We start from the raw sequence: 109623 nt of genomic DNA on the forward strand, positions 1-109623 counted from the left end.
ATGCCAAGCGCTTGATCGCAGAAGCCAAGGCCCTCGAAACGGCAGGCGCCTTTGCAATCCTGATGGAGATGATACCGGAGGAAGTAGGCCGGCTCATTACCGAATCGGTCAAGGTTCCAACTGTCGGAATTGGTGCTGGTCGCCACTGCGATGCGCAAGTCTTGGTTTGGCAGGACATGGCGGGACTACGCTCAGGCCAGTTGCCTCGATTTGCCAAACAATATTGCGATATACGCTCGATGCTTCTTCAGGCTGCCCAGGCTTTCGCACAGGAGGTTGATAACCACGACTTTCCCACCATGGGGCATTCTTTTTAGAGCCTGGTACCGTGGCATGCCTGGCTACACTCGCCAGGCAAGATCCTCTTCAGCGTTCAATGGACTCACTCTTAAAATCACGGGCAGCAACCAAGGCTTGTAAGGTCAACCGCGTCTGCTCGAGCAACACCTCTCGAACAGCCTGCATGCGCGGCTTATCGATATGCTCCCAACCGAGTGCACTCATGACCTGTTGCCGCAATACCCTGAAAACCAATCCTTGGCTATTGAGCGCAAAAGTACGTATCTGCGTGCGTTCGTCATCAGCAGGTAAGCCAGTCAGGCGTCCCATGATGCATGCAGTGACACTGCGAATGGGCGCATGTAAACGCTGATTCATGATTTCACGAGTGTCGGGTGTTCCCAATTCAGATTGCTCCCGCCCCATGAACTGACGCCAAGCCGTTGCCTCGGAGCTGTCATGAATCAACGTGATGAACCCGCTCAATAAACCGAGATACGCCTCGATCAATGCTTCGTCCGAACTGTGCGAATCCGCCAGAACACGCTCCGCGATCAGGAGCTGATCATCGAGCTGCTCCCGTACCCGGTCGACGATGTGCTCGACACAGGCGCGGTATACCCCTTCCTTGTTGCCGAAGTAGTACTGCAATGCTGGTGCATTAGCCCCCGCCTCCAGGGCGATGTCACGGGTTGAAGCACCGCTGTAGCCTTTGTCTGCAAAAAGTTTCATCGCACTGTTGATCAACCGCGCGCGTGTTTCCTCACCGCGCTGGTAGCCACCCTCTGCTGTTGGTTTATGTCGAGCCATGCGCATGTCCTAACTGCCTTAATGGCGAATTTATATCAGTTGACATATTTTGTCACACGACTCATTTTATTCCGACTGGAATAAATCCGAGCAGACCCATGACCGCCGTACAACCCCCTCAAACTGACCTATCGCAGATGAACCAACGAAGAGCCCCTATCCGCGCGCTGATAGGCGTTGGAGCTGCCGGACTTGCCGCATGCCTTGTTTGGGGAGCCTATTGGTACTTGCACGGTCGCTACATCGAAAGTACCGACGATGCCTACCTGCAGGCCGATAGCGTCACCGTGGCCCCCAAGGTTGCCGGGTATGTGGCGGAGGTATTGGTCCGCGACAATCAGCATGTACAAGCAGGCCAGCCGCTGGCCCGCCTGGTGACGGACAACTATCGTGCGGCCCGCGACAAGTCCTCCGCCATTGTCGCGGCACGCGAAGCCGATGAAGCTCGCGCCCAAGCTGAACTGGAACAACAGAAAGCCACCATCGCCCAGAACCGCGCAGAGCTGGCGGGCGCCGAAAACGACCTGAAACATGCCCGCCTGCAAGTGGAGCGTTACACACCATTGGCTCGTTCTGGCGCTGAGACTGAGGAGCGCCTGGCAGACCTCGTGAATGAGCGGGCCCGCGCTATTTCAACCTTGGCTGCCAAGCAGGCGGCACTGAACTCGAGTGAAGCGCGTACCGCGACACTCAAGGCACAAGCACAGCAAGCACACGCACAAACTGCCGAAGCCAAGGCAGACGCCAGACAATCCGAAATCGATCTGCAAGACACGGTACTGCGCAGTCCTGTCACAGGGAACGTGGCGGACCGCAGTGTGCGTGTTGGGCAGTACACGCAGCCAGGTACACGGCTGATGACGATCGTGCCTCTGCAATCCATCTACCTAGAGGCTAATTTCAAGGAGACACAGATCGGTGCCATGCAGCCTGGCCAGCAGGTCACGGTACGCATCGATGCACTCTCCGGGAGCAAGTTCACCGGCCACATCGACAGCTTTTCACCCGGCACCGGCGCGCAGTTCGCCCTGCTCCCGCCGTCCAATGCCACAGGTAACTTCACCAAGATCGTTCAACGCGTGCCAGTACGAATCACACTGAATGTGCCTGATGCTATGCGCCAAACCCTACGCCCCGGGCTGTCGGCGGTAGTCGACGTCGATACTCGCTCCTCTGCCAAGGGCTACCATGACTGAGTCGGCATATGTTCGGCCTGAAGCATCTCGACCACGCGATGCCTCACTCAGTGACTGGATCGCCGTCATCGGCGGCGCACTGGGAGCACTGCTGGCCACTTTGGATATCTCCATCACCAACTCCGCTCTCCCTCAGATACAGGGGCAGATAGGTGCAACCGGCACCGAAGGCACGTGGATCAGTACGGGCTACTTAATGGCCGAAATCGTCATGATCCCGCTAGCGGCTTGGCTTACCCGGGTGATGGGGCTGCGTCGGTTCCTCATCGTCATGGCTGCGCTGTTTACCCTCTTCTCGATCTACTGCGGGCTTTCCAGCAGCTTGCAAGAGATGATTATTGGTCGCATCGGTCAAGGTTTCGCTGGCGGAGCAATGATCCCTACGGCACAGACAATTGTGCGCAGCCGCTTGCCAAACCATCAACTGGCCATCGGCATGAGCCTGTTCGGGTTGACTATTCTGCTGGGACCATTGTTGGGGCCGGTGCTGGGTGGGTGGCTCACGGAAAATTCCAGTTGGCGCTGGTGTTTCTTCCTGAACATTCCGATCAGCGCAGTGCTTGTAACGTTGCTCTGGTCTGGCCTTAAACCTGAAAAGGCCAACCTTCAGGCGCTGTTCAAAGCCGACTGGGCAGGAATCGCTGGCCTGACATTGGGTCTCAGTTCGTTGACCGTGCTCCTGGAAGAAGGTCAGAGAGAGCATTGGTTCGAATCGTCAATGATCCAATGGCTGGCGATCGGGATTCTGGTGGGCTTTGCACTGATCGCTATTGGTCAATGCAAGGCGCGACAGCCAGTGATCCGCCTGCGCTTGCTAGCCAATCCCCGCTATGCCAGCGTGATCTTGATCGTTGCTGTCATAGGCGCTGGCTTGTATGGCGTTTCATATCTGCTCCCACAATTTCTCGGCAACGTATCAGGTTACAACGCCCAGCAAGCCGGATCCATCATGCTGCTTTCTGGCATCCCCGCGTTTCTCCTCATGCCGGTGCTGCCAAGGCTACTGGGGCGCTTTCCAACTGCCTTGCTGGTCAGCCTAGGTTTGCTGCTTTTTTCCGTCAGCTGTCTGCTCGATATTTACCTCACGGCAGACAGCGTCGGCCACGACTTTTATGCCTCACAGATCCTTCGTGGCTTCGCCCAAGTACTGGCAATGATGCCACTTAACCAAGCTTCCATGTCGGCCGTGCCACCGGAGGAAGCAGGCGATGCCGCAGGGCTGTACAACATGGCAAGAAACCTTGGCGGTTCGGTCGGTCTTGCTCTGCTCGGTGTATTGGTGGATCGCCGTGAACACGCTCACGACGCAGTGTTGCGTGAGTCGATCAGCGCTAACAGCACGCTCGGCCAGGAACACATGGCCCAGAGCACTTCGATGTTCCTATCCCAGGGCGGTGACTTTGCCCTCGCGCAGTTGCAAGCCATGCAGCAGCTTGCCGATACCATCGCTCGCGAGGCTTTGGTGATGACCTATGCCGATTGCTTCTTCGTTCTGGCATTCGCTTTGGCTGCCACGATTCCACTGGCGCTTTTACTCAAGGCGCAGCCCCAAGGTAAGAGATCCTGATAATGCGATACCCGGTTATTACTACACTGGCGCTTGCTATCCTTTCCGGCTGCACGGTCGGTCCTGATTATTCCGGGCCACCTCAATCGCTGACGACTGCGAATGCAAATGCTCGCCTGCCTCATGATCAAAACCCTGCCAGTCATCAACCCGCCGTGGCGCAGTGGTGGCTGGACTTGCACGATGCAGAGTTAAACTGGTTGGTGACAACGGCACTCGCAAACAGCCCCGATATCGCTCAGGCACAAGCAAAGCTCAAGCAGTCACGAGCGGGACTACGCGAACAACAAGCCTCGGCTTATCCGAGCGCGTCCACCAATGCAACGATGATACGCATGCGCTCCCCGGATCTGTCCCAGTTTACGGGTGGAGATACCGGGGGTGGCAGAGCCCCCCTGAGCCTGTACCTGGTGAACTTCGATGCCAGCTGGGAAGCAGACCTGTTCGGTGGAACGCGTCGTGCCATCGAAGCCGCCCATGCCACTGCTCAAGCCACCGCAGCTGAGCTCGCTGATACCCAGGTACAACTGGTTGCGGAGGTCGTGCAGAATTATGTCGACTTGCGTGACCGCCAAGCACGACTGGCGTTGGTAGAGGAGACGGTTACTGCCGATCAGCAGATCGTAGATCTTACCTTTGAACGCCGTAATCAGGGCGTGACCAGTGAACTACAAGTGGAGCAAGTGTTAACTCAAGCCGATAGTACACGTGCTAAACGCTTGCCGCTGCAGGCCCAGATCATCGAATCCCTTGACCAACTTGCACTGCTATGCGGCCTTGAGCCTGGTACCCTAGATGACCAATTGACATCCCGAGCTTCAATGCCACTGATGCCCGAGCACGTGCCAATCACCAACCCCACTCAACTGCTCATGTCCAGGCCGGACATCCGCATCGCCGAGCGCGAACTTGCCTCAGCAACCGCGCAAATCGGTGAGAAGAAGGCCGATTGGTTCCCCAAACTAAGCTTGTTGGGTGACTTAGGGTTCAGCGCCGGTGATCCCGGGCATCTTGCGCGTAAGAGTAATGGCACCTGGTTGTTGATACCGCGATTGACCTGGAACGCACTGGACTTTGGGCGTACCAAAGCAGCAATTGAGCAAGCCGAAAGTGGACGTGATCTGGCACAGGCGAAATACCGAAAAACGGTGTTGAATGCCCTGCGAGATGCAGACTCGTCCCTGGCGCGTTACGGCTACCAACGCCAGCATGTTGCGATGTTGATCGATATCCAGCGCTCCGCCGAGCGCGCAGCTGAGCTGACCCAGCAGCGCTACAGGTCTGGCACTGCCAATACCCTGGATTGGCTCGATGCCGAACGTACGAGGTTCAATGCCCAGCAGGAGCGGATATCAGGTGAAGGGCAGTTGCTCAAGGACTTTGCTGCGCTGCACAAAGCTTTGGGGCTGGGTTGGCAACAGTGAACCACATGACCCCATCTAAGTAATGCGAGCAGACAATTGGCGGCCAACGTAATTCCCAAGGCCTCCACATTGAGAATGCCGCTGCAAACAGTCTGTCCAATATGGCAGTGTCTGCTGTAACGTCAGAATCTGTCGCATCTAGCGTGTATGCGTCGAACGAATCGGTTTTGACACTGTCCCCTTCATTGGATCCAAAGCGATCCTATTGATATCAGGCTCGCTAGACAGAGGCACAGATCACGCAGCCCCCGCCAGCGATTCCAGGACGAACGCAGCAGGAGGCTGTGTGCCATGATTTCGATCAGAAGCTCTTACCATCCTATCGACGCCGCGATTCTGTGGTGTGACCTTGCCGACCACGAGGACGAGATTCTCCGGGTCGACCTCTCCTACCCCGGCAGTCTGCTCAAGCATTTTCCGCAGTGGCCGATCCTGCACCTGTATGCTGAATGCATCTACGACGCGATTGCCAGCGGTGAGCTACCCGCGACCTGCCTGGGCCGACCGATCAATGCTGACAACCGGGTAAGCCGAGAGTACTGGTCCATTCAACGGGCTGATCTACTGGTCTGGTTCGCACGTAACTACCCCAACGAGAAGCCTGCTTTCTTGTTCTCGCAGAGTCTCGAGCATTTGAGCTGCGTCAGTCTCAATGCTCATTTGGTGCAGGAAGCAGAGCTCGCTGCGGCTCAGCGCACCATCGACAAGCTGCGCAACGAGCTTGCAGCACGGGTTGAAGAGGTGACAACGCTCACCGCGTGTAACAACGAGCTGATGGCGCGACTTGAGGCCCTGGGCATTCCCACCGAAGCCTCCGAAAGCACGCACAACATGCTCGTGGGCACCATGCTGGAAGTGACCTTGGGTAAATCCAAAGACGGCCGTGTGCAATCGGCCTACAAGTCCCAGAGCGCTTTGGTCGACGAGATTCTCCGCCGTTTTCCTGGTCTGCCTGGCCTGAGCAAAAGTACCCTTGATCGGCGATTTGCCGACGCTCGCCGTCATCTAGCCCAGGTAAAACGGGGCTGACACCGCATTGTCAGGCGATGCTTGGCATCGCCTGACAATGTTTTTCCTCCCGCATCGACCTTCACTGACTGTCACATCCCACTGCGCACCACATGGTGCTACGGAGTGACATCATGCAACCGATCAGCCCTGCCCCGCTGCCTGCCGACCGCCACATCATGCGCCGCGATGAGGTGGAACAGAAAACCGGATTCAAACGTTCGCACATCTACAACCTGATGAAAGCCGGGCTGTTCCCACAATGCCGGCGCATTGGTACCCGCGCCGTCGGTTGGGACTCGCTGGAAATCGAGCAGTGGGTCCAAGATCGACTCTCGGTCAGGGAGTAGCGTCATGGACGTCCTCTCGCTGATCTCGACCAAGGGCGGCGCAGGCAAAACCACCGTGGCCGCGAACCTAGGCGGTGTGCTCGCCGATGCGGGCCTTCGCGTCCTGCTGCTGGATCTGGACAGCCAACCGACGCTGTCCAGCTACTACGCCTTGCGCGAGTCCCGTGAGGCCGGCAGCTACGAACTTATCGCGCAACGACTCACGGCACCTGAACAGATGATTTCCGCCACCGTCATCCCGCACCTGGATCTTATCGTGTCCAACGACCGCGCCGGGCACATCAGCACCCTGCTGCTGCACGCGGCCGACGGCCGCCTGCGCCTGCGCAACCTGCTGTCGGCTTTCGAGGATCACTACGATGTGCTGATCATCGACACCCAAGGCGCACGTAGCGTCGTCGTGGAGATGGTTATCCTCGCGTCCGATTGCGCCCTGTGCCCGGTCCCGCCAGAAATGCTCGCCGCACGTGAGCTGCGGCGGGGCACGCTGGGACTTTTTGAAGAGCTGGAACCCTACCGCTACTTGGGTGTTGCCTTGCCGTCGGTGAAGCTGCTACTCAACCAGGTCAACGCCAATCGCCGTGACACCCGCCTGATCATGCAGAGCCTACAGGCGTCTTTCTACGCCGATTCCCATGTCAGCGTCTGTAGCACGGTGATTCCCGACCGTGTGGCCTACACCAATGCCGCCTCGCTGGGACTGCCCGTGCATCGCGTAGAGCCTGTCCCACCCTCTGGCAGCCGCGGTCCTTGCGGTGCGGCGGTGATGCGCGCGCTCGCCATCGAGTTGTTCCCACAGTGGGCGGAGCGACTTGTCGATTCGTGCTCCCATGCGCCCGGCCAACCCTTAGTGGCCGACCGTCCAGTCAGTCGTCGCGGCTGATGGGAGGGTCTGTGATGAAGCCGCCGTCTTCCGAAGACATCACGCGTCAATTGCAGCAGGCGCATTTTCCGCAGAAACAGGGCCGCAACATCGTGCCCGTGCCAGTCGAGGACACACCGTTGGTGGTCAATCTCGAGCAATTGCGCCCGTACGAACTCAACCCACGGGTAGTCCGCAACCCGCTGTATGACGAGATCAAAGCCTCAATCCGCGAACGCGGCCTGGACCAGCCTCCCGCGATTACACGCCGCCCGGGTGAGCCGTACTTCATCATCCGCAACGGCGGCAATACGCGCTTGAGCATCCTCGGCGAACTCTGGCAGGAAACCCGCGAGGAGCGATTCTTTCACATCCACTGCCTGTTCCGCCCTTGGCAGTCCGAGTCGCATACCTTGATCGGCCACTTGGCCGAAAGTGATCTGCATGGCCAGCTCACCTTCATCGAGCGAGCGCTCGCGGTGGCGAAACTCAAGGACATGTTGCAGGAGCCAGATGTCCTGCTCAGTCAACGTGAGCTATCCACACGCTTGAGCAAAGGCGGCTATCCGATTTCACAATCGCACATCAGCCGCATGTTCGACACACTCGAGCACCTGCTTCCGGTGATCCCGCAGGTGTTGTATGCCGGCCTTGGCAAACCCACCATCGTCCGGATCATCAACCTGCGGCGCCGAGCGGAGTCGATCTGGAACCAGTATTTTGGGGACGTCCAACACTTCGCGCTGCTGTGGTTCGAAGTGCTGTCGGCGTTCGACAGTGATAAGCCCGAGCTGAACTGGGGTGAACTGCAGGACGAGCTGATTGCCCGGATGGCGGTGCCGTTGAAGCAGACACCCCGCCTGCTCGCGCTGGAAATGCATCAGGAACCGCGTCGCTCAACGCCGACCTCGGATACGACTCAGCCTCTCCCGCAAGGCTCACAGGGCGAGGCCGCCTCCCCGCCACCTGCCATCGAAGAGGAAGCAGAAACGGCTCATCAATTGCCCACGCCTGAGCCGATGACTAATGCAAGCAACATCTCGGCAGCCGAGGCACCACGCCTCCCCAACATCCGCGAGGCGCTGAGTGAAGACGAACCGCTTGCTGCGAGGCTGCCAAACGCCCTTGAGGTCCATGAGCGCTCCCTGGGTTCCGCTTCACCTCGCGCATCGCTACAGGATGACATCAATGCCTTGCGTGAGCGTTGTGCCGCCCTAGCGACGGACCTAGCGGCATATGCCGATGCCAGTGCCATGGTCAAACCGCACGCAGAGGGCTTGGGTTTCACTTTGGCTATTGAGCATGACCAGCAGCTGAGTCCGCGACACACCGGCATTCAGCTGTTGCTTTCGGCCCTGCTGCGCTTGCAGGACGACGTGACCTGGCAACAACGTCAGCAGCTGCCGGCAGCGCTATTTGGCCAACTACTGATTGGCGCCTACGACCTGCCCTTCCCCGAGCGCCCTGCCCTGACCGTAGGCCTCGAGCGACTACCCGATGCCCAGCTGGAGCAGCTGTACACCCTGATCCGCCACGCCCGGCAGTTGATCGAATTGACACTGTCGTCCACGCGATAAGTGAGGAGCCGCCTCATGAGTACGACCTTCAATCTGTTGAATCATGCGATGTTGAATCAGGTGCTGCATGAGCTGCGCCATGGCCGCCTGCAGCGCTGCAAAACGCTGGGCCTGGCCGACGAAGACATCGAGGTGCTGCAATCGCTGCCTCCAACCACCCTGTCCCACCTGGCGCACTCATCGATCGCCTGGGTTGAGGTCAAGGTTGATATCACCGTGCTGCGCCGCCTGATCGTCCAGGCCGAGCGCGACGAGCAGAATGAACGCCTGATCAACCGAGCGCTCAAGCTCGGCGCGAGTTCGACCATCATGTACCGCTGTTTCGGCCTGGACCATTCGGAAACGGCGTTGCGCCGCCGGGTGCTGAAGATCGAAACCCACCGCGGCCGGCCAATCCAGCTCAGTGAAGCCCAGGAGCATGCGGTGTGGAACCGCTGGAGCCAACTGCGGGCGGAAGATCCGCATAACGATCCGCTGGACACCATGATGATGCTGGCCGAGGAACAACACATCAGCCTGACCCTGGTCTGGCAACAGGTCGAACTGTACGGAGGCGCACCATGCTGAGCTTCTACGAAGTCGACTGGCAGGATGTGGTGCGCCAGTGCTACGACGCCCTTCGACGCCGTAATGAGTGCCAAGCATCCCAGGCCCAACAAGCGGTCGCTGCTGCGGAGCCCGCGCTGCGCACGATCTACTACGGCGACAACAATCCCTTGCCGCAAGCACTGCTCCTCGATCGTCGGCTGACCCCGCTGGAGCGCAACACCTGGCAGGTTCTACGCTGGCTGATCACCGAGCGTCAGGTCAAAACACCGCGCTACCAGGACCTGCAGCCCTACCTGGCGACCAGCCCCTGTGGTGCCCAAGCGTCGCGCGAAACCATCGCCCGCGCATTGAACGTCCTGCGTACGACTCGCTGGCTCAGCCTAGTCGACCGTTCACGCGATGCCCAAGGCTGCCTACGCGGTTGCGTCTACGTGCTGCACGGCGCCCCGTTGACGGCAGCCGAGCAGCTTGAGCTGGACAGCGGCTACGCGGATCTGCTGCAACAGAACCTCAGCCATGCCACCAAGGGGGTGCGTGATGTGACGCAACATGTGCTTACCGAAATTCAAGCCGATCCGCAGGTCGCCCAGCGCGACAAGGACCGGCTGCGCTCACTGCCCCCGACACAGCAACACACGCTGCCGCTGATGGCCGAAGACACGCAGGCGGAACATTCCGAACCTGGCCTGCGCCACCCCGTTCGGAATCCTCAGGTCCCGACCACCGATTCCGAACCCTGCGGCAATGCACCGGTTTCGGCTGTGGTTCGGAATGCCGACGCCGGTCGTACAGTACAGAAAGACCAAATCAAAAAATGTACAGTACTGGCGCAGGTGGAATTCGGACGAGCACGGTGGCCTGCGGATTTACCGCTGAACCCGACCGAGCGTCGCATGGCCTCGCAGGCAATGCGCCAACTCGAGCCGGAACAGCAACAAGCGGTGATCAATGAAGCGGCGGTGCGGTGCGCCCGTGGTGAGATCCGAAAACCCGTCGCCTACCTGATGGGCTTGATCAAACGCGCCTGCCAGGGCGAGTTTACGCTGTGGGCGGCCCGCGCCGATGAAGCGACAGGCACAAGCGCACCGTCGCGCACACCGAAAGCCACGCCAGCGGAGATCTCTGGTGAACGACCCAAGCGAGGTGGTCAGCGCACCGCCTCGCCACTCGCGCTCTCTTGCCTGGAGGAGCTGAAGCAACGCTGCCGCGGTTCGCTTGCCCCAACCTAGTATTGGATCTCAATGGATTTGATGCCCATGCCATTGAATCCAAGGAGGTCCACCGCCTGAAATTACGAGCAGACCACCTTCACGTTGATCCGCGCCGGACAGCCCGGATCGGCCCATCGTCGGCGTCATTCCGACGGCGAGGTACTGGCGATGACCGATCACTACCAGCTCAACCTGGGCTCCCTGCGCAGCAGCATCACCCTCACCCTGCACACCCACCATGCGGCACGGCTGTGGCAAGGCCGCATGGGCAGCGAAGGGGTACACTCGATCATGGGCATGCCTGGTTACATCGGCGTCACCAATCTGCTCAAGCACGCCAGCAGCCAGGATGACCCCTTCGCCGACTGGTTCATGCTGCAACTGGAGGACAAGCTGCTGCAGGCCAAGGCCGAACTCCGCGCGCTGACCAAGCAGGTCAGTCGAGTGGAGCGCGCCCTGCCGACCCAAGTCGATATCGGCGATAACCTCAATATCCATCCCGTCACCCTCCCCCTGTTCATCGGCAGCCAGCTTGGCTTTCTCGCGGTCTACCTGCTGACCGACTACGACGCCCTGGTGCGCCGCGTTCTGCTCGCTCACCACACAGCCTTAATCGGCCGCCCCGACATGGAAAACTGGATCGATCGCGGCGCCCACGAGTTGCGCAGCCTGTTCGGTCTGGCCCAGCGCTATCGCCTGGCGGGGGTCAGTCGGGATGACATGGCCGCCAACAACGCCCGGGCCCGTGAAGCGATCGACAAGTTCGGCGAACCTCCACGCAAGATCCTCGAAGGCAGCCACCGCTCTCAATTCGCCCCACCCATCACGCGGAGTCAGACCACCTCGAATCCCGATGAGCCGGATCAACCTGCCCTGCCTGAGGCAGAGGCACAACCTACTCCGGAAGTCCTGGGCGAAGGGGGTGAGGAATGACCCTGGCCGAAGCAATTGCCCGGCGGTTGTCAGCAGATGCCTATCGCGCGTTCGCACAAGGTGACTCCCTAAAAGGCCTTTTAAAGCCTTTTAAGGGTAAGGGGGAGCTGCAGCAGTTCGCCGAGACGATCCTGCGTCTGCGCACCCAGGTCGCCGAATTGATGGCGGTGATGCTGGCGATCATGGCGCAGCCCCCCTTCTCGCTGCTGGAGCTGCGATTGGTCGTCCAGCACAGCGCGACGGGCACCGACTTCCTGCGCTGGCGCAGTCCGGACTTTCAGCGCATGGGCGTGCAGGTGTGGCAGGAGGCGGTGGTTCATCCGCATCTGCACCCTGAGCTGCGGCAGGCGTTGTATCAGCTGGAGACCAACCGCGTGGTGCTGAACCTGCAGATGAGCAGCCTGCAGTCGTTGTATCGCCAGGCCGTCTCCGGTGCCAGCAAGCTCGCGGCCGCCGAGCTCGTCCTGACCCGTTTCCCCACCGAGGAGTGACCCGCATGAGTACGTTATTTGTAGGTGAAGGCAACATCGGCAGCGTTCCGGAATTCCAGGAGTTCAACTCCAACCCGGATGAACCGCGGCGCCTGCTGCGGCTGAACGTCTATTTCAACAATCCGGTACCGCGTGAAGGCGGTTACGAAGATCGCGGCGGCTACTGGGCGCCCGTCGAGCTCTGGCACCGCGATGCCGAGCACTGGAGCACGCTGTACCAGAAAGGCATGCGGATCCTGGTCGAGGGTCGCACGGTCAAGGATGAGTGGGAGGACAGCGAGGACAACGCGCGGGTGACCTTCAAGGTCGAAGCCCGGCGCATCGGTATCCTGCCGCATCGCCTGGCCTCGGTCACTATGCGTGAGAAAGCGCAGGACAGTCCCAGCGCCACGCGCAAAGGCGGTGGCAAGAAAGCCCCGCGCAAGGCCGGGTGAGCGTGGAACTCACTGGAATCACCGCGCCCTGCGCGATACAGCAGGGGTTGCGCACCTTAGCCGGCGGGCAGTATTGCCATTCGGCACGCTAACCATCTCGCCGGGCGTTCCCGCGCTGTCCGCTTTCTAGCAACTGCTTCACCTCCGTCAGGCACTGATCCAGGGCAAGGAATGCCCGCCAGTGCGCCGGACTCTCCTGAACCCAGGCAATCAACTGAGCACGTGCCTCCGTATTGTCCGGTTCCAGATGGGTAGCCATGAACAGCTCGTAGGCCTTGATCGCTAACTTGTCTGCCTCACTCTGGTGGGATCCGTGCAAGTTCAATCCTCCGTGTGAGCGGGCGGGTCATGCAGTTATTTTTCGTGATACGCCTCATAGGGTTGTCAGTCAACCCTTTGAGACGTTCATATCCTTGGGTGGGTAGTCAACCATATGGGTCGAATTGGAGAGCGCCCCGTTGCCCGTCAAAGAGCCTAGCCCACATCACATTGGCCGCCAGTTGGCGAAGTACCGTCGCGACCGCGGCTTGACCCAGGATCAGGTCGGCGAGCACCTGCGCATTTCCGGCGAAGCCGTCTCGCGCCTGGAGCGTGGACTGGTAGAGCTGTCCGTGACGAAGCTGCTCCAGTTGGCAGACCTGTATGGCTGCCCCGTCGATGAGCTGCTGCTGGCCATCAGTCCTCGCCCCCAGGACCAGGGTCAGCAGATTACCGCGATCATCAAGGAGCTGGGCGACGCCGATAAACAGTTCGCCCTCGAGTTTCTGCAAACGCTGGCCACTCATCTGGCGCAACGCAAGTAAGTTTTTTCGCCCTGCTCTGACACGTCGAACCGATACCGCCGGTTTCGGCTTTACCCTGGCGCTTCACAACCACACCCCCACCCTGTCGGTAACCACCGAGAGGGCCCGCATATGCGCCTGTTCATCTGTGAAAAACCATCCCAAGCCCGCGACATCGCCCGGGTGCTGCAGGCCAGCCGGCGCGGCGATGGTTGCTTGCAGGGCCAGAACGTCACCGTCACCTGGTGCGTCGGCCATCTGCTGGAAACCGCGCCCCCTGAAGCCTATGGCGATTACAAACGCTGGTCGCTGGACGACTTGCCAATCATCCCCGCTCACTGGCAGTTGGTGGTCAAGCCCAAGGTCGCCAGCCAGCTGAAGGTGATCGACCAACTGCTGCATAAGTGCGCCGAGGTGGTCATCGCCACCGACGCTGACCGTGAGGGTGAGATGATCGCCCGCGAGATCCTCGAGCGCTGTCAGTACCAGGGGCCGGTTCTGCGCCTGTGGCTATCCGCTCTGGATGAGGCTTCGATCCGCCGCGCCTTGGCGGCCTTGCGCCCGGGCGAACAGACCCTCCCGCTATACCACTGTGCGCTGGCCCGCTCCCGCGCCGACTGGCTGGTGGGCATCAACCTGAGCCGGCTGTTCACCCTGTTGGGCCGCCGCGCCGGCTTTGATGGTGTGCTGCCGGTAGGTCGCGTCCAGACGCCAACCCTGCGCCTGGTGGTCGAACGCGACCGGGCCATCGCGAGCTTCGTGCCGCAACCCTTCTGGAACGTCGACGCCCAGTTGGTGGCAGAAGGCATGAGTTTCAAGGCCCGTTGGCAACCTCCGACTACGGTCTGCGACGATGAGGGCCGCTGCATCGATGAAGCGGCCGCCAGGCAAGTCGCACTGCGCCTGAGCCAACACGGAACGGCCCGCATTGACACCGTTGAGGTGGAGCAGGTCCGTGAAGGCCCGCCACTGCCATTTGACCTCGGCACGCTCCAGGAAGTCTGCTCGGCCAAACTCGGGCTCGGTGCCCAGGAAACGCTGGGAATCGCACAGGCCCTGTACGAAACCCACAAGGCGACGACCTACCCGCGGACCGATTGTGGCTACCTGCCCGAGAGCATGCTCGATGAGGTGCCCCGCATACTCCATGCCTTGGTGGCCGCCACCCCTGCTCTCGGTCAGGTCATCAGAGAGCTGGACCCGTGTCGCCGCTCGCGTGCCTGGAACAGCAGCAAGATCACCGCGCACCACGGCATCATTCCGACCGCCATCACGCTCGACCTCAATCAGCTTTCCGAGCGCGAGCAGGCGGTTTACGCGCTGATCCGCGCCCGCTACCTCGCGCAGTTCCTTCCTGAGCATGAGTACCTGAAAACCCAGGTGCTGCTGCACAGTCAGGCCGACCAGCTACTGGCCCGCGGCAAGCAGATCCTGGTGCGTGGTTGGAAAGCTGTGATCAACGAGCCCCATGGCAATAAGCCTGGCGAGCAAACTCAACGCCTGCCCACACTGCGCGAATCCGCCTTGGTGGCACTGACTGACGCGGCCGCCATTGCCCAGCGCACGCAGCCCCCAAAAGCCTACACCGAGGGCACGCTGGTCAAGGCGATGAAAGCCATCGCCAACCAGGTGGCCGATCAGCGGCTCAAGCAGACGCTCAAGGACAGCTGCGGCCTCGGCACCGAAGCCACCCGCGCGGCCATCATCCAGGGGCTGATCGACCACGGTTATCTGACCAAGAAGAAACGCAGCCTGGCCGCCTCGGCTGCGGCGCACACCTTGATTGAAGCGGTGCCACCGGAAGTAGCCGACCCGGTACTGACGGCGCTATGGGAGCAGGCGCTGGAGCGCATCGAGTCGGGCCAGTTGAGCGTCGAGACCTTTCTTACCAAGCAGGCGCAGTGGCTGACCCGTTTGGTGCGCAGCAACGTCTCGCTCACCCTGCAGCCGCCACCCTCCAAAGGGCCGTTCTGCCCGGTGTGCCGCAGCACCATGCGCCAGCGCAAAGGCCGCACCGGCAGCTTCTGGTCCTGCATCCGCTACCCAGAATGCAGGGGCACCAAGCCGGTAGCCAAAGCCAGGCGCCCAAAGAAGACATGACTTGACGACGCACCGCCGCGCTGGTGTAGTGAATTTGCCCCACGCCACTTGGCGACCCCAGACCGATTCGCTCCGGGCAGCTCGGTCAGACTCGTAGAGTTCGGAGCCACCCTTCACCGCCTCTGCGGATAACTTCTCAGTGTTCCAAGTCACCCAGGTGGATGACCCATGCGGCTTGTGCCAGGCCTCAGGGGTCATCCGCTTCGGCGACGATGCTCAGCTCCGGTGCCCGCCGGCGAAACACTGGGCACCTTTTGTGCGCGGATGCGTGCCAGTTGATTCCGACCCAGGCCACGACAAGGGTCGGTTGATTCAGGTGGATCGACAGCGGAGAGTTTGCGACGAACTCCGGTGTCATTTCGCCGGATCAAAGGTGGTCCACCTCTTCCTAGCCTGATGACCGTCGGGCTATTTTTTCGCCGCTGAGAATCCACCGAAAGCCACCGAATTCCGCCCGCCCAGACCGTCCCAAATCCCTGGTTGACGGAGGGTTGGCTGCGTTTTATAGATGGGCTGCACACCGCTGTCGTTGACAGCACCCAGGCAGCCAGAACCTTCAAGGCTGCGCCCGTTTCGGGTGGTTCTCCCCAAGTGCGACTCGCGCTCGGCAGCTCGCACGGTCACCGACCTGTCGGTGATGAGCGCCCTCTCTACCGATCATGTGTTTGCACCCTCACCCTTGCGGAACTCACCAGCCGCCAGGGTCGGTGGATGTCCGCGTTTCTGCTGAACAGGAGTTCCACCATGACCACTGCAAGCAATAACGCCCCCACTACCTACTTCAACCTGCACACCCAAGGCATCGGTTACCTGAACCGGGTCCGCGAAGTCCCGGTTCGCCGAGGCCAAGCGTTCATGGCCTGTGACATCGCCGCCTTGCACGGTGCCTCGGACGACGTCGAATACACCCGCTTCGACTGCAAGGTCGCCAGCGGGGAAGCCGACCGGCTGATCCGTGAACACCTCGAAGACGTCCGCGCTGAACGCAAGGTCCTCATCGCGTTTCGCATCGGCGACCTCTGGGTGGATCCCTTCCTGTACGAGAAAGGCGAACGCAAGGGGCAACCCGGCGCCAGCCTCAAAGGCCGCCTGATCTTCATCGAGTGGATCAAGGTCGATGGCCAGTTCAGCTACCGTGCGCCCGCCCGCACCGACGCTGCCTCTGACGCGATGGAGCAAGCGGAGGCGGAAGGAGATAAGGCAGACATTGACGGTGACTCCGATCAGCGCCTGCCAACCCCGACCGCCGCCCGTAACTCCACCGCAGCAACTCAATCAGCCTGAGGCAGTTTGACCGCCAACAACAGGCGCTCTTGGGAGCGCCTGTTGTTCATTCACGTCGGAGGTTGCCATGGAAAGCTTCTGGCTCTGCGAAGACTGCCTGCAGGCGGTTGCTTACGACGACTTCAGCGCCTTGTCGCTGTACTACAGCGAGGCCGAAGTCGACCAGCGAATCACGCATATACGTGAGGCAGTGCAAGCGTTACTGCCGCTCAGCGCCGATTTCGATCCGGACACCGGCGTCGGCATCGACCCGTTCTCCACTCACCCCTGCGAAGCCTGCCATTCGCCGTTGCACGGCGCCCGCCATCGCTTCACCCGCCTGTAACCAACTGATCCCACCCACCGGGGCCTTTCCCCGGAGCGCTCCTGCACACGAGGTTTCCCCATGAATACGCCATTGACCCTGGTCGAGCCTCTCGACCCGACCCTGACCCAACGCGCCCACGAAGATGCATTGATCAACGAAGCCCTGCAGCTGCTGGACCAACGCTACTTCCACCGCGGCGAAGTACTGATCACACCTGCCGACGCCGCGTCTTACCTGAAGCTACGGCTAGCGCCCTACCACCACGAGGTGTTTGCCCTGCTGTACCTCGACTCTCGGCACCGTGTGCTGGATTTCGAGGTGTTGTTTTTCGGCAGCATCGACGGTGCCACGGTGTACCCCCGTGAAGTGGTGGTCAAGGCTCTGGCGCACAACGCCGCTGCGGTAATCCTCAGCCACAACCATCCCTCCGGCTGCCCTGAGCCCAGTGGCGCCGACCGCGTGCTGACAACCCAACTGATCGAAGTGTTAGCGCTGGTCGAAGTCCGCGTTCTGGACCACATCATCGTTGGCGAAGGCCAGCCCCTGTCCCTGGCCGAATATGGCTGGATCTAACCCTCTCTCACTCGCCACCGCCTGCATTGGGGTGGCGTTCTCTTTTAATTGGAGCGCCACCATGCTCACCTCAACCCCCAACCCCTTTGCCCGGGGCTTCCATGCGTTCTCCTGCGAGCGCGTGGTCCAGATCCACTACGACGACCAGTGCCCGCCCTGCTACCGCCCCCTGCACACCGCCCAATTGGACTTGGACGACGATCACATCAACTGCCAGGCATGCGTGTTCGATGACGACTGCGCCGTCATCACGGAAGGCCAGGATGTCTCTGGCTTTCTTCGCATGCAGTTGCCCTCAGACGGCGTGGTCACCACCGTGCTGTACCAGGTCACGGCCGAGCGGCCGAGCGGCACGGCACACCTCGGCGACCTTCCCAGCCTGGAAGCGGCGGAGCACCTGATGCAGCAGCTGTCCTTCGCCACCGGCCACTACAGCCGCAGCTGGGAGATCAGCTCATCCCACCTACCGGCCAGCGAGTATGCCTACCTTGAGCAGCTTGCCCGCTGCGAACGACCGGCCGGCTACTTTGAGTGCTTCCAGTTGGTCAGCAACCGCTCCGTCGGCTGCAAGCTGTACTCGACCCCCTGGCAACGCAGCGGCCAAGTGGAGGACCTTGGTTGCGCAGCGGCGGACGTCTGCACTCGCCTGTTGGACGAACAGGTACCGCCGGTGTTGATGACCCTGTTGCTGCTGGCCGGCCAAGCCGACACGCGCTTCCTAGTATTTGATCCAGATGCAGCTCTGCTGGCAGGACTCCCGGTGTTTACCGACGATTGATCCAAGGCGCCCTACAGGGCGCCTTTTTATCCATTGCACGCAATAACCCGGTCGGGCAATTTCGGTTTTTCAATGGGTGCAGCTCACGCGCGTTGCCAAGGTGTCGGCAACTTCTGTCGAGACTTGCTCATGCACACGCCCGCACTTCCTTACCTTGTCCTGATGCTCGCGCTGGCGGGCTGCAACACGTCGCCTGCCATCACCCCACTGACGGCGCCAGCCAAAGCCGTCCCGGCTCCGGCCACCCCGTCCAAGCCGTTGTCAGAGTCACCAGCGTGGGTCCGCCAGGACCGCTACACCCTGGTCAGCACGCGACCGACGCGGGAGCAACGCCAGCCATTGTTTCAACTCATCAACGTGCAGATATCACCGGCACTGCACGCAACGGTCGGTGATGCCCTGCGCCATGTGCTGCAGCGTTCTGGCTATTCACTCTGCGCCAACCGCGCCGAGGTCACGACCTTGTTCAGTCGCCCCCTGCCAGCCGTGCAACACCAACTTGGGCCGATGGCGCTGTTGGACGCCTTGACCATTTTGGGTGGCCCCGCCTGGCGGCTCGTGATCGATCCGGTCGAACGCAGCGTGTGCTACGCGCTTCGCGTCCCGGTGCCCGCTCCACCTCACCCGCCTCTGGAGATCGCGCCATGAAGGTCCATCACTTTCAGGCCCTAGTGCTCGGGGCCCTGTGCCTCGGCGCCGCCGTACTGGCCGCCGTGACCTACAACCACCAGCAACAACTGACCGGACTCCTGACCGCCGCCAACAATGCTCCAGCTGATCCAGTACCGGGGCTGCGTAGAGATCTCGATGCATTCGGCGCCACCCTCGCGGCACTCCCTTCGCAAGTGAAAGTACTGGGTGAGCACCAGCGCCAGCAGGACGCGACCTCCGCGACGCTGAGCAAAAAAGTGGATGAGGTGAGCGCTTCGCTCAAGGCCAATGGAGCGGTACCGCCGGGTCCGACCAAGGCGGAGCTGGACGAGTTGGAGCAGCGATTGGGCAACGCCGAAACTACTATCCACACCCTCGAGGCTCGACCGGCTGCGCCATCCGCACAGACCCAGCCTGCCGTCCCCGCCAAACAGACCGCCAAAGCAGAACCCCCGACGCCGCCATTCACCTTGTTGGGTGTCGAGACCCGGGGCGACGTCCGGTTTGTCTCGGCCCTACCGGCCGGCGCGCATGCCCTGTCGACCGTCCACCTGCTGCAGCCCGGTGACAGCCTGAACGACTGGCAGCTCAAGGCCATTCGCGGAAACCAGGCCGTGTTCCAGGTGCCTGGCCTCGGCGAACGCTCGCTGTCCCTACCATAACGAGGTGAGTATGGTCCGGTTCACCACCCTCTCGCTGCTCCTGCTCACCATCTGCCTGGTGACAGGCCCGGGATGGAGCGCACCCACCACGGTCGAAACTCAGCAGCAGTCCAGCGAGCAGGCCCAGTTGCAGCAAGCTCGATCTGCTGCACAGGCCAAGGCCTGGGGGCTGACCGATGACGAATGGGCCAAGTTCGAGCACCTGCAGAGTGGTCCACGCCAGTACTGGTCGCCGCAACTCGACCCGCTGACCACCCTCGGCGTGGAAGCCGACTCTGACCAGGAGCGTCAGCGCTACGCCGAGCTGCAGGTTCGACTCGAAGCCAAGCGTGCCGAACGCGAACTGGCCTATGAAAAAGCCTACACCGCCGCCTGGGCGCGGCTGTTCCCGGGACTGCTGCCGCTGCAGGGGATGGGCGATGCAGTCTCCTCGTCGAGCAGCCCGCGCTATGCCGTGTTTGTGGAGGCCCCGTGCTCGACCTGTGAGGCCAGCCTCCGCCGATGGTTGAGCACGGGCGCACATCTGGACGTCTACCTGGTGGGCAGCCAGGGCGACGATGCGCGCATTCGGCAATGGGCGCTCACGGTGGGGATTACACCCGCCCAGGTAAGCAACGGCCAGGTCACCCTCAATCACGACCGCGGCCGATGGTTCGCCCTCGGCGCCAGCCGCCCCCTGCCCGCACGCTTTCAACAGGTGGAAGGGAAATGGCAGCGCGTCGACTGAGCCTCGCCTTAGCCCTGATGGGGATGACTGCCGCCCAAGCCGGCGGCCTACCCCCGCCTGCGTATCAGTTGGCTGCCTCCGAGGCCGGCATACCGGCCTCGGTGCTGTTCGCCATTGCCCAGCAGGAGAGCGGCACTCCGCTGCGTGGGCAGCTTGTTCCCTGGCCGTGGACCTTGAATGTGGCCGGCACGCCGCAGCGTTTCGCCACCCGTGACCAGGCCTGTACTGCACTCACCGTGGCGCTCACCCAGCATGATCCCAAGCGCATCGATGTCGGCCTGGGGCAAACCAACCTGGGTTATCACCCGGAGCGCTACCCCAGCGCCTGCGATGCCCTCGACCCGCGTAGCAACCTCGCCGTCACCGCCGACCTGTTACGCGAGCACTACGCCGACGTCGGTGACTGGGTCGTCGCCGCCGGTCGCTACCACCGGCCTGCAGGTGGAGCCCCGGCGGAGCGCTACCGCATGCAATTCAGCCAGCGCTGGCAGCATCTTGAAGCCGCCACGTCCAGCCGTAGAGGACCACGCTCATGATTGACGTACGCCGGGGCGCACCGATCTGCGGGCTGCTGTGTTCGTTGGTTGCCGGGGCATGGCTTGTGCCAACGACCCCTGCCATGGCCGCTGAATCGGCCGCGCCGGTCGAACGACCCGACCCACGCACACTGAGCTGGGTGCTGCCGGTGCACAGCAAGCGTCTCACGCCAGGTGAGGTGCGGCGCAGAGCGCTGGAACTGCCTGGCATGGTCCCGCTGTTCCTGGTTGGGGCGGACGCCACCTCATTGACGTGGCTGGCGCAGCACGCGCCAGCGCTGAAGCGCTTGGGCGCCAACGGCCTGGCCGTTGAGGTCGCCGATGCCGCGGCGCTACAGCGCATCCAGGCGGTAGCGACTGATTTGGTCATCTGGCCGGTGAGTGGCGACGACATCGCCGAGCGGCTGGAGCTGGAGCATTACCCGGTACTGATCACACCAACCGGCCTGGAGCAGTGAGGAACCGTCATGGGTGATCATGCGATGGAGTCCTTGCTGCGCCCGGCGGTGGAGTTGTACACCGTGGGCATCTGTGCCGGTGCCGGCGCGCTGTGCCTGCATTCGCCCTGGGCGGTCGCCTTGTCGCCAGAGATCGGCGCCGGCATGGCCTTGGCCTACACCGCCTTCGGCCTGAAGCGCCTCAACGAGGCTCGCATTGTCCTGCGCTATCGGCGCAACATCCGCCGCCTGCCCCGCTATTCGCTGACCAGCCGACAGATCCCGGTCAGCAGCAAGCGCCTGTTTATGGGCCGTGGCTTTCGCTGGAGCCGCCTGCACACCCAACGCTTGCTGGAGGCGCAGGACCCGGCGCTCGCCCGCTACGTCAACCAGTCAACGACCTACCAGTGGGCCCGTCGCCTAGAGCACCTCCTGGAAAAAGCCCCGCCAGGGCTCTCTCTCCTGCCCCGAGTGACCGCCTGGGACAGCCCGCTCAACCCGGTACGACCGCTGCCGCCCGTGGGCGGCTCACCGCTGCTGCATGGCGTCGAGCCCAACGAGCAGGAAGCCTCCTTGCCACTGGGCGAACGCGTGGGCCACACCCTGGTGCTGGGCACCACGCGGGTCGGCAAGACGCGCCTGGCCGAGGTCTACATCACCCAGGATATTCACCGACCAAGCCAAGAAGTGGTGATTGTCTTTGACCCCAAAGGCGATGCCGACCTGCTCAAGCGCATGTACGTGGAAGCGCGACGGGCCGGCCGTGAACATGAATTCTACGTCTTCCACTTGGGCTGGCCGGAGATTTCCGCGCGCTACAACGCCATCGGGCGTTTCGGTCGCATCTCGGAAGTGGCCACCCGTATCGCTGGGCAGCTGAGCGGCGAAGGCAACTCGGCGGCGTTTCGCGAGTTCGCCTGGCGCTTCGTCAACATCATCGCCCGGGCCTTGATCGAGCTCGGCCGGCGCCCCGACTACCTGCAGATCCAGCGCCATGTAGTGAACATCGACGCGCTGTTCATCGAGTACGCCCAGCACTTCTTCGTCCGTCATGATCCGCAGGCATGGGAAACCATTGTTGGTCTCGAAGCTCGCCTCAACGAGAAGAACGTGCCACGGCACATGATCGGCCGCGAGAAACGTGTCGTGGCCATCGAGCAGTACCTGACCGCCAAGCGCCTCTTCGACCCGGTAATGGATGGCCTGCGCTCGGCGGTACGCTACGACCGTACCTACTTCGACAAGATCGTCGCCTCGCTGCTGCCGCTGCTGGAAAAACTCACCAGTGGCAAGACGGCCCAGTTGCTGGCTCCCAATTACGCCGACCTGGACGATCCAAGACCAATCTTCGACTGGCTGCAGGTCATCCGTAAGCGCGGCATCGTTTACGTCGGCCTGGATGCCTTGTCCGATGCCGAGGTCGCGGCCGCGGTCGGCAACTCGATGTTTGCCGACCTGGTCTCCGTCGCTGGGCACATCTACAAACATGGCATCGACCACGGCCTGCCGGCTTCCTCCAGCACGGCCGACAAGGTGCCCATCAACCTGCACGCCGACGAGTTCAACGAGCTGATGGGCGATGAGTTCATCCCGCTGATTAACAAGGGTGGCGGAGCCGGTATCCAGGTCACCGCCTACACCCAGACCTTGAGTGACATCGAGGCACGGATCGGCAGCCGGGCCAAAGCCGGACAAGTCATCGGCAACTTCAACACCTTGCAGATGCTGCGCGTACGGGAAACCGCGACCGCCGAACTGCTGACCAATCAACTGCCCAAGGTCAACGTGCAGACCCGCACCCTGGTCTCCGGCGCAACGGACACCGCTGATCCTGACGCTAGAACCGACTTCACATCATCCTCACAGGACCGCGTTACCACCACTGCCGTGCCGCTGATCGAACCCGCGCACATCATCGCCCTGCCGAAGGGGCAGATGTTCTCGTTCCAGGAAGGCGGTCAGTTGTGGAAAGTACGAATGCCGCTACCCAAACCGGCCAGCGACGATGCAATGCCAGCGGATCTGCAGGCGCTGGCTGCGCGCATGCGCGAGTCCTACAACGCCAATGCGGGAAGTTGGTGGAGCAGTGTCAGCGGTGCGCCGACCGCTGACTTCGATCCCGAGATGCCACCACCGGGGCGTAAAACAGCCTCGTGAGTATCTGGCAGCCAGCAAACACTAGGGTACATTTATGCCTACGGCCCCAACCAACCCGCCTTCAACGCAACGGCGACCAGGCCTGATCTCCGGCACGCTTGAGCTGTGCCTTCGATTGCTCGGCCTGCTGTTTGCTTCCCTACTGTTCTCCATCCTGCTGGAGTTCGTGGGCATGCTGTGGTTCTGGCCAGAACAGGGCTGGCACAACAGCCATACCATGTGGCTGAGTGAACTCGGCTGGCTCAGCAACCACTTCAGGAGCTCACTGCTGGTGCAGGAGCCGGCGCAAGCAACCGCGAAAATCCTTGAACGCCTTAACGATTGGGTTGTGGTGCGCTCCGGCTGGGAGCAATCCGATAATCATCTGAAGCTGCTCAGTCGCGAGGCGTCCCTGCAAGGACAGCTCGCTCAAGCTTACGTCGCAGGGCAGGATTACCTGCTGGCAACCGTGTTCACGGTCTTCACGTTCGTAGTGCGCTTGACTGTCCTCGCTCTCGCAACGCCCCTCTTCTTGCTCGCGGTAGTCACCGGACTGGTTGACGGGTTAATGCGCCGCGACCTGCGCAAGTTCGGGGCTGATAGGGAAAGCAGCTTTGTCTATCACCGAGCCAAGCGCACGTTATTGCCGCTAATGGTCAGCCCTTGGGTAATCTATCTGTCGCTCCCTTGGTCGCTGAATCCAAACTGGATATTGCTGCCGTGCGCTGCGCTGCTTGGTTTCATGGTGGAAATAACAGCTGCAACATTCAAAAAATACCTTTGATAGTAACCAGTGCCCGTGGAACATGATACCTAGGAAAACCAGGCGAAACACCGACGAAGAAATCTCTGGTTCGCAAACTCTTGACTGCGCAGCACAACTTTCCAAATTCCGAATGTGCCACTAGCATTCACCCTACCCTGTAGACTCAAGATCTTCGGACTCCTGTCCCTTCACTGACGGCGATAGATGCCTATACTGAAAAAATTCAGCTGACCACTTCGAATTTAGCAGCCAATAATGACGCTCACAACAAACTCCGGGGCGGCCCCTTTGATGGTTTGGTTTGAGCCGAGCGGGCATCGAAACGATAGGACCATTTACAAAAAGCAAGCCACTCCTCATAATGGAGGCCTTTAGCCATCTATAGACATAATGGAATATGAAAAAAGTTCTTCATTTATCTGATATACATGCTAGCTGCACCCCTCTAAAAGGACAGTCTCGCCATGATCTAGAACGCTTACGAAATGCTTTTCTGGCTGACCCTTCAATTGAGAAGTCAGATGCTATAATAATCTCCGGCGACATCACGTACTCCGGCACACCACAGGAATATTCGCTGTGCCAAACCGAACTTATAAATCCAATAAGAGACGCATTAAATCTAAAAAATTCTGATATATTTATTGCCCCCGGAAATCATGACACCGACAGATCTGGATTCGGATTTTCAAGTACAAAAGCTATCAAAGGCCTACGTAAAGAATACGAGTCTTCCGAAGTAGCAGAGCTTCAAGATGAGCTACTAAGCAGGGAAGTTCACCCACTAAAAAACTGGCTGGACTTTCTTGAAAGTTTTCACAAAGACTCATCCAACGTTATTGAATTGAATGATTTATATCAGTGCTACAGCCATGGAAACGTTGGAATTGCATGTCTCAACACTGGGTGGTCAGCTATAGGCGAAGGTGACCGCGAGAAGCTTTTCGTTGGTGAACGCCCCGTAGAAGAAGCATTGAAAAAAATCAAGAATTTCAAAGAGAAAATCTTGATCATCCACCATCCATTTGACTGGCTTCACCCAGAAGAACGAAAACTACTTTCGGCCAAAATTTCAAGACACCAAGTATCAACCGTTTTTTATGGGCACATGCATGAATTCAACATTCTTCGAGAGGCTTCATTCTCTGAAGATTTTGTCATGAAAATGCAAGCAGGACGTTTTGATCTTTCAGGAAGAGAGAAAAGCGGCTACTCCATAATTAACACAACCCACACAGACAACTTGAAATCTGGAAGGATAATTTTCAGGAAATACGACGAGAGCGAAAAAGCCTTCACTCCATGGATTGATAGATGCGCTAACGGCAAGATGGATTACGAGGCTGCTCCGACGAGCGGTTTTGACCGAGAGGCTTTTGCAGAAGATTGCGAAATTGCTCTCGACGTATTCGATTATGATTTGATGTGCAATGTCGGCGTCAGTCACGCAGAACGAAAACGCTTATCAGAAATATTTGTTTGCCCAGCAATAAAGATCGAACGAAGGGATCTCCAAGATGAAGGGCAAGAAAAATACATTGAGTTCCAAGATCTAAAAAATTCACGTGATAACTACATCTTGGTTGGCGGCGAAAATTCCGGCAAAAGTACAATTCTGAAAAGCTTGCTCCTAGACAGACTTAAAAGCCAGGCTCGTACTCAACTTGACGAAATCGCGTACTACTTCGACTGCAAAGGAAAACACCTGCCGTCGAAGCATCGTATCAAAACTACTCTTACCGAAATCTACGAGTCATTCCCGAACTCCTCACTATATATAGATGCCTTAGGAAGCAAAGTCATAACCGAAAATGCCCTGCTTATCTTCGATGGCGTCGACGGACTTACACAAAACTGCATTGATGAACTAGTCTCTTTTCTAAAAGACTTTAAAGCTCCTCGCTTCATCATATCTTGTAAGCATGCGACAGCTCATGAACTAACTACAAAACTAAGAGGGCAGGCCAATCGAAATTTCGTTGAAGTTAACATCGGTGGAATGAAGAGAAGCCACCTGAAAGGATTAATTGGCAAATGGCTGACCAACTCACCCAAGCAAAGTTCAGTAGCCAGGGAGATTTTAAAAGCTGTAGACAATGCAGGAATGCCAAACAACCTCTTTGTTTATTCCATGCTACTTTCCATCTACGAAAGGAAACAAGGCCACTTCTCAACATATTTACACGAAGCAGATCTAGTAGAAAACTTCATCGAAGTTATTATGCACAAGCATTGCATAACTCGTGAGCGAGCCCCGCAATATAAAGACCTACTTAGATTGCTGGGTGTAATCGCGGACGAAATGGTAAAGCTAAACAACTTTTCGCTGCGAACATGCGACGTCGACAACATCGTCGTCAAATTCAATCAAGATATCGCTCAGGATTTCCAGGCAACCTCTTACCTTAACCCTTTGTTAGCTAGCGGCGTACTAGAATATCTGGCGACCGACAACAAGTATCGGTTTAGCCAAGCATGTTTTTTTGACTACGCATACGCCAGATACTTGAGTAACAAAACAAACATTTACTCCGAACTTCACACCAGATTCAACTTCCTCCGATTCAATAAAGTCATTGAATATATTTCAGCAATTTCCAAAGAAGATACGCACCTTCTCGATTTCTGCAGGGGGCTGACTGAAATCGCCTGGGAGAACTGCATCGATTCCGAACGGATCACTGACCTCAGAGCTGCTGCAGAAGAACTACGAGAAGCCGCTCAGTCAGATATGCTAGATCATTTCAAGGAGGATGCGCTTCAACGAACACTAGAGCATGAACCTCCGAAAGAACATGAAATCGATGAGCGATTAGATTCCACCAAACCGCTTTCAGAGCGGGCTAATAATGGCGAAAGCCGTGGCAATTGGGGTGATCTTAACGAAGCCACTCTTTTTCAATCATCTCTTTCTCTATATGCCCGAGTATTTAGAGCTGCGGAGCATGTCACGGACCGGACTATTGCAGACGAACACTTCGCTAAAGTTCTCGATTTCTATCAAAAAACAATTGCCCTTAATACTCGAAAATTCCACGACACCTTGCGTCCAATCTTGATAGATCGTCTGCTTCACCACTCGAAACTCAAAGAGTTACCACAAGAGCAAAAGCAAAGGGCGACCGAGCAAATAAATGCCTTCTTAAACTTTGTAATAGCAGCATTCCCTAACTTCACAGTGTCAATGATGACTGCTGACCTCATTAACTCAAGACAAATAAATCGCCTTAAGAGCAAACGCAAATCTACAACTGAAAATCTAGAGAGAATTATAATTACTTACTCTCTGTGCGAGCTCGATGAAACTGACACACTTGAAGAAATCAGATCGATTACTCCAACTCAAAGCTATGAATACTCCTCAGTTATCATGAAAATAATTGAACTATCACACATGGACTTCACATTAAGCGAAAGCACCAGAAATGAACTTCTTAAACACGCAAGATCTCTACTGAAGAATAAAAATGCACGTAAAATGGTGAATGATCTCTCCGAAATCTCCACCAAAATAACGAGTGAACTGCTAGAGCCAACAAAGTGATAAATCTAGATTGGAATGTCATAGCCACTGGCCTAATTGCCCCTAGCGCAGTACTAGCAGTGAAAACCCTGCTTGACTTCAGCCTGTCCCATTACATTGTGAAATATCTTCACTGGCTACCCGTAAGAGGACTATTCAGAGCCAACCCACCCAAACTATCTGGGAATTGGGTGCAAAGTTGGGACGCACCAGGCAGCCCAAATTTCCCGAACCCTGACGACAGGAGTAGCCGCACTAAAATCAAGCAGTTCGGCCACTACTTGTACGCAGAATTCAAGAGCAAGGAGAGAACATACTGCATATTTGGCACAATCAAAAACTCATATATCACTGGCGAGTGGTACGATCGAGACGATCGACACGCCTACTTTGGAACCTTACAACTTAAAATAACGGATACTAGTCAGCTTCACGGACTGTATATTGGACATTCTCATCGTACCAGCTTGGTTGCTAGCGGTGAATGGCGCTGGAACAAAACCACCTAGAGCAGTAATTATCGGCTTTGCGGGCACGAGCCCGCAGGCCGACTTAGAAACGTCTTAAACCCCATACTACTTGATACTATCCCAGCAACTCAAAAAGCACTTAATCATGCAAGTGAATAACAACACTTGCCCCATCCAAAGAATAGCCCGCAACCGCCGCACAAAGCATGATAGCAACGAATAAGAGCTTAATCGTCCGAAAGCCCGTCACGTAAGCATTCAAAGCAAACCACCACTCCACACATCAAAACCCACTTCGCAGCAGACATCATCAAACTTAGCGCACTACTGCACTTACGAGACCGCACAACTTACGCCGCACATCGCTTGAGTGCACTTTCTTTCTAAAGCGATAACACATAAATCCCTTTAGCCCATACCAAAGCCAAGTCAATGCTTCAAGCTAGATCCCATATACCTGCCTGGACCTCTCCATGAAGCATATACTCTACAGCCTGCTTGCTGCTTTCATGATTACGCTAGGTGCTGCGGCTCAAGTCCGTTCGGAGCGCTCAGATCTGGCACTTGTACAACGCCAAATCGCAGTCATTGAGCAACTGGTTGAACGTGCGCGTGGAAGCCATATCGATACAGAAGGCTCCTACTATCACTTCGACTACCCGCGATTCGCGACGGACCTCGCGCGAGTGCGTCAAGGCATCAACAATTACCTGTCACCCTCCCGAGCGCAACCAGCTGATCTGGTCGACCTGACCGATGACTACCGCGCCGAGGCGCCTCTCGCGAGTTCACCTAATGAACATGACTGATACCCAACTGAGCGCGTTCTCGGCTGTTGCCGGGTTTACCCCGCAGCTCAGCTCTGTGTTGTGGCGCTCCTCGGTGCTGGTGCTCGCGTTGCTCTGGTGCACCTGGGCTCTGTGGACCGGCTACCGCGGCTGGGCAGCCGGCAACCTCAATTTCGGCGCATTGGGCGGCAGCACGCTGCGCCTGGCACTCGCCTTGATCGTACTTATGTTTTTCATGCTGTCGTAACCAGGAGACCTCGCCATGAACCTCTCCCGTCGTGTTCACTGCCCGCTCATCCTGTTGCGGAATATTGGCTCGAAAGCCCTAATCAGCGGCTCGGTGCTATTGAGCTCGACGCTGGCTTGGGCTGACCTGCCGACCATGGAAGCGCCGTCCCGCGGCGAAGGTTCTGGGCTGATCGACACCATCAAGAACTACGCCTACGACGGCGGCATCCTCCTCGGCCTGCTGATCGCTACCCTCGCCTTCCTCGGCGTGGCTTGGCATTCGCTCACCGTCTATGCCGACGTGCAAAACCAGCGCAAGACCTGGAAGGACCTCGGCGCCGTGGTCGGCGTCGGCGCGCTATTGGTGGTGGTAATCCTGTGGTTCCTGACCAAAGCCGCCACGATCCTGTGAGGTTGCCATGTCCGACGTCCCTGCCACTCTATCCGACGGCACGCTGACCTTCCTGCCGGAACGCCTGAACCGCGATCCAGCCGTCCTTCGCGGCCTCACCAATGACGAGATGTGGGTCGCGCTGATTGTCGGCGCAGTACTGGGCGTTGTCCTCGGCGCGCCGCTGGCGTTGGCCACCGCCTCTATCGCTACCCTCCCCACCTGCATGTTCTTGAGCATGGCACTGGTATTGCTCGGCGGTGGCAAGCTGCTGCGCCGGGCCAAACGCGCCCGCCCCGAGACCTGGTTGTATCGACGCCTGCAGTGGCAGCTGGCGGTGCACTGGGGCATCGGCACTCAGTACCTGATCCTGCATTCTGGCCCGTGGACGGTTCGGCGCACGCGCCGGACTGCGAGGACCACTCCATGAGCCGCTTCCGCAACAAGGTGGATGCGCAGCAGGCGCACATTTTCAGCCTGCGCTTGGCCGTGGCCGTGATGGCGCTGCTGTGCACCGGACTCTGGTACGGCTGGCAATCCGCCCCCGCCGACCTGACCATTCACGTGCCGCCGGATCTGCGCTCCGGCAGTACACGCAAATGGTGGGAGGTACCGCCCGAGAACGTCTATGCCTTCGCCCTGTACATCTTCGGCCAGCTCAACCGTTGGCCTACCGACGGGGAGGTCGACTACCACCGCGCCATCTTCGCTTTGCAGCCCTACCTGACACCGGCGTGCAAGACCTTCTTCGACGGCGACTTCGAGTACCGCAAGGTCGCTGGCGAACTACGCGGCCGCGTGCGCGGCGTTTACGAAGTGCTGGGCCGGGGCTACAGCGATGATCCCGACCTACGGGTAAAGCAGTTGGATAAGCACAGCTGGCTGGTCAAGCTCGACCTCAATGCCGACGAGTACTACGCCGCCGAGCCGGTGAAGCGCGTGGTCGTACGCTACCCCCTGCGCGTGGTGCGCTTCGACGTCGATCCCGAGCAAAACAAATGGGGCCTGGCCCTGGACTGCTACGAAGGCACACCGCAGAAGCTGACGCTGCCTGGAGGTGCGTGATGATGCGTGTCTTTTTCCTGATTCTGGTGTCGGTGGCCGGATGGTGTTCAACCGTAAGTGCAGTCGAGGTCAAGTCCTGGGACCGCCTACCACTGGCCGTGCCGCTGACGGTGGGCCAGGAACGTATCCTGATGCTGGATGAGGATGTCCGCGTCGGGCTGCCCAGTGCAGTCAGCAGCAAGCTGCGCGTGCAGTCGGTGAGTGGGACGGTGTACCTGCGCGCGTCGGAAACCATCCCCCCTACTCGACTGCAACTGCAGTCGGTGAAGTCGGGGGACATCATCCTGGTCGACATCGAAGCGCTTGAGGGCAGCGAAGCGCTGGAGCCGGTCAAGATCGTTGCCCAGACGCAGGTACCGGACATGGACATCGCGAAGGACGCAGCTCCTGCAGCGACACCGGTACCGGTTGTGCTGACTCGCTATGCGGCGCAAAACCTCTATGCGCCTCTGCGCACCGTGGCGCCCTTGCCCGGGGTGCGTCGGGTCCCGCTGGGCGACTCCTCTGGTTTCAGCACACTGCTTCCGACCGAGCACGTGGCCATCAAGGGACTGGCAGCCTGGCGGCTGGGTGATTGTTGGGTAACGGCGGTGAAGATCGTCAACCGTGGGCCGGGCAAGGTCACCCTGGACCCGCGTCACTTGCAGGCCACACTGTACGCCGCCACCTTCCAGCACGAGTACCTGGGGCACGCCGGCACGCCTGAAGACACCACCGTGGCATACCTCGTCACTCGGGGCGGCGACCTGAAGCATGCGCTGCTGTCGCCACCGCCCGCACCGGAGGCTGCCGATCATGAAAGCTAACGGTTTGCTGAGATGGCTGGTACCGGCGGTCCTGCTGGGGATCGTGCTGATCATCGGCAAATCCTGGGTGGCGGCGCCGGATGCTCAACCTACCCATGATCCTGAAAACACTGCCCTCAGTCCGGAACAGGCCAAGGCCCTCGGCATTGCCGGCGACACCCCGCGCGACACCGTGGCGACGCTGATTGGCCAGGTCAAGGCGATGCGCAGCGAGATGCTGTCGCTGAAGAAAGGCAACGAGACCCTGCAGACCGAGAACAACCGCCTGCGCACGCGCGAAGGCAACGTCGACAGCCGTATCCAAAGCACGCTGAGCAGTGTTACCCAGCAGGTCGCCGAGCAGCGCCAGCAGGCCAACGATGCCCGGCAGAAGGCCGAGCAGCAGCATCGCGAGACCCAAGGCTTGCTGTCCCGACTCAAAGACCAGCTCTCCAGCAAGCCGGCCGCGAAGTCCGACGTCCCCGTGGGCTTCGGTCTCGAGCCGGGGGACGAGCAACAATTCTCTGGAGCACAACCCCCGGCGGATGCGCTGCATTGGATCGAGCCATCCAATGCACGAGCTGGTCAGGAGGGGGCCAGCAAAACCGAGGAGCCGTTGTCGTCGCTGACGTCGAAATTCAAGGATCTGCATGGCCTGGACAACAACGCGATTGACCGGGGCCAGGACCAACTGCGCGCCGTCGCCAAGGGCGAGCGCGATCTGGAAAACAGTCAGGATCGCGCCGAGGGGGCCAAGCCCGTCTACACCCTCCCGGAAAACTCAACCCTGATGGGCTCGATCGCCATGACCGCCCTGATTGGCCGGGTGCCGGTGGACGGCACAGTGAATGATCCCTACCCGTTCAAGGTGCTGGTAGGGCCGGACAACCTCACCGCCAACGGCATCGACCTACCGGACGTAGTCGGCGCGGTCATGAGCGGTACCGCCGCCGGCGATTGGACCTTGTCCTGCGTGCGCGGCCAGGTCGAGTCGATCACCTTTGTCTTCAGCGACGGCACAGTCCGCACGGTGCCACAGCCACAGAAGGTGGTCAGTCGCAACCGCAGCAGCGCCCAGACCTCGGACACCGAGAAGATCCGCGGCGGCCTGGGCTACATCTCCGACCCTTACGGCATTCCCTGCATCGCCGGTGAGCGTCGCTCCAACGCCCAGCAGTACCTCGGCAGCCAGAGCCTGATCACCGCAGCCGGTGCCGGCTTCGCGGCCGCGCTGGGTAACGAGCAGACCAACACCTCGTTCATCAACTCGGCCAGCGGCAGCCTGGGGGTGTCGCAGAACAGCGGCAACAGCGCGCTGAACTCGGTCATCAGCGGTGGCATCGGCGACATCCGCGATTGGATCAACAAGCTCTACGGCGAAGCCTTTGCCGCCATCTACGTCCCGCCAGGGGCCAAGGTGGCCTTGCACCTGGATCACGAAATCAGCATCGACTACGAACCCAAAGGCCGGAGAGTGAACCATGAACGCCCATCCGTTTCGGTACTGGACCTGGATTAGCCTGCTGCTTTGCCTGCACCTGGCAGGTTGCACCACCAGCAAGGACGAGATGCTGCCCCACGGCGATCACACCATGCTGGACATCTGGAACAGTGGCGGCACAGTCGGCACGCAGCAGCAGTTGCAGGAGGCCCGCAGCGAGCTGCGCCGGCCTGTGCTCGATCCCGAGCGTCTGATCAAGGACCAAAGCGCCTACACTCGCACGGCCGCCAACGAGATCCGCACCCAGTTCCCACGCCTGCCTAATCCCGACCTGGTGATGTACGTCTATCCGCACCTGGCCGGCACCCAGCAGGCGCCGGTGCCTGGCTACTCGACCGTGTTCCCGCTGTACGAGAAGGTCCAGTACGCGCTCCCCGGCGAACGCCTGGACGATCTGTGATGGACGATGATGACGATCGCGCCCCGCCACGCTGGCAGCCCTGGCGCGCGGCACAGCGTCGGCGTGCAACGCGTGCGGACGAAGCTGCGCAGTATGCGCACAACCCCAGCTTCACTGACCACTTACCTTGGGTAGAATACCTCGAGGAGGAGCAGTGTTTTCTGCTCGACGACAACCGCTCGGTGGGTGCCGTGTTCGAGCTGCAGCCGATCGGCACCGAGGGCCGTGAGCCCGAATGGCTGATGGTGGCGCGTGATGCGTTGGAAGATGCGCTGCAGGACAGTTTCGACGAGCTTGATCAGGCACCTTGGGTAGTGCAGTTCTTCTGCCAGGACGACAGTGATTTTTCGCCGTATCTGGAACGCCTGGCACAGTACGTCGAACCACGGGCGACAGGCACACCGTTCACCGCTGCTTTCCTCAACTCGATGCAGCGCCACCTCGACGCCATTGCCAAACCGGGTGGGCTGTTTGACGACCATGTCGTGTCGCACCTGCCCTGGCGCGGCAGCAATCGGCGGATTCGACTGGTGGTCTATCGCTGGCTCGGTGACCAGGCCGACGACGACGGGCAAAAACCCACTCAGCTGTTGGAAAGAACCTGTAACCGCCTGATAGCCTCGTTGCAGGCCTGCGGCGTCAATCCTCGCCGGCTGACGGGGCGGGATTTCTATGCGTGGTTGCTGCCCTGGTTTAACCCGGCACCGACCCTCACTGGCGATTCACCGGCGGCGTTCTATCGACGTGTGCCGTACCCGGAGGCCGATGACGGCGATGGTCTGTCACTGCCGTTCGACCATGACTTTGCCGAACGGCTGTTCTTCCAGGAGCCGCGCTCGGACAGCGAGCAAGGACTGTGGTATTTCGATCAGCAGCCGCACACGGTGATGGTGGTCGACAAACTGCGCAGGCCACCCCATATCGGCCAGCTGACCGGCGAGACCCGCAAGGGCGAGGCGCTCAACGCCCTGTTTGACCAGTTGCCCGAGCAGGCCGTCATGAGCCTGACCTTGGTCATCACACCCCAGGATGTGCTCGAGGAGCAACTCAACCGCTTGGCGCGCAAAGCCATCGGCGAAAACCTCGCCTCGACCCAGACCCGCCAGGACGTGGAGGAGGCCCGCGCGCTAATCGGCCGCCAGCACAAGCTGTACCGCGGTACCTTGGTCTTGTACCTGCGCGGAGCCGATGAACAACAATTGCGCCAGCGCTCGATCCAGGCGGCCAATGTACTGCTCGGTGCCGGCCTACAGCCGGTGCGCGAAGGCGATGAAGTGGCCGCCTGTAACAGCTACCTGCGCTGGCTGCCGATGGTCTACAACCCCGCACGGGATAAACGCAATTGGTACACCCGGCTGTTGTTTGCCCAGCATGTGGCCAACCTGCTGCCGCTCTGGGGGCGTAGTATCGGTACCGGCAACCCAGGCATCACCTTTTTCAACCGAGGCGGCGCGCCGCTGTCGTTCGATCCCCTGTCACGCTTCGACCGTTCCATGAATGGCCACCTGCTGTTGTTCGGCCCGACCGGCGCCGGCAAGTCGGCCACCCTGGTGTCGATCCTGATGCAGGTCATGGCGGTGTACCGGCCGCGGCTGTTCATCGTTGAAGCCGGCAACTCTTTCGGCCTGCAGGGCGACTACTTCGCCACCCTCGGGCTGACCGTCAACAAGGTCCAGCTCAAACCCGGCAGCGGCCTGAGCCTGGCTCCCTTTGCCGATGCCCGCCGACTGATCGAACGCCCGGACCAGGTTGCCAGCCTGTCCACCGAGGACCTGGATGAAGACGCTTCGGGCAGTGACGAGCAACGCGATGTGCTGGGCGAGTTGGAGATCACCGCCCGCCTGATGATCACCGGCGGCGAAGCCAAGGAAGAGGCGCGCCTCACCCGGGCAGACCGCAGCCTGATCCGCGAATGCATCCTCGACGCCGCCAGGCACTGTGCGGCCAATGACCAGCAGGTGATGACACGCCACGTTCGTGATGCCCTTCGCACGGTGGCCTGCGACGCCCACCTGCCCGACAAGCGTCGCGAGCGGGCCCAGGAAATGGCCGAGTCCATCGACCTGTTCTGCCAGGGCTTCGAGGGTGCGCTATTCGACCGACCGGGAACGCCCTGGCCGGAAAGCGATGTCACGATCGTCGACCTTGCCACCTATGCCCGCGAGGGCTATGAAGCGCAAATGTCGATCAGCTACATCAGCCTGATGAACACGGTGAACAACCTGGCCGAACGCGACCAGTACCTCGGTCGGCCTATCATCATGATCACCGACGAAGGTCACATCATCACCAAAAACCCGCTGCTGGCGCCCTTCGTGGTCAAGGGCACCAAGATGTGGCGTAAGCTCGGTGCCTGGTTCTGGTTGGCGACGCAGAACCTGGCCGACTTCCCCGACGCGGCGCAGACCATGCTCAACATGATCGAGTGGTGGATCTGCCTGAACATGCCGCCGGCGGAGATCGAAGAGATCGCGCGCTTCAAGAAGCTCACGCCAGCACAGAAGGCTCTGCTGCTGTCAGCGAGCAAGGCCTCGGCCAAATACACCGAGGGCGTGGTCTTGTCGAAGCAGCTGGAGACGCTGTTTCGCGCAGTACCACCAAGCCTGTACCTCGCCCTGGCCATGACCGAGCCCGAGGAAAAGGCTCAACGCTGGCGGTTGATGGAAGCCCATCAGCTGTCCGAGCTGGAGGCTGCGCTTCGGATTGCGGCGGATATCGATCGCCTGCGCGGCATGTCCTGAACCTCGGAACACACGATGTTCTGGGCCTGCTGATCAATAAAAATCGACAGGAGTACATTTGTACTCCTTCGGTGATTTTGGACAAACCTCATCTTCACCTTGGCGACTGAAGAAACCGAACGCCCGAGTCTCGGTTTGTCCGTCCCTCTCCTCTGCCTGATCCGCGATGCTGCAACTCGGCGCATGGATGCACACCGTTGCCCTTTGCCGAGCGCTGCCGATGAACCTGAATGTCCCATGCCGAACGCCACAGCCGAGCAAACATGGCCGAGGTCACGCCTTCCTCGCGATCGCGTTGCTCATGGCTGCCGAGCAGTGCCTGGCGCTGACCACCCCCGCCATCATTGCCTCTGTCGCGTCGCTGCAGTGTCTGGAGTACCGAATCGTCGGGATCTGCTATTGGCTACTGTGTACGCCCTTCGGCTGCACGGTGCGAACCTCACCCAAGGTCCGTCACTTCATTCCCGAGCTGGTGGTGTCGAGCTATTCCGACACCGGCAGTAACCCGTGGGGCGAGATGTCTGCTTTGTCGGCGCCGACCACCCTGTCGCAAGGCGGCGGCAACCTAATCACGCCCTCGCCGCAGCGCAACAACCTGCCGCGCTTCAAGAATGTCGACGGCATCGGGCACCCCGGCGGCGCGGCCCTGACGGCGCTGGCGCACAGCTTCGGCTATGCGTGTCCGAGTGGTGCGGTGCCGCTTGCACCCTACTACCTCAGCACGCTCGATCCACTGGCCTGGCGCCACGCCATCCCCGAGTCCGTATACCCGCAAGCGCTCATTCCGGGCATACGTGAGATCGGTAGCCAGGCCCTCGGCAACATGTGGGGCAACGTCTACCCGCGTCAGGGTTTCTTGGTACAACCCGACGACTTCAAGGCCGCCGCGGTGATGGCGCAGCGCGCCAGCGATTTCATCACCCGTGTCGGCCAGCCGCACGTCTATTTGCCGCTGCAGCCGATGCCCTCTCCCGGCTATTGGCCGCCACAGCCGGTGATGGAGAACTACGTCAACAACCACCGCTGGCAGTTGCTCACTCCGATGATGCAGAGCACCTGCGCCATCTTCCCGAGCGCCACCGTCCAGAGTGCCGAGGGCGCCTACGCCTGGTCACTGTGGCGCCCGTACAGGTGCTGCCAACGCATGGGGCAGACCTTCCTGTTCAGCATCGACTTTGATGGAGGCCAGTGATGAACACCCTCTCGTTCGGGTTGGTATGTCTCTTCGTATGCGCCGCCGGCCACGCCGCCGAGAATGGCTACCACCTGGGCGACCAAGCCCAAGTGTTGGACGACCGGGTGATGTACACCATCGGTGGCGGATCGGCAGCGGGCGCGCCCTCCTCGCTCTACCGCCCCAGCGGACTCGGCGTCGGCCTGTCCTGGCGCGCGAACATGATGTGCGGAAACATGAACCTCTCCAACACCCTGCAGAACCAGCTCAACGGGGCCACCCAGGGTTTCCAACAAATCATGGGCAACGTCATCCAGAACGCCACCCAGGCGGTGATGTCGCTGCCAGCGATGATCATCCAGCGTGCCAACCCCGGGCTGTATGAGCTGCTGAGCAACGGCGTGCTACAGGGGCGCATAGACTTCGACCGCTCCAAACTCACCTGCCAGGCGATGGCGGCGAAGATGGCTGACAAGGTGGATCAGGCCGGCTGGGGAGCATTGGCGCAGAACCAAGAAATGCAGCACAACCTGGAGCAGTCCGACGGTGATGCCGTTACCGCGGTAAAAGACACCGAATCCAACAACGGCAACAACGGTGTCAGCTGGGTCGGCGGGCAAAAGGCCGGCGGCCACGGCCAGGCGCCGATCCGGGTGACCTCGGACGTGGTCAAGGCGGGTTACAACCTGCTGCACAACCGCTCGGTCGAAGACACCTCGGCCGTCGGCTCAAGTTGTCAGAATGGCGCGATCTGCCAGGCCTGGGCGAGCCCCGATGAGGCGGCTGAATGGGCCACCCGAGTGCTCGGCGAAACCGAGGTGGAGACTTGCGACGATTGCGAGGCGCTACGCGTGAGCGCAGGTGCAGGGCTCACGCCACTGATCCAGAAAACTTACACGCAGCATCTCGAAGGCCTCCAGCGCATGCTGTCGAGCGCTGAGGAGCCCACGCCAGAGAACCTCGGCAAAGTCTCCAGCCCGTTGCTGCAGGTTTCGCGCGGCGTCATTGAAGGCCTGCGCGATGATCCCGATCAGAACCTGCTGGCCCGACGCCTGGCTAGCGAGACCGCGCTGTCGAGCGTGATCTATAAAGCGATGCTGCTGCAACGCACGTTGCTCGCCGGTAGCCGTGAGCCCAATGTAGCGTCGGCGCAGCCCGCCACCACCGCCCTAAACAGCAACGTCGAAACGCTGGAGCGCGAGATCCGTCTGCTGCAAACGGAGTTGCAAGTGCGCCAAGCACTGGCCACCAACACCGCCAGTCTGGTCCTCGATCGCCACGCCGGTGGCGCCGATGCCTCACGCAGTATCGACCAACGCGATCCACGCCCAGACCGCTTACAGCGAGCGGATCAGGGAAGGAGCACGCCATGATGCCGTTTTCGGTGAGGAGCTCGGTCGTTCGGGGCCTGCTGATTCTCGGCGTCATAATGGTCATGTTGCTGATTGCCTCGATGGCGCTGCAATTGAGCGGCCCCCAGTTGGAATGGATCAAGGAGGCACGGAAGAGCACGCCCTATATCGCCTACTGGCGCGCCCTACTATACACCCTGATTTTCTCCGGCTGGATCGCAGCACTCCGCTTGCGGCCGCACCCGAAAGACCAGCAACGGTTATTACGCCTGAGCCTGATCGGTTTCGGCGCGATCGTCCTGGTCGAACTGTCGCGCGTGTGAGGTGCAGCCATGAACATGAGCACCAACAGCTACCTCGAATACTACCTGTCGCTGCTGGCGTGGATCATCAACAACGGCATCTGGAACACGCTGGCAGACACCGGGCTGTTCGCTGCGCCGTTTGGGGCGATCATCCTGCAGGAGTGGTTATCCGCCCGCCAACAGGGGGCCGACGAGGGCAACAAAGGCTTGCTGTCGATCCCCCGCGTCGAGAACCGACTGTGGATGAGCTACGTCGTCATCCTGTTTGGCTGCATGCCGTTTTTCCCGCTCAACCTGTCCTCCGTAACCTTCGACGATGCGGCGAGCCAGCGCTGTGGTGTTTCCATGGCCAAGCCCGCCGACACGGCCTGGGGAATAACCTTCAACACCATCGGCGAGAAATCGGCGAATGTGCCGGTGTGGTGGTACCTGGTGCATGCCATGAGCAAGGGCATTACCGCCGCCGCCACAGCGTCGATTCCCTGCGCACCCGACATCCGCGCGATGCGCATGGAGATCGACAGCTCGCGGATCGATGACCAGGTGCTGCTGCAGGAGGTCGCCGACTTCACCCGCGACTGCTACGGCTTCTCGCGCTCGAGACTGTTTACCAACCGCCCTGAGCTAGACGAATCGCAGAGCTACGATGCGTCCTGGATTGGATCTTCTTACTTGCTTGATACACGGGGTTACTACGACACGGATCGCTCGCGCACGCCCCGGGTTGATTGGCCGTATGACGAGACGCGGGACACCTCCCTGCCCCGGTTGGACAACGGCGCGGGCTACCCAACCTGTAAGCAATGGTGGAGCGATACCACAGTCGGTTTGCGCGATCGGTTGGTCGCCGAGGTGGACCCCAATCTACTCACGCAGTTGCGCGGCTGGCTGACCGGGCGCAGCTCGACCGAAATCGAAGATGCCACCCTCCGTGAACTGGTGAGCCCGCGCCAGCAGTCATTGAGCATGGCGCCTGGTCAGGTGTTCCAGGACTACGGCAGCAGTGCCAGAGGCGGCTCATTGACGCAGGGGCTTAACAATCTCGCCACCAACACCGGCCTGGCCCTGGGCTCGTTCAGCAACTTCCCGGCGATGAATGCGCTGCGCGCTGCACTACCAATGGTGCAGGTCTTCCTGATCATGGGCACGATCATCAGCTTGCCGCTCGTGCTGCTGATCAGTACCTATCAGCTCAAAGCACTCATGACGATCACCTTCGCGCTGTTCACGCTGCACATGCTGACGTTCTGGTGGGAGCTGGCCCGCTGGATCGACTCGAGCATGCTCGACACTCTGTACCACCAGGTCTCTGCCACGGATCAGGCGCTTTTAACATTGCCAACGGCAGGATTCATGGATGGGACGGTCACCGCGCAGGTGATCGAGTACGTGATGGGGGCGATGTTTTTGGTGCTCCCGATGTTTTTTCTGGGAACCATGAGTTGGGCGGGGTACAACGTTGGCAGCAACGTTCAGAGCCTTCTTACTCAAGGTGCAGAGAGCGCCAAACTCCAAGCTGGGAAGGGAACATCACAAGTTGTTGGAGGCGTACAAAAGCTCAAGTGATCAGTTAACGAAGTGATCCGTGTTCGTCGTACATTTCTGGATACTTGAAGCGATGCTGAGGATGGCTAACCTCGAATACATCGGGCTCATCATTATTCGCTTCAATAGGGAGCGCGGCAAAAGCCCATAGGGCAACCATTCCAATTGCCAGGAAGACTGCGACAGATGCGACACCAAGCAAGAGAACCAACTTAACGGTCTGCATACCGAGCCGGCGATACCCAAACGGCACGCTCGCCAAAATCGATGAGTGCAAAACGCTGCTTTCCAGGTTATTCACCAATCGTCCTGCACGACCTGCGGCACGAATCAAGTACTTGCCGAGAGGCGTACGGCTGGTGCTTGAAGAAGCTGGGGCCGTCATTTTCGTACCTCCGTTTACTTCACCGCACTTGCGGCCAAACCGCTACAGACAATTTGGATCCAAGCTTTAGCTTACTCCTCTCCCGCAGTTTTCCATGACCGTTGATCACTTGGTTTACGCTGCTGATCGCCAGTGGCACCGCATGGATTGACTCATTGCTCCCTTCTGAAAATCCCCATTGACGCAATGCCGGCCCGCTTGATAAACCGAACTTGCAAGCGCTGGAAACCAAGCACCCCAGGTGGCCACAACCTTCAAGGCTACGTCACTCTCCGTGATGGTTGTCCCAAGGGCGATTAGCGTTCGGTGGCTCGCCCGGTTACCGCTCCCGCGGTGATGAGCGCTCTTTCACATCGGCCTCACTGAGCCCTGCTCCGTTGAAGCCCCTTTTCCATTTCCGTGCTGGGAATTCTTCCCGCATGGGTGGCATTCCTCCGCACTGCCTGGAGGAACTCACCATGTTGCGCTTCACAGGAACTGAACTTCATGCTGTCTTGACTGAAGCGGCCGTCATCGGCTGCAGAGTCGTCTTGGTCAAAGACCACGGTGTCTACCTCATGTCCGAGTTCGGTGAAAGCAAACCCGACGGAGGTAGCCGCAAACACATTGCCTACGCCATGGGCTGCAACCCTGACGTCGACGAATTCAACACCTGGTGGAATCGCGCACGCAGTGAATTCGGCGGCGACGATTTTGCTGAGTACTTCGACCTTGATGATCCCGTCCTGGAAAGCCTACGCGGCTCCAGCGGGTCGCTGGTAGTTGAGGCCACATCCACCCACTTGTACATCGCTGCCGAGATTGCCCTCTCCGGGAAATCCTGAATGCTCTCGCAACACCCGCGATGTCCCAGGAAAGCACGAGCTAGTGCCTCTCTGGGATATCGCTCATTTCAATCTCTACGCCAACAGCAGCGAGCCTTTCATCTGGAAGTTTGGGATGAAAAGCCTTCGCTGGAATCGGCTGGAAACTCGAGCTGCTCGGTGCCCTAGCTTGGGCATTGACCCCACAGGCAAGGGCGTTTTAATACCTAGACACGCCCAGTTCACAGTGTGAGTTGTGGCGATGGGACTTCCCCCAAGTTGTTCGTGAAGCCATCGCCGGATCAGCTCCCAGGAGGCACCAGTGTCCAGGAAGCACCGCTCCTTACCCGCCATTGTCCTGAGCCCAGGCGTATGGCAATTCATAGCTGAGGTTGGTACTGCTACTGACGCAGTCGAGCAATCAGGGCAGCGCTTGCAAGCCGTCTTGGGAATCGCCTTGGCTTCAGTAAGTCGTCGCCACTTGCGCCAATCGCTCGATTTGCTGCTCGGTCAGCCTTCCCAGCGCGAATCGCACTCATCGCCGGCAGCTATTCAGCTACAGGTAAATCAAATCACACCAGCGACCGGCCCTGTTTTTCTTCATATCAGGTTGCCACGTGAGATCGGTGTGGACATCTCATCGGCCTGAACGCCCGCACTACCACTGTCCACTTACCCCACCGGGAACCCTTCCCGGCCGGGCAGCGTTCCCTTCTTTGACTGGAGAACGTCATGTCCGATATCTACCTGGACGTCACCAACAAGATTGCCAGCGCCCTGAGCCAAGGGGTCATCCCCTGGATCAAACCCTGGACCACTTCAGGCTCAAGTGTTGACGCACCTTTCCCCATTAACGCGATTACCCGGCGCCCCTATGCCGGTATCAACATTCCACTGCTATGGGCCGAAGCGCGTCTGCGCGGGTACCGCCAGGATCGCTGGCTCACCTACAACCAGGCACGGAAAGCCGGTGGGCATGTGCGCAAGGGCGAACAATCGACCCTCGCGGTGCTGTACAAACCCATGAGCAAGGAGGCATACGACGAAGACGGTCAGGTCGTCCGTGATGAGCAAGGTAACGTCAAGATGGTGCAGTTCGCACTGCTACGGACGCATTGCCTGTTCAACATCGAGCAGACCGAGGGACTACCCAACGAGGAACAGCAGCACGACGACGGTGAAGATCCGGTGACGTTCATCGATCATGCACCTGCCGAGCGACTGTTGGCCGGCAGCGGCGCACACATCGAGCATCGGTACGGTGATTCCGCTTTTTATCTACCGATCCGGGATCTCATTCAATTGCCCACCAAGGCCCAGTTCGTGGACGTCGGCAGCTACTACGCGACCGCGCTGCATGAGTTGACGCACTGGTCGGGTCACCACACCCGCCTGAATCGGGAAGGCATCACGGGCTGTCACGCGTTTGGCTCTGCAGCCTACGCCTTCGAGGAATTGGTCGCGGAGATGGGTGCAGCATTTCTCTGCGCTCTCACCGGCACCCAGGGCGAGTTGCGCCACGAGGAATACCTGGCGTCCTGGTTGAAAATCCTCAAGGAAGACAAGCGGGCCATCTTCCGCGCCAGCGGTCAGGCCCGTGAGGCGTCGGAGTACCTAGTGGCGCTGCAGTCGGATCACGCCAGAGAGATCACCGAACGGCTCTCGGCGTGACTTTTCACCTTCAACAGAAAGGCCCCAACCGGGGCCTTTGCTTTGCCTGCAACGCCGAGCATCGTCCGCGGCATTTGAGCAAGCGATTACTGCAGCCAGCTCTCGACGGTATCCGAGCCGTGCTCCTGCTTCCACTGCTTAAGGATCTTGTGATTACCGCCCTTGGTTTCGACGATCTCGCCGCTGTGCGGGTGCTTGTAGCGCTTGACCTCACGCGGCTTGCGCTGAGCGCCGGTGGAGGCGCTGGAAGTACTCACGCTTACGCCCTTGGACGGGTCGAGAATGGTGATGACCTGGCGCAGGTTCATGCCGTACTGATCCAGCAGGGCCTTGAGCTTTTGTTCAAACTCGATTTCCTGCTTCAGGCCGGAATCGTTTTTCATCGCGTCCAGTTGTTGAAGTTGAGCAGCCAGTTGAGCTTCCAGTGCTTTGAATTCGGCAAGTTTGGACATGTGAAATCTTTCCCAGGGTTGGGGCATGTGTGGCGATATTACCTGAGGCACAAGTACTAGCCGAGCGTTAATTTGCTCTTCAGCTAACTTTTCATCCCTCAAAATGTGCACCTATCTATGTGACTAATCAGTCCTGCAAGAACTGGCAAAGGTGACTTACTAGTTCCCGAGGCGCGGGACTATTTCCGATCTTGAACAGCGTATCGCGCTGACTGCGTGGAAGCTTTTTCGCGCAACGCGTGGCGGCCGATCGAATGGCAGCATCCGTCCCATGAATCCGGTCGGCCAACAGCACGATCAAAATGGCATCGCTCAACGTCATCAGGCTTCCCCCAAATAATGCCGGACAGTCTACCTCCCGAGAAAAGGACAGGCCATTCCGGTCCCAGAGGTAAGCCGATGCGCCAGGCTTCGAATTTTCGCGTTCGCAAAAAGGCTCAAGGCGTTAAACGGTAATGGCGGCAATGGTAAGGGGGCACAAGGGTAAGAGGCCTATCCGAAACGGCAAAAGGACCTTCTGAATGCAAAGCAGGTACCGCGATGAAGCGCTGGTGGTTCAAACATCAAAAAGGCAATGCCCCGCAGCCCACGCTCGCTGCAGCGCCCGAGGGGTTTCTCCTCCCGCTCCCCGCTGAATCCCTGCTCTGTGCCGACCACCGGAAAAAGCTGCTGGAGCGCATCTGGCAATACACGGCGCTCTCCGAGCCTCAGTTTGAACAGCTCTACCTTGATCCGATCCGCCGTTATGCCGCCTTTGTACAGCAACTCCCCGCCAGCGAAAGCCACCACCATGCCTACCTGGGCGGCATGCTGGACCATGGACTGGAACTGATCGGCTGCAGCCTGAAGCTACGCCAGTCGTACCTACTACCCAGCGGCGCGGCGCCGGAAGACCAGGCCGCGCAGGCCGACGCCTGGAGCGCGGCGATTGCATACGGTGCCCTGCTCCACGACATTGGCAAAATTGCCGTTGACCTGCAGGTAGAGTATCTGAATGGTGAGGTGTGGCACCCCTGGCACGGTCCTTTGAACCGGCCCTACCGCTTTCGCTACGTGGCCGGTCGTGACTACAAGCTACATGGCGCCGCCACCGGGCTGCTTTACACACAAGTTTTGACATCCCGTCAGCTCGACTGGCTCAGCAGCTATCCAATCCTGTGGGGCCATCTACTGTTTCTGCTGGCCAACCACTACGAGCATGCCGGAACCCTCGGGGAACTGGTGCGGCAAGCGGACCGGGTCTCCACCGCGCAGAACATCGGCGCCAACCCCACCAAAGCCCTGCTGGCGCCTAAACACTCGCTGCAGCACCATCTGCTTATGGGCCTGCGCCATCTGATCAAAAACGAATTCAAGCTCAACCAGCCCGGCGCGGCCGGCTGGCTCACCGAGGAGCACCTGTGGTTGGTCAGCAAAACTGTGACAGACAAACTGCGTGCCTACCTGCTGGCTCAATCCGTGGATGGTGTCCCCTCCTCCAATATCACCTTATTCGATGAGCTGCAATCACATGGATTGGTGGATGCGACAGGTGAAGGGAAAGCAGTGTGGAGCGCCGCCGTCACAGACGGGGACTGGCAGCATCGTTTTACCTTTCTTCGACTGCGGCCGAGCCTGATTTGGCGCGAAGACAGCCGGCCTCAATGTTTCACAGGTACCGTCAAACCTGTGATAGCGCCTGCAGAGCCAGCCACTACTGACGAATTAGCCCCTGATCAAGCGCGGATTTCACTGGAGGTGAAGCACCCTCACGACGCCATGCCTTCTGCGCAGGACTTCGACTACGTTAATCACTTCATGAACCTGTTTAGCGACGAAGCCGACAACACAGTGGAGCGCCTCGCCGGTGGTACTGACGCATCAAAGCCGAACTCGCATGATGCCCCTGGGCAGGAATTTCTCGACTGGCTGCGCTCGGGTATCGGCAGCCACAAGCTGCTTGTTAATGACCGCAAGGCCAAGATCCATTCAGTTGCAGGTACGTTTTTCCTAGTATCACCCGGCATTTTTCGACTTTATATTGCTCAACACCCACGTCTTGCAGGTACGACGGGAGCTAACGATGCCTGGCGACGGCTTCAGCGCGATTTCGAACGGCTGGAGATCCATCAGAAGCTACCCAACGGCCAGAACATCTGGACTTGCAAGGTTCAAGGGCCCCGTAGAAGCACATCGTTAAACGGTTATTTGCTATGCGATGCCGTAGCAGCGTGTGGTAAGCCTCCGGCTGACAACCCCTTTCTGAAGATCGACTCCTAGAACTCACAGCTGAGGCTGCACAACAAAATGTTTAGCGATCGTCAGCAGCACGCTTGCAGAGGAGGCCGCCCACAGGTCATAGAAATTTCTGATGCTTCCAAGTGAGCCAAAAAGTTGCCATAGTGCCATCACTGCTTTGACTTTTGGCACTGACGGCGCACCAGGGGGATGCGATGAAGGTCAAAATTATTCCGGCGGTTTTCCTTTTTCTCGGCTCGTACTTCCCGCTGAGTGTAATTTTGCTTCTGCAAGATTTCACTGACGCCAGTTGGTCGCAGTCTGTTTGTTGGTCGCTGCAAAACTGCACCCTGCCAACCTTGATGAACGGGGAGCGTTCGCTCGGGTTGTTCATCATATGCTTGCTAAGCTTGGCACTTTTTTCCTACGTGCTCAAAAGCATGCCTGCTGACCATCAGCTCACAGTCAGAGAATCGAAGACAGTTCCAAACGACCTCATCAACTATGTATTTCCGTACGTTGTCTCGTTCATGGGGCTGGATCTGGCCAGCAACGGCAAATTTTACGGCTTTCTTGTCTTCTTGGCGTGGATGTTCCTGATCACCTATCGATCTGGGCAGATCCTCATGAATCCATTGCTGCTTGCGATCGGCTGGCAGCTTCATGAACTGAGTGTGACGACGTCTGGGAACACTCGCAGTGTCGTTGCACTCGCCAAAACAAAGGTTAACCCTGGCGACACACTAAAATTCTGTGTGATCCAAGGAATTTACGTGCTTGCAAAAAAGGAGTGAGTGATGACCGCAGAGCAGGCTTTGGTGAAACTTAGGGCATTTGATTTAGAGAACGCAGAGTTGAGCGTGTGGACCTTCAAGAAAAGTAATAGCAGGAATTCACGTTTCCGCGCTTATTCCGTAATAACAACGCCTGATCTGGCAAATGAGCTGAGGAATTTGGCGGGTAACTGCATACGTAGATGTACCGAGGTCGAGGACTATGGACTGCTCGCGTCGACTAATGAAAACTCATGCCTGCACCTGGAAAGTGATGAAACGGTTTTTTCTGCGTTGGAAGACCTTGTGCGCCAACCACCTGAAGAGCACCTAATCGAGGACATGGCAGAACTGGAGGGCAGCGACGGATACCTTGTTCGTATGACACAAGGCGACGATACTCTCCACTGCGTCTGCCGCCTGGCATCCGACTGGAAAGTGAAGAAGCGTTCACGCATGCTGAATCTGGTGCTGAATCGAAATGAGCTAGACCTTGCAGGTGAGCAAGCCTTCAGTATTCCGAAACGGTTTGATTTCTTCGCGATCAATGAAGACATGCTGGTCATTTCCAAACCAGCCTTCGAGTCTTTGCTTGAACACAAGCAGACCTACGTAACGTCGTTTACGGAGCTACAGGCAGACCTCGGATTCCAAGGAGTCTTCGCGGACCTGGCCGTGTTGGTCGAATACGTCGGCACCAACACCACCCACTTGCGTCGTATGGCTGTAGTGCAAGAGCGTGCTCACTACCTGGACGCTGGCTTCATGGCTCGGTTGCGCCAAGTCAACGAAGCACGTCAATGGAACATTGATTTTGATGCAGATGGGAAGATCATCCCATCTGCTGAAACAGCACGGGCGATCATTCAAGTACTGCTGAATCATCGGCTACATTCCGAATTGACCAACAACGATTTCGACGTCGCCTCTGCTAATCCTGTCGGCTAGCTTGAGGCTACCACGGCAGTCAACTTCGTGTTCTGGGCATGAAGCGCCCTAGCGTCTAGGTGCACATTGGCTTTTTGCCCCGTCGCGCTGCGAGTTACCGAGGAACACAGGCTCCTTGAGCTTGAACAAACAGGGTCAGTAGATTCGCCGGAAACATTTCATCTTGGCAATTTTCCAGCTCGCTTTCTGACCACCACTTTACGTCACATACCACTTCACGCTCTTGCTCGCTCCACCTCACCGCCGAGTAATACTCGTCATTTGAGTGCACCACGTAATAGCGCTCTACTGCAATCACTTGCTCTCCATCCGGCATCTGCCAGAGAAACTCGTAGGACGCAATGCACTCGCCGATGGACAGAACCTCAATCCCAGTTTCTTCGTGTAACTCGCGAATTGCGGCATCCTCGAATGACTCCTCCTCTCCCAGCTTTCCGCCAGGCGTGGCCCAGTAACACCTTCCGGCAAGGGCCCCGGTGCAGTAACGAATTTTGAAGAGCAATAGCCGGTTTGCGGGGCTGATCAGCAAGATTCGAGAAGCTAAACGACGTCGTGGCACAATCTACTCCTCGATGAGTGAATAGAAGGACTCGTGAAAGACTGGGCAGACTGATTGGCGCTACCCTATGACGCCCAGAACGTTACTACCCTTCATGCGGCGAACTTCCAAAACGTATTCAGCAATGTTAGGGACGGCGTAATCGACTACAAGCTCGACAACAGTCTTGACTGGCTTACCGGAAGGCTTCACAGGGTAATCCGCTATCCTGCGGAACACATCGGCACCTCGCCGATGAGGGATCGGCCATGTATTGCCTGAGTTCATGTGACACAGCCATATCTTCTCTGCATAGGCAGGGATGAGCGCCGCGGAGTCAAGGATCAGCACGTCGTGTTCGAGATGTCGGTAGTCACGTGCTCCAAGCAGACGATGCAGCCTCTCCTCTTCAACCCAGAAGAATACTTTGTCATTGATCAGCTCATACCACTCTCTGGGTGTTGTTCCGTCTGTGAGCGCCTGAGCTAAACGCGCTTCTGGCATGGGCTTCTGATCACGAAGCACAATGTTTGACGAGTGCCCTGATCTCACATCCATTTTCTGATCGCGGTGCTCGCTTTCGAAGCGTGAACGGTTAACCCCTTCAACTTCAAGATGGTCGAGCACCGCGGTTGTGCTCATCAAACCGCGAGTGCGAATACTGTTCCAGGTACCACGCTCAGCCATGTGGTAAACCCGAGGGTGCAGTTCAATCAATTTTTCCAGATTCATCCGTTATTTCCCGCCCGATCGTGCAGTCCAGTTGCGCCGGTCGATCAACGAGCGTAGATCGCTGGCACCCGTATCTCGAGAGAATCGCGTATTGATCAGCGAAACAGGCGCTTGGGAAACGCGCTCCAGCTCTTCCACAAACTTGATGGTGTCTGGATCGAGTTGCTCGAAACGGCGGGCTCGGCTGTTCGTAGACTTGAGGTAATCTGCGAACGTCAGAACGATATCGGTCGGTGCATTGAGCGCACATGCCTTGCGAAACTGATCCCATTCAAACCAGCCCACACGCCTGTTCCGACGAGTCGTAGAGGTCTTCTCGGCGGTGTTCAGCGCTGTGCCATCGAGGCCCGCAAACTGAGCAATTTCGTCAAAGGTAGTACCATGCTTGAGCTGCCCAGAGGTGTGTCCCTGGTCTCCATCGGGATCTCCAACACGGATAGGCATGGGTCGGATAACCATGAGAATTTTCCGGATACGGCTGGGTGATATGCCAGCCTCCGCAAGACACCCTGCGACATTGGTATCCCTTGACGTGACATGGGGGTAGTCCCCATGGAAAACACTCAGTCCACTGCCCTGTGTGCCCTCCAGCAATATGGAGTGCCCATTGCGGTAGGCCTCCTCTAGCCTATCTGTCGTACACCCATGATAATTCCCAGGCGTACCAACGTAGGGTTGTAGTTCCTCAACATCCCGAGCAAGCCTGATAGTCTTCTTGCCTCTGTTGAGGATACGCCGTGCCGCTGCAGCCCCGCTCCCACTGCCCGTAGACGCGATAGTTGAGACCAAATGCACCTGCTCCTCTGCAAGGTCTTCGTCTTCGATGATGGTGGCCTGAGGATCAATGAATAGCCTATCAGGAGCGATTTGGCACTCTTCAATTTCGTTCAAAAGCCCCGGCAATCGAATCGTCATCCCAGGGCCTAAAAGTAGCCTCGCGCTCACGTCACGCGCGCCCGAAGGCAAGTGGTGATAGGTGTAAGGGCCGAGAGGGCTAGCCACTGTGTGTCCAGCATTGGGGCCCCCAACTCGAACCATGACGTCGTACTCACGAGCGAGGTAGGAAACAATGTTGCCTTTGCCCTCGCTTCCGTACTGCCCGCCGATAAGCACATCGACGCATCGAATTTCGGGTGGCGTGAATAGGTGCAAGCGCGCGGCGACACGCACAAGTGTGTCACTGGAGTCAGATCTTTCGGTATAAATGCGAACGTCTGCGTCCTCCTTGAGCAGTTCGATTTCGGCCTGATCTCTGAGTTGATTGACCTGGTCGTAGGGAGCAGGATCCGCCTGCCCCTCGACGCGCTCTGCGTAACGCTTCTGAAGCGTCGGATCGCTGGCGTAAAGATGGACATGGATAAGATTCGCCCCGAAGGTCTTTCGAAACTCCAGCACCTGCGCCAGAGTGATCAGGTGATCAACCACCACCGGCGGGCCACCTGCGTCCTTAGCGCATCTCGCTCTGGTTTCCTGCAACATCCAATGCTCATGGTCTTCAGCTCCCAGCTCACGACGCCGATCGAGCATAGCCGGCTGATCGAGTTGTAGATGCCAGTCAGGATTTTGAGAGCCTCGACGATCACAGACGACGTCAAAGCCGTACTCCTTTACCAGCAAGTTGGCCAAACCGCTCTTTCCGCTACAAGTCTTTCCACTGATAACCACGATTTGCCGAGTTTCCATGCGCTACCTCTCCCAAGCTGCCATGTTTAGATCTGCGATTTCAAATGAGGTGTGCTTATCGGTATCCGAAATTTGGTCGGCTAAGGCTGCAAGGGAACGCGCACTCTGCTCATTTGGGTGCAAGAGGTCTGCCTGGTATCGCGCAAGGGTAAGCGCGCTACGACAGGCGTATCTCTCCCGCAGCACGTCCTCTGGAGCGACTACATGCAGGTGCCTGACCGCTTCTGTGTAACCACGCCTGAACAACTCCACCTGCCGGGGCTTACGGACAGAATCCACCAAACAATTGTCAGTGTGAGGTCGAGCGTCGAAGGCTGGCCTAGCGACAAAATCAATGAGCCAAAAAAAGTCGGTAGCTTGGTCCAAGGTGTCGCCGAGGTCCTGAAGGTGCTGTCGTTCATTCGGTCCGTTTTGGAGAGCTCGCTGACTTCGCAAAAATGCACCACTGCTAATGGGCAAAAATCCATAACGCTCTTGTAAAACTGCAGATACCGAGGTTTTGCCGCCGGCCATTGGCCCACTTAAAAGGAGTATTCGCTTCAACGTGAGAACGATCCCTGAATGTGAGATGCGATTTTTATGAAGCGTAGCTTGGTTTAGAAAATTTGCTTGGCTTCTGACTGCTGAATCACACGAACATAGACTTGACTACTTCGCTTGCGGCAGTGGCGGTTACAGCAGCCATGAGGAGCATTTGGGGGGCGCTAGCGGCGATCAAAACTCCGTTAACGGAAGGTCGGCGTACGTACTTACCGAGCATTGGCCAAGTGATCGTCGCGATGACTTTCCTGGCTGGTGTAGAGCTCTCCCAAATAGACATAAGCGTCCGGAGATCACATCTGTCCCTGGGCACAGCAAGAGACGGCGCTCTGTAAAAAGGGTGCTAATCAAGCCAACTGGTAATTCAGCCGAATGCGGTATTTACCCTCTAAATCAATTGAGCCCCCCGGCGCCGGAAATTCCTTTCCATCCATTTGTTACTAGCTGCGACAATGCAAATGAACTCGTCATTGCGTTCTGAGCCCGTTGTTGATGCGGAGTGAACAAAACTAAAAGTCCGCTGTCGCTCATTCACCGTACCAGTGAAACTCTCAATCGCGATGTAGGCGCCCAACTTAGCGGCTTAGTCGAATGCTGCGATTAAGAATCGTTGAGCACTCACCATGTATATCCCCTACGTAAGTCTTTCCATGGCACTAACAGTCACTGGCAAGGCCGTTGTAATCTCGGCGGAGGGACCAAGGCCTGTCGGTTTAAAATTTTTTGGCGAAAATATTACTAGCGCCTCAATCCAAATCCGACTCGCCCCATAAGTTTTGGGGTTTAGTCTACTTCTGCCGCCGCAATCCGCTTGAAGAAAATCAGGTCGATACCCACTGATCAGAAAGCAACTGCCCGACTTCGCTGGCCCACTGCACTCGCAGGGGTGTCAGCACATGCAATCACCGCTAGCGTGTGTAAGTTTTGGCGCTTAAGCCGATGATCTGTAGGCAATGGTTAAGGTGCCATGAGACGGTTCGCTGGAGCAACTGAATGCCCGCTTCCCCGCGCATGAGCACCTATGCAGAATTACATTGCTTGAATCCAACCTTGCGGAAGGAGACCGTCACCTTTCTGGTCCCAAGCTTCTACAGGGTGAGTGTGGGGTACATCCCTCCAGATGTCAGGCCCAGCATGCTCGAGAACAATTATCTGGAAATAATGACCAGAGCGTTCCACGGCCTTCGAGAGCACCTCAAAGATTCTTCGTGTAGCAATCACATCTGCCGACCTGGTATTCCTGACCGCCTGGAAGCCGTCATCAAGGGCGTTCGAACCTGATGCGCTACTTGGAAAGTAGACTTGACTAGGCTGGTCAATCACAATGAAACTAAACGGCGGAAGGTGTCGATTTTCTTCCAGTGAGAGAAACTCGTGAATCCCCAAGAATGCTGCAATATGATAGCCCATCCAGTTGGCGCCACTGCCAATTTCCCAAAGGTAGTCACTATTCTCATCCAGATCAAAGCGCAGCGTCAGCTCCGTCTTATCCAAGACAATATTGGCTCCACCAGCAGCATTAAGAGGAAACTCATCCGCATAATCTTCAATCATTGGCGTGAGTAGAGCATCCAACTTACGCTCCTGCTCCGCCCGATCAACCTTGGACATCGCAAAGCTGTAGTGACTGATCAACTTATCAAGTTCCGCAAGTCGAGTTATGACATCTTGCTTACCTGTGGAACCGTCTAAATTTTTGAATAGCGTACTGATTTCACCAGCAACAAAGTAGATTTGCCCAAGTACGGACTTGAACCGCTCATCTTCGCTAACCAAACGATTCTGCTCGCGTCGAAGACCAGAAAGAACACGTTCTTCTTCTGCACGTTTTCGCTTCAACCCGTTGATTTGCTTATCCAGAATAGGGTTATTACGCAGTGCATCGGAGATACGGGTGATTTTCGAGATCTTCTCCTCAAGGTTTTCAATCACCATTGGCAAGGCATTAGTGTACGACCCGCACGCTACACAATGCCCGTCGTCCAAGGCACTTTCCTTTAGCCAGTCTAGGCCAACAACATGAGTTTGCTCTGTTGTGACAGCAGCGAAGAACCTTTGATTATTTTTGTTTAGATCGTCCAGACCATCGACCTGTGCATCCAATGCATTAACGATCAATTGTTGGGCTGCGGTGGCCTCGATCGCGTTTTTCAGTTTTTCCGAAAGGTGCAGGCGCTGGGGCTCAAGCAATGTCGCCTCAAGGCGCCCCTCAAGGGATGCGGTCAACACAGACCGCAGTTTCTCGACTCGCTCGGTTGGCGATGTGTATTCTTGCCTAGGCAGCAGACCGAGCTGAAGACATCGATCTAAAAGCCTGTCCACCTCGCGGAAATGAGAAGATTTGGCGTCTTCGTGCGCTTGCAGCTCCCGACGAAGCCGATCTCTATCACGCATAGCCTCTTCACGTCGCCGCTCATTAAGTACGTAGCTGCCATCCACCATCCCGAGAGCATATGGCATAGCACGCTTCAAACGCTCGCGGTGATGAACAGTGTCAGTTTTAAAGAACAATGTATTGGGATTCGCGACGATATGTTGGGGCAAAAAATTGAACGCCGCCATGTCTCTATATGAGCTGCGCGTATCATATCCCTTAGGTTTTTCGTCATCCGAATGAGGCAGATCGCTGATTCTAACCATACCGTCCAACGCGGCCTGGTAGTTTTGTTGAGAGTGAGTCCTAACAACCATAGCAGGAATTTCTTCAGCGACAGGCTGCAGATAAAATTCTGTGGAGGGCTCACCTTTACCTGGCGAGCGCCTTGCCAGTAGATATTGTGAGTCGTGAATCCTGACTTTCAAACCGAACCAGGAAACCATCGTGCGAATAATCCCCACTGGAATATGGCACTTCTTAGACCCCATTACATAATCAATGATATGTACAATTGAAGATTTCCCAGTACTGCTCAAGCCATGAATAATGTTGATTTTACCCTCAACAAACGGTATGACGCGCGGCGTAAAATCAGAATTACTAGGCCAGAGAACAACTGCATCAATGGTGAACTTCATGAGGGATTCCGAACAATAGCTTGTAGAGGTCTTCAGTCGACAGGGTGGAAAACCACTTTGCGAGCCTTTCCACAGTGAGAAGCATCGAAACCGGGATGGTGTTTTTAATTCCCCGAGGCCAGCGCTCCATCAGTAGTTGGAATTTCTCGCCCGTAGGAGAGCCCATTTTACCGACGAGGCGTGAGGCAACAGCGAGATTCAACCCTTGCAATGTCGTGGGCAAATGTGCACGAACACGTTTTTCCAAGTCGACTCTGAGAGCGGGATGCTTTCGTAAAATATTCTCTAGGCTGGGGCGCGTATTACCCGCATTTAGCTTTTCACGATTACCTTCATTCCACGCCAGTGGGAGTACTACCATAAGCTTTGGAAGGTCAAGCGTAAAGGGTGACCCTACATCTTCGTACTCTTTAACAAAATGAGTCATCAAGAAACATGCCAACGATGAGTTATGGATAAGTTCCCTATCCACGTACGGTTCACTCATTGCTCACCCTCCTCATCCTGAGGATGCCAGTGAATGGCGCTATATGTACCTTCACCATTAACCATACGATGATAAATACCATTGTGCAGGTACAACTGATTAGCTTCAACTCGACCAATTTTTATCTTGAAATCTTCAGTATACAGAGTCGAACTCAAAACACCTAAGTGGTCATCCTTGTCAAATTGATCCAGCTTCTTCCTAGCAGTGACTCTGTGTTTTCCACGAATAGCTTCCCAACGATCCTTTAGGAAGCGCTCGGTCTTATCAAAATCCGAAACTTGAATATTTCCCGTTGAGAGCAGACGAACTCGTTCAGAATAGGCACCGCAGAAGTATGAAAACTGGGTAAGTGCCATGTCATCGTCTAGCTCAACTTGGGCAAGCTGATGCATGAATCGCATATCATCACGATGAATTTCCGACATCAGTTTCGCAAAGCCGGTCTCTTCCAATGGAAGCGGCTCAATTGGGGCGTTCAGGCAGTCTTGGGTTAGTGAATAGAGCTGATTGTAAAAGGGTTGAGCATCTGTCCAGAATTCTTCCTGACTTTCCCATTTTTGCTGGCATTGGCGAAACAAAAAACCAATCAAACCATCATAGATTTTTTGACTGTGCTCAACCGCCCCTTCTGGCAAACGCAATGCTTCGATACTCGCTTTCCGGAGCGCCGAGGCATCCTGGCTGTCATGCACTTGTATTCGCTTAATCAGGTAACTCAGATCACTATCATTAAATGCTACAACATCTGCTGCGATCTGACCTGTTTTGCCTGACATTTCGGCGGCCTGAGCACGCAATGCGGAAATTGCGTTGGCCACGTCAACGGAATCCGCTGCATTGGACAACCGCTTGGCCAACGAACCGTCTTTCACGGGCCGATTGGTGACCAACACGAATTCCAGATGCTCATGGGCAACGCGCGCTGCGGGCAACCCTCTCAACCAGATTCGAAGTGTTTTCCAAAGGTTCGGACTGGCATCTTGAAGCGCGTTGCGTCGCGGCTTTACAACCAGCTTCGCCTGCTCGGACACTCGTCGAGAGCCAGATGCAGTCTTGGTGATCTGTTCGACATCGTCCGCAGTTTCTATGCCGAAACGCGTCGCCGCATTTGGGGAATGCAGAATGCGGTAGAGCGCCCGCTCATACTGATATCCATAGCCTGCTGCACTGTGGCTCGCGCCAGGTTCTGTCATCGTTCCGTCTCGTGTTCTGTACGCTGAAAAATCGAAACCAAGAGTCTCAATTCGTTATCCATGTCGATGCGCGAGTTCGAAATGTACCGTCAACGATGCCATTTGGCCACCAAATGGCATCGACAGGACTAGGAAGGGGAGCTAAAGGCGGCCGGGTACCGTCGCCGCAGTCAGGTGAAGTGGATGGCGGACAGGAAGCTGCGGCATCCGCTGGAGGTAGTGCCGGAGTTTACCTGAGCTTTCCAGCAACTCTCGGTTCTAGAGGTCGTAGTTGTAACAGACACCGTTGCAGCGCACGGCGCCGGGGAAGTCCTGCCACACGCGTTCGCTGATGGTCCGTTCAAGATCACCGCGCATTGGAGCCTCGTTTAACTTGATCGGGCCTTCGGCGCTGTCCGGCAGGGTGCAGATTTTGTCGGGATTGAGCTGGCTATGCGGGTCGAAAGCCTCCTTGAGAGCCTGCAACGATGGTTACAGTTCACCGAAGAAGTCCGACACGTATTCCGAGGGCAGGCACTTGCCATAATCACCCCATTGCAAGCCGCCATCCTCATGGGTCCCATAGGAGTGTCACCAGCTTCCAGACGTGCGCCAGCATTTGTGAGAGCCGCGCGTATCGGCGATGGGTCGCGAAGCAACCCCAATATTCAGACGCCGGGTCGATAGCTACCGGCAAGAGCCAAGCACACCTACGCTGCCTTAGAGAAATCACCCCCTTCCTAACGTAGGTCATTAGGCCCCATGAAAACGGCACCTCCATTACAATCCGCAGCAAACCAGTAAAAGCCACACTAATCACACTAATAATGGGGGACCAGATGGGGGACCAAAAACACACAGACACAAAAAAGCCCCGAAAAATCAGGGCTTTAATGAGAAATGGTGGCGGAAGCGTAGCATTCGAACTTTACCGTACTGTCATTCTTCCCTCAGCTACTCCCAGGTAATGGCGATCCAGGCTTTAGAAATCATATCGGACCGTCATTCCGGCCATGCGGGGCGTACCAACCGACCCGGTGTAAGCGCCATTGGTGACCGCCGACGCGGTCAGGAAGTAGGTTTTATCGGTCAGGTTGCGGACCCACAGCGAGGCATCTACCTGGCCGTCACCGACGTCGAACCGAAGGCCACCGGAGAGGTTGACCAACCCGTAGCCATCGATGCGCGAAAGCTTCGAGTTGTCCAACGTGCCAGTCGCTTTGGAGCGGTAGCTGTAACTGGCGGTTAGGTAGGGCTGCAGGCCGTCACCGATGTTCCACTGGTAGCGGCCATTGAGGTTGCCGATCCAGCGCGAAGCGCCGACCACCGGTTCACCCGTCAGGTCGCAGGTTGCCGAGGCATTGACGGTAGTGACTTCCGCCGGGCACGGCGCGTTCTTGAACGACAGGTAACGCACATCGTTGTAGGAGCCGTTGAGGTTCAAGGTCAGGCCGGTGACCGGCAACCAGCTGATATCCACTTCAGCGCCGCGTGAGCGCACCTTGCCGGCATTCGCCATCACCGTGACCGGCAGCGTAGAGCCGGCGGTCAAGGTGCGGGTAGTCGCTTGGTAGCCGTGCACACCGATCCAGAACAGGTTGGCGTTCAGTTGCAGACGGCGGTCGAGCAGCGTGCTCTTGAAGCCCAGTTCGGCGTCATTGAGGCGCTCAGGGCCAATCATCAGGCTATCTGCGCCCAGGCCTGCAGCGGGGGCAGCTAGGTTGATCGCCCCGGACTTTTCGCCATGGGCGAGGGAGGCGTAGCCCAGCAAGTCTTCGTCGAACTGGTAACTCAGGCTAAGCAGGCCCGATGGCGAGACGCTGTGCAAGCCGAACTCGCCAGTGTCGAACGCGCCCATCTGCGCATCCCGCGCCGCCTGCAACCCGGAGGTGAGTGACGCGCCCCCGGCAGGTGCGAAGCGATGCACGCGGGCAGATTTCTCCTCATACGTGGCGCGGGCGCCGGCCGTGAAGGTCAGGCGATCGGTCAAATGCCAGTTGCCTTGGGCGAACAACGCATAGCTGTCGGTGTTGACCTTGCCGTTCATCTGGGTGCCCACGTTGTTGTAGATACCTCGGTCGGCCCCGGTCACGTATAGGTCGGCCAGCGGGCCGTAGTCGGTGAAGTTCTTGTTGCCGGTGTTCTGCCGATACAGGTAGGCACCAAGCACGTAGTCGAAGCGCTCCCCCACCGGCGAGGCCAGGCGCAGTTCCTGGGAGTACTGGCGCGTCGTGACCTCTGTGCCACTGTCGAGTATCGCTGGCTGGTCGCTCATGTCCGAATCGTTGTGCGGCAAGAAGTGCCAGTAACGGTAGGCACTGACCGAAGTCAGGTTGTAACCACCGTCCAATTTCCAATTGGCCTCCAGCGAGGTGCCGCCCTGAAACACATTGATGCCTTGTACGCCGTCGATATTGGCCTTCCCGCTTCCCGCTTCGACCGAGGTGGCGCCGATCAGGCGCGTGCGCTCCCGGTAGCGATCGGCAGCGCCCAGCAGGGTGATGATGCCATTGGTGGAGTCTTCCTGGTTGTAGTCGGCGATCCAGCGCAAGTTGAAGTCATCGTTGGGCTCGAACAGAAGTTGCCCACGCGCGCCCTCTCGCTCACCACCGTTGAAGCGCCTGCTGTCGTGCAGGTTGTTCACATAGCCATCGTCACGCGTGCGGTACGCAGACAAGCGTCCCGCCAAGGTATCGCTCAACGGGCCGGACACTGTGCCCTTGGTCTGCACGTAGCCAAACTCGCCGCCGCTAAGCTCGACACTGCGCTCGGGCGTGAAGGTTGGCTTGCGGGTGCTGATGTTGATGACGCCTGCCGTGGTGTTCTTGCCGAACAAGGTGCCCTGCGGCCCCCTTAGCAGCTCTGCCTGTTCGATATCCAGCAAGTCGAACGCTGCCATACCAGAACGGGCCATGTAGACGTTGTCGATGTAAATGCCGGTGCTACCTTCCATGCCCTCGCCCACCTGATTGTTGCCGATCCCGCGGACCGCCACGTTGGACACGCGCGGCTGGCTGTAGGCAACGTTGACGCTGGGCAAATACTGCTGAAGGTCTTGCAGTCGATAGATCCGCTGCTCCTCCAATTGCTGGCCACCGAGCGTGGTCATGGGCGTGGGAATGGACTGCGCATCCTCTTCCCGCCGACGGGCACTGACCGTGACCTTTTCCAGGTGGGTGTCGGGCTCGGCCTGCACCGGCGTGGGCACAGGCTCGCCCTCGGCCCAGGCAACGCCTTGGCACATCAACAGCAAGAGCGCCACAGAAGGACGCAGGGCAAAATGGGGGCGGAGATTGAACTGACGTTTCATGAAGCTTCCTAGGTGCGTCGCAACGCAGGGGGCAGAAGAAAACGCTGCCCGCAACGACGGGCAGCCGACGTCACTTTCCCAGGGCAAGGGTCAAGTTCAGGTTGAGTACAACGGTGGGAGGTCTTAGTTGAAGTACTGGCTCGCTGGCCGGGCCAGACCGTATCGCTCGCGCAGGGTCTGCTGCTGATAGGCACGGCGGAACAACCCGCGATGCTGCAACAGCGGTACGACTTCATCGACGAAGGTTTCCAGCAGGTTCGGTAGGGTCGGCGGCATCAAGTTGAAACCATCCGCAGCCGCCGACTCGAACCACAGTTGCATGGCGTCGGCAATTCGCTCGGGGGAACCCGCCAAGGTGAAATGTCCACGGGCGCCGGCCAACTGCCGTAGTAATTGGCGCAAGGTCGGACGATCACGGCTGACCCTTTCGAGGTACTGCTGCACCCGGCTCTTTTCCGCCTCGATCTGCCCAAGATCAGGGAAGTCATCCACGCTCAGCGGCGTGTCCAAGTCCAAGTGGGAGAAATCGTAGCCGCCGAAGCGCGTCGACAAATGCTCCAGCCCGCTCTGCACAGACGTCAGCTCGTCCAGCTCTTCGAGCAGTAGCCGGGCCTCGGCATCCGTGCTGGCCACCACCGCGCTCAAGCCTGGCATCACCACCAGGCTGTCCGGCCGCCGGCCCGCCTCCACGACATGACGTTTGAGCGAGGCATAGAACTGCTGCGCAGTCGCCAGGTCCGGCTGCGCGGTGAACACCGCCTCGGCATGGCGGGCCGCGAACTGCTGGCCGTCAGCCGACGAGCCGGCCTGGAACAACAAGGGATGGCGTTGCGGCCCAGGCGGTACGTTAAGTGGCCCGCGTACCCGGAAGTGCTCCCCCTTGTGTTCGATGGCGCGGACACGCTCGGGGCGCAGATAGAGGCCGCTCGTTGGATCATCGACGATGGCATCGTCCGCCCAGCTATCCCACAAACCCTTGACCACCTCCATGTACTCGAAGGCTTTGGCGTAGCGCTCGGCGTGAGTGGGCAAACGATCAAGGCCGAAATTGGCCTGGGCACCATTGACCCACGAGGTCACCACATTCCAGGCCACTCGACCGCCGGAAATATGGTCCAGCGAGGCGAACTGACGCGCCAGGTTGAAGGGCTCGGTGTAGCTGGTCGAAGCCGTCGCGACCAAGCCAATATGGCGAGTCACACCTGCCAACGCCGACAGGAGGGTGATCGGCTCCAGATGGTTGGCCGGCGGTTGGCCGCTGGCACGCGGCCCGGCCAGCACATCGGCCAGGAACATGGAGTCGAACAAGCCCTTCTCCGCCAACTCCGCCAGGCCGCGGTAGTAGTTGAAGTCGGTCAGCGGCGTGCGTGGCGCCTTGGCATGGCGCCAGGCGCCCTCGTGATGGCCGCGGCCATAGGCGAACAGGTTCAGGTGCAAGGTACGGGTCATGGGTGAGTTACCAAGGTCAGGGAGTCATCGACGCCAAGGCTTCGCAGCAGCCGCTGGCGCAAGAGGGTAAAAGCAGGCAGTTCGGCCGAGCGTGAGTCCAGCTCGACTGGGACATCGAGCATGATGCGCCCCTGGTCCAGCACCAGGATGCGATCGGCGAGAGCCAAGGCTTCGTCAACATCGTGGGTGACCAGCAAGACCGTCGGGCGCTCGCGCTTCACCACGCTGCGCAGCAAGGCCTGCATCTTCAAACGGGTTAGCGCATCCAATGCGCCGAACGGCTCGTCAGCCAACAACAACTGCGGCCGCCGCACCAACGAGCGCGCCAGTGCAGCACGCTGCTGTTCGCCACCGGACAACTGGTTGGGCCAAGCCGATTCGCGCCCGGCCAGCCCGACACTGGCCAGCGCCTGGCGGCCTTGTTGTTCGGCGCCCTCGCCTTCGATACCCAAAATGACGTTGGCCAGCACGCTTTCCCACGGCAATAGCCGAGAGTCCTGAAACAAAACGGACCGAGCGGGTGACACCTGCAGAACACCCTCTCCAGCAACGTCGTCATCAAGCCCTGCCAGCGCACGCAACAGCGTGCTTTTGCCGGACCCACTGCGCCCGAGCAATGCCACGAACTGGCCTGGTGGCACCTGCAGTTGCAGTTGATCAAGTACAGCGCGGCCCTCGAACCGCCGCGTCAGGCCCTCGATACGCACTTCACGCACATCCTTGAACGCTCTCATGAGCCGATCACCTTGCGATAGCGCAGTGCTCGCGCCTGCGCCAACCGGACCAGGCCATCGGAGGCCAGGCCAAGCACCATGTAGATCACCAGACCGACAACGATGACATCGGTCTGCCCGTAATCGCGGGCGCGGTTCATCAAGTAACCGATGCCTTGGGTGGTGTTGATCTGCTCGAGCACCACCAACGCCCCCCAACACAGCGTCACCGAATAACGCAGGCCGGTGAAGAACCCTGGCAAGGCCCCCGGCAGCGCTACCCGACGCACGAAGGCTGCACGCCCGAGACCCAGGGTGCGCGCCAACTCCACATAGCGGATATCGATATCCTTGAGGGCGGCATGGGTGTTCAGGTATACAGGCAGGCACACGCTGGTGGCGATAAGTGTCACCTTCATGGTGTCGCCAATACCCAACCACAGAATCGCCAGCGGAATCAGCGCAAGGGTCGGCACCGCACGCTTGATCTGTATGACGCCATCAATCAGTGCATCGCCCACCCGAGTCAGGCCGGCGAGCAGGGCTAACAACAAGCCCAAGGCAATACCTAGGCCGAGGCCGAGCCAAGCACGCTGCGCCGAGGCCAGCAAATGTGGCAGCAACACACCGTTACGCAGCATTTCCAAGCCGGTAAGCAGGGCGGTGGACGGTGCCGCCAGCACTTTCGGAGAAAGCCAACCCACTTGTGACGCCAGCTCCCATGAGATCAAAAGCAACAATGGCCCCCACAGTGTCGTGCGCTGCAGCGATAGCCGCCGGCCGGACCGTGGCCGCTGTGGCACAGGCAACGCCGTGGCCTGGGAGGAAAGCTCAGCGCGCATCGGCGGCCTCCTGCCTCACGGCGGTGACGGGTGAGTACTGCTGTTCGAAACCCAGGTCGAACTCTTCGCTGGCGTCCAGATGCCGCGGCAGGTCACCCGCTGCGTAAATCAGGTCAATCTCGGCCTGTTGCGGCGCAATCATCTCCTTGAGTGCAGGCGTGCTCAGGCGCCCCTGGGCGCCGACGATACGCCGAGCATCTTCGGCTCCCAATTGCTGTCGCTCGACGTAATACGCCTGCGCCCATTGTTCGGGATGCGACTGCGCCCACACATGTGCCTGGACCCAGGCCCCGGCCAGCTCACCCAGCGCCTGGCGTTTCTGCGGTTGGGCCAAAGCGTCAGCACTGGCATAGAGAAAGAGCACATCACGGGGCAGTCCGACCAGTTTGTTCTCGGCCACGAAGCACTGGTTGCGGTCAGGCCCATTGCCCACATGGCGGGAGAAATGCGGCTCGATCAGCGGCGCTACATCAACCTGCCCGCTACGCAGGGCATCGACAAAATCGCTGACGCGCAGCGGCACAAGCTCGACATCCGCCCGGGTCAATCCCGCCTGCTGGAGTGCTGCCAACACGAATGTCTGCCGGGCAGAGCCTTCGGCATAGGCAATTCGCCGCCCCTTGAGATCGGCCAGTTGGTCGATACTCAAGCCGGCCCTCACGGCCAGCTGATAGGCAGGCTGGTCGCTGACCAACGCGGCGATGATGCGCACAGCCTCACCCGCCGCCTGCGCCTGGATTGGCGGTGTGCTACCGGCAATACCGACATCCACCGCGCCGGCACGAAACGCTTCGAGAATTGCCGGGCCGCCTGCGAAATCGGCATATTGCAGCTCGAACGGCAGCTTCGCCTGGGCACCAGAGGTTTGCAACAACGTGCGTGTCGCTTCGTACTGGTCGGCAAGTGTCAGCCGCACCGGTTGCTGCGCAGCGGCATGGCCAGCCACGGCTGCCAGCACGGGCAACAGCCAGCGGGCCAAGGTTTTTGGCAATTGGATCGTGTGCATGAATATCGCTCCTTTCGACACCCACGAGCAGGCATGACGCTTGGCCGTGGGGTCATGACAAGGGATTGGGAGGAGCGAATCCAGGGCTGGGTATCGTCCAGAGGCTTCCTGCCGCGCTGTCGAAGGCGTTGCGCAGGTGATGGGGCGCACTCTAGAGGGTTGCGTTTCTTATGTGAAATTCGAATATAAAATAAACAAATAACGATAATTGGTTATGTATCAGTTACCAATTTCGTTAACTGCTGCAAAGGTCTCTACCAACTGACGCGCGCAATCCACGGCAATGCGCAACACCGATGTTGCTTCGGAGGGGTTATGGAACATCCACACGGATGACAGAAAGCGCGCATCCGGCAGCTCGAGCATGACGATACGGCCCGCCGTCTGTGCACGAGCCGCCGCACGCAGCGACATCAAGCCCAGCAAATTGCCCGAAGAAATCAACGCGCTGTATACCGTGGAAGAGGTCCGCACACTGCCTTCGGCAAAGCTCTGCTGATGGGCATGCATCCAGGCATTGAGCGCTTGAAAAGCGGGAGATCCGTTCGAAGGCAGGATCCAAGGATGCCCGGCGAGGTCTTGGGGCTGCACATCCAGCTTGCCAGCGAGTGGGTGGGTCGTCCCGCACACGATGACCAGTGGGTCCTCGAACAGCACCTCGCCGGCAATCGAGCCATCGGCAAAGTGCGGCGGCACCACCCGACTGAACAGAAGGTGCAGGGTACCGTTGCATAGCAGTGAATAGAGTTTGTCGCTGGTTTCTTCCACCAGATTGACGCCCACTGCAGGCGCTCGCTTGCGCAATGATAGCGTCAGTGGTTCGGCAAGCTGCTGCATGACACTGGGTACCGCGCCAATGCAAACCTCCCCACGCAAACCACTGGATAGCGCACTGAGCTCTTGCTGCGCCTGCTCCAATTGGAACGTTACTTCACGGGCACGATCGAGCAACACCAGGCCCAAGTCAGTAAACACCAGGCCGTTCCCCACGCGCCGGACTACGGCAACGCCAAGCCCAGCCTCAAGCTCTGCCAATTGTCGCGAAACGGCAGGCGGGCTGACGCCAAGCCTCTGCGCCACAATGCGTAACTGCCCCCACTGCCCGAGCAAGACCAACAGGCGCAGGTGCTGAAGTTTAAGGGCACGACTGAAAAACTCTTCAATACGGCTCACTGCTTCTTCCTTTTCGGAGCGACTCGAAAAATCGCATCGTAGCTTCATGCTAACACTGGGACATTGTCAGCCAGTCCGGAGCTCCCGCTATTGACCCAGTCGTGACAGAGGTGATCTCTGTGAGGTTTACCCTCGAACACGGGCGAAACCCGCGCCATCCTCCACACTCACGCATTCTAATGTGCTGACCACCGCGCGAAATCCAATTGAGATCTCGGTGGGGCAAAAAGTGGGGCAAAATTGCTAACCAGTTAAAATCGATCACGCATAAAAAAATCCAGTCACCGCTAAGTGACTGGATTTTTTGGAGTTATTTGGTCGGGACGGAGTGATTCGAACACTCGACCCCTTGCACCCCATGCATGGCAGCATCATAGCAAACCGTTAATCCATAAGGCAAATCTGCGTGTCGCTCGCTGCAACGAAGCCCAACGCATCCTTACGATGATCAACGACTCCCCGCAAAAGTCCCTTAGGCTCTTCAGCTCAAAAGCCCCTATGCCCGGCGTTCTGCCGACCTGCTATCCGTCCTGGCTGGCATCAATCCCAACCATCGAACAATCCAACCCGATCAGCCTCCTCAAGCTCGACCAGCGCCCACAGACGACCGGCATCGGCAAGTTCAAGCATCTCCGCCAATTGCCCGTCCGTGATCTCGCCCCGGCAGTGTGCGGCCGTAGCTATTGCAGCCAGCGCCGCGGCTCGCCCGTCCGGATCTATTATCAGCTCGAATCTGTCCATCAACTTGGCAACCCAAGCAGCAGGAAGGTCGGTCATTGTCTCCGGCACCACCAGGACTGCGCGTAGAGAACGCCATCCACTTCCTCCAGACCACTGATATTCATGCCGTTCTGCGCCATCCCGGTAACTCGCGCCTCGAGCAAGCGAGGAATCTCTTCCGTACCGGGCGAAGTGTTGAAGGCATAGGCCTGGATGCACGATCGCCCAAGCGCATCGCTGTGATAGGTCTCGAAGTGAACGTCGATGTTCAGCGGCGCAATTCGGCGAAGCTGGTGCTGATCGATTGCGACACCGCGGAGCCGGCGGCGAACGAGTAGGAAATGCATGGGACACCAATACTGTATATAGATACAGCATTTCACCATTAAGACGTCGGGCGGAGCCAGTACCGCCCGGCGGGATATGCTACCTGGCCTGCCAGAAGCGAGCGCGACGGCGGAGTGAGTTGAGTCATGCTGTCGCGTAATCAAAGCGCTAAACTTTACGGCATGGGTACACTGCCAATGCAGCTGGACAATTACTTCTGGCATGGCGAGCAAATAGCAGCTTGGTCTATGGCCTTAAAACCATCAGCGCCTCATTTCATATTTCTTTTTGGCCCACCATGCGCCAAGGCAAAAATAGGGAGCAGCCGTTACAACAAGTAGAATTAATGAATACCATTTGCTCCAGCAGACGCCATAATCCACACACAAATCATAGCCATCTTGAATCCACAATATTAAAGGAGGCAAAAACACACCGAAGAACAAGATGAAAACGACTAAGAAAATCATGAGATTATGAGCAGCTAAAAAAGGGAACCTGCGCTTCCAGGCTCTTACCCCCTCATCCATCTCAATCAACCTAGGCAGGACGTTATATTCATACTGATTCAATATTGAAAACGCTTGATCTACAAACTTAGCATAATCAATATTAGGAACGACGGGCTCTTTATTGCGTTCACGGATTCCCATTTCTTGAATAGAATCTAGATGAGGAATTGATCTGATGGACATCTCCAGCGATTCTGCGTGCATTCTGAGCTGCTCATCCCGCTTCAGTTTCCCATACCGCTCACCTAGGCTGCGAAAGTCAGCCGCATAACAGTGAGACCAGAACCGTAGTTTCTCTACGGCGTCCTGAAGGCTCCTTGTTCTATCCTCATCGAACGGAAGGCAGCGTCTATTTGCACAGGCAGCGCTGATACTGGCGGCATCAGCGTTTTCGCCGCTAGCAAACGGGTACATCATATAAACAGAAGAAAATACCGATAAAAATCCATCAAAATTGTTCTTTACATCATCTGAGCTATTGAACCCTCCGAAACCCCTAGACGTGTTGAATGCAGACTTCAGTGCCTGGTAAACAACATCCCACCTTATTGCGCCAGACTCATCAGCAAACCTATCCCTATTTATCCAAGTAAAACCGCAAACCAACGATTTGAGATCTTTTACAAGCCTGGCTCTGGCGTCTTCCAGGTCGTGTATCTTTTGAAGGGCATAAACACCAAATCCACACAGTATCGCGCCGAAAAATCCGACTAAAGTTACATGAATCGAGGGTAGGGAAACTAATATGGGATCTCCCATATGCATGTACCTCCTGAGCTGGGCAATGGAGCTTCCACAGCACTATCTACATGCCTTTGCGGCGGCTGCCAAGAGTCGCTCATACCCAATTCTTTGGCGACGCTCAGCCAGAAGAGCCCTCACCTTCACCTCCAAACTGTCGGTCTTTCGTAGGTCGGCAGCTGTCCAAACCGGTACTGCGACCTCTGGCGCCTGACACGGCACCTGTACCGGAACCTCGACGCGCAGGTACTGAATTGCAGGCTCAACCCTTCCCGCGCAGCCGACCAGCAGCAGCACGCACACTCCCAGCATCGCTCTCATAAGCCAAGCTCCTTGTCGATGATCGATGTCGCGGCAGCACACTGATCACCGCCAGTGCGCTCTTGCTGCAGCCGGTTCGCCGCGGCATAGTCGAGATCCGCGCTGGCCTTGGCTTCGCTCACTGCCTGCTCCGCGGCAGCCTGGCGTTCGTTCGCGGCCAGGGCCAGGTCGCCCAGGGCCCTGCCCTGCTCCGTGGCCAGTCCGGCGAGGTTGTCCCGGGCAGATTTGCAAGTGGTCACCTGCTCCTGCTCGGCGTCGAGCAGAGGGCGGAAGTGCGCAGTGGTGGCCCAGGTGCCGACGGCCATACCGAGAAGGATCAGTAGGCCAGCGCCGGTGAGGCGCAGCGCCCAGGCACTCATGCCGCACCCAGGAAAAGATCGCGCTCCGCAGCGCGGCGACGCACCAGGCCCGGGAGCACCTTTCCACCGGCCTTGTTCCAGCGCGGGAACTGGTCGGCGGCCCCGGCATAGTCGCCAGCGTTCAGTAGGCGCCGGAGCGTCGATGACTCAAGGTTTGCCGCACCCAGGTTGTAAGTGAAGCAGACCAGAGCATCCCACTGATTCTGGTTCAGCTTCGCGGTGACCAGCCGCTGCACTTCCGGCTCGAAGCGCTGCACGTCATTCAGCAGCATCCGCTCGGCCTGGTCCTTGGTGATCGTCATGCCGGGCTTCACGCCCCGGGTCGCGCCGTAGCCGATCGTCCAGACGCCGACCGAGTCTTGGTACGCCTGCAGGCGCAGGCCCTCGAACGACTTGATTAAGTTCAAGCCGCGTTGCGATGTACGCATGGTTTTTCTCCAGGCAAAAAAATACCGCCAGGCGGCGGTCGGTGGATTCGGAGCAGATCAGGCCGGCGGCGCGGGCCAGTCGATGCTGTTCGGGTATCCCGGCTGTTCCGGCAAGCGGTTGAGCGCAACGCGGTAGCGCTTCCACTCCTTCAGTAGCGCGGCCTCGGCTTCGGTGGCTTCGTCCAGATCCACTGCATCTTGAAGCGGCGCGATCGCAGCATCGGCAATCGCACGGCGGCGGGCGGTTTCTGCCAGCACCTGTTCCAGTGGATTCGATGTGCCAGGCTCCGGCAGTGGCAACTCGGCCGGCGGCAGATCATCGACGCTGACGTGTAGCGTGAGGCTGTGCAGCAGATCTGCAGGCTCGCCCTCCTTTGCCACGCTCACAGCAAGCACGCCATCGGTGAACGAGGTCGCCACCGATGCGCCGGAGTCGAGCTGATTGATGACGTAGCCCCACCCCTCCGGGGGCGGAGCCATACCCAAAGTGCCGTGCACCAGGTACTGGCCTGGACCAGGGTGATCGACGGTGATGTCTGACTTGCCCAGCGACGTGATGTCGATGATCGAGCCATCGCCTTTGATGTTGATTGCTGCTCTCGTCATTATCAGATCGCCTTCAAGGTGCCGTCTGCGGCACGGGTTGTGTTGCCGTCGTGATAGATCTTGCGCCAAGGGGTGTAGCCCGCCGAGCCAGCCAATGCACGGAACCCGATCTCGCTGGTCGCATAGTCAACGCCGATCTGCGATCCGTAGTTCGCTCCACTGAAGAATGCGGAGAGCTGGATAATCGATCCGTAGCCAGTGCCGAATGTGGGCCGGCCTACCGTGTTGACGTCGTAGCGATGAAAACCGGTGTTGAACACCTCGGAGCCGGATGCGTCGCTGAGACGCGTGAAACCTTCGTTGAAGGTTCGGCCAAGGCCGAACGCACCATACTCCAGGGCATTGCTTGGACTCGTGCCGATCGTCCTTGTTGCTGCAGTGCCCAGGCCAAGAGCTGTCCGCGCCCCGGCGACGGTTGTTGCGCCGGTGCCACCGTTTGCGATCGGCGCCACTGTCACGCTCGAGAGCGGGCCAAGGCTGGCGAGCGCCAAGCCCCACTGCTGGACAATGGCATTTACCTGATCCGCGAGAAGCTTGGGATAGCCCGGAATTGGGACCAGCACATAAGCGCCGGCGGTCACTGTTGCGCTGCGATAAGGCGGCAGGATGGAAAGAACAGAGGCGCTGGCAATGTTGGTAACTTCGTAGATCAGGCCATCTGGCCCAATAAAAGCATCTCCAACTCGGCTGCTCGCGGCAAAGTCTGTTCCGGTCCCGGTTACCGTTGTTTGTCCGGCGGTGATCGCTACCGTACCTTGTTTTGCCCAGGCCATAGGGTTTCCTTTTAAAGTTGATTACAGAGGACGCATCGGGCGCGCAGCGAAGAGCGTGCGGCCATTGGCGCCGATTGGGTTTGTTGGGGATCCGGAATAGTTCGAAGTGTACATTTTCAATATCGAACGGTTGCCCGGAAGAAATCCACCCCAGTTCGATTTAATCGGGTTAGATGTCTGCTCAATGTTGGTCGATGAAAACAATGCATTGGCGAGCACATAGTCTTCGAAGCTTCCAGTCCAAGCCATCCGTGCTGAAGCCGTGTAACCCGCACCACCTTCAATCGGCTCGTTGTCGTTGTAAAACGAATTACTGAACGGTTGGCTGGCAAGCGACACCAAATTTGCCGATGACGTGAAGATCCGGGCACCGGCCGCGTCTGTCACCCTGAGCCCGTAGGCGCCTGGTGATTCACGGACAGCCTGGTATGTCGCCGCGAACCAGCGCATTTTCATGTACGTCGATGTCGTCATGCCGTGGAAACGATAGGCCGACCCAACGTGAGCAAGGCCCCAGCCCGTCCAGTTACCCGGTACTCCATCAACGTAGAACGCGCTCACCATCATGTAGTCTGCCGCATTCAGAAATATCAGCGGCCTTTCATAAGTAGTGATCGGTTCCGGGAACTGATAAGAGAAGTTTGGCGACGGCTGCTCGACACCGCCCGGGACTTTTATCACTCCGAATTCGAAGTTTCCGCTATATCGGATATTCAGCATTCGGTTTACTGGATCAATCTGCACCTTGTTTCCGTTGTTATTTGCACGCAGACCGTAAGTTGTCGGCGTGGCGAAAGGCTCGCCTTGGGAAAGGATCATGACCTGCCATGTGCGAGTGCCCGCAGCGCGTAGTTGTAACTGGCCATCCGTCCAGAATGCTTGCGGGCTCCACGTCCCATCCCAAGATGCTCCCTTGAACAGCGCATCCACTACAACAAATGAGTCGGCCTTGATTTCGGGAATCGCGAAGTACTGGTTGTATGGGCCAGTACCGGTGACTTGCATCATCTTCAGTGAACGGATTGTCGCGATCGAGGTGTCCAGGGTTATGGCCCCGGCCGCATCGCGCGTCCGGAGCCCATACAGATCAGCCATCAGGCAAGCCTCCCCACTGCAGTTCGCTCTATTCCATTCGCGTCGTAGACGAACAAGCCGCCGTTGTTCAGCAGCGTCGATCCATTCGCATCTTGTCCCCGGAGGATGAAAGTGCCGGCGGCGAAGTTGATCTCAAGCAGCGGAAGGCCTTGAGCGTTTGTGGCCGACGAAACGATCGTCATGCCGGCGACGATCTGCTGGATGTACGCAGTGCTGATGATCGCGGTGTTCATGAACACCTGGCCGCCCTGCACAACGAACGGCAGCACCATTTGCCCGCTGGATTCATCGACGATTGCGAAGCGCTGGGCGAACGCAAGAATCTCCGCAGTTTCACCATTGCTACCCAGCGCAAGGCCCGCAACAACCTTTCGGTTCCCGGCGATGGTTTGAGCCTTGATAGTGACTTGGGCATTCACCTTGCCATCCAGGCCGACAACCGCTTGACTAACCTGCTGGACAGCAGCGCTGTTCTGCCCGATCGACGCCTCAAGCGTGTCCGACTTCCTCGCAAGAGCCTCGTTCGTGCCTGCCTGTACACGCACTTCAGATGCAAATGCAGCAGTGGACTGCCACGACTCAATAGCGCCGCGCAGGTCGCCCTCGCCGTCGTCATCGCGACCGATGGTGTGGACCGCCTGCACCGTGGTGCGCAACGCACCGATTGCCTGGTCGGTGTCAGCCTGGGCTTCTTCGACGGCTTGAATCCTGACCGAGCTGTCTTCGAACTCGGACTGCAGCTGATCGATGCGCGATGCAGAAGCCTGGCGGTCGTTTGCCACCACCTGCTCAAGCGTCGTGATGCCGGCCTTGTTCCCCGCGACCTCGGCGTCGAGGCTCGTGAGGTGAGTGGCCACCGCCTCGTTCTTACTGGCCTGCACGCGCACCTCATCAGCGAAGCGGGCAGTCGATTTCCAGGACTCGATCGCGTCTGCGAGATCCCCTTCCCCGTCGTCGTCACGGGCCGAGGCCTGGAGCGCTTGCAACTGGCTGGCAGACGCAGTGACGCGGCCGTCAAGCTCCTGGATTGCGGCGGTATGGATCTGTATCTGCTGAGCCATCGCATCGACCGCCTCGGCGATCGAGCCGACATCCATCCAATAGGCAGGGTCAGGTGGCGCAGCACCAGCAGGCACGGCAGCACGGGCTTGGAACAGTCGCTGGCCCATGCGCACTACGTCGCCAATGGCGTAGGCCTTGGACTCGTCGTACGCCAGCGCATCGGTCAGTTCGTCGATCCGCTCGTATAGCTCTTGCTTCGCCTCCTCCAAGCGATCATTGACCGAGCCAGGCCCGTCGCCAGAGATCTTTTTGATCTCTTCGCGCAGGGACTGGTAAAGCGAGCTCTCGCGGATCTGCCCTTTGAAGTACTCCTCGTATTCAGCGGCGTTGCTGCTCGACTGACCGTTGACACCCACGCCCGCGGGATACCACGGGCCGATGTTCCCGGAACGGTCGATCAGGCGCGCCCAATAGAAGAACGAGGCACCCGGGACAAGCCCATGGATTTCGTGCTCGGCTTGCGGGTAGGCGTAATCACCCAGCTTGATAGCGTCGTCACGGCTAGTCGTCTGACTCTGCCAGATCTCGGTGCGCTGTGTGTCCTCGGCGCCAGCGGGGAAGCCCCAGGAGAGCCGGGTGCCGTAGACCAGCGGGGTGGTTTGCAGGAACGCAACTGCCGGCGGCAGGCCTTCCTTGCCCTTGAGATCGGTCAGCGTGGAGCTGCGCCAGGTTGAAGTGATGTCGAAGCCGCTCACCGAACGCACGCGGGCCAGATATGCGCCAGCATAGATCCCGGTGACATCAACGCTGGTGGTGCCGGTGCGTTGCAGGCGGACCCAATTCCCGTTGTCCTTGCGCCACTCAACGTCGTACGCGACGGCGCCCTCGACCGCAGGCCAGGCGATCGTCATGGTGCTGACAGCGATACCCTGGTCAACCGCGTAGCCGGACGACAGGCTCACGCTCGCCGGTGGTGGCACAGTGGTCACTGGAATCACGCTGATTGGGCGCTCGTCCAGCTTGGCGCCGGTATCGATAGCCGCGAACTTGCCTGGGTTGAACTCCAGGGCCGTGAACTCGTACTCGCCTTCCGTGGTGCGAGTGCGCTCCAGCACCCGGAACAGCTGGACGGCCAGGTCCTCGTAGTCGATCGCCCACTGAAGCTGCGGCTCAGGCTGTAGCGCATAAGCGACAGTCACCGTCACGGCACGGCCCGCCACAGACTCTACGGTGCGACCCTGGGCCGTGCCATTCGGAAGGTTCACGATCAGGCGGTCGCCGGGCTTGATCGGGGTGTCGCGGTCGAGCGTCACCGTGCGCCCGGCAACGGCCGAGATCCTGCCGCCGTTCGGCCTGCCGGCGACGAGCTCGTCGGCAACCGGAATGACGTACCCCGGCAGCACGTTGGCACCTTCCATCCCGGTTTTGAAGGTGACGGTGCGGTCCTGGTTATTGCTCAGCAGCGCCCACTTCCCGCGGCGCTGGGCCTCGCTGGCCCGGGTGCAGCCGATGGCGGATAGCTCGATAGGCCGATCCCGGTACCGGCGTTGCAGCGCCAGGTCGGTAACCGGAATGACGTCAGTGTCGTAGTTGTTCGCCGGATTGTCGTAGCTGACCAGGGCACGGCTGTAGTGCGTGCCGCGCTCGGCTCCGCCGTACACGAAGTCGCCGTCGATGACGTTCGCACGCGTGAAGACATAGTCGATGTCCTGCGCCCGGGGCATGTCGGCCTGCATGAACAGCGCACCCTGGGCCCAGTACACCATCCCGCGGTAGATCGCGGACAGGTCGCGCAACAGCGTCCAGGCCTCGGCCTTGCCCTGCAGGTTCAGATCACAGAGATAGCGAGGCTCCATGCCGCCAGCGCCGTCGGACACAAGCTGGTCGCAATACTGGGCGATGCGGTACATCTCCCACTTGTCCACCATCCAGCTCTGGATGCGCTTGCCCAGGCCGAAACGATCTTCGACGCAGATCCCGTAGGTCGCCCACACCGGATTGTTGGTCCAGGCCTGCTTGAACGTACCGTCCCAGATCCCGCTGTAGGTTCGGGTTTCAGGATCGTAGTTGCTCGGCACTGGCCAGCGGCGGGCTTTGCAATCGACGGTTACGGACGGGGTGTTCTGGAACTGCTGGGCATCGAACTCAATGTAGAGAAGCGCGGTGTTCGGGTAGCGCAGCTTCTGGTCGATGATCTCAGTGAAGCCGGCGACGGTCATGGTGTCGGCGATGGTGCCGCTGTTGGCGTTAGGGGTGATCCGGCGGACGCGGAACATCCAGCCGGATATAGCCGTGGGCAGGTCGACACGCACGGAGCGCTGGTAGCCGTTGGTGGTCTTGCCGTCTACGGCGCCGCGGTAAGCCTCGGCGTAGGCGCCGCCATCGGTGGCTACGTCGATGGCGTACTCAATGCGGTAGCCGTTAGTGTTGCCGCTGCTGTCCTGCTGTGCCAGGCGCGGCCAGGAGAAACGGACGCGCACGGCCGAGAGCTGGGTGTTGCTCAGCGAGCGCACGAACGGGTTGTCGCTGCGCAGCTCGACGTTGGTGGTGGTCTCGCTTTCGATCGCGGGAATACCCTGGATGTAGTCCTGCTCAACAGAGCCGCGGCGCCACTCCCACTTTACCCCGGGGAAATTGACGTTGCCGCTGGCATCCATGATCGGAGTGTTGTCAAGGTAGATATCCCGGTCCGTGGGCGCACCCTCGAACTCACCCTCGCCGACCGCAATCAGTATCTTAGTGATGTTGGTGGACCGGAGGCTGTCGGGTGCCTCTACCGCGGTTTTCGGCTTGCTCTCGCCGCCCTTGGCGCCGGCGACGTCGAGATGAAGTGCTGCGCCCATGTTTCCTCCAGGCAATAAAAAGCCCGCTCGGAAGCGGGCTAGGTGCAATGCGAGTCAGTAGTAACCAAGTGTCTGTAGCGTTCTGGCAAGAGTCAGGACACGCTGCAACTTCTCATCGAGCGGCCCCCACCACTCCTCCTCAACCCATCGACCAGCATCCGATTGGCGCATTGGGGGCATCCAGTCTTTGTGTCGATCAACAACATCGGGAATAGCTCTCGCCAAGGATGATAGCTGCCCTTGAGTAAATCCCTCTTGCTGCAGCGCCATAGCCGTCACCTGCGCCTGGCGATAGGCATCGACGTGAATTGCTGCCGGAGTTAGCTCAGCAACCGGTATCAACTCGGTCAGTGCTGAAGCCAAGCTTTTCAGCTGACCTACCCTTTCCTCAACCGTGTAGTAATGCTCAACCATTATCAATCCTTTCAGGCTATTGGCTCGTGATAGCTGCATCCTACCCAGCCTTCACGATGCCGGCATCAGGCCTTGTCCTCAGCGTAGATCGAGGCCGAAATGATCGCCCCGCCCCACCGGCGCTTGCCGATGCAGATTGGAACCGGGTTGCCGCTGGCCGTGGTGTTCTTCGCGCTGCCGAAGGCGTAGCTCGGCAGGTTCTCCGGGGCGGCACTTTGGGAGAGGCCCTTGGCCTGGGGGCTGAGCATCTGGATCACGCCGCCGGCAGTCAGCGCGATCCCCGGGGCCAGAGTTGCGCCGTTCGTAAACGGGCTAAGAACAATTAGGGCTACTCCGATGATTGTTTGCAGCAAGCCGGCGCGCTTGCTCCCGTGCACAACCGGCACGAATCGCAATTCGGCTGAGCCGCTCCGATCTATCTCCCCCTCGCCAATGTTCCTGCCGTTTTTGAAAATAGCAAACCGGAGCCCGCGCTCTTCAGCTTTTGCGAGCTCTCTGGCGAATCCAGGATGATTGACATCCATAGCCTTGACGGCTTCGCGCACCGTCCCACGATCCAGGAAAAGCCGATGCTCTTTCCCAAAAAGACGGCGGAGAAACCCACATAACACAATGACCGTAGGATTCGGAATCACATGAGCTGCTGTCATGGCTATACCTCCAGAAACAAAAAACCGCCCGGAGGCGGCTTAGGTCATGATCAAAATGACGTGGGCCTCAAGTCGAGACCGCTGCTTGAATCGCCAGACACTCTAAACTTTTGTGACTCTCCGGCCTTGAGCTCTGTAGACGACTCTTTGACCGTTTGGCCAATCCCAAGACCGCATAGGCCGCTACCCATGGGGTCGCCAGACATGCCGACTAGGTGGCGACCCGATGCAACGCCAAAGGTTACGGACTCGCCAGTGGCGATCCGGGCGGCGAGCTTGCCATCGATCAATATGCCGACGTAGCAGCCACCGCCTGCTATCCAGCCCGTATCTCTCGTTACGGTGATAGAGGCATTCGAGTCGGCGGCGCTCTGGTGGATCAGCCGATCCGGTGGCACTGCTTTGGCGCGAGCAGGTGAAACGGGCGACGTTGTGCAGCCAGCCATCGATGCCAGCACTAAGCCCGCAATCAAAATCCGCATAGTTCTCCCTCCCTTGAAAACCCGGACTGTATCACCGAGCATCGCGATGTCGCAGCACCAAGCGCGTCCGGTCGAGCCAAGGGCCGCCGAACACGATGGTTTCTGATGGCCTGCCATATAGGTGGTGCAGGAGAAAGGGGCCAGGCCCAAATACCTCGGCCCGTTCGCCGGGCAGCGCCGGATCACCGCCAAGGTAGATTCCTGCGTGATTCGGGTGCGCCGTGCGCCCTACGGCCATGACGATCATATCGCCACGCTGTGGCTGGCTGACCTGCTGGAATCCGGCAGCCTCGTATGCCTGCTCGTACAGGCTCGGGCCTTCTGCTCTCTCCCACCACCCCTCTTCCCGCGCGTAGGCCGGGAACTCCAGCCCCCACTCCCGCGCATACCAGTCTGCGCAGATCTGCCAGCAGTCCCATACGCCGTGCACGAATGGGCGCCCCAGCAGCGCTGTCTCGCCGATCGGCGTGATAGTGCGCAGGTCGCCCTCCGGCCAGGACAGGATGTGCCAAGGCAGACCGGTGGCTTCGCACATGGCCAGGTCGCGCGGCGACGGCCGGCTGGTCGCATCCGGGTGCGAGTGCACGATGCCGATCACCTGGCCCCGGTCCTCCGCCTCGGCGTACTGCTCCGGCGCAATCCTGAACTCTTCGGTCGGGTCGGTAGCCGTGTTAGTGCAGGGGAAGTAGACCTGCTTGCGCCCTACCGCCAGCAGCAACCCACAGCACTCACGCGGGTACTCTGCCGCGGCGTGCTGCTGCACGGCGGCAAGGATGTGCTTCAGCATCATCAGCTCCTGGCGATAAGGGAGACGGCGGGGAAGCCGCCGAAACTGTTGGGATTGCCCTGGCCGAAACGAATAACGCAGCCTGAGTCCAGACAGCCGTTGCATTGGTCTTTGGCTGGATCGTCGGTCGGGTTGCCGTCGAAGTCGACATAGGGCCCGGTGTAGCCACAGTCAGGCCCCCGGTAGCCATTCGTCATCGCCCAGTGGCAAAGCTGCGTCATCTGCCGGCCAATGGTCTCACCACCGACGTCGCCGGGACTGGCTAACTCCCAGACCACCACGCTGCCGTTCTCCGAGACCTTCTGGTCAAGAAACCAGACCTCGATGCTCTCCTCGGCCGGATCGGCCTCAGGATTACCTTGAGGGAAGTTTTCTGCGTCCAGGTACCGCTTCAGCGTGTGCCGAATGGTTAGCTTGAACTCCAGAAGATCGTCGAAGGCGAGGCACAAGGCGGTGATGCGACCGTTAACGTTGCCGACCGAGAGATTCGGGCGCACCGCGGTACCGTCCGAGTTGGCACTGATCCCCTCGATCTGCATCGGCCAGGCGCCATATTCTTCGCCCTGCCACCAGATCGACTTGGCAGGGAGCTGGTCAGCATCTGCGCCAGCAGCCTCCAGTTCTTCCGGCGTGTGCGGAATCGCGTGCCCGTGGAACCGGAGGATGTCAGCCCCCCAATCCGAGCCGTCGAGTTCGAACAGCAGCACTTCGCTTCCCGGCTCGAGCAACTGGGTATCGTGTGTCAGTGACATGGATGTTCCTTACGGGTGAAAAGCCCGTTCAAAGGTGGCAGCGACCTTGAACTGGTCGCCGCCCAACGGAGTTGGCTTCGGGTCTTTGCAGGTGAATAGGCCCAGCTCACCCAGTGGAGTGGTCCAGAGGAACGCCTTTGCGCCGGCGTGACGATCGAAGAAGTCCATGACATCCTTGGTCCTGGCCTTTCCGCCGGTGATGGTCACCGGGTAGCTGTCTTCCTTGTTGTTGGGGCCATCACCGACCACCTGGCGGTAGCCGTCGCCGAAACGGGACTCCCTCACACGGTACTGGATGTCAGGCGTCTCGCCGCGCTGGGTGGCCCAACGAAACGTTTCGATTGCCATCAGCCTCTCCTGTTTACGTTGCGGTAACTCAGTCCTCCGGGGCGCCAGGAGTCGGCCACCGCCTTTTCAGCAGCAGCCTGCATCTGCTTCTGCATGTTCTGCTGGAGCAGCGCCTGGTCAAGCTCCATGCCCTGCCCGCCCTGATCCTGAGTGCTGATGCTGACAGCCGCGCTGACTTGGATGGATGCTCCACTCGCAGCCTGACCGGAGACCTGCCGAGGCACTGCAAGCGGGGTGACCAAGCCGCCGTCGGCATAACCCCGGGTGTTCAGTGTCTCGAGGTAGTCGAGCATGCCAGGCTGGCTCACAACCTCCCGACGAAGCACGAACTCACCCGCATGGACGATACCGGCAGGGTCAAACTTGCCGCCCTCACCGGTGAAACCGCCATCCGAGAACGTCGGGGTATAGGTCATGCCCGATGACGCACTGCCCAGGCCGTAGTCAAAACCGCTCGAGCCCGCTGCGCTGGCTGCCCCCGAAGCTCCGGACGAGGCAGCGCCCGCCCCACCTCCAAACCAGGCGCCGACAGCGGTACCGGCGATACTCGACAGCAACCCAGATGCGGCTTGGCGTGTCGCGATCCTCGCCATATCCGCCAGGATCGACTTGGTGAAGTCCGAGAACGAGAACTTGCCAGCTATGGCGAAGTTCACGACAGCGTCTTCCATGCTGGTGAAGGCACTGGTGAAGAGCGCCTTCGTCTGGCCGGCAACATCCCTAGCCTGGTCCAGATAGTTCTGGAAGGCGGAGGATGCACCCTTGCGCCAATCGCCCTGCGCGACAGTCATCTGGTCGTAGTTGGCGATGGTGGTTTCCTGCAGATCCTTCTCGGTCTTGCTCAGGGCCGACAGCTTCTGGTTGTACTCGTCGAGGCTCATGCCACGGGAGCCGTCGCCGTACTGATTGGCCAGGTCCAGGCGCTGCTGGTTCATCCGGTCGGTGATACCGTTCTGCTGATCCTGCAGGCCGCGCTGCCGATCACCGAGCCCAAGGCCATCGGCCGAGCGCTGGCCCTGCAACCTCAGCGCCAGGACCTGCTGGTCGAGGGCATCGGTGTAGGTTTGCACTGCCCTGGCCTGCTTGGCCAGGCGGCCCTGTTCGTTGGTCGCCAGCACCGCCAGTTCTGTGTCGGCATCCTTCTGAGCCTTGAGCATGGCAGCGCGAGCATCAGCGATCTTCTGGTCCAGCTGGATGCGCTGCTGGGCACTGGTGGTGCTCTTCCCTTTTGCCTCCTCCAGAGCCTTGATCTCAGACTCGTAGGCGTGGGTGACATCGCCCTTCTGCTGCTCGATGATCGCTGCGCGTTGGGAGGCGTACGACTCCTGGGATATCAGCCCAGCCTTCTGCGCCGCGTCCAGCTCCTTCTGGTGGTTCTTGTACTCAGCCAGAATGGCGCTCAGCGCGTTCTTCTGGTCGTTGAATCCGGAGAGGTCGATTGGGGAAGTCTTTCCGACCTTGTCCTTGTTCCGATCCGCAATGCCCTTGGCCAGAATGTCGTAAGCGCCTCCCGATACTTTGTCACCATCGAAAGACACACCAGCCAATAACGGGCTTTGCTTGCCCGTCTCCCTTGCAGCCTCACGCAAATCAATGAACCGCTGCTTCAGGCCCTGTAGCGCCTTCGCTCTCTTGCGCTCAGGGTTCGCTTGGTCGAGCTGATCATTCAGCTTCTTCTGGAGGTCGGCTTGCTTCTGGATCGCGGCTTCCCCATCCGCACGATCCTGACGTTCTTTGACGCCAGCATCGATTCGCTTCTGGATCAAAGCAATCTCGTCGGTGTACTGCTTTTTCAGGGCGTCTCGTGAGCTATCGCTGAACCAGAACTGCTTGTCTATATCAGCAACCTGCTGCTGCAGCACCTGCATACGGAACTGATCCGGATCAGCCGCAACCCCTTGCTTTAGCTCATTCCAGTACCTGCGCACAGCGCTTGTCGCGTCATCCCAAAGCTTGGCAATACCCCGCGTGGACTCGGATATCTCCTCATTCCGACGAGTCATTTCCTCGGAGACTTCGCCAGCAAGAAGCTTCAGGGCATCCATGTGGCGCCCCTGATCTTCAAGAGCCTGTATCTGATCAAAGGTTGCCAGAGTCACTGCGTGGTATTTGGAGTTGAACTCCAGCGCAAAAGCTGTAACGTCGTTTTTTGCGTCGACAAACATTTGCGCAAACTTGCCGGCGCTCTCGCCGGAGGCAGCGGATAGCTGGGTGGCCGCCCCTGCAACGGCGTCGAATGTCTCGCCCGTAAGCTTTCCCGATCCGACCAGCGCGAGCAATGCCTCGTTGGCTTGGCTGAAGTACTTCCCATTGGCCAGCTTGTTTTGCAGATCAACGAGCTGGAATGATGTTTTGCCTGCAACGCCACCCGTCAAGGCCAGAGCCTTGTTGAATTCGTTCAGATCGCCAATCCCAGCGACTACTGCCACTGCCAGTCCTGTGACCGCTGCTGCGCTCAGTGTAAGCGGGCTGATCAGCCCGGCAATGTAGCCTCCCATCGCCTGTGCAGCCGGCCCGACGCCGCCAAACATGTCCTTGAGCTGCCCGCCCTGCTGCAACAGCACGGTGAGCGGCGCCTGACCGCCCTGCAGGGACACCACGATGTCGGTGAACTGCGCCGGCACGCCGCGTAATGCTGCAGCCGTGGCCTTGGCCGACATGCCGGTCTTGTTCAGCGCGGTATCGGCACCGCCCAAGGCCGCACGCGCCTGGTCGATCTTCGTCTGGTACTCGCCGAAGGTCTCCGCATCGAGCGCGCCACTCGTGCGGAAGCCCTTCAGCTTCTGCTCCATCTGGTCCAGCCGACTCATGGCCGCGATGGTCGGGTCGATCTTGCCCAGTAGCTCCTCGAGCGCCTGGCCTTCTTCCCGGTGAGCGCCGGCGGCCTTCTTCGCCGCCTCCGCCTGGCGCTCTTCCGTGGCGATGAGGGCTTGAGCACGGCTGTTGATGGATGCCTGGCGGCTGGCACTGTCCGATAGAACGGCATTCGCCTGGGCGGTGACCTCGGCACTGTGCTCGGTCGCCCGGTTGAGCGACTGCACGTACTGGCTGGCCTCCAGCGAGGCCTTGGCCACCGCCAGGATCCTTGCTTGCTGCTCGTCGGCGGATTCAGCAGCTCGCCGACCAGCCTGGGCACCGGCATCCGTAGCGCTGGTGAGCGCCTCCTGCACCTTGCCCGCCTGTGCGGCCTCGGCCCGAAACGCACCCATGTTCGCTGCAGCGCTGCTGAATGCAGTGGAAGCGTTGGTGACGGCGCGCCCCACGGTGGCCATCTGCTGTGCCAACTCGGTCTGCTTGGCGTTAAGCGCCTGCAGCTCTTGCACGATCTGCCGAGTATCACCCTGCAGGCTGCCCAGAGCGGTCTCCCAGGCACGCCCGGTTCGCCCGGCCGATTCCTCGCTGCGCTTGCCGGCATCAGTCAGCTGGTCGAGGTTGTCCTTGGCCTCGACAGCATCGCCGGAGTCGATCTGTAGACCGAGAGAGGCAATGGTGGTCATGATCTACTCCATCGATTCGGCCATGACGGCCAAGGCCTCGACCTCCATGACGCGGAGATCGGGAAAAATGTCGGTTAGGTCGCGGCGCTTGATGCCGAGCATCGAGGCCGTTGCGGGTATGGCGGTGTAGTCCAGGCCAGACGCCCCCCCGGAAGCCACCCGCCACTGTGTGCCCAAGGCATCGAACAGGCGGAAGGCTGGCCATGCGTCCGGCCAGACCTCCACCACCTCCTCCTCGACGTCATCCGGCGTCAGGCCCAGCGCCGCCAGTTGCTCGGCGGAGGGACCGCGCTCGTAGCAAGCCCTGGCCGCCGCCCTCAGTTTCCCAGGCGGGCCGGGCTGTAGGCGGCCTGGAACGCATCGATGACCGCCTTCGGTGCGCCGGTGCAGGTGCGCACCAGGTCAACGATGGCCTCAGCACTGAACTCGTCTTCCAGGTCCCAGCCAGTGACGATCTCGCCTAGCTGCTCGGCCTGCAGGGCGATTTCGCCAGTGGTGACCTCCTCCCAGGTTGCCCCGTCGTTCTGGGCCTTCGCTGCCCAGGCGTCCCGCGCCTTGTTCCAGCGATCGAACATCGAGGAAAGGGCCACGCGGTCCATGTAGCGGAACTGGAACTCCACTGGAGCCGGCTCGGCGCCAATGCGCGGAACCTGCACCACAGCGGCGAACGTGGGGTTCTGCGCGATCTTGATCTTCGCCATGAGAACTCCTACGCGCCGGCCAGGTAACGAAGCGGGCGACCGGACAGGCCGACGCTGATAGTGCGCGTCATGATGTTGTTCCGCTCCATGGTCGGAGTGGTGGTGATGCTGACGTAACCCGGGTACAGGATCTGATCGCCGTTGCGCAGCTTCAGGCGGACCACGGTCAGCTCCTTGGACTCGTCGAAGCCTTCGACGGCGCCCACGTAGGCAGCGGCCGGCTGGTCCTCGACCACGATGGCCAGGCTCAGCGGGTTGCGGTTGGTCGGGAACTGGCGGTCGTCATCGTCTTCCAGGTAGCCGACAGTGGCGAACTGCTGCTCACCGCCCGAGGGGGTGAAGCCGGTAACTTTCGAGATCTGCACCCAGTCGGTGACCGGGATCACCGAGCCCAGGCCAGCGCCTGGAGTGTAGATCTCTGCATTGGAGGTGCTGATGCTGCCCAGGCCGAAGCTGTCGGTCAGGGGGTTCACCACGCGCGCCGCGCGGTCGGTGAGCTTGGCCCAGCCGGAGTCGATCAGCACGATATCCTGCGCGGTGAGGTCGTGGCCTACTGCACTCAGCACCGGCGGCGCAGCGTTAGTGATTGCGGTAAAGGGGACGGCGGCCCCCAGGGTCGCGGCGATCTCAACGATAGCGCCGTTCGGCAGCGGGAAGCGTGCGGCCATGGTGTGGTTCCTCTTGAAAGCCCGCCGGGCGGCGGTGGTTATGCCCCAGTGGGCAGGTGGTCCGCGACGCCGCGGTAGCTGATGCTGGCCGGGACCGTGTAGGTCGTCGGCTCGGTAATGGTGGGCCCCTGCTCTACCGGCTGGATGATCAGGCCGTCGAAACCGCCCTGGCTCAGCTCGGAGTCCACCGGGAATAGGTCGGACAGTGCGGCAATCAATGTTTCGGCGGTGCCGAGTGGTGTGCCGGAGGGGCAGATGATGCTCACCTGGTACACGCCGGCGTATTCGTAGGCCTCGCCACCCAGGTAGCGGCAGGTGGTTGGCCCCGGGAGCAGGAACGACCGGAGGTAGGTTTCCCCGGCAGCTGGATCGAACCCCTGCTCGAAGTTCGCCACTCTGATGGGATAGGCCGAGGCCCAGGCCGCCAGTTTGATCTCGATCGCCTGGCGGGCTCGTGCGTGGCTCATGCGGTGACCTCTCTGACGGCCTGCTCGACCATCTGCTGGAAGCCGGCCAGGGTGATGCGGACCATGCCCGCGGGTGCCTGGCCACTGTGGCCATACTCCAGCGGGATGGAGTAGATCAGGTTGTTGACCAGGTAGGCGGTCTGTCCGTAGCTCAGGCGCTGAACGTCGCCGACCAACTTGGCGATGGTCTCGTGGCCGTTCGGGTCCAGGTTGTCGAGGCTGGCATTGGCCGGCGCGTCGACAGTGAACTGCCAGTTGCCCCGGAAGCGCCCGGTGTCCACCGGTGACAGTCGAATCACGGTCGTGCCGATCTCGATCATCACCCGGCGGAACACCTCGTCCATGGCGTCCAGTGTCTGGTCGCGGAACCGCTGCAGCTGCTGGGCGAATGAGCCATTCAAGCCGCCGAAGCGCGACGTCATGTGGTTGGCCATGCTATGCCCTCGCCTGCACTTCGAAGCCGACCGCCAGGCCGGCGTAGTTCCAGGGCTTCACAGCGATGAGCGTATAGGTCTTGCCGCCGAACAGGACCTGATCCTGGGTGGTCGGCTCTGGCAGATCTGAGCCATCGAGCTTCGCCGGTGACACCAGCAGCTTGACGTCGCCTTGCTTAATGCGCGCCCCGTCCACGTCCCTCTGCTCGTAGGTGTCGCGGAATGCCGATCCCTGATGGCTCACTGTTACGGTCGGTGCACCGCCAGCAACAGGGTCGTAGGCGCCCTGCTGCCGCCGTTGCAGCGTCATCTCTGCACCCTTGCCGCCCTTCGAGCGAGGCGCAAGCATGCGCACCGCCAGCGCCCGGCCGCGGTCGTAGATATCGGCCATGAATCAAGTCCTCAGGTGGTAGACCAGGTAGCAGCGGCAGTTTGCGGTCTCGTCGTAGCCAGCCCCCAGGGCCATATCGCCCGGATAACGCAGCAGCGCGCCGCTGTTGGTGCGGAAGGCCTGGCCTAGGATCACGGTCTCGCCGCGCATGTGCCGGTGGCTGTTGCGCACCTTCTCGTCGGCGCGGTCACGCCATTCTTTCTCGATCTTGGAGCGGTCCACCCCCTGGGATACCAGCTGCTCCCATGCCTGGTCGCGCCCGGCGTTGAACGACTCGGCTGCGGCGGTCTTCGTCAGCATCTCGACGTGCGTCTTCAGCAGGCGATCGGAGTACCGCCCGGCGATCTTTTCGACGTCTGCAGCGGCCACTGGCTTACCTGCCTCCATGGCGCGCCGGACGATGCCGTCGAAGCGCCGGTCGCGCCGAGTCCGGGCGAAGTACTTGCGCATCTCGTCAGGGTCGCCGCTCAGCAGCTGCTGCCGGGCATCGACCACGTACTGCGCCATGTTGCCGGGCAGACCCAGCACACCGCCGGTTCGCCTGCCGGTCTGGGGGCTCGTGCGGCCGACCAAGTCAAGGACGGCTTGCCGCGCGGTGCGCTGTGGGCCGCCAATCGTGCGTCGACTGCCCATCACTGCACGGATCGCTTCACGCACACCGTCGACGGATACCTGGCGCACCTTCTCGACCTGCTGGGCGATTCTGGCTTGGGCCTGCTGGGTGGATGGATCGAACTCTTTCCGGCCAATCTCGCGGCGCAGCGTCGCTGGAATGACGATGGCCACAGTCTCGAAGCGGCCACCAGCCAGGAAAGCACCGCGCATGGCTTCAGCGAATGCTGCCAGCGCCCCTAGGCTCAGCAAGGCAACCAGCCCCTGCTCGTCATCCTCGGCAATGAGCCGCTCAACCTCGGCGATCACCGCAGCATCCACTGCGGCGCGGATCGAGTCGAGGTAGGCCTTCTGCATGCCCGGCTCCAGCGCCTCAATGGCCCGCAGGATATCGGCGGCGGTCATACGACATACACCGCCGGCGCCGGGCAGCGCACGACCAGAAGCGGGTACAGCAGCGAATCGATAACTCCGATCACTGGGCGGATGCTGGGGTTACCGTTCTTGGCCACCGCGAACTCTTGTTCCAGGGGGCCGACTTTCTCGCGCTGCACTACCTGGGATGGAACGAAGTCAGGATTCAGGCTGCCGGGAGAGGCCTGTTCACGGGCTGCAGCCTCGTAGGTGGCATGCTCGATGGCAGCCGGTACGACGTCCTCAGGCACCAGGTCGCCCATACGATCCATGGCGCCTGTTCGCGGCCATTGCAGGGTCTGGCCGTAGCCACCTGCCTTCTGGCCAGGGAAGACGTACACGCAGCCAGCGGTAGCGTTGTTCGCCTGCTGGCCGACCATGCCGTCCACATACCCCGATGCCCGCACCAGGGCGGCCTGCTTATCCTCCTCAGTGGCTGCGACCCAAGCGGCATTGCCGCGGGCAGCCAGGTACGCATCGGCGCCGGCCAATGTCCCGTAGAAGTCAGGCATCGTGGTATCTCGAATTGGTGGGCGCCGGATTTGCCGGAACGCCCGGGGTTGTTACGGATGCTTGGCCAACTCGGCCTGCAGCTCTTCCAGGGTAACGTCGTCGCCGACCTGGATGCCCTTCTCTTTGAGCTTGGCGATCGCATCTTCCTTGGCCTTGGCCTCGGCTTCTGCCAGGCGCTTCTGCAGGCTCTCGACGCCGGAGTTCTTGCCCGCATCGATGCCCAGCGCCTTCAACTTCGCCAGGAGCTCGTCCTTGTCGTCGCCGCCGCCGGATGCCTTCGCCGAGTCGCCGTCGACAGTGAGGATGCCGTGCTTGAGGTAGTAGGCAATGATCTTGTGGCCCTTGACCTTGTCCCAGCCCTTGACCTCGACGGTCTGCTGGGGCGCGACCAGTACGCCATTGGGCAGGCCGATGGGGGTGCGGTCGCTGTTGTTGGTTACCTGTGCCATGTCTCGCCCTCCTTACAGGCCGTCGACGTACAGCATTTCTTTCGGACGGCGCACATCGACGCCCCCCAGACGGAAGATGCCGGGCACCTCGGTGCGCAGCGGGCCGGCGATGTACGCAGGCAGGAAGCGGTGCGGCATCGGAATGTGGATCTTCACCACGTTCGGGTCGCGGCGGTAGGCGACCATGCGGCCAGTACCGCCGGCGCCGGCAGTGTCCAGGCCGCGCATTGCACGGATCACCAGCGGGCGACCGGTCTGCGCGGTGTACACGTTCTTGCTCAGCAGCCAGGACAGGATGGTGTCAGTGCCGTTGTCGTTCAGCGGGGTGGTGCTGATGTGCAGGAACGCGCTGTACGGCATCAACAAGGTGTCAGCCAGGCCGGTGTACAGGGTGCCGGCATACTGACCGGCCAGCGCCTTGTTCACATCAGCCAGGATCTGGCCAGGGGTGGCTGCATCCCAGTCACCGGTGGTGGCAGCTGCGGCAGTGACGGTCGGGGCATTGGTCAGGCCGACGAAGCCCTTGCGCGCGTCACCGTAGAGGGCGACCTTGTCGACCATCTCCTCGTAGGCGCGGCGGGCTGCCTCGGCATCGCTTGCCTGCAGGTTCAGGCCGAGCATCTGCGCTTGGCTGACCTCCTCCAGGCCAAAGCCGTAGCCGATACCCGCCATGTGGATGGCGGTCTCGTGCTTGGCCATGTCGGTACCGGCCATCGGGATGTCATCGGCATTGCCGTTGATCCAGTCGGCCTTACCGTACTTGTCCGAGGAATAGTAGGTGACGGTCTTGGCCCACGGGTGGGCGCTGGTGTCGACCGGCACCAGGGTCGGGTACTGGATGTCCGGGTACACGGTCTCGTTGACCTGGCGCTCGATGTGCGAGGTCTGCGAGATCACGAAGCCCAGGGCGGCCTGGGCGTCGAGCAGTTTGTAAGTCATGGTTGGCTCCTATGCCATTGGCCGATTAGGCGGAAGGTGCAGGCACGACGCCGAGGCGGACCTGAGCGACCTGGTTGGCGGCGGTGGTGCTGGTGTCGTAGCGCGCGCCGGGGATCAGCACGCCGCCCAGGGTGACGGGCGAGCCAGCAGCTACCGCGGCCGGCGCGGTAACCCACACTGGGCCTTCGGTGATCAGGCGGGCCGAGTCGTACTGCTTGAAGCCGTTGGCCTCAGCCTGCAGGGAGCGCTCGCGAACGGTGATGCCGACGAACTGAGCCGCGGTGCCGGTGTTCTTGATGCCCTTGTCCTGCACGCCCTGGAACGCCGGCAGGCCGAAGCCGATGCCGTTGGCGTCTTCCACGGTGCGGGAGATCAGGCTCTTTGGCGACATGTCGACCAGCTGGCCGGGGACCGCCGGGCGGATGCTTTCGGAGTAGGTATCTTGAACGGCCATTACTTGGCACCCCCTTTCCAGGCGTCTTGCAGGCGTTGTTCGTAGGCGTCCTGGCCGTTGTCATGCACGTTCTGCGGCTTGTGGTCCTTGTTCTGGAAGTGCTGGCGTACCGGGTCGGTGGCCGCATCCTCGAGCAGCATGTCGAAGCGAGCGTCGATGTAGGCCTCGCTCTTGCCGGCGATGGCTGCATCGCCCAGCTTGCCGATCACCACAGCCTTGCGGATCTCGGCATCGCTCTTGCCGCTGTAGTCGGCATCGGCGATGGATTTGGCCTTGGCGATCAGGTCGCCGCGGGCCTTCACGCGCTCGTCGAGCTGGGCGTCGGTGACCTGCTTGGCTTTCAGGCCATCGATCTCGGCGTCTTTCTTGGCCAGGTCGGCGTCCTTGGCGGCGATCGCGTTTGCGTGTGCAGCCTCGGCGGCGGTCAGCTTGCTGGTTGCATCGGCCAGGCGGCCTTGCAGGGTGGTGATGACAACGGCGCCCTGGTCGGTTACTTCAACCGGGATGCCGTCGACGGTAACCGTCTTCAGGGTCATGGGTTTTTCCTCGGGGGTTGGGGTGTGTTGTGGCCAGGAGTCGCCGATGCTTGCCCGGCTGCCGGCCCGCCCGCGCTGAACGATGGCGATGTGGTCGGCGATGATGTTGGTCTGCTTGGCCTGGTAGGCAGTGCCGTCAGGTGCGATACCGTCTTCCCAGACCAGTTCGCAGCTGTAGCCCACGCTGAGCTCGCGCTTGCCGGCCTGCACTGCGGCTACCGCGTCGCCGTCGGTAATTTTCAGGCCGATCTTCAAGTACTCGCCGTCGCGCAGTACCTCGTCACCCGTTGTGCCCACCGCAACCTGCTTCCAGTTGGCAGAGGTAACCGGCTGGGCCGGGTGGTCGTTGGTCATCGGGATCTTGGAGAACGACTCCAGCGAGCGTTTGGAGAAGACCTCCTTCTCGTCGCGGTAGACGTTGACGACCCTCAGGTCTGGCCGGCCTACCTCCGCCCCCAGGTACTGCTGGATGCCGGTACGCGCGGTGAGCGCAAAAGCTTCCAGGTAGCCGGAGTCGCTCAGCTTGGTGTCACCCAGGCTGACTGTGTCGGTGATGTGCATGGTTTACCTCAGGGCTCGATGTTCGCGGGATCGCCGGGGGCCGGGTCGTCGCGTTCTTCCTCATCCGGCAATTCGCTGCCGAACTCATCCAGCGCAGCCTCCAGGCCGGGCAGAACGCTCTGCTCCACCAGCATGGTGGTGGCCGCCTTGCTCAGCGCCTCTTCTGGCCACAGCTTCGTGTCAACCAGCACCTTGATGGTGTCTGCGGTGCGCTTGCTGATCTCGGAGCGCTCGGTCGCTGACGGCTGCCAGAGCGGATTCCAGATGTAGTGGATCTCGGCGGGCCGGCTGCCCAGGGCGGATCGGAGCAGGCATTCGTCGAGCACCTGCATGGCCGGGCACATCTCAAGCTCTTGGATAGCCTGGATGCGGTCGTAGTAGTTGCGCAGGTCGGAATCGCCAGTGGCGTTCAGGCCCGAGGGCGCCTGCCCGAGTAGCCGGGTAGCCGGGATATCTGCCGCACCCGAGACCCCCTGCAGGAAGCGGTCGATGATGTCGGGCAGCCCGCCGAAGCTGGCGGTCTTGGTCTCGTACTCCTCCTCCTTGTCGAGGAGTAGCGCGCCGTTGATGCCCTTGGCCATGGCGGCCAGGCGGATGCGCTCTAATACCCGCTTTTCAAACCCGGGGTCTTGCAGCTGCTGCATGAAGTCGGGGATCTTGATGACGTCGACCTTCGCCTCGAACACTAGGCTCGCTGTGTTGGCCATGGTCCCGTCGGATTGCTTGATGGCCTCGAAAACGGCCTGCAGCACCGAATCGCCCCAGCCAAACTCATTACCCACGGCCAGCTCAGGATCTGGGTGCTCGGCGCCGATGAAGATCACCAGGCGCGACGGGTGAATCTCGATGGCGCTGCCTGCCAGCCGGTACGCCTTGGGCTTGCCGAACAGCGGCGACTGAGGGTCCTGCTCAAGCTCGGTGGGCGACAGCTGCCGGCGGTTCATCACCGTCAGGTACTTGATGCCTCCGGCCTGGATACGTTCGGGGTTGAGAGGCTGCGAGGTGTCCCGCTCCCCTGTGCCGATGAAGAGAGCCGCCCCGCCGAACAGCCTGGCCCGGGTCAGCGCCTGCTTCACCTTGCCGCGCACACCCAAGCGCTTCTCCTCGGCCTCGATCTTTTCGATCTGCTCCTTGGTGGCCTGCCAGCCCCGCCAGCGCCGGGTGGCGTCTAGCGGCGGGATATCGACGATCTTGCGCGGCAACCAGGCCCCGCGATAGGCGTTGCTTAGCTCGACGTCCGACATGACCACGGGCGCATAGACGGAGCCCGAAGCCTTGTCGCGCTCAGTGCCCAGGTTCGCCACCAGGTTCACCAGCTTGTCGCCGAGGTATCGGATCACGCCCATTAGGAAACACCTGCGAGGGAGTACTTGTTGATTGGGTACTCTTTGTGGATGAAGTAGCCGCCGGCGTCTGGCCGGTGGTCATTGCCCTGCTTCTTGTCGGGCTCGCCGTTGGTGTCCCAGATCTGCTGCTCGAGGTCGTCGGCGTAGGTGGGGCACTTGTCGGCGTTGATGCGGTACCTGCGCTCGCCGGCCGCGTTGCAGAACATCGCGTTCATGGCGTTGATGCGGTCTTTAACAGGCGGGTTGGCGCCGGGCGCCGAGACCATAAACCCGGCCTGCTTGAGAAGGGAGATGTCCGTCTCGCTCGCCTTGACCGATTTTCGAGAGCCGCCTGAGGCGTCGGGATAGACCCGGATCTGCCGGGTGTTCTTGTACTCGCCATCGGCGTACAGCCAGTAGCGCTCCTTGATCTGGCGGATCATGTCAGGCGTGTCGTAGCCGTTTATGATCTCGTCCACCGCGTGCGGCAGGCCCAGGCGCTTCACATGGACGATTGCCGACATCTTGCCGACGTTGAAGTCCATGCCGATGAACAGGGCTTCGCCAGGCTGAATGGTCTCCTGGCTGCCGTTCAGCTTACGGTCGTAGGCGGTGTAGATCGTCCCGGACGTCAGGTTGACGAACTGGCCGTTCAAGTAGGCCATGATCAACTGCTCGGGGTACGAGTCCATCAGCGAAGGGATGTAATCCGGCGGCAGGTTTAGCTCGTTGTCGAACGTGCTGGCCTGCACCAGGCCGTACATGTCGTTCAGCGCCGGCTTCTCGCGCAGCTGCTTCACGAACTGCTGGTATACGAACTTGAACCCCTCGGGGGTCGTCGTCACGTCCACGCCGTTCTTCAGCCCAGGCACGTTGTAGCGCATCCGGGCAATGATCTTGCGCCAGGCGTGTTCAGCCTTCAGCGCGGGTAGAACATCGAGTTCGTCGACCAGGGCATGCCCGATCTTGAAGCCAACGATGGTCTGCGGCTTCTCCATCGAGCGGCAGATGGTCGTGCTGCGGTACTGGCCGCCGCTGTAGAACTCGACCTCCTTGTCGCTCTCCTTCGTCTTGACCTTCAGGCCCCAGTCGAAGGCGACCTCCTCGATGGTAGGGAAGAAGATGTCTCGGATCTGCGGGTAGGTCGGGGCGAAGTAGCCGGAGTCGATCCGAGGCCATTCCCAGACGTGCTTGCACAGCGCCGCGCAGCCAACCCAGGTCTTGCCTGAGCCGAACCCGGCCACGAAGCCGCGGAACTTGTTTTCCATCCGGAGGAAGCTGGCCTGGGGCACGTTAAGTGACGGCATCAGGCTTCCTCGCATCCACCACGTCAACCTGCACCCGGGTGGGCGGCACGTTGTCATGTGGATTCTCGTTCTTGGTCTGGCGGTTCACGTAGACATCGCCGACCTCTTTGGCTGCCTGCTCCAGCAGCTGGGCAGTCAGGGCCATGTTCTTCATGGACTCGGCCTTCTCGGCCATCCTTCCCAACGCACGAAGCCGGAATGCCCGGTTGGCGATAGGGATCTCGGATGTCTCTTCACGGAATCGCTTGCGCGTGTCTTCGAACAGGGTCCGCCAGCGCTTGGCCAGGTCCCGCCCTGCACTCTTGGTCGGGTCATGCGATTCGCACTGCTGGCGACTCACCTCTATGCCGAATTCTTCTCGGACAGAGGCAGCCACCTGTGCGGGGGTATCGAAGCAGGCCAGAGCCTGAACGATAAAGGCTTTCACCTCGTTGCTCAGGGCCGCCATAGGTTCAATTCCGTCTTAGGTCTGTCAAAGGTCAGGCAGACTTGAGCAGACAGGTTCCGCAGGCCCTCGAAATGTTGATCTTGGCCACCTCGGGCGGCTGGCTTGCAGCGTCGATCAGCTGCTGTACGTCGTGGCTGGCACCGTAGCGGCGAACCACACCGACGAACTCCTCGACGTCGTGTCCACGCATCTCCAGCTTGGGCATGCCGTCGTCACCGAAGGCCGGAGCACCGTACTTATCGGCCTTGTGCGCGATGTGATACAGCTCATGCTCGACTAGGGCGCAGAACTCGGCATCGGTGCACTGGGCGCAGTAGTCCGCCGCCAGGGTGATGAGGAACTGAGGCTCCTCACCGAACCACTCTCGCATCTGCTGTTCCTGGCGCGCCTTCTGCCATCCACCGGCCCGGAACATCACCTGCTCGGCTTGGCCCAGCACAGTGCGCCCTTGCTTGGCGAATGACTGGGATGCCCACAGCACCTGCACACTGGCATCCAGCAGATGGGCATGGTCGGGGTTATGCAGGCTGCCGGTGTCGGCCAGGATCTCGGCGTTGATCCAATCCCAGACCTCTGGTGCCGGTCGCAAGGTGAGGAAGACGTGGTCGAGCAGATCAGCCGGAGGGTTCGGTCTGCTCATGCTCACTCCCGCGCCACGAAACGGCGCACCTCTGTTTTGTGGCGCGAATTACTCGACCGGCTTGCAGTGGTCGCACTGCAGGTGCCGGCAGATCCAGCGCTTCACGCGCGGCCAGTAGGTCAGCATGAACATGTGCCGCATCCCCGCTAGGGCCAGCGAGACCATCAGCGTGGCCCAGGCCGTGTTGGCGGTGAAGAACATGCGCTCGGACCGGGCCAGTATGGCGTAGCCGCTGATGGCGATGATCGCGTACAGCACCTTGCCGATCACCCCATCCCGCACCTTTCCGCTCAGCACGCACCAGGTCGCCCAGATGGCGATGAGGCCGGCCGCGATGGCGTTGATGTATTCGTATGTCATGAGCTAGGCCCTCCGAACTTGGACCTGATGACAGACCATAGATCGGCGGCTTTGATCGCTCGGTTGATGGCGGCAATGAGAGAACCGCCGAAGGTGCCGAGAAGAAAGCCAACGCCCGCAACGCTGCGGGGCTCGGTGATACCGAAGTAATTGCTGACCATCCCGGTGAGGTAGTGGGCACAGGCCATACCGGTGAACAGGAAGAGCAGCCAGGCCTTTCGGTCGGTCAGGTCGTCCTTGTGCCACCGGGTCGCGACCAAGGCCCCCAATAGGCCCGCAATCATCCAGTCGAACTTCTCGAGCAGTCGGTGGAAGAACTCCATGCTCGACCTCTCGCTGTGCATGAACGAAAAAACCCGGCGCGATGGCCGGGTTAATTTGAGTTTTTGCCAAAGGCAAAATTATCAGGATGGCGAAATCATGCCACCAGCCGCACGGGAACGCAATAGGGCCTCAAGCGGCACTTCGCATTTCGTAAATTGCGGCTGCCACCGGGCTCAATGCCTGCTTGTCCAGATCCTCGCAGCACTCGAAGGCCAGGCTCACGAAACCGCCCCAGTCGCGCTCCCAGTTCGAAGACTCAAGCCTCACCCCGTAGTGCGCATCCAGCCAGGCCCTGAACCCTTCCGGCGATGCCAGCGGATCGTCGTTGGCCGACTGCCCGCCCTGATGCATGTACCGGTACCGGGCCATGACGCCCTTCACCACGTACTCCAGCTTTTCGCGCTTGGCCGCGGTCATGCGTGGCGATCGCTGCTGGACCATCGTGAATACGGCCTCCTCCGCATCCTCCTGAGTGTCAGCGTCGAGCCGGGGCGCGTACATGAAATGGCCGAAGGCTTTGATGCTACGGCCAAGCCGTCCAATGGCGACCTGAATGCCACCGGCCAGAGCCTGGTGCACAGCATGACTCGCCTTCCGCTGCTTCTCCGTGGTCTGCACCATGGCACCCAGCAGGCCAAGCTGCTCGATGAATGCGCCCTGACTGTCCCATGCGGTGTACAGGCAGTCGTGCCAAGCCTGACGTGCACTGTTCAGTTGCATGGGCCGCCCTCCTCGCGCTTGCGCTTGGCCTTGATGATCGCGCCGCGTGCGAGCGCATAGCCGCCAAAGATGACCATCGCCAGGATGAGCAGCTGGCCGCTGTCGGTTGGTGTCCAGTTCATGCTGCTGCCCTCCTCAGGTCTTTGAGTTTTTGCCTGTACAGGGCCTTGATGGCCTGCAGGTCTTCGATTGTCAGGCGCTGGGGCTTATGAGGCCCTTCGAGCCACTCGACTGCTTCTGCGCCGATGCGCTTCACCAACCGGATCCGGTACTCGACCGCATTACCCGAAAGGTTGCGGTTGCACTTGACGCACTGCCGATGGACGTTCAGCGGCTCGAAACGCAGCTCCGGGCAAGCGCCTACCGACCGGTAATGGCCGGCATCCCAGCGGCTGCCGGTGATTAGGTCGTGGTCACTCGGCAGCGAGTCGCAGCTGATGCACGGCAGGCCGGCGTCGCGCTCGCGGATGTAGGCGTTGAATACCTTCTGTGCTTCGGCTATATGCTCGCGCCGATCCTTGAGCTTCTCCCGTCTCTCCTTGAGGTCTTCCCGGGCCTGCCTGGTGATGGCCTTAGCCGCGATCTTCTGGAGCTTTGGATCCTTGGCTATGGCCTTGGCACAGGCGACGCTGCACACCTTCTGCGTGGTCATGGTCGGCTTGAAGGGCTTGCCGCAACCTGGCGCCTTGCACTTCTTCGGCTTGATCTCCTTGACCAGAGTCATGCGACCTCCTCCCCTAGCAGATCACCGAAGAACACGCCCTTGGCTGTGAACTCGACAGCGATGCGATCGGTGTACATGCAACCCTGCTCGCGATTGAACAGGCGGGTCACCGGGAACCCGTCGGGACCGAACATGGCGCAAGCGCCCATCCAGCGGAGCTTGATCTCGTACGGCAGGTGCAGCAGCGCCAGGTTGTAGCCTTCGCGGAACTCGGCGCTGGCCGAGCGCATGATCGGTACACCGTGATGTAGCTTGCAGTACCGGCGGACGTCCTCCACGTCGCCCATCTCGGTGGACTTCGCAATGCGTTCGTACATCGCGAACCAGAGGGCGTTCTGGTCCAGGGTGCGGTCCTTGCCCGGGCGCATGCTGACCACGACGAACTTCTTGTCGCGGAACAGGCGGGTCAGCATGGTCACGGCCTCGGACAGTTTGGCCTGGCTGTTGACGCTGATCTTTTCAGTCACGATTCGACTCCTTAACCCAGCGGCGCATCGATAGGTCGCAACCCATAGTCAGGCAGACGCCATTGGCCATGCCGCGATGAGTAGCGCGCCGAAGGCAGCCACAGCTGCACCTGCGGCGAGACTTTGCGTCGACGGGCTCGTGATACCGGATCTGGCCCGGCAGGCCGCCGACATTGCCCCAGCCGTCCATGCCGCTGCGCATGGCAGCCGAACGAGCCGCAGGGGACATGCTTTTCAGGTTGGTCATGGCTTCACCTTCAGGCCCTGGGCCTCGATCATCCTGGCGCACGCATCTATGGTTCCGTTGCGCGTGTGATGCCATTCGGCATGCTCTTCGCAATCCGGCTGCCCGTATCCTGGCAGCTCCACCACCACGGACTCGCGCGAGGCCTGCCAGCCCTCCCATAGCCAGTTGTACTTGCTGATGGTGATCGACTGATCCAGTTTCCAGATGTCCACCACTTCGTACATCCCGATGCTTTCCTTCCAAGCCACACCGGCAGGCACTGGGAATTTCGCCTCGAACTGCTCGCGCATCTTGTTGGCGCCCATCAGTGCTTCTCCTGAAGTTTAGCGATGGCCTCGCGGGCCTTGCGCTTGCGTAGATAGGTGTCGACCCGGTACCGCTGGGCCTCTTTGCGCTTCTCGCGGTCCTTGCGGATTTTCGAATCAGCGATGATCGAGCGGACCTCAGCGAGCTTTGCCTTGGTCTTTGCGCTTGCGTGGGTAGAGACTTGCCCGGTGATCAGTCCAGCGATTGCTTGCCCATCGACGGTGATCGGGGCGATCCGCAGGTCTGCCAGATGCTTGTTGGCGGAATCCTGGCTAATCAACTTCGCGCGGACGGCCCCCTCGATGGCAGTCACCCTTCGAGCCTGGTCGTAGCCGAGAGAAACCTCCCACTCCACCGGCTGAGCTTCAGCACGGGCGAAGGTGCAGTGGCGCTCATAGGCACTCATGAAAGCCATACGGGCACCCACCTTGTCGCCGACCTGCAAGACTGGATCGGAAGCGGACATGGCCTGGCGGATTTCCTGGGTCAGCAGCACCGTGTCGAACTCGTCACTGGCGGAAAGCGCGATTGCCCAAGCCTCGTCCTTCCCCGGGCGCCCGTCAGCCGCGTGAATACGCTGCATGATGGCGCCGGTGGTCAGCTTGCCTGTCAGCTCTATGCGACATGCCTTGAGGGCTCCGGCCACGGTCTGCGCAGGGAATTCGGCAAGGTCCTCAGCCATCAATTCGGCTGCATCCGCACTGAGCGTGTAGCCAAGCGTTTCCGCAGTAGCGCAGATGGCTAGCGCCAGCTGGGCAACCTGCTCCTGGGTCATGCGGTCAGATGAGGAATTCATTTCCCGCTCTCCCCTCACGTTTCAGGATGCGCGTGGCCGCTTCCTGGCCGGCGGTCAGGTTCGCCTGCTTGCGCTCGATCTGCTGGGCGGTGGTCGCGTTCATCTGGCGATTGGTGACCCACTGGGTGTGGTACGCCTCGGCCTTGGCCAGCAGGTCGCCCAGGTTGTGGCAGCCGTTGATCAAGCGAGCGTCATTGATCGTCAGGAAGTACGCGGCCACATGGTGGGCAACGTCGATGCCGAGACGGCTGATCAGTTGACCAACCTGCCCTCCGGCCTTCGCGTTCCATACCGGCCACGCGTGGTAGCGCTTGCGGTAGGCCATGGCGTAGTTGGCCCAGGCCTTGAAGGTTTTGCAGGACTGGTCCTTCGGCCCTGGCATATCAGCCGGGATCTGGCAGCGCGGCTGCTGAGCCGTAAACGGCACCACGATACCCTCCGCGACCACGGCTTCAGCCTGGGGCGCAACAGGTTCAGTGACTGGTTCCTTTACTGATTCAAAAGAGTGACTGGTTCTGGGTGCAGCTCCTGCACTACCCCCTAGTGAATCTGCTGCACTAGGGGGTGAACCTGCTGCACTACCCTGGTGAATCTGCTGCACTACCCCTAGTGAATCTGCTGCACCACTTAAGGTCAGGTAGTAGACGTTCGAGGAGTTACCCTTGGGGCCACCCTTCCGGATCTCTTTGCGCAACAGGCCGGCACCGCACAGGGTGTTGATGTGGTTCATGACCGAGCGCTTGCTGATCTCGCACTGATCGGCGATGTGCTGATATGACGGCCAGCATTCGCCCTGGTCACTGGCGTTATCGGCCAGCTTGATGAGCACAAGCTTGCGCAGGGGGTTTCCGACCTTGGTCTTCATGGCCTTGACCATCAGTTCCATGCTCATGCTGCGCGCTCCGCCCTGGCTGCAGCACCACGCCGCCGCATACCCACGACATGCCGGTATGCCCTGAACTTCAGTCCGGTCCCCGGTGGGATGTCATTCGCAGCCTCCTCCAGATCGCAGCGGACCTCGCTGTAGCAGTAGGCGCCGAACTCAGCATCGCGGAACTCAGTCGAATTTAGATCGTTGACGTAGAAGTCACGTGCAGCCTCGCAGTGCGCGCATGTCTTGTAGGTCGACACGTCGCCCTCCCAAAGACCGGTAACGAACTCGTAGCGGTCGCCTGGCTCGATGTAGCCCCGGCATTCGGTGCAGGTGTGACGCTTACGCGCGACACGGTGCGTTTCGGTGTGGAATTCCGGGCTCATGCTGCACCCCGCACGGCCTTGTCGTGGGTGTGCAGGCCGTCCCAGTTCTTCTTCATGGGCAGCTCGCCGGCCAGGTACAGCTCGTACAGGCGCACGGCACCCTTGCGCAGGAGAATTGGCGTGTAGCTGATGAACGCCTCTTTCCCGTGCGGGGTGATCTCCTGCTGGTGTTCGGTCATGTACTTGTCGCGGGCGTAGGCGGCCACGCGGTAGCGGGTACCGGACTTGCTCTCGTTGTAGAGCCAATTGCGGCCTTCGAGGAAATGCCCGACCTGCATCACGTTGACCCCATTGAGGCCCTTGCAGAACTGGACATGGCTCATGCCTTCCTTGAACAGGTTTTCCAGGCTGTCGATCTTCTTGGCCTGTGCCTCGACTTGGACGGTGAGCAGGACGCGGGCTTTCTCCGACTCCAGGGCCATCTGGAGGATTTCCAGTTTGCTGAGGTCGGCGGGGTGGCTTGGTACGCTGTATCCGCCGGTTTTTCGAATGCTGGGCAGAACTTCGCTCACCACCCACTCTTCGAAGCGTTCGGCCTGGGGCAGCTTGGAGCGCATCACCAGGCGGTAAACGTCACGCTCGGGGATGATGTTTGCCGATGGGCCAAGGGTGAACGAATCGTTCACCCCCACCGGGCGCGGGCTTTTGCAGTGGTCGCGCACTGCTTTCTGTGGGTTGGAGTAGCCGAGGCCTTCCGCCACATCCCTGGCAGAGAACCAGGGCTCTCCGTCAATGAGCACGACGCGAACATCAAAGCCTTCGAAATTGAACAGATTGACTGTGCGCGCCACAGAATCGTGCTTCGCGTTTTGTGGCGCGAGCAAGCTTATGGGCTGTACACTTGGGGTCTGCATATGCATAATTCCCTGACAGAGTTTTGTTTTGCAGAGAGTCGGGCCGCGAACCCGGCTTTTTTGTCTCTGCGATTTGGTTGAGGCCCTCAAGAGGCCCCTTGTGAGTCCCTCACCTATCCGGTAGAGGGCCTCTTCAGTCCCACCAGCTCCAGAACCGGTGCCTTTCGCCTTCCTACGAATACCGTTGCGCCAGACGTAATTGCTTCGAGCAAGACCTCGTTCACGGCCTCCTCAAACGTCCAACCTCTGGCTTCCATCAGGCGATTAAATTTGGCTCTGGTCTCTGGCGGCACGTTCTCTTCACAAAATTCCATCGTGCCCTCCTGAGGGCCTCTAGCCCGCGATATCCTTCAGGTCGTCGGGCATCAGCGCCTCAATGGCTCCGTTGACGGCAGCCCACTCCAGCATCTCGAACAGATAGGTCGCGTACTCTCGACGGCTCTTATCCGCAGCGCGCTGAAGCTGCCGATCCAGCAGCGGATAGAGCCGGATCTTCCTGGCAATAGCGCGGCGCTGGGTAAGTGGGTCTTTGAAGCTCATTTGGGTACTGCTCCTTGCAAGTGGTGGTTGGATTAGGCTGCTGAACTCTTGAGCGCGTTGACTGGATCATCCTCACGCTTGGCAACGAGCGCCCCGCGCGATTCCTTCTCCAAAACGCACTGCATTGGGTAGGAGAACCCTCCAGTGGCACGGCACTGAGAGACGCGGCTTCTAGTAACGCCGAGTGCGTCAGCAATTGCCTTGCCCGAGCCAAACAGCTTCAGGGCGTCGTCATAGGTCATTTTTTCTCTCCATTTGCATGCCTCGCAGTTTAGACCCTTAAACATCACAAATGCAAACACCTAAACCAAAGAATGTTTAAGATCCTAAATATGGAATTCAAAGACAGACTTCAGACGCGCATGAAAGCTCTAGGGCTGACTGCTGCTGACATCATTAAGCTGACCGGCGTCTCGAAAGGGACGGTGAGCTTCTGGGTGAACGGAAAGAACGGGGCTACCGGAAAGAACCTGCTCTCCTTGGCCAACGTGCTTCGGTGCGCGCCTGAATGGCTTACAGATGGGCGAAACCCACCTGACACTGAGCCGGAGCCCCGCTCCAACGCCACCATGCTCGGCCCGATTTCGGTTTGGGACGACGACACTCCGCTGGACGACGACGAGGTGTACGTGCCGTTCCTCAAGGAAGTTGAGCTGTCCGCAGGATCCGGACGCACTGTGATAGAGAAATCGAGCAGCAGGAAACTCCGCTTCGGCAAGCAGACTCTGCGCAACCAGGGGGTTCAATTCGACCAGGCCGTGTGCGTGACTGTGCATGGCAACAGCATGGAGCCTGTGCTCCCGGACGGCAGCACAGTCGGTGTCGACCGCGCATGCACTGCGGTGAAGGACGGGAAGATGTATGCGATCGATCATGGCGGCGAGTTGCGGGTAAAGACGCTTTACCGGATGCCGGGCGGCGGTCTGCGCTTCCGCAGCTTCAACCAGGATGAGCACCCGGACGAGGAGTACACCGCGCAGCAGCTGGCCGAGAGCGGGATTAGCGTATTGGGGAAGGTGTTCTGGTATTCGGTTTTGCTTTGATTAGCGAACCACCCGCAATCCTTAAGGGCAGTAGACTCATCCCTTTGACATTGGACAGCTTATAGAGCATGGAAGAACAATAATGCCTGAGTGCATTACGGCTGTTGAAATCATCAGGCAGAGCCATCAGGGCTTCTCGATCAAGCCATTCCTCATCCGCGGCGATGATGGAAGCACTTATTTTGTGAAAGGCCACCAGAAAGCTGGCGGCCCAGCTTTGATTTCTGAGGTTCTTGGCGCAGAAATTGGCTTGAGGATGGGCTTGCCAATTCCTGCCTGGTCCCTCATGCACATCCCCGAAGAACTGATCGCGTTCAGTGCCATACCGCATGTTGATGACCTGCGCGGAGGGATGGCCTTCGCCTCTCAAGCTGTTGAAAATGCGACCGACTTCAGCCTAAGCAGCATCAATTCGACGCCTGCAGATCTCCGCCGAAAACTCCTGCTTTTCGACTGGTGGGTACGAAATGAGGACCGTTGTCTTGGCCAGCACGGAGGAAACGTCAACCTCATACTCGACTCAAACGGCGATCTCAACGTGATTGATCACAATCTCGCGTTTGACAGGACCTTTGATCCCCAGGCATTTATGGAGGGGCACGTTTTCCGCGAATGCAGGTCATTCTTCCGAGACCTGGTTGTTCGTCAGGAGTACATGCAAATGCTTGGCGGTATAGTCGACAGCTGGGGTACGATCACCGACCTTTTGCCAGAGGACTGGCTGTATCGGGACGCTGACCACATCGATCAAACGGAGCCAACGGTAGCTGAAAGGCTGGAAATGCTGGAAGTGTTCAGGGACGAGCGGTTCTGGGGAGCGCTATGAAATACATCTGCAACTATTCTATTTTGCGGTTCTTGCCTTACCCAGAAACAGGCGAATTCGTGAATATTGGGATCGTTTTGATTGCCAATAATGGAGACTTTCGCTTCAAAATCGAGAAAAAGCGTCAACGAGTCACGAATTTTTTCCCTAGTTTGGAGGCGAAAATTTTCCTAAGGGCTCGACGCGAGGTCGAGGCTGAGCTCACCAGACTCAGCGGCTTCTTCACTGCAAACCGATCTGACCTTTCTGCAATCTTGGGGACCTTCAAGCACCTCATCCACCCTCGTGAGACGATGATGCGATTCAGTGACCCCGGGACGATGGCAGTTGAAAACGCAAACGACGCGATTAACGTGCTGTTTGACCATTACGTCAATCACAGCTTCGCCAACAAGGAATACCAGGAGACGGTGCTTGAGCGCCAACTCGGAAAGCTTCTGTCCTCGAGCAACCTGAAGCAGAGGTACAGCGATCTGAAGCTTGGCAGCACTGATTACGTGGTCAAGTTTCCATTCGTCATGGTTAACGGCAGTGAGCCTGTGCAGGCGCTAAAGCCTCTCCATCTTGGACATGACGAGCCTGCCAAGATCATTGAGCATGGAGATGCCTGGATATCCAAGATTCGGCGCCTCAGTGCGACTGAGGATCTTGCTCGAGACACCTTGTTTATCGCTGGCCCTCCTGAGGAAGGCAGGCCAAAACTGCTTAGAGCTTTCAAGGAAATTTGCGATGAGCTCAAGAGCTTCCCAGGCGTAAGGGTGACAAGCACCGCCGAAACCCAGGCTCGTATTCTTGAGGAGATTCGAAAAGGGATTCCGGAAGCAATTCATTGATTTTTTCTAGCCCGCTTCGGCGGGCTTTTTCATGCCTGCGTGATAGCGGAAAGCCAGGGTGGTAAGATGGCTCACCAATCATGGAGGACGAAGATGCGAGTTTTCGGTGTAATAGCGGCGATCATCGGAGCCTTGATGCTCATTGGCGCCTTGGTAATGGATGTATCCGTTCCAACGGGCCTGGGGCGCGTCAACAATCTTGGCCTTATGGCTGAGCGGCAGAATTACACAATCATCGGTGGGATTCTCCTTATTGTTGGCATCCTGATGGCTCGCAAAACCGGTAGCAAGGCGACCGTTGCGGAGGTCGATGACGTCCGCCAATGCCCTGCATGCGCCGAACTGATCAAGAAGGCCGCTGCCAAGTGCCGGTTCTGCGGCGAGGCTGTAGAGCCCGTCCCAACCCCAAAGCTGAAGCACGGCTGGGTCGCATTCATCCCCTGTCGCCCAGGCGAGGATCGCGAAAGATCTGAGCAGGCAGTGTTAGATCTCGGCCTTCCCGTCGTGCCGATGGACGGGGCAAATATTGGAGCAGGCCCTTTCGCCACCAAGGATGAGGCCAAGGCAGCGGTGAAGAGATTGTCTGGCGAGCAAAGCGTCTATGCTACGGTCGATTACCGAGACAACGTCAGCGGGAAATTCCCTCCTCTTACTGACTGACCGCTAAGCACATGCGTCGACCTGGCGCCTGATACAGCCCACCTGATCCCGCCATCGTGCGGGATTTTTTTTGTCCGCTTGGACGGTCCGCGCCTCGAAAGTTTAAATGTTTAAACAAATTGCTTGACGCGATCAGTTTAACTTTCTAAATTTACATCCATCGAGGCGCTACACAGCCCCTCGGGAGGCCCTCAAGCCTCACCGCTCTTTAACAGTCAGCGCAACAATCGAAACACCAACAGACCGCATTGCCTCTACCGGCGACCGGCGATCAGACGGGTCAGATAGCCCGCCAACGACAGGAGAACCCTGTACGGCTGATCGAGAGCGAGATGCTCGAACCGTGCGAACGACCCGGCATGCAATGCGCCCCGCGAATCCCAGCGGCAGAAGGGAGAGATACCGAACTTAATTAGCGCCCGCCATAGCCTCGGCTGCGGGCGCCGGACCTCATGCACCCTGCCCCAATCACCCGGGCACCCAGAGCTGCAGCGTGCATGTTGTAAGGACCTGCGATCCATGGCGAACAGGCACTGATTGCCGTCATGAGGAGGAAGCTCGACGCCCACATCGAAGACGAACGGACAGTCCTGCAATCAGCGGCGGGTAACTGGCCAGCACCGCTCACGCAATACCCCGGCCTGTCGCCAGTAGCGAGGCCGGGATTTCATCAGGTGCCATTCCATGAGTGGTATCTGGGAAATCAACCGCCCTGGAGGGCAAGACGATGTCTCAGACATTTGAGCAAGGCTGGGCGGCACGACCATTCGCTCAGCAGTTCCCGGAAATGAACGCCGACGAGGCAAAGCGCCTCGACCACATCAACACCTCGATCACCACGCTGTACTTGGCGGGGATGCTTACCGACAAGCAGGCGAACGAAATTCGCACCAAGAAATTCCCCCGAGTAGTCACCAAGGCGGTGCTCGGCAAGAACTGAATCCCTTGACTGCCAGGAACAGACTGGCCCGATGCCCTGCTCCCCATAGCAGGCTGCATCGGTCAGAACCATCCCGGTAACTGCAATTACTGGAAGTGCCCCGGACGATAGCGCTGGTGCCCAACGCCACCTTGAACAAGTGGCCATAGGGTTTGTTCCCGCCTGGGCAGCAGGTGGGACTGCCGATGGTTCTGACCGATGTAGCCCGCCCACAACCCCAAAGGACACCCCATGAACGCACAGCTCACCCCGCCGAATATTGGCGAAATCTGGCCCGGCCAGGGCGGTATCTACGCCGGCATCGTCCCGGCTCGCAATGGCGCAGAGGCCTATCACCTGATCATCGGCGAAGAAATCGGCCGGTTTGCTTGGGATCCGCACTGCGACCATTCCAACGCCAGCAGCCTCATTGATGGCCAGGCCAACACCAAGGATCTGATCGAAAGCGGCGGCGACTACCCGGCCGCACACGCTGCTGCGCAGCACATCGCCGACGGTCACGCCGACTTTTACTTGCCGGCCGCTGCCGAGCTGTACGAGGCCTGGCTGAACCTGGGCTACAAGGACTGGGGCTTGGTGTGGTCGAGTTCGCAGCGCTCCGCCAACAACGCATTCAGTCTGCTTTTCGTAGATGGCTATCAGGTCAACAGCGGCAAGAACCTCGAGCTCCGCGTCCGCCCCGTCCGCAGATTGCCTATTCAGTAATTCATTCCTTCAAACCCTTCCCGCAGGCGATTCCGGGACTCAAGACGAGCCAGTCCAGAAGCATCCCCGGCAGCTCGGGGCGCCTGCCCCTTTCCCCATAACGACCGCATCGACAGGTGCCGGGCTTGGCTTTTCACGCCCGGCTTGGTCACCGGTACCCGGCACCTGATCAATGCGGTTGGCTATCGAGGTTCACACGATGAGTACTCACACACCTGGGCCGTGGACGGTCCGCCCTGTTCCGAATCCAGGCCTTGTCGGCCATACCGGCTATGCGATCGACTTTAACGAAGCTCAGGAGCAGGTGGTTGACTTCGTTTACGAGGAAGCCGATGCCCACCTGATAGCCGTCGCACCTGACCTTCTGAGCATTGTTCAGCGCTTCGTGGCTCTCGACGCTCAGTGGCACCCGGACCGCCACGCATCTGAAAAGGCTGAATTGATGGAGGAGGCTCGTGCCGCCATCGCCAAGGCCCGGGTGAAGCCATGAGCGGCTGGATCAAGTGCAGCGACAGGCTTCCTGAACTGCCCAAGGGCGGCGGTAAGGCTTGGGTGATCGGCTACACCCCGGCGCGGAGAGCACAAAGCAACGCCAATGGCGCCCGCTTCCTCTACTGGAACGGCATTGACTGGCGCTACGGGGATGGCTCGCGGTTCGAGCACCGCGTGACGCACTGGCAGCCACACCTCAGTCCACCCACCGAGTAGCCCACCACCTGGAGGCGATCATGAACGCAGCCATTCAACTGCACCGAAACCAGTCCGACTACGACAACCGCGAGCCGGTGCCGCTGGAGGACTACGAAGCTGAGCGGATCTGGGTCGAGAACGCAACGATTGACCTGCTACGTGGCTGTGACGTGCTGTTCCAGCGGGCTAGCGGGAAAGCTCAGGGCGTTACCTACGAGCAGTTCGCGACCGCAGTAGACGAGCGCATGAGCGCGCTGCTGGTTGAGACGGTGCAGAGCGGTTCTACCCTGGGTCGCATGTTTTTGGCGGCCCGGCGCGGCGCAATTCACGAGTGCAAATCCATCGTCGCTGAGATCCTGAGTGACGACCAGGTACTGCGCGATATCGCCGCAACTCTCCTCGGTCCGCTGGCTGCTGATGGCGTCATCGCTGACGCCGAGGGCGCTGAGTCATGAGCGCCGACCTAGCCCATGCCCGCATCGGGCTGGAAATTGCGAAGATCGCTCGATCATCGACCCCAGCCCAGGACCGCACCTTCATTGAAGGCATGATCGAAATGGCCGCCTGCCTGAGCCAGATCACCTACCAGGACTCGGAGAGCTATCGACAGGCCCTGGCCATCAAAACCGGAAACCGAATTTCAGCGCTGAGGAATGGCTCATGACCGTCATCGCCAGCACCTGCAAAGAACTCGCCGAAGCCCTGAATCGCCAGGGCTTTTTTCTGGTCGCTGACCTGCCGCCCCGTACCCGCATCGAGATCCGTCGCGGAATGATCGTTGTGAGGCTGCCATGACCAGTTACCGGCGAGCCCGCCGGGTGTACATCTGGCGTGGCTCCTTCACTGCCGTATTCGCCTGCACGGTCTTCATGCTCGCCAGCGCACTAGCCGGCAGCATCACTTCCTGAATCTACGTAGCCGAGCACGGCGGCCCTTCGGGATAACCGTACCCACCCGGGAGCGTAAGCGGCGAGAGCGCGCAACAATCCACCGCAGCCAGGGCGTGGGTCAACCCTCATGCCTGCGTGACCTGGCATTCCCCCTTTCAACTGACGGCGCCGGCCTGGCGCGAGGCTTACCAATGTCCAATATCAACATGCGCATATGGGACCAGGTCGATACCACCGATCCCAGTGCAACCAAAAATTTCACCGGCATGGGCGGTTTCAAGGGAACCGCGATCAAGCCAACCTACTTGATGCGTAAGGCGACCGAGGTTTTCGGGCCCTGCGGTGAGGGTTGGGGCTGGACGGTTCTTGAGGACCGCTTTGATGACGGCGCGCCGATCCAAGCCCCGACTAAGGAGTGGCCAGAGGCGCCGCTGATCACCGCAAAGCTGCACACGGTCAAGATTCAGCTTTGGTACCTGGGCAAAGACGGCCAGAGGTGCACTGTCGAGCACTACGGCCATACTCCTTTCGTGCATCTGCAGCAGGGGAAGATCATCACCGACTGGGAGGCTGCAAAGAAGTCGCTGACCGATGCAATCGGGAAATGCCTCCAGCCTCTTGGCTTCGCCGCTGACATTCACATGGGCCTGTTCGACGACGCCTCGTATGTCGAGACAGTGCGTAGCGAGGTGGCTATCGAGAAGGCAGAGGATCAGGCGGCTGAGCAAGAGCGCCAAAGGCTGGAGCGGCTGGACTGGCTCAAGTCTTCGGTGGAAACAATGGCCGGTGCCGTCACTATGCACGAACTCAAGATACTCAACACGCGCTTCATCAAGAGCGCCACGGCTCGGAATGAGGCAGCGTTCATTCGCAGGATTACCGAGGCCTTCGAAGAGCGCAAGGCACAACTTGAAGGAGCCGCAGCATGAGCAACCTCTACGAATTGACCGGCCAGTACAGAGAGCTTGCGGTGCTGATACAGGATGCTGACGAAGACATGGCTGTAGCTGTTCGGGACACCATGGGCGCCATCGAAGCAGAGTTCAACGACAAAGCCCTGGCGGTAAGCCGGGTGATTCTGAACATGGATGGCGATATCGAAGCGGTTGATGCCGAGATTGATCGGCTGCAAGAGCGCAAGCGGATCATGTCCAACCGCAAAAGCCAGATCATCGATTACCTGCGCGAAAACATGGAAGCGGCGAAGATCACCAAAATCACCTGCCCGCTGTTCACAATCACTCTCTGTGCTGGTCGTGATTCCGTCATTGTGGATGACGAAAAGCTTCTGGACGAGGATCTGGTAAACCCCAAGGTGACGATGGTGCCTGATAAGAAAGCCATCGCTGCACGCATCAAGGCCGGCCAGGAAGTAAAAGGGGCCCACCTTGAGCGCGGCCAGCCTTCCATCCGAATCAAGTGAGGTTGCGATGACCGACAACCAAATACTGGCCGGCGCTGAGCGTCAGGCCCAACTGGAGGCAGCGAAAGCTGCCTTCTTTGCAACTGGCGGATTCATTGTGGTAATCGCGGGCTGCTCATTCACTCCTCACCCGATGCGCTCCCACCCGCAGCCTTTCATAAAACCGAAGCAGCCTGAAAAGCCTGAGCAAAAGCCGAACTCCAGCCGACGCGCAATCGCGGAGCGAAACGAAAGAATCGCTGAATTGGCTGAGACAATGACCTGTAATCAAGCGGCTGAGGAAATGGGAATTTCCTCGAAGTCGATCCGTGATATCGCATTCAGGCTTGGTATCAAATTTCTGCCTGCACCGACCGGGAGAGCGCCGAGGCCTGCATCTGAGTTCACCGCAATGGCTGAGCGGATCGAGGCCTTGGGCAAGATCGGAGTGAGCAAGGTTCGGGCTGCTAAGCACCTTGGAATTACGCCGAGACTCCTTTCGCGGATCGCCAAGGAGTTCGGCATCGACTTCCCAGGTCATGGGAAGAAGCCAAAATGATCCAGGAATTTCGCCGGAACGATGCAATCAAGGCTGTGAAGTACGCCGCTCAGATGGCAATAGCCACAGGATGCCCATGGGGCGTCTACCGCAGCTTCAAGACATCCATCATCGCCATGCCGGCCCTCAAAGCCAAGAAGGACGCTCTTGAGGTCTGCACGCCATGAGGAGCATCCACAAGCTCACGCAGTCCCGACGCCGGCAGCTGCATGTTCATCTTCCGCCCAGCGGGCTGTTAGAGCAAAAACAGGAGACGATCAATGCGAGCCGACCTTCCGGGCCAGATCGATCTGCCCATTCAAGTTGCGCATCAAGCGCCGCCGGCAGTGGCCGGTAGCAAGCAAGAGTTGGCCGAGCGCATCGCAAAATCGCTGATCAAGTACGACGCGAGCCCGTCCTCTGCGCTCTGGATAGAAATTCAGGCCTGCGCCAAGGCCATTCTCAAGTAACCACGCCCCCCAAAAAAGCCGCATCCAGCCATGGAGGGCGGCGATCACCCTGGAGAAACACATGACCCAAGCCAATCAGCAAGTCATCGCCGCATCCGACCTCCCCGCCCTGGGCCAGCCATTGCTCGGCGGCGTCTTCGCTGCCCGCTACTGGCTCAATGGCCAGGAACGCGCCCTGATCCTGCCATCCGACGAATTCGAGGGTGTCTGGGGTGAATACGGCGTCGAGATCGCCGGCGCCGGCAGCTACAGCGACGGCTACGCGAACACCGTGGCAATGGCCGAGGCTGGCTGCGAAATCGCCAAGAAGGCCCTGGAGCTGGATGCCTACATCCCTTCTTGCTTGGAAGGGCAATTGCTGATGGCGGCCAAAGCCGAAGGCTTGGTGACCCTGCGCGAAGATCGTTGGCACCACCTGAGCACGCAGTACTCAGCCAACTTCGCCTACTTCCTGGCCTTCGCCGATGGCTGGCTCTACGGCCTCGACAAGGACTACGAGCGTCTCGTGCGCCCCGTCCGCAGCCGAATCATCCAGTAATTCACCCCTTCAATCCTTTCCCTCGCAGGCGATTCCGGGTTCGTCAGGATGGCGATCAGACCAGAAGCACGCCGGGAAGCGCCGGCCGCCTGCACCCTTATCTCGCTCACAGGAGCACCCCATGCAAGCGAATCAACTGACAACCTACACCCGGGGCGACTTAACGATCAGCAGTCCTGACGAAGGTGTAGTTCTGAAGCTGGCAACCCTCGCCATTGCCGCGGCGCCAGCCATCTCCGCAAACGGCGTGCCTCCAGTTGGTGAGTACTGGCCGGGCGAAGGTGGAGTGAATGGCGGACTCTTCCCGGGCGACGGAAAGCCGTACTACTTGATCGTGCCGACCGGCGCCGACGCTGAAGCCAAGCTCGAATTCGGAAGCTACGGCAAAGAGTTCGACGGTGCACAGAGCCCCAATGACGGCATGACGAACACCGCCGACCTGGTCGAAACTGACAACGACTACCCGGCGGCGCGGTTCTGCGCAAAGTTCGAGCGGGATGGGCATAACGACTTCTATCTGATGGCGCGGCGCGAAGCGTCCTTCCTGGAGATCACTGTTCCGCACCTGTTCTCCAAGGCCTACCACTGGACGAGCACGCAGTACTCAGCCTACGGCGCCTACGGCCTGGACTTCGAAGATGGCTGGCTCGACCTCCACGGCAAGAGCCTCGAGCGTCTCGTGCGCCCCGTCCGCAGAAAATACTTCTGATACTTCACTTCTTCATTCATGGGCGCCTCGGCGCCCTCGCCTTTCGAGGATGCCAGGATGGCGCTCCACACGGATTTAGAAATCCACAAAGTTGCTGAGGAACTGCTCGGGCTTGCGCTCGACCTGGTCAGGAATATCCCGCGCGACCTGAAACAGGTCGTCGGATCAAAGATCCGCGACGAGTGCCTGCAAGTGCTCGTGCTGATCGGTCGGGCGAACATGAGCCGGGATCGTCTCAATCACCTCAACCAACTGCTCGAAAGCGTCTGGATGCTGAACTACCTACTGCGCGCCCTCACCAACAAGGGCTTCATCAGCAAAGGCCAGCACGCCACGGCAATGAAGCTCACGGCCTCTGTCGGCCGCCAGGCGAACGCCTGGAAGAAATCCGCAACCGCGCCCGCTGCTTGAGGGTCAAGGCCCTTCTGCCTGTGCGCTAAATCTGGTCGTGCCGCTGTCCTATGGACACCGCCATGCGCACCACGGAAACCACCGGTGAATGCCGGAAGGTCCGGCGTAGTTTCCGGGCTGAGCAATCGTCCCGGCAACGTAGATAGCACGACAGGTCGCAGTACTCAGCCAACAACGCCTACAACCTGGACTTCGAAGATGGCTGGCTCAACAACAACGACAAGAACAACGAGCGTCTCGTGCGCCC

Annotated in this window: 126 protein-coding genes and 1 pseudogene (1 of these 127 cut by a window edge); 64 read left to right on the forward strand and 63 right to left on the reverse strand. The window is 59.5% G+C overall.

From position 1 onward, the window contains the following. A protein-coding gene (gene panB, locus ACKLLE_RS03445) for a 3-methyl-2-oxobutanoate hydroxymethyltransferase (RefSeq protein WP_420056845.1) crosses the window boundary here: on the forward strand, positions 1 to 317 show its end. 526 nt of this gene lie to the left of the window's left edge; 317 of the gene's 843 nt are visible here — the last part of the coding sequence; its start codon lies beyond the left edge, outside the window; its stop codon occupies positions 315 to 317. A gap of 49 nt (positions 318 to 366) precedes the next feature. On the opposite strand, the gene ACKLLE_RS03450 is transcribed toward panB, so the two are convergent. After that, positions 367 to 1089 carry a CerR family C-terminal domain-containing protein gene (locus ACKLLE_RS03450; protein WP_420056846.1) on the reverse strand — a complete coding sequence of 241 codons (723 nt, stop codon included), beginning with the start codon at positions 1087 to 1089 and terminating at the stop codon, positions 367 to 369. A gap of 98 nt (positions 1090 to 1187) precedes the next feature. Between ACKLLE_RS03450 and ACKLLE_RS03455 the strand changes: the two genes are divergently transcribed. From ACKLLE_RS03455 to ACKLLE_RS03645, 39 genes are all read left to right on the forward strand, one after another. After that, on the forward strand, positions 1188 to 2285 hold the full coding sequence (locus ACKLLE_RS03455; RefSeq protein ID WP_420056847.1) for an HlyD family secretion protein: 1098 nt from the start codon (positions 1188 to 1190) through the stop codon (positions 2283 to 2285). Then, positions 2278 to 3852, forward strand: a complete 1575-nt coding sequence (locus tag ACKLLE_RS03460; protein ID WP_420056848.1) for a DHA2 family efflux MFS transporter permease subunit — start codon at positions 2278 to 2280, stop codon at positions 3850 to 3852. The genes ACKLLE_RS03455 and ACKLLE_RS03460 overlap by 8 nt, the downstream gene beginning before the upstream one ends. A gap of 2 nt (positions 3853 to 3854) precedes the next feature. Further along, positions 3855 to 5276 (forward strand): efflux transporter outer membrane subunit, encoded by a 1422-nt coding sequence (locus ACKLLE_RS03465; RefSeq protein WP_420056849.1) that lies wholly within the window; start codon positions 3855 to 3857, stop codon positions 5274 to 5276. Positions 5277 to 5567: 291 nt separating this feature from the next. Continuing rightward, positions 5568 to 6305, forward strand: coding sequence for a hypothetical protein (locus ACKLLE_RS03470; RefSeq protein ID WP_420056850.1), 738 nt, complete (start codon positions 5568 to 5570; stop codon positions 6303 to 6305). A gap of 113 nt (positions 6306 to 6418) precedes the next feature. Further along, positions 6419 to 6634 carry an AlpA family transcriptional regulator gene (locus tag ACKLLE_RS03475; RefSeq protein WP_226033902.1) on the forward strand — a complete coding sequence of 72 codons (216 nt, stop codon included), beginning with the start codon at positions 6419 to 6421 and terminating at the stop codon, positions 6632 to 6634. A 4-nt stretch (positions 6635 to 6638) separates the two neighbouring features. Continuing rightward, positions 6639 to 7517 (forward strand): ParA family protein, encoded by an 879-nt coding sequence (locus ACKLLE_RS03480; protein ID WP_420056851.1) that lies wholly within the window; start codon positions 6639 to 6641, stop codon positions 7515 to 7517. A 14-nt stretch (positions 7518 to 7531) separates the two neighbouring features. Beyond that, a complete protein-coding gene (locus ACKLLE_RS03485) occupies positions 7532 to 9073 on the forward strand; it encodes a ParB family protein (protein ID WP_420056852.1) in 1542 nt (513 codons plus the stop codon). 15 nt (positions 9074 to 9088) lie between these two features. After that, on the forward strand, positions 9089 to 9640 hold the full coding sequence (locus ACKLLE_RS03490; protein WP_420056853.1) for a DUF2857 domain-containing protein: 552 nt from the start codon (positions 9089 to 9091) through the stop codon (positions 9638 to 9640). Next, entirely contained in the window at positions 9634 to 10851 is a 1218-nt protein-coding gene (locus tag ACKLLE_RS03495; protein WP_420056854.1) for an STY4528 family pathogenicity island replication protein, read from the forward strand. The genes ACKLLE_RS03490 and ACKLLE_RS03495 overlap by 7 nt, the downstream gene beginning before the upstream one ends. A 150-nt stretch (positions 10852 to 11001) precedes the next feature. Beyond that, a complete protein-coding gene (locus ACKLLE_RS03500; protein WP_420056855.1) occupies positions 11002 to 11766 on the forward strand; it encodes a PFL_4669 family integrating conjugative element protein in 765 nt (254 codons plus the stop codon). Continuing rightward, positions 11763 to 12257, forward strand: a complete 495-nt coding sequence (locus tag ACKLLE_RS03505; protein WP_420056856.1) for a DUF3158 family protein — start codon at positions 11763 to 11765, stop codon at positions 12255 to 12257. Before ACKLLE_RS03500 ends, ACKLLE_RS03505 begins: the two co-directional genes overlap by 4 nt. A 5-nt stretch (positions 12258 to 12262) precedes the next feature. Beyond that, positions 12263 to 12691, forward strand: a complete 429-nt coding sequence (locus ACKLLE_RS03510) for a single-stranded DNA-binding protein (RefSeq protein ID WP_420056857.1) — start codon at positions 12263 to 12265, stop codon at positions 12689 to 12691. A 458-nt stretch (positions 12692 to 13149) separates the two neighbouring features. Then, positions 13150 to 13494, forward strand: a complete 345-nt coding sequence (locus ACKLLE_RS03515; protein WP_102885549.1) for a helix-turn-helix domain-containing protein — start codon at positions 13150 to 13152, stop codon at positions 13492 to 13494. A 111-nt stretch (positions 13495 to 13605) separates the two neighbouring features. Next, positions 13606 to 15573 (forward strand): DNA topoisomerase III, encoded by a 1968-nt coding sequence (locus tag ACKLLE_RS03520; RefSeq protein WP_420056858.1) that lies wholly within the window; start codon positions 13606 to 13608, stop codon positions 15571 to 15573. A 744-nt stretch (positions 15574 to 16317) separates the two neighbouring features. Beyond that, positions 16318 to 16857, forward strand: a complete 540-nt coding sequence (locus ACKLLE_RS03525; protein WP_420056859.1) for an STY4534 family ICE replication protein — start codon at positions 16318 to 16320, stop codon at positions 16855 to 16857. Positions 16858 to 16924: 67 nt separating this feature from the next. Beyond that, on the forward strand, positions 16925 to 17182 hold the full coding sequence (locus ACKLLE_RS03530) for a hypothetical protein (protein ID WP_420056860.1): 258 nt from the start codon (positions 16925 to 16927) through the stop codon (positions 17180 to 17182). Positions 17183 to 17242: 60 nt separating this feature from the next. After that, on the forward strand, positions 17243 to 17737 hold the full coding sequence (locus tag ACKLLE_RS03535; protein WP_420056861.1) for a JAB domain-containing protein: 495 nt from the start codon (positions 17243 to 17245) through the stop codon (positions 17735 to 17737). A 61-nt stretch (positions 17738 to 17798) separates the two neighbouring features. Further along, complete coding sequence (locus tag ACKLLE_RS03540; RefSeq protein ID WP_420056862.1) at positions 17799 to 18515, forward strand: DUF5983 family protein; 717 nt, start codon at positions 17799 to 17801, stop codon at positions 18513 to 18515. A gap of 129 nt (positions 18516 to 18644) precedes the next feature. Beyond that, positions 18645 to 19163 (forward strand): PFGI-1 class ICE element type IV pilus protein PilL2, encoded by a 519-nt coding sequence (gene pilL2 / locus ACKLLE_RS03545; protein WP_420056863.1) that lies wholly within the window; start codon positions 18645 to 18647, stop codon positions 19161 to 19163. After that, the gene (locus tag ACKLLE_RS03550; RefSeq protein WP_420056864.1) at positions 19160 to 19828 is read left to right on the forward strand and encodes a hypothetical protein; all 669 of its coding nucleotides are present in this window, start codon (positions 19160 to 19162) and stop codon (positions 19826 to 19828) included. The genes pilL2 and ACKLLE_RS03550 overlap by 4 nt, the downstream gene beginning before the upstream one ends. Positions 19829 to 19838: 10 nt before the next feature. Continuing rightward, entirely contained in the window at positions 19839 to 20555 is a 717-nt protein-coding gene (locus ACKLLE_RS03555; RefSeq protein WP_420056865.1) for a TIGR03759 family integrating conjugative element protein, read from the forward strand. Further along, on the forward strand, positions 20537 to 21091 hold the full coding sequence (locus ACKLLE_RS03560; RefSeq protein ID WP_420056866.1) for a lysozyme family protein: 555 nt from the start codon (positions 20537 to 20539) through the stop codon (positions 21089 to 21091). The genes ACKLLE_RS03555 and ACKLLE_RS03560 overlap by 19 nt, the downstream gene beginning before the upstream one ends. Before the next feature lie 83 nt (positions 21092 to 21174). Then, the gene (locus tag ACKLLE_RS03565; RefSeq protein ID WP_420056867.1) at positions 21175 to 21549 is read left to right on the forward strand and encodes an integrating conjugative element protein; all 375 of its coding nucleotides are present in this window, start codon (positions 21175 to 21177) and stop codon (positions 21547 to 21549) included. A 9-nt stretch (positions 21550 to 21558) separates the two neighbouring features. Further along, entirely contained in the window at positions 21559 to 23685 is a 2127-nt protein-coding gene (traD, locus tag ACKLLE_RS03570; RefSeq protein ID WP_420056868.1) for a type IV conjugative transfer system coupling protein TraD, read from the forward strand. Between the two features lie 34 nt (positions 23686 to 23719). Next, entirely contained in the window at positions 23720 to 24448 is a 729-nt protein-coding gene (locus ACKLLE_RS03575) for a TIGR03747 family integrating conjugative element membrane protein (RefSeq protein ID WP_420056869.1), read from the forward strand. 379 nt (positions 24449 to 24827) lie between these two features. After that, positions 24828 to 27974, forward strand: coding sequence for a metallophosphoesterase (locus tag ACKLLE_RS03580; RefSeq protein ID WP_420056870.1), 3147 nt, complete (start codon positions 24828 to 24830; stop codon positions 27972 to 27974). 922 nt (positions 27975 to 28896) lie between these two features. Then, on the forward strand, positions 28897 to 29232 hold the full coding sequence (locus tag ACKLLE_RS03585) for an integrative conjugative element protein, RAQPRD family (RefSeq protein WP_420056871.1): 336 nt from the start codon (positions 28897 to 28899) through the stop codon (positions 29230 to 29232). Further along, positions 29219 to 29458: a TIGR03758 family integrating conjugative element protein gene (locus ACKLLE_RS03590; protein ID WP_420056872.1), complete on the forward strand. Its 240-nt coding sequence runs from the start codon at positions 29219 to 29221 to the stop codon at positions 29456 to 29458. The genes ACKLLE_RS03585 and ACKLLE_RS03590 overlap by 14 nt, the downstream gene beginning before the upstream one ends. A 15-nt stretch (positions 29459 to 29473) precedes the next feature. Beyond that, positions 29474 to 29851: a TIGR03745 family integrating conjugative element membrane protein gene (locus ACKLLE_RS03595; protein ID WP_420056873.1), complete on the forward strand. Its 378-nt coding sequence runs from the start codon at positions 29474 to 29476 to the stop codon at positions 29849 to 29851. 7 nt (positions 29852 to 29858) lie between these two features. Beyond that, on the forward strand, positions 29859 to 30260 hold the full coding sequence (locus ACKLLE_RS03600; protein WP_420056875.1) for a TIGR03750 family conjugal transfer protein: 402 nt from the start codon (positions 29859 to 29861) through the stop codon (positions 30258 to 30260). Further along, positions 30257 to 30895 (forward strand): PFL_4703 family integrating conjugative element protein, encoded by a 639-nt coding sequence (locus ACKLLE_RS03605; protein ID WP_420056877.1) that lies wholly within the window; start codon positions 30257 to 30259, stop codon positions 30893 to 30895. Before ACKLLE_RS03600 ends, ACKLLE_RS03605 begins: the two co-directional genes overlap by 4 nt. Then, entirely contained in the window at positions 30895 to 31701 is an 807-nt protein-coding gene (locus ACKLLE_RS03610) for a TIGR03749 family integrating conjugative element protein (protein ID WP_420056878.1), read from the forward strand. The genes ACKLLE_RS03605 and ACKLLE_RS03610 overlap by 1 nt, the downstream gene beginning before the upstream one ends. Further along, entirely contained in the window at positions 31691 to 33199 is a 1509-nt protein-coding gene (locus ACKLLE_RS03615; RefSeq protein ID WP_420056879.1) for a TIGR03752 family integrating conjugative element protein, read from the forward strand. Before ACKLLE_RS03610 ends, ACKLLE_RS03615 begins: the two co-directional genes overlap by 11 nt. Further along, positions 33162 to 33581 carry a TIGR03751 family conjugal transfer lipoprotein gene (locus ACKLLE_RS03620; protein WP_420056880.1) on the forward strand — a complete coding sequence of 140 codons (420 nt, stop codon included), beginning with the start codon at positions 33162 to 33164 and terminating at the stop codon, positions 33579 to 33581. Before ACKLLE_RS03615 ends, ACKLLE_RS03620 begins: the two co-directional genes overlap by 38 nt. Beyond that, entirely contained in the window at positions 33581 to 36322 is a 2742-nt protein-coding gene (locus ACKLLE_RS03625; protein WP_420056881.1) for a conjugative transfer ATPase, read from the forward strand. The genes ACKLLE_RS03620 and ACKLLE_RS03625 overlap by 1 nt, the downstream gene beginning before the upstream one ends. A 301-nt stretch (positions 36323 to 36623) precedes the next feature. Beyond that, positions 36624 to 37514 carry a TIGR03756 family integrating conjugative element protein gene (locus ACKLLE_RS03630; RefSeq protein ID WP_420057061.1) on the forward strand — a complete coding sequence of 297 codons (891 nt, stop codon included), beginning with the start codon at positions 36624 to 36626 and terminating at the stop codon, positions 37512 to 37514. Beyond that, complete coding sequence (locus ACKLLE_RS03635; RefSeq protein ID WP_420056882.1) at positions 37514 to 38869, forward strand: integrating conjugative element protein; 1356 nt, start codon at positions 37514 to 37516, stop codon at positions 38867 to 38869. Before ACKLLE_RS03630 ends, ACKLLE_RS03635 begins: the two co-directional genes overlap by 1 nt. After that, entirely contained in the window at positions 38866 to 39171 is a 306-nt protein-coding gene (locus ACKLLE_RS03640) for a hypothetical protein (protein ID WP_420056883.1), read from the forward strand. The genes ACKLLE_RS03635 and ACKLLE_RS03640 overlap by 4 nt, the downstream gene beginning before the upstream one ends. A 9-nt stretch (positions 39172 to 39180) precedes the next feature. Then, positions 39181 to 40719 (forward strand): conjugal transfer protein TraG N-terminal domain-containing protein, encoded by a 1539-nt coding sequence (locus ACKLLE_RS03645; protein ID WP_420056884.1) that lies wholly within the window; start codon positions 39181 to 39183, stop codon positions 40717 to 40719. 4 nt (positions 40720 to 40723) lie between these two features. Here the strand turns inward: ACKLLE_RS03645 and ACKLLE_RS03650 are convergent, their stop codons facing one another. Continuing rightward, positions 40724 to 41083, reverse strand: a complete 360-nt coding sequence (locus tag ACKLLE_RS03650; protein WP_420056885.1) for a hypothetical protein — start codon at positions 41081 to 41083, stop codon at positions 40724 to 40726. A gap of 458 nt (positions 41084 to 41541) precedes the next feature. Between ACKLLE_RS03650 and ACKLLE_RS03655 the strand changes: the two genes are divergently transcribed. Both ACKLLE_RS03655 and ACKLLE_RS03660 read left to right on the forward strand, forming a co-directional pair. After that, positions 41542 to 41907 carry a DUF3085 domain-containing protein gene (locus ACKLLE_RS03655; RefSeq protein WP_420056887.1) on the forward strand — a complete coding sequence of 122 codons (366 nt, stop codon included), beginning with the start codon at positions 41542 to 41544 and terminating at the stop codon, positions 41905 to 41907. A gap of 711 nt (positions 41908 to 42618) precedes the next feature. Next, positions 42619 to 43557 carry an ArdC family protein gene (locus ACKLLE_RS03660; protein ID WP_420056888.1) on the forward strand — a complete coding sequence of 313 codons (939 nt, stop codon included), beginning with the start codon at positions 42619 to 42621 and terminating at the stop codon, positions 43555 to 43557. An 86-nt stretch (positions 43558 to 43643) separates the two neighbouring features. On the opposite strand, the gene ACKLLE_RS03665 is transcribed toward ACKLLE_RS03660, so the two are convergent. Beyond that, positions 43644 to 44009, reverse strand: a complete 366-nt coding sequence (locus ACKLLE_RS03665; protein ID WP_070095640.1) for a histone-like nucleoid-structuring protein, MvaT/MvaU family — start codon at positions 44007 to 44009, stop codon at positions 43644 to 43646. Positions 44010 to 44136: 127 nt separating this feature from the next. Continuing rightward, entirely contained in the window at positions 44137 to 44331 is a 195-nt protein-coding gene (locus tag ACKLLE_RS03670; protein ID WP_420056889.1) for a DUF7740 domain-containing protein, read from the reverse strand. A gap of 218 nt (positions 44332 to 44549) precedes the next feature. Between ACKLLE_RS03670 and mobH the strand changes: the two genes are divergently transcribed. The 3 genes from mobH (at position 44550) to ACKLLE_RS03685 (ending at position 47947) form a co-directional block, all read left to right on the forward strand. Continuing rightward, positions 44550 to 46268 (forward strand): MobH family relaxase, encoded by a 1719-nt coding sequence (mobH, locus tag ACKLLE_RS03675; protein ID WP_420056890.1) that lies wholly within the window; start codon positions 44550 to 44552, stop codon positions 46266 to 46268. Between the two features lie 173 nt (positions 46269 to 46441). Further along, complete coding sequence (locus ACKLLE_RS03680; protein ID WP_420056891.1) at positions 46442 to 47020, forward strand: hypothetical protein; 579 nt, start codon at positions 46442 to 46444, stop codon at positions 47018 to 47020. A 3-nt stretch (positions 47021 to 47023) separates the two neighbouring features. Continuing rightward, positions 47024 to 47947 carry a Kiwa anti-phage protein KwaB-like domain-containing protein gene (locus tag ACKLLE_RS03685; protein WP_420056892.1) on the forward strand — a complete coding sequence of 308 codons (924 nt, stop codon included), beginning with the start codon at positions 47024 to 47026 and terminating at the stop codon, positions 47945 to 47947. Positions 47948 to 48041: 94 nt separating this feature from the next. Here ACKLLE_RS03685 and ACKLLE_RS03690 read toward each other — a convergent pair whose 3' ends face one another. From ACKLLE_RS03690 to ACKLLE_RS03980, 59 genes and pseudogenes are all read right to left on the reverse strand, one after another. Beyond that, positions 48042 to 48506, reverse strand: coding sequence for an NUDIX hydrolase (locus ACKLLE_RS03690; protein ID WP_420056893.1), 465 nt, complete (start codon positions 48504 to 48506; stop codon positions 48042 to 48044). Positions 48507 to 48566: 60 nt separating this feature from the next. Beyond that, positions 48567 to 49217 (reverse strand): DUF7002 family protein, encoded by a 651-nt coding sequence (locus ACKLLE_RS03695; RefSeq protein WP_420056894.1) that lies wholly within the window; start codon positions 49215 to 49217, stop codon positions 48567 to 48569. 3 nt (positions 49218 to 49220) lie between these two features. After that, positions 49221 to 50843 carry an adenylosuccinate synthetase gene (locus ACKLLE_RS03700; RefSeq protein WP_420056895.1) on the reverse strand — a complete coding sequence of 541 codons (1623 nt, stop codon included), beginning with the start codon at positions 50841 to 50843 and terminating at the stop codon, positions 49221 to 49223. 985 nt (positions 50844 to 51828) lie between these two features. Continuing rightward, a complete protein-coding gene (locus ACKLLE_RS03705; RefSeq protein ID WP_420057062.1) occupies positions 51829 to 51975 on the reverse strand; it encodes a hypothetical protein in 147 nt (48 codons plus the stop codon). Between the two features lie 494 nt (positions 51976 to 52469). Further along, the gene (locus ACKLLE_RS03710; protein WP_420056896.1) at positions 52470 to 54455 is read right to left on the reverse strand and encodes a DUF3732 domain-containing protein; all 1986 of its coding nucleotides are present in this window, start codon (positions 54453 to 54455) and stop codon (positions 52470 to 52472) included. Further along, on the reverse strand, positions 54439 to 54942 hold the full coding sequence (locus ACKLLE_RS03715) for a three component ABC system middle component (RefSeq protein ID WP_420056897.1): 504 nt from the start codon (positions 54940 to 54942) through the stop codon (positions 54439 to 54441). The genes ACKLLE_RS03710 and ACKLLE_RS03715 overlap by 17 nt, the downstream gene beginning before the upstream one ends. Then, positions 54939 to 56138: an ABC-three component system protein gene (locus ACKLLE_RS03720; protein WP_420056898.1), complete on the reverse strand. Its 1200-nt coding sequence runs from the start codon at positions 56136 to 56138 to the stop codon at positions 54939 to 54941. Before ACKLLE_RS03720 ends, ACKLLE_RS03715 begins: the two co-directional genes overlap by 4 nt. A 264-nt stretch (positions 56139 to 56402) precedes the next feature. Next, positions 56403 to 56696: pseudogene (locus tag ACKLLE_RS03725) on the reverse strand (hypothetical protein); the annotation flags it as partial. Positions 56697 to 57099: 403 nt separating this feature from the next. Continuing rightward, positions 57100 to 59427: a TonB-dependent receptor gene (locus tag ACKLLE_RS03730; RefSeq protein WP_420056899.1), complete on the reverse strand. Its 2328-nt coding sequence runs from the start codon at positions 59425 to 59427 to the stop codon at positions 57100 to 57102. A gap of 123 nt (positions 59428 to 59550) precedes the next feature. After that, entirely contained in the window at positions 59551 to 60876 is a 1326-nt protein-coding gene (locus ACKLLE_RS03735) for an LLM class flavin-dependent oxidoreductase (protein WP_420056900.1), read from the reverse strand. Continuing rightward, positions 60873 to 61610, reverse strand: coding sequence for an ABC transporter ATP-binding protein (locus ACKLLE_RS03740; RefSeq protein WP_420056901.1), 738 nt, complete (start codon positions 61608 to 61610; stop codon positions 60873 to 60875). The genes ACKLLE_RS03735 and ACKLLE_RS03740 overlap by 4 nt, the downstream gene beginning before the upstream one ends. Continuing rightward, positions 61607 to 62431, reverse strand: coding sequence for an ABC transporter permease (locus tag ACKLLE_RS03745; RefSeq protein WP_420056902.1), 825 nt, complete (start codon positions 62429 to 62431; stop codon positions 61607 to 61609). The genes ACKLLE_RS03740 and ACKLLE_RS03745 overlap by 4 nt, the downstream gene beginning before the upstream one ends. Further along, positions 62421 to 63437 (reverse strand): ABC transporter substrate-binding protein, encoded by a 1017-nt coding sequence (locus tag ACKLLE_RS03750; protein WP_420056903.1) that lies wholly within the window; start codon positions 63435 to 63437, stop codon positions 62421 to 62423. Before ACKLLE_RS03750 ends, ACKLLE_RS03745 begins: the two co-directional genes overlap by 11 nt. Positions 63438 to 63656: 219 nt before the next feature. Further along, a complete protein-coding gene (locus tag ACKLLE_RS03755) occupies positions 63657 to 64610 on the reverse strand; it encodes a LysR family transcriptional regulator (protein WP_420056904.1) in 954 nt (317 codons plus the stop codon). A 540-nt stretch (positions 64611 to 65150) separates the two neighbouring features. Beyond that, complete coding sequence (locus ACKLLE_RS03760) at positions 65151 to 65387, reverse strand: hypothetical protein (protein WP_420056905.1); 237 nt, start codon at positions 65385 to 65387, stop codon at positions 65151 to 65153. After that, positions 65384 to 65677 carry a hypothetical protein gene (locus ACKLLE_RS03765; protein ID WP_420056906.1) on the reverse strand — a complete coding sequence of 98 codons (294 nt, stop codon included), beginning with the start codon at positions 65675 to 65677 and terminating at the stop codon, positions 65384 to 65386. The genes ACKLLE_RS03760 and ACKLLE_RS03765 overlap by 4 nt, the downstream gene beginning before the upstream one ends. 243 nt (positions 65678 to 65920) lie before the next feature. Beyond that, entirely contained in the window at positions 65921 to 66934 is a 1014-nt protein-coding gene (locus tag ACKLLE_RS03770) for a hypothetical protein (RefSeq protein WP_420056907.1), read from the reverse strand. Positions 66935 to 67227: 293 nt separating this feature from the next. Beyond that, positions 67228 to 67590, reverse strand: coding sequence for a hypothetical protein (locus tag ACKLLE_RS03775; protein ID WP_420056908.1), 363 nt, complete (start codon positions 67588 to 67590; stop codon positions 67228 to 67230). Next, positions 67587 to 68018 carry a lysozyme gene (locus tag ACKLLE_RS03780; RefSeq protein ID WP_420056909.1) on the reverse strand — a complete coding sequence of 144 codons (432 nt, stop codon included), beginning with the start codon at positions 68016 to 68018 and terminating at the stop codon, positions 67587 to 67589. The genes ACKLLE_RS03775 and ACKLLE_RS03780 overlap by 4 nt, the downstream gene beginning before the upstream one ends. A 57-nt stretch (positions 68019 to 68075) precedes the next feature. Further along, complete coding sequence (locus ACKLLE_RS03785) at positions 68076 to 68624, reverse strand: tail fiber assembly protein (RefSeq protein ID WP_420056910.1); 549 nt, start codon at positions 68622 to 68624, stop codon at positions 68076 to 68078. Positions 68625 to 68626: 2 nt separating this feature from the next. Beyond that, positions 68627 to 69397 (reverse strand): hypothetical protein, encoded by a 771-nt coding sequence (locus ACKLLE_RS03790; RefSeq protein WP_420056911.1) that lies wholly within the window; start codon positions 69395 to 69397, stop codon positions 68627 to 68629. A gap of 21 nt (positions 69398 to 69418) precedes the next feature. Further along, complete coding sequence (locus ACKLLE_RS03795) at positions 69419 to 70492, reverse strand: hypothetical protein (RefSeq protein WP_420056912.1); 1074 nt, start codon at positions 70490 to 70492, stop codon at positions 69419 to 69421. Further along, positions 70492 to 74337: a TipJ family phage tail tip protein gene (locus tag ACKLLE_RS03800; protein ID WP_420056913.1), complete on the reverse strand. Its 3846-nt coding sequence runs from the start codon at positions 74335 to 74337 to the stop codon at positions 70492 to 70494. Before ACKLLE_RS03800 ends, ACKLLE_RS03795 begins: the two co-directional genes overlap by 1 nt. 54 nt (positions 74338 to 74391) lie before the next feature. Beyond that, positions 74392 to 74751, reverse strand: coding sequence for a hypothetical protein (locus ACKLLE_RS03805; RefSeq protein ID WP_420056914.1), 360 nt, complete (start codon positions 74749 to 74751; stop codon positions 74392 to 74394). Positions 74752 to 74816: 65 nt separating this feature from the next. Then, positions 74817 to 75401: a tail assembly protein gene (locus ACKLLE_RS03810; protein ID WP_420056915.1), complete on the reverse strand. Its 585-nt coding sequence runs from the start codon at positions 75399 to 75401 to the stop codon at positions 74817 to 74819. A 513-nt stretch (positions 75402 to 75914) separates the two neighbouring features. After that, positions 75915 to 76670 carry a C40 family peptidase gene (locus ACKLLE_RS03815; protein WP_420056916.1) on the reverse strand — a complete coding sequence of 252 codons (756 nt, stop codon included), beginning with the start codon at positions 76668 to 76670 and terminating at the stop codon, positions 75915 to 75917. Between the two features lie 2 nt (positions 76671 to 76672). Further along, on the reverse strand, positions 76673 to 77422 hold the full coding sequence (locus ACKLLE_RS03820) for a phage minor tail protein L (protein WP_420056917.1): 750 nt from the start codon (positions 77420 to 77422) through the stop codon (positions 76673 to 76675). A 9-nt stretch (positions 77423 to 77431) separates the two neighbouring features. Beyond that, the gene (locus ACKLLE_RS03825) at positions 77432 to 77770 is read right to left on the reverse strand and encodes a phage tail protein (protein ID WP_420056919.1); all 339 of its coding nucleotides are present in this window, start codon (positions 77768 to 77770) and stop codon (positions 77432 to 77434) included. Next, positions 77770 to 81267 (reverse strand): phage tail tape measure protein, encoded by a 3498-nt coding sequence (locus ACKLLE_RS03830; protein WP_420056920.1) that lies wholly within the window; start codon positions 81265 to 81267, stop codon positions 77770 to 77772. The genes ACKLLE_RS03825 and ACKLLE_RS03830 overlap by 1 nt, the downstream gene beginning before the upstream one ends. A gap of 3 nt (positions 81268 to 81270) precedes the next feature. Continuing rightward, positions 81271 to 81588: a DUF1799 domain-containing protein gene (locus ACKLLE_RS03835; RefSeq protein ID WP_420057063.1), complete on the reverse strand. Its 318-nt coding sequence runs from the start codon at positions 81586 to 81588 to the stop codon at positions 81271 to 81273. Continuing rightward, positions 81585 to 81968, reverse strand: coding sequence for a phage tail assembly chaperone (locus tag ACKLLE_RS03840; protein WP_420056921.1), 384 nt, complete (start codon positions 81966 to 81968; stop codon positions 81585 to 81587). The genes ACKLLE_RS03835 and ACKLLE_RS03840 overlap by 4 nt, the downstream gene beginning before the upstream one ends. Positions 81969 to 81976: 8 nt before the next feature. Further along, entirely contained in the window at positions 81977 to 82636 is a 660-nt protein-coding gene (locus ACKLLE_RS03845) for a phage tail protein (protein WP_420056922.1), read from the reverse strand. Between the two features lie 38 nt (positions 82637 to 82674). Beyond that, on the reverse strand, positions 82675 to 83103 hold the full coding sequence (locus ACKLLE_RS03850) for a phage tail terminator-like protein (RefSeq protein ID WP_420056923.1): 429 nt from the start codon (positions 83101 to 83103) through the stop codon (positions 82675 to 82677). Beyond that, positions 83100 to 83537, reverse strand: coding sequence for an HK97 gp10 family phage protein (locus tag ACKLLE_RS03855; RefSeq protein ID WP_420056924.1), 438 nt, complete (start codon positions 83535 to 83537; stop codon positions 83100 to 83102). The genes ACKLLE_RS03850 and ACKLLE_RS03855 overlap by 4 nt, the downstream gene beginning before the upstream one ends. A 1-nt stretch (position 83538) precedes the next feature. Then, a complete protein-coding gene (locus tag ACKLLE_RS03860) occupies positions 83539 to 83928 on the reverse strand; it encodes a hypothetical protein (protein ID WP_420056925.1) in 390 nt (129 codons plus the stop codon). 3 nt (positions 83929 to 83931) lie between these two features. Continuing rightward, a complete protein-coding gene (locus tag ACKLLE_RS03865; RefSeq protein ID WP_420056926.1) occupies positions 83932 to 84945 on the reverse strand; it encodes a hypothetical protein in 1014 nt (337 codons plus the stop codon). Beyond that, on the reverse strand, positions 84942 to 85466 hold the full coding sequence (locus ACKLLE_RS03870) for a DnaT-like ssDNA-binding protein (protein WP_420056927.1): 525 nt from the start codon (positions 85464 to 85466) through the stop codon (positions 84942 to 84944). Before ACKLLE_RS03870 ends, ACKLLE_RS03865 begins: the two co-directional genes overlap by 4 nt. Positions 85467 to 85517: 51 nt before the next feature. Next, a complete protein-coding gene (locus ACKLLE_RS03875; RefSeq protein ID WP_420056928.1) occupies positions 85518 to 85916 on the reverse strand; it encodes a hypothetical protein in 399 nt (132 codons plus the stop codon). Positions 85917 to 85928: 12 nt separating this feature from the next. Then, positions 85929 to 86855 carry a DUF2184 domain-containing protein gene (locus ACKLLE_RS03880; protein WP_420056929.1) on the reverse strand — a complete coding sequence of 309 codons (927 nt, stop codon included), beginning with the start codon at positions 86853 to 86855 and terminating at the stop codon, positions 85929 to 85931. A 25-nt stretch (positions 86856 to 86880) separates the two neighbouring features. Next, positions 86881 to 87309: a structural cement protein Gp24 gene (locus ACKLLE_RS03885; RefSeq protein ID WP_420056930.1), complete on the reverse strand. Its 429-nt coding sequence runs from the start codon at positions 87307 to 87309 to the stop codon at positions 86881 to 86883. Beyond that, positions 87309 to 88406, reverse strand: coding sequence for a DUF2213 domain-containing protein (locus tag ACKLLE_RS03890; protein ID WP_420056931.1), 1098 nt, complete (start codon positions 88404 to 88406; stop codon positions 87309 to 87311). The genes ACKLLE_RS03885 and ACKLLE_RS03890 overlap by 1 nt, the downstream gene beginning before the upstream one ends. An 8-nt stretch (positions 88407 to 88414) precedes the next feature. Continuing rightward, a complete protein-coding gene (locus ACKLLE_RS03895) occupies positions 88415 to 89752 on the reverse strand; it encodes a DUF1073 domain-containing protein (protein ID WP_420056932.1) in 1338 nt (445 codons plus the stop codon). Beyond that, a complete protein-coding gene (locus ACKLLE_RS03900; RefSeq protein WP_420056933.1) occupies positions 89752 to 91038 on the reverse strand; it encodes a terminase large subunit domain-containing protein in 1287 nt (428 codons plus the stop codon). The genes ACKLLE_RS03895 and ACKLLE_RS03900 overlap by 1 nt, the downstream gene beginning before the upstream one ends. Further along, complete coding sequence (locus ACKLLE_RS03905) at positions 91025 to 91486, reverse strand: DUF2280 domain-containing protein (RefSeq protein ID WP_027919797.1); 462 nt, start codon at positions 91484 to 91486, stop codon at positions 91025 to 91027. Before ACKLLE_RS03905 ends, ACKLLE_RS03900 begins: the two co-directional genes overlap by 14 nt. A 31-nt stretch (positions 91487 to 91517) precedes the next feature. After that, positions 91518 to 92126, reverse strand: coding sequence for a putative metallopeptidase (locus tag ACKLLE_RS03910; protein WP_420056934.1), 609 nt, complete (start codon positions 92124 to 92126; stop codon positions 91518 to 91520). A 48-nt stretch (positions 92127 to 92174) separates the two neighbouring features. Beyond that, a complete protein-coding gene (locus ACKLLE_RS03915; protein ID WP_420056935.1) occupies positions 92175 to 92486 on the reverse strand; it encodes a hypothetical protein in 312 nt (103 codons plus the stop codon). Continuing rightward, positions 92483 to 92809 (reverse strand): hypothetical protein, encoded by a 327-nt coding sequence (locus ACKLLE_RS03920; protein WP_026034491.1) that lies wholly within the window; start codon positions 92807 to 92809, stop codon positions 92483 to 92485. Before ACKLLE_RS03920 ends, ACKLLE_RS03915 begins: the two co-directional genes overlap by 4 nt. Positions 92810 to 92939: 130 nt before the next feature. Then, positions 92940 to 93530 (reverse strand): hypothetical protein, encoded by a 591-nt coding sequence (locus ACKLLE_RS03925; RefSeq protein WP_420056936.1) that lies wholly within the window; start codon positions 93528 to 93530, stop codon positions 92940 to 92942. Further along, a complete protein-coding gene (locus ACKLLE_RS03930) occupies positions 93521 to 93652 on the reverse strand; it encodes a hypothetical protein (RefSeq protein ID WP_409279695.1) in 132 nt (43 codons plus the stop codon). Before ACKLLE_RS03930 ends, ACKLLE_RS03925 begins: the two co-directional genes overlap by 10 nt. Further along, positions 93649 to 94254, reverse strand: coding sequence for a recombination protein NinG (locus tag ACKLLE_RS03935; RefSeq protein WP_420056937.1), 606 nt, complete (start codon positions 94252 to 94254; stop codon positions 93649 to 93651). Before ACKLLE_RS03935 ends, ACKLLE_RS03930 begins: the two co-directional genes overlap by 4 nt. Next, positions 94251 to 94721: a hypothetical protein gene (locus tag ACKLLE_RS03940; RefSeq protein WP_420056938.1), complete on the reverse strand. Its 471-nt coding sequence runs from the start codon at positions 94719 to 94721 to the stop codon at positions 94251 to 94253. The genes ACKLLE_RS03935 and ACKLLE_RS03940 overlap by 4 nt, the downstream gene beginning before the upstream one ends. Then, positions 94714 to 94968 (reverse strand): hypothetical protein, encoded by a 255-nt coding sequence (locus ACKLLE_RS03945; protein ID WP_420056939.1) that lies wholly within the window; start codon positions 94966 to 94968, stop codon positions 94714 to 94716. Before ACKLLE_RS03945 ends, ACKLLE_RS03940 begins: the two co-directional genes overlap by 8 nt. Then, positions 94965 to 95273 carry a phiTE_015 family protein gene (locus tag ACKLLE_RS03950; protein ID WP_420056940.1) on the reverse strand — a complete coding sequence of 103 codons (309 nt, stop codon included), beginning with the start codon at positions 95271 to 95273 and terminating at the stop codon, positions 94965 to 94967. The genes ACKLLE_RS03945 and ACKLLE_RS03950 overlap by 4 nt, the downstream gene beginning before the upstream one ends. Next, a complete protein-coding gene (locus tag ACKLLE_RS03955; RefSeq protein WP_420056941.1) occupies positions 95273 to 96070 on the reverse strand; it encodes a hypothetical protein in 798 nt (265 codons plus the stop codon). Before ACKLLE_RS03955 ends, ACKLLE_RS03950 begins: the two co-directional genes overlap by 1 nt. Next, positions 96054 to 96962 carry a helix-turn-helix domain-containing protein gene (locus tag ACKLLE_RS03960; RefSeq protein ID WP_420056942.1) on the reverse strand — a complete coding sequence of 303 codons (909 nt, stop codon included), beginning with the start codon at positions 96960 to 96962 and terminating at the stop codon, positions 96054 to 96056. Before ACKLLE_RS03960 ends, ACKLLE_RS03955 begins: the two co-directional genes overlap by 17 nt. Next, positions 96959 to 97327: a hypothetical protein gene (locus ACKLLE_RS03965; RefSeq protein ID WP_420056943.1), complete on the reverse strand. Its 369-nt coding sequence runs from the start codon at positions 97325 to 97327 to the stop codon at positions 96959 to 96961. The genes ACKLLE_RS03960 and ACKLLE_RS03965 overlap by 4 nt, the downstream gene beginning before the upstream one ends. After that, positions 97324 to 98181, reverse strand: a complete 858-nt coding sequence (locus ACKLLE_RS03970) for a BRO-N domain-containing protein (protein ID WP_420056944.1) — start codon at positions 98179 to 98181, stop codon at positions 97324 to 97326. The genes ACKLLE_RS03965 and ACKLLE_RS03970 overlap by 4 nt, the downstream gene beginning before the upstream one ends. Before the next feature lie 333 nt (positions 98182 to 98514). Next, positions 98515 to 98721 (reverse strand): hypothetical protein, encoded by a 207-nt coding sequence (locus tag ACKLLE_RS03975; protein WP_314614188.1) that lies wholly within the window; start codon positions 98719 to 98721, stop codon positions 98515 to 98517. A 32-nt stretch (positions 98722 to 98753) separates the two neighbouring features. Next, positions 98754 to 98963 carry a hypothetical protein gene (locus tag ACKLLE_RS03980; protein ID WP_314614187.1) on the reverse strand — a complete coding sequence of 70 codons (210 nt, stop codon included), beginning with the start codon at positions 98961 to 98963 and terminating at the stop codon, positions 98754 to 98756. Between the two features lie 90 nt (positions 98964 to 99053). Here ACKLLE_RS03980 and ACKLLE_RS03985 point away from each other — a divergent pair, with 90 nt between their 5' ends. The 19 genes from ACKLLE_RS03985 to ACKLLE_RS04075 all read left to right on the forward strand — a co-directional run bounded on the left by ACKLLE_RS03985 (position 99054) and on the right by ACKLLE_RS04075 (position 109376). Then, on the forward strand, positions 99054 to 99764 hold the full coding sequence (locus ACKLLE_RS03985) for a S24 family peptidase (protein ID WP_420056945.1): 711 nt from the start codon (positions 99054 to 99056) through the stop codon (positions 99762 to 99764). A gap of 82 nt (positions 99765 to 99846) precedes the next feature. After that, positions 99847 to 100590: a HipA family kinase gene (locus ACKLLE_RS03990; RefSeq protein ID WP_420056946.1), complete on the forward strand. Its 744-nt coding sequence runs from the start codon at positions 99847 to 99849 to the stop codon at positions 100588 to 100590. Next, positions 100587 to 101423: a DUF3037 domain-containing protein gene (locus tag ACKLLE_RS03995; protein ID WP_420056947.1), complete on the forward strand. Its 837-nt coding sequence runs from the start codon at positions 100587 to 100589 to the stop codon at positions 101421 to 101423. Before ACKLLE_RS03990 ends, ACKLLE_RS03995 begins: the two co-directional genes overlap by 4 nt. A 93-nt stretch (positions 101424 to 101516) precedes the next feature. Next, positions 101517 to 102083: a hypothetical protein gene (locus tag ACKLLE_RS04000; protein ID WP_420056948.1), complete on the forward strand. Its 567-nt coding sequence runs from the start codon at positions 101517 to 101519 to the stop codon at positions 102081 to 102083. Between the two features lie 727 nt (positions 102084 to 102810). Next, positions 102811 to 103023 (forward strand): hypothetical protein, encoded by a 213-nt coding sequence (locus ACKLLE_RS04005; RefSeq protein WP_420056949.1) that lies wholly within the window; start codon positions 102811 to 102813, stop codon positions 103021 to 103023. Between the two features lie 231 nt (positions 103024 to 103254). Further along, positions 103255 to 103728: an Lcl C-terminal domain-containing protein gene (locus ACKLLE_RS04010; protein ID WP_420056950.1), complete on the forward strand. Its 474-nt coding sequence runs from the start codon at positions 103255 to 103257 to the stop codon at positions 103726 to 103728. A 199-nt stretch (positions 103729 to 103927) separates the two neighbouring features. Beyond that, on the forward strand, positions 103928 to 104218 hold the full coding sequence (locus ACKLLE_RS04015; RefSeq protein ID WP_420056951.1) for a hypothetical protein: 291 nt from the start codon (positions 103928 to 103930) through the stop codon (positions 104216 to 104218). Further along, positions 104215 to 104436 (forward strand): DUF551 domain-containing protein, encoded by a 222-nt coding sequence (locus ACKLLE_RS04020; protein ID WP_420056953.1) that lies wholly within the window; start codon positions 104215 to 104217, stop codon positions 104434 to 104436. Before ACKLLE_RS04015 ends, ACKLLE_RS04020 begins: the two co-directional genes overlap by 4 nt. Positions 104437 to 104456: 20 nt before the next feature. Continuing rightward, positions 104457 to 104873: a hypothetical protein gene (locus tag ACKLLE_RS04025; RefSeq protein WP_420056954.1), complete on the forward strand. Its 417-nt coding sequence runs from the start codon at positions 104457 to 104459 to the stop codon at positions 104871 to 104873. Next, positions 104870 to 105082, forward strand: a complete 213-nt coding sequence (locus ACKLLE_RS04030) for a hypothetical protein (RefSeq protein WP_279900657.1) — start codon at positions 104870 to 104872, stop codon at positions 105080 to 105082. The genes ACKLLE_RS04025 and ACKLLE_RS04030 overlap by 4 nt, the downstream gene beginning before the upstream one ends. After that, complete coding sequence (locus ACKLLE_RS04035) at positions 105079 to 105213, forward strand: hypothetical protein (RefSeq protein ID WP_279900656.1); 135 nt, start codon at positions 105079 to 105081, stop codon at positions 105211 to 105213. The genes ACKLLE_RS04030 and ACKLLE_RS04035 overlap by 4 nt, the downstream gene beginning before the upstream one ends. A 286-nt stretch (positions 105214 to 105499) precedes the next feature. Further along, a complete protein-coding gene (locus ACKLLE_RS04040) occupies positions 105500 to 106237 on the forward strand; it encodes a hypothetical protein (RefSeq protein ID WP_420056955.1) in 738 nt (245 codons plus the stop codon). Next, the gene (locus ACKLLE_RS04045) at positions 106234 to 106731 is read left to right on the forward strand and encodes a siphovirus Gp157 family protein (protein WP_420056956.1); all 498 of its coding nucleotides are present in this window, start codon (positions 106234 to 106236) and stop codon (positions 106729 to 106731) included. Before ACKLLE_RS04040 ends, ACKLLE_RS04045 begins: the two co-directional genes overlap by 4 nt. 7 nt (positions 106732 to 106738) lie before the next feature. Further along, entirely contained in the window at positions 106739 to 107269 is a 531-nt protein-coding gene (locus ACKLLE_RS04050; RefSeq protein ID WP_420056958.1) for a hypothetical protein, read from the forward strand. Then, complete coding sequence (locus ACKLLE_RS04055) at positions 107266 to 107436, forward strand: hypothetical protein (RefSeq protein ID WP_420056959.1); 171 nt, start codon at positions 107266 to 107268, stop codon at positions 107434 to 107436. Before ACKLLE_RS04050 ends, ACKLLE_RS04055 begins: the two co-directional genes overlap by 4 nt. Before the next feature lie 93 nt (positions 107437 to 107529). Further along, positions 107530 to 107718, forward strand: coding sequence for a hypothetical protein (locus ACKLLE_RS04060; protein WP_420056960.1), 189 nt, complete (start codon positions 107530 to 107532; stop codon positions 107716 to 107718). Between the two features lie 61 nt (positions 107719 to 107779). After that, positions 107780 to 108256 carry a hypothetical protein gene (locus tag ACKLLE_RS04065; RefSeq protein ID WP_420056962.1) on the forward strand — a complete coding sequence of 159 codons (477 nt, stop codon included), beginning with the start codon at positions 107780 to 107782 and terminating at the stop codon, positions 108254 to 108256. A gap of 121 nt (positions 108257 to 108377) precedes the next feature. Further along, positions 108378 to 108965 carry an Lcl C-terminal domain-containing protein gene (locus ACKLLE_RS04070; RefSeq protein WP_420056963.1) on the forward strand — a complete coding sequence of 196 codons (588 nt, stop codon included), beginning with the start codon at positions 108378 to 108380 and terminating at the stop codon, positions 108963 to 108965. Positions 108966 to 109022: 57 nt separating this feature from the next. Next, a complete protein-coding gene (locus ACKLLE_RS04075; protein ID WP_009396397.1) occupies positions 109023 to 109376 on the forward strand; it encodes a four helix bundle protein in 354 nt (117 codons plus the stop codon). Positions 109377 to 109623 lie beyond the last annotated feature (247 nt).

This window comes from Pseudomonas bharatica (assembly GCF_048586865.1).
In the GTDB taxonomy this organism is placed as follows: domain Bacteria; phylum Pseudomonadota; class Gammaproteobacteria; order Pseudomonadales; family Pseudomonadaceae; genus Aquipseudomonas; species Aquipseudomonas bharatica.

Coding starts and splice junctions, on each gene's coding strand:
- ACKLLE_RS03450 (WP_420056846.1), bottom strand. CDS start 1,089: ATGGCTCGACATAAACCAACAGCAGAGGGTGGCTACCAGCGCGGTGAG.
- ACKLLE_RS03455 (WP_420056847.1), top strand. CDS start 1,188: ATGACCGCCGTACAACCCCCTCAAACTGACCTATCGCAGATGAACCAA.
- ACKLLE_RS03460 (WP_420056848.1), top strand. CDS start 2,278: ATGACTGAGTCGGCATATGTTCGGCCTGAAGCATCTCGACCACGCGAT.
- ACKLLE_RS03465 (WP_420056849.1), top strand. CDS start 3,855: ATGCGATACCCGGTTATTACTACACTGGCGCTTGCTATCCTTTCCGGC.
- ACKLLE_RS03470 (WP_420056850.1), top strand. CDS start 5,568: ATGATTTCGATCAGAAGCTCTTACCATCCTATCGACGCCGCGATTCTG.
- ACKLLE_RS03475 (WP_226033902.1), top strand. CDS start 6,419: ATGCAACCGATCAGCCCTGCCCCGCTGCCTGCCGACCGCCACATCATG.
- ACKLLE_RS03480 (WP_420056851.1), top strand. CDS start 6,639: ATGGACGTCCTCTCGCTGATCTCGACCAAGGGCGGCGCAGGCAAAACC.
- ACKLLE_RS03485 (WP_420056852.1), top strand. CDS start 7,532: ATGAAGCCGCCGTCTTCCGAAGACATCACGCGTCAATTGCAGCAGGCG.
- ACKLLE_RS03490 (WP_420056853.1), top strand. CDS start 9,089: ATGAGTACGACCTTCAATCTGTTGAATCATGCGATGTTGAATCAGGTG.
- ACKLLE_RS03495 (WP_420056854.1), top strand. CDS start 9,634: ATGCTGAGCTTCTACGAAGTCGACTGGCAGGATGTGGTGCGCCAGTGC.
- ACKLLE_RS03500 (WP_420056855.1), top strand. CDS start 11,002: ATGACCGATCACTACCAGCTCAACCTGGGCTCCCTGCGCAGCAGCATC.
- ACKLLE_RS03505 (WP_420056856.1), top strand. CDS start 11,763: ATGACCCTGGCCGAAGCAATTGCCCGGCGGTTGTCAGCAGATGCCTAT.
- ACKLLE_RS03510 (WP_420056857.1), top strand. CDS start 12,263: ATGAGTACGTTATTTGTAGGTGAAGGCAACATCGGCAGCGTTCCGGAA.
- ACKLLE_RS03520 (WP_420056858.1), top strand. CDS start 13,606: ATGCGCCTGTTCATCTGTGAAAAACCATCCCAAGCCCGCGACATCGCC.
- ACKLLE_RS03525 (WP_420056859.1), top strand. CDS start 16,318: ATGACCACTGCAAGCAATAACGCCCCCACTACCTACTTCAACCTGCAC.
- ACKLLE_RS03530 (WP_420056860.1), top strand. CDS start 16,925: ATGGAAAGCTTCTGGCTCTGCGAAGACTGCCTGCAGGCGGTTGCTTAC.
- ACKLLE_RS03535 (WP_420056861.1), top strand. CDS start 17,243: ATGAATACGCCATTGACCCTGGTCGAGCCTCTCGACCCGACCCTGACC.
- ACKLLE_RS03540 (WP_420056862.1), top strand. CDS start 17,799: ATGCTCACCTCAACCCCCAACCCCTTTGCCCGGGGCTTCCATGCGTTC.
- pilL2 (WP_420056863.1), top strand. CDS start 18,645: ATGCACACGCCCGCACTTCCTTACCTTGTCCTGATGCTCGCGCTGGCG.
- ACKLLE_RS03550 (WP_420056864.1), top strand. CDS start 19,160: ATGAAGGTCCATCACTTTCAGGCCCTAGTGCTCGGGGCCCTGTGCCTC.
- ACKLLE_RS03555 (WP_420056865.1), top strand. CDS start 19,839: ATGGTCCGGTTCACCACCCTCTCGCTGCTCCTGCTCACCATCTGCCTG.
- ACKLLE_RS03560 (WP_420056866.1), top strand. CDS start 20,537: ATGGCAGCGCGTCGACTGAGCCTCGCCTTAGCCCTGATGGGGATGACT.
- ACKLLE_RS03565 (WP_420056867.1), top strand. CDS start 21,175: ATGGCCGCTGAATCGGCCGCGCCGGTCGAACGACCCGACCCACGCACA.
- traD (WP_420056868.1), top strand. CDS start 21,559: ATGGGTGATCATGCGATGGAGTCCTTGCTGCGCCCGGCGGTGGAGTTG.
- ACKLLE_RS03575 (WP_420056869.1), top strand. CDS start 23,720: ATGCCTACGGCCCCAACCAACCCGCCTTCAACGCAACGGCGACCAGGC.
- ACKLLE_RS03580 (WP_420056870.1), top strand. CDS start 24,828: ATGAAAAAAGTTCTTCATTTATCTGATATACATGCTAGCTGCACCCCT.
- ACKLLE_RS03585 (WP_420056871.1), top strand. CDS start 28,897: ATGAAGCATATACTCTACAGCCTGCTTGCTGCTTTCATGATTACGCTA.
- ACKLLE_RS03590 (WP_420056872.1), top strand. CDS start 29,219: ATGAACATGACTGATACCCAACTGAGCGCGTTCTCGGCTGTTGCCGGG.
- ACKLLE_RS03595 (WP_420056873.1), top strand. CDS start 29,474: ATGAACCTCTCCCGTCGTGTTCACTGCCCGCTCATCCTGTTGCGGAAT.
- ACKLLE_RS03600 (WP_420056875.1), top strand. CDS start 29,859: ATGTCCGACGTCCCTGCCACTCTATCCGACGGCACGCTGACCTTCCTG.
- ACKLLE_RS03605 (WP_420056877.1), top strand. CDS start 30,257: ATGAGCCGCTTCCGCAACAAGGTGGATGCGCAGCAGGCGCACATTTTC.
- ACKLLE_RS03610 (WP_420056878.1), top strand. CDS start 30,895: ATGATGCGTGTCTTTTTCCTGATTCTGGTGTCGGTGGCCGGATGGTGT.
- ACKLLE_RS03615 (WP_420056879.1), top strand. CDS start 31,691: ATGAAAGCTAACGGTTTGCTGAGATGGCTGGTACCGGCGGTCCTGCTG.
- ACKLLE_RS03620 (WP_420056880.1), top strand. CDS start 33,162: ATGAACGCCCATCCGTTTCGGTACTGGACCTGGATTAGCCTGCTGCTT.
- ACKLLE_RS03625 (WP_420056881.1), top strand. CDS start 33,581: ATGGACGATGATGACGATCGCGCCCCGCCACGCTGGCAGCCCTGGCGC.
- ACKLLE_RS03630 (WP_420057061.1), top strand. CDS start 36,624: ATGGCTGCCGAGCAGTGCCTGGCGCTGACCACCCCCGCCATCATTGCC.
- ACKLLE_RS03635 (WP_420056882.1), top strand. CDS start 37,514: ATGAACACCCTCTCGTTCGGGTTGGTATGTCTCTTCGTATGCGCCGCC.
- ACKLLE_RS03640 (WP_420056883.1), top strand. CDS start 38,866: ATGATGCCGTTTTCGGTGAGGAGCTCGGTCGTTCGGGGCCTGCTGATT.
- ACKLLE_RS03645 (WP_420056884.1), top strand. CDS start 39,181: ATGAACATGAGCACCAACAGCTACCTCGAATACTACCTGTCGCTGCTG.
- ACKLLE_RS03650 (WP_420056885.1), bottom strand. CDS start 41,083: ATGACGGCCCCAGCTTCTTCAAGCACCAGCCGTACGCCTCTCGGCAAG.
- ACKLLE_RS03655 (WP_420056887.1), top strand. CDS start 41,542: ATGTTGCGCTTCACAGGAACTGAACTTCATGCTGTCTTGACTGAAGCG.
- ACKLLE_RS03660 (WP_420056888.1), top strand. CDS start 42,619: ATGTCCGATATCTACCTGGACGTCACCAACAAGATTGCCAGCGCCCTG.
- ACKLLE_RS03665 (WP_070095640.1), bottom strand. CDS start 44,009: ATGTCCAAACTTGCCGAATTCAAAGCACTGGAAGCTCAACTGGCTGCT.
- ACKLLE_RS03670 (WP_420056889.1), bottom strand. CDS start 44,331: ATGACGTTGAGCGATGCCATTTTGATCGTGCTGTTGGCCGACCGGATT.
- mobH (WP_420056890.1), top strand. CDS start 44,550: ATGAAGCGCTGGTGGTTCAAACATCAAAAAGGCAATGCCCCGCAGCCC.
- ACKLLE_RS03680 (WP_420056891.1), top strand. CDS start 46,442: ATGAAGGTCAAAATTATTCCGGCGGTTTTCCTTTTTCTCGGCTCGTAC.
- ACKLLE_RS03685 (WP_420056892.1), top strand. CDS start 47,024: ATGACCGCAGAGCAGGCTTTGGTGAAACTTAGGGCATTTGATTTAGAG.
- ACKLLE_RS03695 (WP_420056894.1), bottom strand. CDS start 49,217: ATGAATCTGGAAAAATTGATTGAACTGCACCCTCGGGTTTACCACATG.
- ACKLLE_RS03710 (WP_420056896.1), bottom strand. CDS start 54,455: ATGAAGTTCACCATTGATGCAGTTGTTCTCTGGCCTAGTAATTCTGAT.
- ACKLLE_RS03715 (WP_420056897.1), bottom strand. CDS start 54,942: ATGAGTGAACCGTACGTGGATAGGGAACTTATCCATAACTCATCGTTG.
- ACKLLE_RS03720 (WP_420056898.1), bottom strand. CDS start 56,138: ATGACAGAACCTGGCGCGAGCCACAGTGCAGCAGGCTATGGATATCAG.
- ACKLLE_RS03730 (WP_420056899.1), bottom strand. CDS start 59,427: ATGAAACGTCAGTTCAATCTCCGCCCCCATTTTGCCCTGCGTCCTTCT.
- ACKLLE_RS03735 (WP_420056900.1), bottom strand. CDS start 60,876: ATGACCCGTACCTTGCACCTGAACCTGTTCGCCTATGGCCGCGGCCAT.
- ACKLLE_RS03740 (WP_420056901.1), bottom strand. CDS start 61,610: ATGAGAGCGTTCAAGGATGTGCGTGAAGTGCGTATCGAGGGCCTGACG.
- ACKLLE_RS03745 (WP_420056902.1), bottom strand. CDS start 62,431: ATGCGCGCTGAGCTTTCCTCCCAGGCCACGGCGTTGCCTGTGCCACAG.
- ACKLLE_RS03750 (WP_420056903.1), bottom strand. CDS start 63,437: ATGCACACGATCCAATTGCCAAAAACCTTGGCCCGCTGGCTGTTGCCC.
- ACKLLE_RS03760 (WP_420056905.1), bottom strand. CDS start 65,387: ATGACCGACCTTCCTGCTGCTTGGGTTGCCAAGTTGATGGACAGATTC.
- ACKLLE_RS03765 (WP_420056906.1), bottom strand. CDS start 65,677: ATGCATTTCCTACTCGTTCGCCGCCGGCTCCGCGGTGTCGCAATCGAT.
- ACKLLE_RS03770 (WP_420056907.1), bottom strand. CDS start 66,934: ATGCATATGGGAGATCCCATATTAGTTTCCCTACCCTCGATTCATGTA.
- ACKLLE_RS03775 (WP_420056908.1), bottom strand. CDS start 67,590: ATGAGTGCCTGGGCGCTGCGCCTCACCGGCGCTGGCCTACTGATCCTT.
- ACKLLE_RS03780 (WP_420056909.1), bottom strand. CDS start 68,018: ATGCGTACATCGCAACGCGGCTTGAACTTAATCAAGTCGTTCGAGGGC.
- ACKLLE_RS03785 (WP_420056910.1), bottom strand. CDS start 68,624: ATGACGAGAGCAGCAATCAACATCAAAGGCGATGGCTCGATCATCGAC.
- ACKLLE_RS03790 (WP_420056911.1), bottom strand. CDS start 69,397: ATGGCCTGGGCAAAACAAGGTACGGTAGCGATCACCGCCGGACAAACA.
- ACKLLE_RS03795 (WP_420056912.1), bottom strand. CDS start 70,492: ATGGCTGATCTGTATGGGCTCCGGACGCGCGATGCGGCCGGGGCCATA.
- ACKLLE_RS03800 (WP_420056913.1), bottom strand. CDS start 74,337: ATGGGCGCAGCACTTCATCTCGACGTCGCCGGCGCCAAGGGCGGCGAG.
- ACKLLE_RS03805 (WP_420056914.1), bottom strand. CDS start 74,751: ATGGTTGAGCATTACTACACGGTTGAGGAAAGGGTAGGTCAGCTGAAA.
- ACKLLE_RS03810 (WP_420056915.1), bottom strand. CDS start 75,401: ATGACAGCAGCTCATGTGATTCCGAATCCTACGGTCATTGTGTTATGT.
- ACKLLE_RS03815 (WP_420056916.1), bottom strand. CDS start 76,670: ATGCTGAAGCACATCCTTGCCGCCGTGCAGCAGCACGCCGCGGCAGAG.
- ACKLLE_RS03820 (WP_420056917.1), bottom strand. CDS start 77,422: ATGTCACTGACACACGATACCCAGTTGCTCGAGCCGGGAAGCGAAGTG.
- ACKLLE_RS03825 (WP_420056919.1), bottom strand. CDS start 77,770: ATGGCAATCGAAACGTTTCGTTGGGCCACCCAGCGCGGCGAGACGCCT.
- ACKLLE_RS03830 (WP_420056920.1), bottom strand. CDS start 81,267: ATGACCACCATTGCCTCTCTCGGTCTACAGATCGACTCCGGCGATGCT.
- ACKLLE_RS03840 (WP_420056921.1), bottom strand. CDS start 81,968: ATGGCGAAGATCAAGATCGCGCAGAACCCCACGTTCGCCGCTGTGGTG.
- ACKLLE_RS03845 (WP_420056922.1), bottom strand. CDS start 82,636: ATGGCCGCACGCTTCCCGCTGCCGAACGGCGCTATCGTTGAGATCGCC.
- ACKLLE_RS03850 (WP_420056923.1), bottom strand. CDS start 83,103: ATGAGCCACGCACGAGCCCGCCAGGCGATCGAGATCAAACTGGCGGCC.
- ACKLLE_RS03855 (WP_420056924.1), bottom strand. CDS start 83,537: ATGGCCAACCACATGACGTCGCGCTTCGGCGGCTTGAATGGCTCATTC.
- ACKLLE_RS03860 (WP_420056925.1), bottom strand. CDS start 83,928: ATGGCCGATATCTACGACCGCGGCCGGGCGCTGGCGGTGCGCATGCTT.
- ACKLLE_RS03865 (WP_420056926.1), bottom strand. CDS start 84,945: ATGACCGCCGCCGATATCCTGCGGGCCATTGAGGCGCTGGAGCCGGGC.
- ACKLLE_RS03870 (WP_420056927.1), bottom strand. CDS start 85,466: ATGCCTGACTTCTACGGGACATTGGCCGGCGCCGATGCGTACCTGGCT.
- ACKLLE_RS03875 (WP_420056928.1), bottom strand. CDS start 85,916: ATGGCACAGGTAACCAACAACAGCGACCGCACCCCCATCGGCCTGCCC.
- ACKLLE_RS03880 (WP_420056929.1), bottom strand. CDS start 86,855: ATGACTTACAAACTGCTCGACGCCCAGGCCGCCCTGGGCTTCGTGATC.
- ACKLLE_RS03885 (WP_420056930.1), bottom strand. CDS start 87,309: ATGGCCGTTCAAGATACCTACTCCGAAAGCATCCGCCCGGCGGTCCCC.
- ACKLLE_RS03890 (WP_420056931.1), bottom strand. CDS start 88,406: ATGCACATCACCGACACAGTCAGCCTGGGTGACACCAAGCTGAGCGAC.
- ACKLLE_RS03895 (WP_420056932.1), bottom strand. CDS start 89,752: ATGGGCGTGATCCGATACCTCGGCGACAAGCTGGTGAACCTGGTGGCG.
- ACKLLE_RS03900 (WP_420056933.1), bottom strand. CDS start 91,038: ATGCCGTCACTTAACGTGCCCCAGGCCAGCTTCCTCCGGATGGAAAAC.
- ACKLLE_RS03905 (WP_027919797.1), bottom strand. CDS start 91,486: ATGGCGGCCCTGAGCAACGAGGTGAAAGCCTTTATCGTTCAGGCTCTG.
- ACKLLE_RS03910 (WP_420056934.1), bottom strand. CDS start 92,126: ATGAGCAGACCGAACCCTCCGGCTGATCTGCTCGACCACGTCTTCCTC.
- ACKLLE_RS03915 (WP_420056935.1), bottom strand. CDS start 92,486: ATGACATACGAATACATCAACGCCATCGCGGCCGGCCTCATCGCCATC.
- ACKLLE_RS03920 (WP_026034491.1), bottom strand. CDS start 92,809: ATGGAGTTCTTCCACCGACTGCTCGAGAAGTTCGACTGGATGATTGCG.
- ACKLLE_RS03925 (WP_420056936.1), bottom strand. CDS start 93,530: ATGCAACTGAACAGTGCACGTCAGGCTTGGCACGACTGCCTGTACACC.
- ACKLLE_RS03930 (WP_409279695.1), bottom strand. CDS start 93,652: ATGAACTGGACACCAACCGACAGCGGCCAGCTGCTCATCCTGGCGATG.
- ACKLLE_RS03935 (WP_420056937.1), bottom strand. CDS start 94,254: ATGACTCTGGTCAAGGAGATCAAGCCGAAGAAGTGCAAGGCGCCAGGT.
- ACKLLE_RS03945 (WP_420056939.1), bottom strand. CDS start 94,968: ATGACCAACCTGAAAAGCATGTCCCCTGCGGCTCGTTCGGCTGCCATG.
- ACKLLE_RS03950 (WP_420056940.1), bottom strand. CDS start 95,273: ATGGGCGCCAACAAGATGCGCGAGCAGTTCGAGGCGAAATTCCCAGTG.
- ACKLLE_RS03955 (WP_420056941.1), bottom strand. CDS start 96,070: ATGAATTCCTCATCTGACCGCATGACCCAGGAGCAGGTTGCCCAGCTG.
- ACKLLE_RS03960 (WP_420056942.1), bottom strand. CDS start 96,962: ATGAGCATGGAACTGATGGTCAAGGCCATGAAGACCAAGGTCGGAAAC.
- ACKLLE_RS03965 (WP_420056943.1), bottom strand. CDS start 97,327: ATGAGCCCGGAATTCCACACCGAAACGCACCGTGTCGCGCGTAAGCGT.
- ACKLLE_RS03970 (WP_420056944.1), bottom strand. CDS start 98,181: ATGCAGACCCCAAGTGTACAGCCCATAAGCTTGCTCGCGCCACAAAAC.
- ACKLLE_RS03975 (WP_314614188.1), bottom strand. CDS start 98,721: ATGAGCTTCAAAGACCCACTTACCCAGCGCCGCGCTATTGCCAGGAAG.
- ACKLLE_RS03980 (WP_314614187.1), bottom strand. CDS start 98,963: ATGACCTATGACGACGCCCTGAAGCTGTTTGGCTCGGGCAAGGCAATT.
- ACKLLE_RS03985 (WP_420056945.1), top strand. CDS start 99,054: ATGGAATTCAAAGACAGACTTCAGACGCGCATGAAAGCTCTAGGGCTG.
- ACKLLE_RS03990 (WP_420056946.1), top strand. CDS start 99,847: ATGCCTGAGTGCATTACGGCTGTTGAAATCATCAGGCAGAGCCATCAG.
- ACKLLE_RS03995 (WP_420056947.1), top strand. CDS start 100,587: ATGAAATACATCTGCAACTATTCTATTTTGCGGTTCTTGCCTTACCCA.
- ACKLLE_RS04000 (WP_420056948.1), top strand. CDS start 101,517: ATGCGAGTTTTCGGTGTAATAGCGGCGATCATCGGAGCCTTGATGCTC.
- ACKLLE_RS04005 (WP_420056949.1), top strand. CDS start 102,811: ATGTCTCAGACATTTGAGCAAGGCTGGGCGGCACGACCATTCGCTCAG.
- ACKLLE_RS04010 (WP_420056950.1), top strand. CDS start 103,255: ATGAACGCACAGCTCACCCCGCCGAATATTGGCGAAATCTGGCCCGGC.
- ACKLLE_RS04015 (WP_420056951.1), top strand. CDS start 103,928: ATGAGTACTCACACACCTGGGCCGTGGACGGTCCGCCCTGTTCCGAAT.
- ACKLLE_RS04020 (WP_420056953.1), top strand. CDS start 104,215: ATGAGCGGCTGGATCAAGTGCAGCGACAGGCTTCCTGAACTGCCCAAG.
- ACKLLE_RS04025 (WP_420056954.1), top strand. CDS start 104,457: ATGAACGCAGCCATTCAACTGCACCGAAACCAGTCCGACTACGACAAC.
- ACKLLE_RS04030 (WP_279900657.1), top strand. CDS start 104,870: ATGAGCGCCGACCTAGCCCATGCCCGCATCGGGCTGGAAATTGCGAAG.
- ACKLLE_RS04035 (WP_279900656.1), top strand. CDS start 105,079: ATGACCGTCATCGCCAGCACCTGCAAAGAACTCGCCGAAGCCCTGAAT.
- ACKLLE_RS04040 (WP_420056955.1), top strand. CDS start 105,500: ATGTCCAATATCAACATGCGCATATGGGACCAGGTCGATACCACCGAT.
- ACKLLE_RS04045 (WP_420056956.1), top strand. CDS start 106,234: ATGAGCAACCTCTACGAATTGACCGGCCAGTACAGAGAGCTTGCGGTG.
- ACKLLE_RS04050 (WP_420056958.1), top strand. CDS start 106,739: ATGACCGACAACCAAATACTGGCCGGCGCTGAGCGTCAGGCCCAACTG.
- ACKLLE_RS04055 (WP_420056959.1), top strand. CDS start 107,266: ATGATCCAGGAATTTCGCCGGAACGATGCAATCAAGGCTGTGAAGTAC.
- ACKLLE_RS04060 (WP_420056960.1), top strand. CDS start 107,530: ATGCGAGCCGACCTTCCGGGCCAGATCGATCTGCCCATTCAAGTTGCG.
- ACKLLE_RS04065 (WP_420056962.1), top strand. CDS start 107,780: ATGACCCAAGCCAATCAGCAAGTCATCGCCGCATCCGACCTCCCCGCC.
- ACKLLE_RS04070 (WP_420056963.1), top strand. CDS start 108,378: ATGCAAGCGAATCAACTGACAACCTACACCCGGGGCGACTTAACGATC.
- ACKLLE_RS04075 (WP_009396397.1), top strand. CDS start 109,023: ATGGCGCTCCACACGGATTTAGAAATCCACAAAGTTGCTGAGGAACTG.